At 73.7% G+C, this 115343-nt stretch carries 91 protein-coding genes and 8 pseudogenes (2 of these 99 cut by a window edge); 56 read left to right on the top strand and 43 right to left on the bottom strand.

The genetic code is table 11. The features are described from left to right. The 6 genes from OO54_RS05235 to OO54_RS05215 form a co-directional block, all read left to right on the top strand. A protein-coding gene (locus OO54_RS05235) for an ABC transporter ATP-binding protein (RefSeq protein WP_033201674.1) crosses the window boundary here: on the top strand, positions 1 to 690 show its 3' portion. It extends 225 nt beyond the left edge of the window; the window shows 690 of its 915 coding nt (coding positions 226-915); its start codon lies off the left edge, out of view; its stop codon occupies positions 688 to 690. Continuing rightward, a complete protein-coding gene (locus OO54_RS05230; protein WP_033201673.1) occupies positions 690 to 1427 on the top strand; it encodes an ABC-2 transporter permease in 738 nt (245 codons plus the stop codon). Before OO54_RS05235 ends, OO54_RS05230 begins: the two co-directional genes overlap by 1 nt. Positions 1428 to 1659: 232 nt before the next feature. Further along, positions 1660 to 1833: a class II lanthipeptide, LchA2/BrtA2 family gene (locus OO54_RS46315; protein WP_017237615.1), complete on the top strand. Its 174-nt coding sequence runs from the start codon at positions 1660 to 1662 to the stop codon at positions 1831 to 1833. 234 nt (positions 1834 to 2067) lie between these two features. Continuing rightward, positions 2068 to 4233 carry a peptidase domain-containing ABC transporter gene (locus tag OO54_RS05225; RefSeq protein ID WP_033201672.1) on the top strand — a complete coding sequence of 722 codons (2166 nt, stop codon included), beginning with the start codon at positions 2068 to 2070 and terminating at the stop codon, positions 4231 to 4233. After that, complete coding sequence (gene lanM / locus OO54_RS05220) at positions 4230 to 7049, top strand: type 2 lanthipeptide synthetase LanM (RefSeq protein ID WP_033201671.1); 2820 nt, start codon at positions 4230 to 4232, stop codon at positions 7047 to 7049. The genes OO54_RS05225 and lanM overlap by 4 nt, the downstream gene beginning before the upstream one ends. Positions 7050 to 7096: 47 nt before the next feature. Further along, entirely contained in the window at positions 7097 to 8053 is a 957-nt protein-coding gene (locus tag OO54_RS05215) for an LLM class flavin-dependent oxidoreductase (protein WP_033201670.1), read from the top strand. A 28-nt stretch (positions 8054 to 8081) separates the two neighbouring features. Here the strand turns inward: OO54_RS05215 and OO54_RS05210 are convergent, their stop codons facing one another. Then, complete coding sequence (locus OO54_RS05210) at positions 8082 to 8543, bottom strand: hypothetical protein (protein ID WP_078905052.1); 462 nt, start codon at positions 8541 to 8543, stop codon at positions 8082 to 8084. Between the two features lie 80 nt (positions 8544 to 8623). Then, positions 8624 to 9409, bottom strand: a complete 786-nt coding sequence (locus tag OO54_RS05205; RefSeq protein WP_033201669.1) for an AfsR/SARP family transcriptional regulator — start codon at positions 9407 to 9409, stop codon at positions 8624 to 8626. 351 nt (positions 9410 to 9760) lie between these two features. On the opposite strand from OO54_RS05205, the gene OO54_RS05200 reads away from it, so the two are divergent. After that, positions 9761 to 10756, top strand: a complete 996-nt coding sequence (locus OO54_RS05200) for a helix-turn-helix domain-containing protein (RefSeq protein WP_234439663.1) — start codon at positions 9761 to 9763, stop codon at positions 10754 to 10756. 38 nt (positions 10757 to 10794) lie between these two features. On the opposite strand, the gene OO54_RS05195 is transcribed toward OO54_RS05200, so the two are convergent. Both OO54_RS05195 and OO54_RS05190 read right to left on the bottom strand, forming a co-directional pair. Then, positions 10795 to 11583, bottom strand: a complete 789-nt coding sequence (locus OO54_RS05195; RefSeq protein ID WP_157856430.1) for a TrmB family transcriptional regulator — start codon at positions 11581 to 11583, stop codon at positions 10795 to 10797. Positions 11584 to 11707: 124 nt separating this feature from the next. Continuing rightward, the gene (locus tag OO54_RS05190; protein WP_033201668.1) at positions 11708 to 11908 is read right to left on the bottom strand and encodes a hypothetical protein; all 201 of its coding nucleotides are present in this window, start codon (positions 11906 to 11908) and stop codon (positions 11708 to 11710) included. A gap of 196 nt (positions 11909 to 12104) precedes the next feature. Here OO54_RS05190 and OO54_RS05185 point away from each other — a divergent pair, with 196 nt between their 5' ends. The 4 genes from OO54_RS05185 to OO54_RS05170 all read left to right on the top strand — a co-directional run bounded on the left by OO54_RS05185 (position 12105) and on the right by OO54_RS05170 (position 16282). Next, positions 12105 to 12341: a hypothetical protein gene (locus OO54_RS05185; protein WP_033201667.1), complete on the top strand. Its 237-nt coding sequence runs from the start codon at positions 12105 to 12107 to the stop codon at positions 12339 to 12341. 145 nt (positions 12342 to 12486) lie between these two features. Then, on the top strand, positions 12487 to 13797 hold the full coding sequence (locus OO54_RS05180) for an esterase/lipase family protein (protein ID WP_033201666.1): 1311 nt from the start codon (positions 12487 to 12489) through the stop codon (positions 13795 to 13797). An 11-nt stretch (positions 13798 to 13808) separates the two neighbouring features. Continuing rightward, positions 13809 to 14834 (top strand): alpha/beta fold hydrolase, encoded by a 1026-nt coding sequence (locus OO54_RS05175; RefSeq protein ID WP_033201665.1) that lies wholly within the window; start codon positions 13809 to 13811, stop codon positions 14832 to 14834. After that, positions 14831 to 16282, top strand: a complete 1452-nt coding sequence (locus OO54_RS05170; RefSeq protein ID WP_033201664.1) for a carboxylesterase/lipase family protein — start codon at positions 14831 to 14833, stop codon at positions 16280 to 16282. The genes OO54_RS05175 and OO54_RS05170 overlap by 4 nt, the downstream gene beginning before the upstream one ends. 9 nt (positions 16283 to 16291) lie before the next feature. On the opposite strand, the gene OO54_RS05165 is transcribed toward OO54_RS05170, so the two are convergent. The 6 genes and pseudogenes from OO54_RS05165 to OO54_RS05150 all read right to left on the bottom strand — a co-directional run bounded on the left by OO54_RS05165 (position 16292) and on the right by OO54_RS05150 (position 25036). After that, positions 16292 to 21469, bottom strand: coding sequence for an HD domain-containing protein (locus OO54_RS05165; RefSeq protein WP_234439661.1), 5178 nt, complete (start codon positions 21467 to 21469; stop codon positions 16292 to 16294). A gap of 190 nt (positions 21470 to 21659) precedes the next feature. Continuing rightward, positions 21660 to 21944, bottom strand: a complete 285-nt coding sequence (locus tag OO54_RS47145; protein ID WP_051786720.1) for a hypothetical protein — start codon at positions 21942 to 21944, stop codon at positions 21660 to 21662. Beyond that, the gene (locus OO54_RS47140; protein WP_051786719.1) at positions 21860 to 22333 is read right to left on the bottom strand and encodes an esterase/lipase family protein; all 474 of its coding nucleotides are present in this window, start codon (positions 22331 to 22333) and stop codon (positions 21860 to 21862) included. Before OO54_RS47140 ends, OO54_RS47145 begins: the two co-directional genes overlap by 85 nt. 570 nt (positions 22334 to 22903) lie before the next feature. After that, positions 22904 to 23113: pseudogene (locus OO54_RS48710) on the bottom strand (helix-turn-helix domain-containing protein); the annotation flags it as partial. A 242-nt stretch (positions 23114 to 23355) separates the two neighbouring features. After that, positions 23356 to 23832: pseudogene (locus OO54_RS47135) on the bottom strand (PucR-like N-terminal domain-containing protein); the annotation flags it as partial. Positions 23833 to 24262: 430 nt separating this feature from the next. Beyond that, positions 24263 to 25036 (bottom strand): SGNH/GDSL hydrolase family protein, encoded by a 774-nt coding sequence (locus tag OO54_RS05150; RefSeq protein WP_033201661.1) that lies wholly within the window; start codon positions 25034 to 25036, stop codon positions 24263 to 24265. Between the two features lie 148 nt (positions 25037 to 25184). Between OO54_RS05150 and OO54_RS05145 the strand changes: the two genes are divergently transcribed. The 3 genes from OO54_RS05145 to OO54_RS46305 all read left to right on the top strand — a co-directional run bounded on the left by OO54_RS05145 (position 25185) and on the right by OO54_RS46305 (position 26462). After that, complete coding sequence (locus OO54_RS05145) at positions 25185 to 25640, top strand: nuclear transport factor 2 family protein (protein WP_033201660.1); 456 nt, start codon at positions 25185 to 25187, stop codon at positions 25638 to 25640. Further along, positions 25637 to 25945: an FAD-dependent oxidoreductase gene (locus OO54_RS46715; protein ID WP_051786718.1), complete on the top strand. Its 309-nt coding sequence runs from the start codon at positions 25637 to 25639 to the stop codon at positions 25943 to 25945. Before OO54_RS05145 ends, OO54_RS46715 begins: the two co-directional genes overlap by 4 nt. A gap of 121 nt (positions 25946 to 26066) precedes the next feature. Continuing rightward, a complete protein-coding gene (locus tag OO54_RS46305) occupies positions 26067 to 26462 on the top strand; it encodes a phytoene desaturase family protein (RefSeq protein ID WP_167348124.1) in 396 nt (131 codons plus the stop codon). A 161-nt stretch (positions 26463 to 26623) separates the two neighbouring features. Here OO54_RS46305 and OO54_RS05135 read toward each other — a convergent pair whose 3' ends face one another. Then, positions 26624 to 27157, bottom strand: coding sequence for a hypothetical protein (locus OO54_RS05135; RefSeq protein ID WP_234439659.1), 534 nt, complete (start codon positions 27155 to 27157; stop codon positions 26624 to 26626). Positions 27158 to 27327: 170 nt separating this feature from the next. Then, positions 27328 to 28221, bottom strand: coding sequence for a recombinase family protein (locus OO54_RS05130; RefSeq protein ID WP_234439658.1), 894 nt, complete (start codon positions 28219 to 28221; stop codon positions 27328 to 27330). 98 nt (positions 28222 to 28319) lie between these two features. On the opposite strand from OO54_RS05130, the gene OO54_RS05125 reads away from it, so the two are divergent. Beyond that, complete coding sequence (locus tag OO54_RS05125) at positions 28320 to 29570, top strand: MFS transporter (protein WP_078905050.1); 1251 nt, start codon at positions 28320 to 28322, stop codon at positions 29568 to 29570. A gap of 52 nt (positions 29571 to 29622) precedes the next feature. Here OO54_RS05125 and OO54_RS43270 read toward each other — a convergent pair. Beyond that, positions 29623 to 29756 (bottom strand): annotated as a pseudogene (locus OO54_RS43270) (IS5/IS1182 family transposase); the annotation flags it as partial. Positions 29757 to 29776: 20 nt separating this feature from the next. Further along, a pseudogene (locus tag OO54_RS44905) lies at positions 29777 to 29899 on the bottom strand (IS5/IS1182 family transposase); the annotation flags it as partial. A 6-nt stretch (positions 29900 to 29905) separates the two neighbouring features. Between OO54_RS44905 and OO54_RS48270 the strand changes: the two are divergent. Continuing rightward, positions 29906 to 30879: pseudogene (locus tag OO54_RS48270) on the top strand (site-specific integrase). 36 nt (positions 30880 to 30915) lie between these two features. Here OO54_RS48270 and OO54_RS05110 read toward each other — a convergent pair. The 3 genes and pseudogenes from OO54_RS05110 to OO54_RS48515 form a co-directional block, all read right to left on the bottom strand. Beyond that, positions 30916 to 31374, bottom strand: a complete 459-nt coding sequence (locus OO54_RS05110; RefSeq protein WP_157856429.1) for a hypothetical protein — start codon at positions 31372 to 31374, stop codon at positions 30916 to 30918. A gap of 272 nt (positions 31375 to 31646) precedes the next feature. Beyond that, positions 31647 to 32078 carry a hypothetical protein gene (locus tag OO54_RS05105; RefSeq protein ID WP_051786716.1) on the bottom strand — a complete coding sequence of 144 codons (432 nt, stop codon included), beginning with the start codon at positions 32076 to 32078 and terminating at the stop codon, positions 31647 to 31649. Between the two features lie 83 nt (positions 32079 to 32161). Next, a pseudogene (locus OO54_RS48515) lies at positions 32162 to 33900 on the bottom strand (transposase). 28 nt (positions 33901 to 33928) lie between these two features. On the opposite strand from OO54_RS48515, the gene OO54_RS48705 reads away from it, so the two are divergent. Further along, a complete protein-coding gene (locus OO54_RS48705; RefSeq protein ID WP_234439653.1) occupies positions 33929 to 34078 on the top strand; it encodes a hypothetical protein in 150 nt (49 codons plus the stop codon). Positions 34079 to 34197: 119 nt separating this feature from the next. Beyond that, the gene (locus OO54_RS05095) at positions 34198 to 34779 is read left to right on the top strand and encodes a DinB family protein (protein WP_033201654.1); all 582 of its coding nucleotides are present in this window, start codon (positions 34198 to 34200) and stop codon (positions 34777 to 34779) included. A gap of 89 nt (positions 34780 to 34868) precedes the next feature. Here OO54_RS05095 and OO54_RS05090 read toward each other — a convergent pair whose 3' ends face one another. Beyond that, entirely contained in the window at positions 34869 to 35777 is a 909-nt protein-coding gene (locus tag OO54_RS05090) for a LysR family transcriptional regulator (protein WP_033201653.1), read from the bottom strand. A 72-nt stretch (positions 35778 to 35849) separates the two neighbouring features. Between OO54_RS05090 and OO54_RS05085 the strand changes: the two genes are divergently transcribed. Then, on the top strand, positions 35850 to 36242 hold the full coding sequence (locus tag OO54_RS05085; RefSeq protein ID WP_033201652.1) for a RidA family protein: 393 nt from the start codon (positions 35850 to 35852) through the stop codon (positions 36240 to 36242). A gap of 15 nt (positions 36243 to 36257) precedes the next feature. Here OO54_RS05085 and OO54_RS05080 read toward each other — a convergent pair whose 3' ends face one another. After that, complete coding sequence (locus OO54_RS05080; protein ID WP_051786715.1) at positions 36258 to 37664, bottom strand: MFS transporter; 1407 nt, start codon at positions 37662 to 37664, stop codon at positions 36258 to 36260. 109 nt (positions 37665 to 37773) lie between these two features. Between OO54_RS05080 and OO54_RS05075 the strand changes: the two genes are divergently transcribed. Continuing rightward, positions 37774 to 38352 carry a helix-turn-helix domain-containing protein gene (locus OO54_RS05075; protein ID WP_033201651.1) on the top strand — a complete coding sequence of 193 codons (579 nt, stop codon included), beginning with the start codon at positions 37774 to 37776 and terminating at the stop codon, positions 38350 to 38352. A 78-nt stretch (positions 38353 to 38430) separates the two neighbouring features. Here the strand turns inward: OO54_RS05075 and OO54_RS05070 are convergent, their stop codons facing one another. Next, positions 38431 to 38784: a PRC-barrel domain-containing protein gene (locus tag OO54_RS05070; protein WP_033201650.1), complete on the bottom strand. Its 354-nt coding sequence runs from the start codon at positions 38782 to 38784 to the stop codon at positions 38431 to 38433. Between the two features lie 140 nt (positions 38785 to 38924). On the opposite strand from OO54_RS05070, the gene OO54_RS05065 reads away from it, so the two are divergent. The 8 genes and pseudogenes from OO54_RS05065 (at position 38925) to OO54_RS05035 (ending at position 54370) form a co-directional block, all read left to right on the top strand. After that, positions 38925 to 39329, top strand: coding sequence for a hypothetical protein (locus OO54_RS05065; protein WP_033201649.1), 405 nt, complete (start codon positions 38925 to 38927; stop codon positions 39327 to 39329). Between the two features lie 152 nt (positions 39330 to 39481). Continuing rightward, positions 39482 to 39580, top strand: a pseudogene (locus OO54_RS48510) (DUF6766 family protein); the annotation flags it as partial. 117 nt (positions 39581 to 39697) lie between these two features. Next, the gene (locus OO54_RS05060; RefSeq protein WP_033201648.1) at positions 39698 to 40972 is read left to right on the top strand and encodes a geranylgeranyl reductase family protein; all 1275 of its coding nucleotides are present in this window, start codon (positions 39698 to 39700) and stop codon (positions 40970 to 40972) included. A gap of 200 nt (positions 40973 to 41172) precedes the next feature. Continuing rightward, positions 41173 to 42030, top strand: a complete 858-nt coding sequence (locus tag OO54_RS05055) for a DUF4132 domain-containing protein (RefSeq protein ID WP_033201647.1) — start codon at positions 41173 to 41175, stop codon at positions 42028 to 42030. Then, positions 42027 to 46940 carry a DNA-binding protein gene (locus OO54_RS05050; protein WP_033201646.1) on the top strand — a complete coding sequence of 1638 codons (4914 nt, stop codon included), beginning with the start codon at positions 42027 to 42029 and terminating at the stop codon, positions 46938 to 46940. The genes OO54_RS05055 and OO54_RS05050 overlap by 4 nt, the downstream gene beginning before the upstream one ends. 370 nt (positions 46941 to 47310) lie before the next feature. After that, entirely contained in the window at positions 47311 to 48465 is a 1155-nt protein-coding gene (locus OO54_RS05045; protein ID WP_033201645.1) for an ATP-binding protein, read from the top strand. Next, on the top strand, positions 48462 to 52388 hold the full coding sequence (locus OO54_RS05040; RefSeq protein ID WP_033201644.1) for a DUF5682 family protein: 3927 nt from the start codon (positions 48462 to 48464) through the stop codon (positions 52386 to 52388). The genes OO54_RS05045 and OO54_RS05040 overlap by 4 nt, the downstream gene beginning before the upstream one ends. Further along, entirely contained in the window at positions 52385 to 54370 is a 1986-nt protein-coding gene (locus tag OO54_RS05035; protein ID WP_033201643.1) for an SWIM zinc finger family protein, read from the top strand. Before OO54_RS05040 ends, OO54_RS05035 begins: the two co-directional genes overlap by 4 nt. A gap of 56 nt (positions 54371 to 54426) precedes the next feature. On the opposite strand, the gene OO54_RS05030 is transcribed toward OO54_RS05035, so the two are convergent. Next, complete coding sequence (locus tag OO54_RS05030) at positions 54427 to 55023, bottom strand: CGNR zinc finger domain-containing protein (protein WP_033201642.1); 597 nt, start codon at positions 55021 to 55023, stop codon at positions 54427 to 54429. Positions 55024 to 55104: 81 nt separating this feature from the next. Here OO54_RS05030 and OO54_RS05025 point away from each other — a divergent pair, with 81 nt between their 5' ends. Continuing rightward, entirely contained in the window at positions 55105 to 56298 is a 1194-nt protein-coding gene (locus OO54_RS05025) for an MFS transporter (RefSeq protein ID WP_033201641.1), read from the top strand. Between the two features lie 37 nt (positions 56299 to 56335). Here the strand turns inward: OO54_RS05025 and OO54_RS05020 are convergent, their stop codons facing one another. From OO54_RS05020 to OO54_RS05000, 5 genes are all read right to left on the bottom strand, one after another. Further along, entirely contained in the window at positions 56336 to 57751 is a 1416-nt protein-coding gene (locus tag OO54_RS05020; protein WP_234439652.1) for a cytochrome P450, read from the bottom strand. 143 nt (positions 57752 to 57894) lie between these two features. Beyond that, positions 57895 to 59097, bottom strand: coding sequence for an MFS transporter (locus tag OO54_RS05015; RefSeq protein ID WP_033201639.1), 1203 nt, complete (start codon positions 59095 to 59097; stop codon positions 57895 to 57897). 223 nt (positions 59098 to 59320) lie between these two features. Further along, positions 59321 to 59644: a hypothetical protein gene (locus OO54_RS05010; RefSeq protein WP_033201638.1), complete on the bottom strand. Its 324-nt coding sequence runs from the start codon at positions 59642 to 59644 to the stop codon at positions 59321 to 59323. Between the two features lie 246 nt (positions 59645 to 59890). Further along, positions 59891 to 60352: an ATP-binding protein gene (locus OO54_RS05005; protein WP_033201637.1), complete on the bottom strand. Its 462-nt coding sequence runs from the start codon at positions 60350 to 60352 to the stop codon at positions 59891 to 59893. Further along, the gene (locus tag OO54_RS05000) at positions 60349 to 60771 is read right to left on the bottom strand and encodes an STAS domain-containing protein (RefSeq protein WP_051786714.1); all 423 of its coding nucleotides are present in this window, start codon (positions 60769 to 60771) and stop codon (positions 60349 to 60351) included. Before OO54_RS05000 ends, OO54_RS05005 begins: the two co-directional genes overlap by 4 nt. A gap of 161 nt (positions 60772 to 60932) precedes the next feature. Between OO54_RS05000 and OO54_RS04995 the strand changes: the two genes are divergently transcribed. Together OO54_RS04995 and OO54_RS04990 are read left to right on the top strand one after the other, a co-directional pair. After that, positions 60933 to 61358 carry an STAS domain-containing protein gene (locus OO54_RS04995; RefSeq protein ID WP_051786713.1) on the top strand — a complete coding sequence of 142 codons (426 nt, stop codon included), beginning with the start codon at positions 60933 to 60935 and terminating at the stop codon, positions 61356 to 61358. Continuing rightward, positions 61342 to 61815 carry an ATP-binding protein gene (locus tag OO54_RS04990; protein WP_033201635.1) on the top strand — a complete coding sequence of 158 codons (474 nt, stop codon included), beginning with the start codon at positions 61342 to 61344 and terminating at the stop codon, positions 61813 to 61815. The genes OO54_RS04995 and OO54_RS04990 overlap by 17 nt, the downstream gene beginning before the upstream one ends. On the opposite strand, the gene OO54_RS04985 is transcribed toward OO54_RS04990, so the two are convergent. Next, positions 61763 to 62686 carry a SigB/SigF/SigG family RNA polymerase sigma factor gene (locus OO54_RS04985; protein WP_033201634.1) on the bottom strand — a complete coding sequence of 308 codons (924 nt, stop codon included), beginning with the start codon at positions 62684 to 62686 and terminating at the stop codon, positions 61763 to 61765. The genes OO54_RS04990 and OO54_RS04985 overlap by 53 nt on opposite strands. Positions 62687 to 62893: 207 nt before the next feature. Between OO54_RS04985 and OO54_RS04980 the strand changes: the two genes are divergently transcribed. Further along, the gene (locus OO54_RS04980; protein ID WP_051786712.1) at positions 62894 to 63232 is read left to right on the top strand and encodes a DUF3040 domain-containing protein; all 339 of its coding nucleotides are present in this window, start codon (positions 62894 to 62896) and stop codon (positions 63230 to 63232) included. Between the two features lie 114 nt (positions 63233 to 63346). On the opposite strand, the gene OO54_RS04975 is transcribed toward OO54_RS04980, so the two are convergent. Continuing rightward, positions 63347 to 63502 carry a hypothetical protein gene (locus tag OO54_RS04975; protein ID WP_033201633.1) on the bottom strand — a complete coding sequence of 52 codons (156 nt, stop codon included), beginning with the start codon at positions 63500 to 63502 and terminating at the stop codon, positions 63347 to 63349. A 204-nt stretch (positions 63503 to 63706) separates the two neighbouring features. On the opposite strand from OO54_RS04975, the gene OO54_RS04970 reads away from it, so the two are divergent. From OO54_RS04970 to OO54_RS04960, 3 genes are all read left to right on the top strand, one after another. After that, a complete protein-coding gene (locus OO54_RS04970; protein ID WP_033201632.1) occupies positions 63707 to 64333 on the top strand; it encodes a type 1 glutamine amidotransferase domain-containing protein in 627 nt (208 codons plus the stop codon). A 43-nt stretch (positions 64334 to 64376) separates the two neighbouring features. Next, positions 64377 to 64553 (top strand): CsbD family protein, encoded by a 177-nt coding sequence (locus tag OO54_RS04965; RefSeq protein WP_033201631.1) that lies wholly within the window; start codon positions 64377 to 64379, stop codon positions 64551 to 64553. Between the two features lie 103 nt (positions 64554 to 64656). After that, entirely contained in the window at positions 64657 to 65076 is a 420-nt protein-coding gene (locus OO54_RS04960) for a CBS domain-containing protein (protein WP_033201630.1), read from the top strand. Positions 65077 to 65157: 81 nt separating this feature from the next. Here the strand turns inward: OO54_RS04960 and OO54_RS04955 are convergent, their stop codons facing one another. The 5 genes from OO54_RS04955 to OO54_RS04935 form a co-directional block, all read right to left on the bottom strand. Beyond that, entirely contained in the window at positions 65158 to 65895 is a 738-nt protein-coding gene (locus OO54_RS04955) for a nucleotidyltransferase family protein (protein ID WP_033201629.1), read from the bottom strand. A gap of 650 nt (positions 65896 to 66545) precedes the next feature. Further along, positions 66546 to 67592, bottom strand: a complete 1047-nt coding sequence (locus OO54_RS04945; RefSeq protein WP_033201627.1) for an iron-containing redox enzyme family protein — start codon at positions 67590 to 67592, stop codon at positions 66546 to 66548. After that, positions 67589 to 67993 (bottom strand): CDGSH iron-sulfur domain-containing protein, encoded by a 405-nt coding sequence (locus tag OO54_RS48265; protein ID WP_078905075.1) that lies wholly within the window; start codon positions 67991 to 67993, stop codon positions 67589 to 67591. The genes OO54_RS04945 and OO54_RS48265 overlap by 4 nt, the downstream gene beginning before the upstream one ends. Before the next feature lie 65 nt (positions 67994 to 68058). Continuing rightward, on the bottom strand, positions 68059 to 68778 hold the full coding sequence (locus OO54_RS04940; RefSeq protein WP_051786711.1) for a HemK2/MTQ2 family protein methyltransferase: 720 nt from the start codon (positions 68776 to 68778) through the stop codon (positions 68059 to 68061). A 5-nt stretch (positions 68779 to 68783) separates the two neighbouring features. Continuing rightward, the gene (locus OO54_RS04935; RefSeq protein WP_033201626.1) at positions 68784 to 69902 is read right to left on the bottom strand and encodes a carboxylate-amine ligase; all 1119 of its coding nucleotides are present in this window, start codon (positions 69900 to 69902) and stop codon (positions 68784 to 68786) included. A gap of 342 nt (positions 69903 to 70244) precedes the next feature. Between OO54_RS04935 and OO54_RS04930 the strand changes: the two genes are divergently transcribed. The 10 genes and pseudogenes from OO54_RS04930 to OO54_RS04885 all read left to right on the top strand — a co-directional run bounded on the left by OO54_RS04930 (position 70245) and on the right by OO54_RS04885 (position 77640). After that, positions 70245 to 70718 (top strand): hemerythrin domain-containing protein, encoded by a 474-nt coding sequence (locus tag OO54_RS04930; RefSeq protein ID WP_033201625.1) that lies wholly within the window; start codon positions 70245 to 70247, stop codon positions 70716 to 70718. 92 nt (positions 70719 to 70810) lie between these two features. Continuing rightward, positions 70811 to 70996, top strand: a complete 186-nt coding sequence (locus OO54_RS04925; RefSeq protein WP_033201624.1) for a hypothetical protein — start codon at positions 70811 to 70813, stop codon at positions 70994 to 70996. Positions 70997 to 71167: 171 nt separating this feature from the next. Next, positions 71168 to 71830 (top strand): SRPBCC family protein, encoded by a 663-nt coding sequence (locus tag OO54_RS04920; protein WP_078905047.1) that lies wholly within the window; start codon positions 71168 to 71170, stop codon positions 71828 to 71830. A 583-nt stretch (positions 71831 to 72413) separates the two neighbouring features. Then, entirely contained in the window at positions 72414 to 72911 is a 498-nt protein-coding gene (locus OO54_RS04915; RefSeq protein WP_033201623.1) for a hypothetical protein, read from the top strand. A gap of 43 nt (positions 72912 to 72954) precedes the next feature. Next, a complete protein-coding gene (locus tag OO54_RS04910) occupies positions 72955 to 73920 on the top strand; it encodes an LLM class F420-dependent oxidoreductase (RefSeq protein ID WP_033201622.1) in 966 nt (321 codons plus the stop codon). An 11-nt stretch (positions 73921 to 73931) separates the two neighbouring features. Further along, positions 73932 to 74624 carry an HAD family hydrolase gene (locus tag OO54_RS04905; protein ID WP_033201621.1) on the top strand — a complete coding sequence of 231 codons (693 nt, stop codon included), beginning with the start codon at positions 73932 to 73934 and terminating at the stop codon, positions 74622 to 74624. A 359-nt stretch (positions 74625 to 74983) separates the two neighbouring features. After that, positions 74984 to 76228, top strand: coding sequence for a cytochrome P450 (locus OO54_RS04900; protein WP_200146800.1), 1245 nt, complete (start codon positions 74984 to 74986; stop codon positions 76226 to 76228). Between the two features lie 169 nt (positions 76229 to 76397). Further along, positions 76398 to 76505, top strand: a pseudogene (locus tag OO54_RS48700) (DUF6328 family protein); the annotation flags it as partial. Positions 76506 to 76582: 77 nt separating this feature from the next. Beyond that, positions 76583 to 76834, top strand: coding sequence for a BON domain-containing protein (locus OO54_RS04890; protein ID WP_033201619.1), 252 nt, complete (start codon positions 76583 to 76585; stop codon positions 76832 to 76834). Positions 76835 to 76860: 26 nt separating this feature from the next. Further along, positions 76861 to 77640 carry a metallophosphoesterase family protein gene (locus OO54_RS04885; RefSeq protein WP_033201868.1) on the top strand — a complete coding sequence of 260 codons (780 nt, stop codon included), beginning with the start codon at positions 76861 to 76863 and terminating at the stop codon, positions 77638 to 77640. A 111-nt stretch (positions 77641 to 77751) separates the two neighbouring features. Here the strand turns inward: OO54_RS04885 and OO54_RS04880 are convergent, their stop codons facing one another. From OO54_RS04880 to OO54_RS04865, 4 genes are all read right to left on the bottom strand, one after another. Next, complete coding sequence (locus tag OO54_RS04880) at positions 77752 to 78204, bottom strand: iron chaperone (protein WP_033201618.1); 453 nt, start codon at positions 78202 to 78204, stop codon at positions 77752 to 77754. Between the two features lie 158 nt (positions 78205 to 78362). Then, positions 78363 to 79001 carry a MarR family winged helix-turn-helix transcriptional regulator gene (locus tag OO54_RS46705; protein WP_200146799.1) on the bottom strand — a complete coding sequence of 213 codons (639 nt, stop codon included), beginning with the start codon at positions 78999 to 79001 and terminating at the stop codon, positions 78363 to 78365. An 81-nt stretch (positions 79002 to 79082) separates the two neighbouring features. Beyond that, complete coding sequence (gene ddaH, locus OO54_RS04870) at positions 79083 to 79895, bottom strand: dimethylargininase (protein ID WP_033201617.1); 813 nt, start codon at positions 79893 to 79895, stop codon at positions 79083 to 79085. Between the two features lie 17 nt (positions 79896 to 79912). Continuing rightward, entirely contained in the window at positions 79913 to 80860 is a 948-nt protein-coding gene (locus OO54_RS04865; protein WP_033201616.1) for a methionyl-tRNA formyltransferase, read from the bottom strand. 245 nt (positions 80861 to 81105) lie between these two features. Between OO54_RS04865 and OO54_RS04860 the strand changes: the two genes are divergently transcribed. The 4 genes from OO54_RS04860 (at position 81106) to OO54_RS04845 (ending at position 98654) form a co-directional block, all read left to right on the top strand. Further along, entirely contained in the window at positions 81106 to 82563 is a 1458-nt protein-coding gene (locus tag OO54_RS04860) for a lysine N(6)-hydroxylase/L-ornithine N(5)-oxygenase family protein (protein WP_033201615.1), read from the top strand. A gap of 137 nt (positions 82564 to 82700) precedes the next feature. Next, the gene (locus tag OO54_RS04855; RefSeq protein ID WP_051786710.1) at positions 82701 to 83762 is read left to right on the top strand and encodes an iron-siderophore ABC transporter substrate-binding protein; all 1062 of its coding nucleotides are present in this window, start codon (positions 82701 to 82703) and stop codon (positions 83760 to 83762) included. Positions 83763 to 83841: 79 nt separating this feature from the next. Next, positions 83842 to 98448: a non-ribosomal peptide synthetase gene (locus tag OO54_RS04850; RefSeq protein ID WP_033201614.1), complete on the top strand. Its 14607-nt coding sequence runs from the start codon at positions 83842 to 83844 to the stop codon at positions 98446 to 98448. Beyond that, complete coding sequence (locus OO54_RS04845) at positions 98445 to 98654, top strand: MbtH family protein (protein WP_033201613.1); 210 nt, start codon at positions 98445 to 98447, stop codon at positions 98652 to 98654. The genes OO54_RS04850 and OO54_RS04845 overlap by 4 nt, the downstream gene beginning before the upstream one ends. Positions 98655 to 98961: 307 nt before the next feature. Here OO54_RS04845 and OO54_RS04840 read toward each other — a convergent pair whose 3' ends face one another. Then, positions 98962 to 100845 (bottom strand): ABC transporter ATP-binding protein, encoded by a 1884-nt coding sequence (locus tag OO54_RS04840; RefSeq protein WP_078905046.1) that lies wholly within the window; start codon positions 100843 to 100845, stop codon positions 98962 to 98964. Next, positions 100842 to 102539: an ABC transporter ATP-binding protein gene (locus OO54_RS04835; protein WP_078905045.1), complete on the bottom strand. Its 1698-nt coding sequence runs from the start codon at positions 102537 to 102539 to the stop codon at positions 100842 to 100844. The genes OO54_RS04840 and OO54_RS04835 overlap by 4 nt, the downstream gene beginning before the upstream one ends. Before the next feature lie 262 nt (positions 102540 to 102801). Between OO54_RS04835 and OO54_RS04830 the strand changes: the two genes are divergently transcribed. Genes OO54_RS04830 through OO54_RS04815 form a run of 4 tightly spaced genes read left to right on the top strand, consistent with a single transcriptional unit; the run spans position 102802 to position 107402 of the window. Beyond that, positions 102802 to 103860: a FecCD family ABC transporter permease gene (locus tag OO54_RS04830; protein WP_200146798.1), complete on the top strand. Its 1059-nt coding sequence runs from the start codon at positions 102802 to 102804 to the stop codon at positions 103858 to 103860. After that, positions 103857 to 104957, top strand: coding sequence for a FecCD family ABC transporter permease (locus OO54_RS04825; protein WP_033201610.1), 1101 nt, complete (start codon positions 103857 to 103859; stop codon positions 104955 to 104957). Before OO54_RS04830 ends, OO54_RS04825 begins: the two co-directional genes overlap by 4 nt. Further along, the gene (locus tag OO54_RS04820; RefSeq protein WP_033201609.1) at positions 104954 to 105805 is read left to right on the top strand and encodes an ABC transporter ATP-binding protein; all 852 of its coding nucleotides are present in this window, start codon (positions 104954 to 104956) and stop codon (positions 105803 to 105805) included. The genes OO54_RS04825 and OO54_RS04820 overlap by 4 nt, the downstream gene beginning before the upstream one ends. A 25-nt stretch (positions 105806 to 105830) precedes the next feature. After that, on the top strand, positions 105831 to 107402 hold the full coding sequence (locus OO54_RS04815) for an amidohydrolase (protein ID WP_033201608.1): 1572 nt from the start codon (positions 105831 to 105833) through the stop codon (positions 107400 to 107402). A 59-nt stretch (positions 107403 to 107461) separates the two neighbouring features. Here the strand turns inward: OO54_RS04815 and OO54_RS04810 are convergent, their stop codons facing one another. Continuing rightward, the gene (locus OO54_RS04810) at positions 107462 to 108382 is read right to left on the bottom strand and encodes an adenosine kinase (RefSeq protein WP_033201607.1); all 921 of its coding nucleotides are present in this window, start codon (positions 108380 to 108382) and stop codon (positions 107462 to 107464) included. Between the two features lie 87 nt (positions 108383 to 108469). Further along, positions 108470 to 109453 (bottom strand): GlxA family transcriptional regulator, encoded by a 984-nt coding sequence (locus OO54_RS04805; protein WP_033201606.1) that lies wholly within the window; start codon positions 109451 to 109453, stop codon positions 108470 to 108472. A 70-nt stretch (positions 109454 to 109523) separates the two neighbouring features. Here OO54_RS04805 and OO54_RS04800 point away from each other — a divergent pair, with 70 nt between their 5' ends. After that, positions 109524 to 110492, top strand: coding sequence for an NADP-dependent oxidoreductase (locus OO54_RS04800; RefSeq protein ID WP_234439651.1), 969 nt, complete (start codon positions 109524 to 109526; stop codon positions 110490 to 110492). Between the two features lie 33 nt (positions 110493 to 110525). Here OO54_RS04800 and OO54_RS04795 read toward each other — a convergent pair whose 3' ends face one another. Further along, positions 110526 to 111215 (bottom strand): LamG domain-containing protein, encoded by a 690-nt coding sequence (locus tag OO54_RS04795; RefSeq protein ID WP_200146801.1) that lies wholly within the window; start codon positions 111213 to 111215, stop codon positions 110526 to 110528. Between the two features lie 273 nt (positions 111216 to 111488). Here OO54_RS04795 and OO54_RS04790 point away from each other — a divergent pair, with 273 nt between their 5' ends. Both OO54_RS04790 and OO54_RS04785 read left to right on the top strand, forming a co-directional pair. Further along, positions 111489 to 113063 (top strand): FAD-dependent monooxygenase, encoded by a 1575-nt coding sequence (locus OO54_RS04790; protein ID WP_033201603.1) that lies wholly within the window; start codon positions 111489 to 111491, stop codon positions 113061 to 113063. Positions 113064 to 113111: 48 nt separating this feature from the next. Further along, complete coding sequence (locus OO54_RS04785) at positions 113112 to 113825, top strand: TetR/AcrR family transcriptional regulator (protein ID WP_078905043.1); 714 nt, start codon at positions 113112 to 113114, stop codon at positions 113823 to 113825. A gap of 639 nt (positions 113826 to 114464) precedes the next feature. Here the strand turns inward: OO54_RS04785 and OO54_RS04780 are convergent. Beyond that, positions 114465 to 115343, bottom strand: partial view of a pectate lyase family protein gene (locus OO54_RS04780; protein WP_033201602.1) — the 3' portion only. Its footprint extends 693 nt past the window's final position; 879 of the gene's 1572 nt are visible here — the last part of the coding sequence; the start codon falls outside the window, past its right edge — the gene reads right to left on this strand; it ends in the stop codon at positions 114465 to 114467.

Below are 115343 nucleotides of genomic sequence, written 5' to 3'. Positions count from 1 at the left end.
GGAGCGCTGCTCGACACCAGGGCCGTGCACCCGGGCCGCAGTGCCCGGAACCACCTGCGGGTGCTGGCAGCCTCCCACGGCCTGCCCGCCACCCGGGCGGACGAGGTACTGGACCGGGTCGGCCTGCTCGCGGTGGCCCGGCAGAGGGTGCGCGGGTTCTCCCTCGGCATGGGGCAGCGGCTCGGCGTCGCGGCGGCGCTGCTCGGCGACCCTGAGGTGCTGCTGTTCGACGAGCCGGTCAACGGGCTCGACCCCGAGGGTGTCCGGTGGATCCGGGAGCTGATGCGGGGGCTGGCCGCGGAGGGGCGGACGGTGCTGGTCTCCTCCCACCTGATGAACGAGATGGCGGTGACCGCAGACCATCTGGTGGTCGTCGCCCGGGGCCGGCTGCTCGCGGACACCCCCGTGGACGCGTTCATCGCCGCGAACTCGGACAGGACCGTGCTGGCCCGGGTGGCCGATCCGGAGGGGATGCGGCGGGCACTGCGGGAGCAGGGCATCGAGTCCGTGCGGCAGGACGACGCGACGCTGGCGGTGAGCGGGGTGTCCGTGGAGAAGGTGGGGCTCGTCGCGAGCGCGGAGAGTATCGCCGTCTTCGAGCTGACCGCTTCATCCGGTTCGCTGGAGGAGGCGTTTATGAAGCTGACCCAGGAACACGCTGAATACCGGGCTTCGACGGGAGGGTTCTGATGAGGCATGCCCTGGCCGCGGAATGGGTCAAGTTGACGACGCTGCGCTCTCCGAAATGGTCCCCGGCGGTTTATCTCGTCCTGATGATCGGACTGGCCTTCGTCTACGGGATGGTTCCCGGCGAGAAGCAGTTGACGGCGCCGGGGTTCGACCCGGTCGGGCTCGGCCTGTCGGCCGTACCGCTCGGGATGATCGTTCTGGTGATCATGGGGATTCTCGCGGTGACGGGCGAGTACGCGTCGGGGTCGATCAGGAGCAGTCTGCTGGCCGTCCCCGACCGGGCCCGGTTCTACTACGCCAAGGTGGGTCTTGTCAGCCTGGTCAGCGGGGTGCTGGCGGTGGTGGGCGTGGTGCCGGCCTTCCTGATCGTGCAGAGCGGCATCGGGGAGCACCGGGCGCCGGCGGGACTCGCCACGGCGGGGCATGTGGCGGGGGCGGTGCTCTACACGGCGCTGCTGGTGGCGTTCTCCATGGGAGTGGCGACGCTGCTGCGGTCGGGGGCGGCGGCGCTGTCCATTCTGCTTCCGCTGTTCTTCATGCTCTCCACGATCCTGAGCAACATACCGGGGGTCGGGGAGGTGGCACGGTTCCTGCCGGATGTGGCGGGGGGGATGGTGCTGCGCGGCTCAGGGGGCGACGAGGTGCTGGGAGCGTGGTCCGGTCTTGGCGTGCTCACCGTGTGGACGGTGGGGGCGGTGGCGCTCGGGCATTGGACGACCGTCCGGCGGGATGTCTGAGGGGTCGACGAACCTCGCACCCCGTGAATGGGCCCCCACGCGAATGCGTGGGGGCCCGGCGCGTTTTCCGGTGCATTTCAGCGTGTGCGTACAAGGGTGCCAGGTCTATGCGTTCGGCGAATTGGGGGCGGACAGACTTGGAGGCGTCCTCCGAAGACGGAGGGCATGCGTTCCGCATTTCGCAAGACGAGTTGCGGGCGCATGTCGGAAGAAATTCGAAAAGGAGAAGACCATGGAGAAGATTCAGGCCGACGTCCTCGGCGGCTACGACGAGTTCGAGCTCGTCGAGATGGGCGAGGCGGACGTGTACGGCGGTACCACCTGGAGCTGCGCCATCGTCACCGCCGTGGCGACCCTGGTGTCCGCCTCCGCCTGCCCGACCACCAAGTGCACCAGCCAGTGCTGAAGCCCTTGACGGCTCTGATACGCGCGGCCCGCTGAACCGGACCGCCGCGTCGGTCGCGACGGACGGGGTGGGGACGGGCCGGACCGAGGTCCGACTGCCCGCGCCGGGATTCCCGGTCTCCCGCCCCGTCCGACGCCCCGTCAACGCAAGCCCCTCTCCTTGCCCGATGTCCAACAACCCGGAGGTGCGGTAGCCATGGGCGCTCGCCCGGAATCACGTCGGACCGCGCGACGCGTGCCGGCCGTCACCCAGGTCGCCCAGACCGAGTGCGGTCTGTGCTGCTGCGTGTCCCTGCTCCGTTACTACGGGCGGGACGAAGGCATCTCCGAGGTCCGCGAGGACATGGACGCGGGACGGGACGGCCTGAGCGCCCGGCAGCTCGCGCGGTTCCTGGAGTCCCGCGGCATGCGCAGCCGGCTGCTGAGCGCCCGGAGCGTCGCAGCGCTCACCCGGTTCGACTCGCCCGTGATCCTCTTCTGGGACGATCACCACTTCGTGGTCCTGGAGAGCTTCGACGGCGATCAGGCCGTCGTCATGGACCCGGCCGTCGGCCGTCGCCGGATGACCTCGGACGAACTCGCCCGGCACTTCAGCGGCGTGGTCCTCACCGCCGAGCCCGGGCCCGCGTTCCGCCGGCTGCGCCGCCGGCCCTTCGCCGACTGGCGGACGATGCCCCTGCTGCCCGAGGGCGCGGGGCGCCGGATGGCCGGTGTGGGCGCGCTGTCGCTGGCCGCCTACGCCGCGGTGCTGGGGATCCCGCTGCTCACCGAATGGTCCGTGGACCGGTTCTCCGGCTGGACGGAGCTCGGCGACCACCTGTGGGTCATCGGCATGGTGGTCGGCGCCGCCGTCGGCTACTACCTGCTGCATCTCCTGAGGATCCTGCTGCTGTCCTCGCTGGTGTCGGTGCTCGGGCGGCATCTGATGGACCACGCCTTCACCCGGCTGCTGTTGCTGCCGTACCGGTTCTTCACCACCCGTCAGCCAGGCGAGCTGCTCTTCCGGCTCGGCAGCGTCAACGCCGTCCGCGACATGCTCTCCTCCCGGGTCGCCCAGGGCGTGCTGGACGTCGGCACCATGGTCTGCGTCAGCGGCTACCTGCTGCACGTGGAGTGGCGGCTCGGGCTGATGGCGCTCGCCCTGGTGCTGGGCAACGCCGGCTATCTGGCCGCCACCCGACTGCGGGTGCTCGAGGCGGTCGACATGGAGATCACCCACCTGGGCAGGAGCCAGTCGCTGCAGCTGGACGCCATCGTCTCCATCCCGACCATCAAGATGGGCGGCTACGCCGACCAGTACCTGGACACCTGGCGCGAGACCTACGCCGCCTCCCTCGACGCGATGAAAGCGCGGATGCGGCTGCAGCAGGGCCAGGTGACCGGTGTGGCGGCCACCATCCAGATGTTCGGGCCGCTGTTGCTGCTGCTCGCCAGCCTCTACTTCGTCGGCCGGGGAACCATCAGCATCGGCGGGGCGATCGCGGTGCAGACCGTCGCCGCCACCTACTTCGCGATCTCCACCTCGGTGTTCCAGGCGTACGCGGAGTTCACCGAGACCAGCCGCTACATGTCCCGCCTGAGCGACATCACCCGCACCGAGCCCGAGGGCCATGGCGGCGACCGCAAGGAGCTGGAGTCCGCCTCCGTCCAACTGGACCAGGTGTCCTTCCGCTACACCCGGCACAGCGAACCGGTGGTCCGCGACGTCACCATGGACATCCCGGCCGGCGCCCGGGTCGCCCTGGTCGGCGCCTCCGGGTCGGGCAAGAGCACCCTGGCCCGGATCGTCTGCGGCCTGCACGAACCCACCTCCGGCTCGGTCCGCTTCGGCGGCCGGGACGCCGGCGAGTACGACCGGGACTCCCTGCGCCGAGTGATCGGCTACATCCCGCAGGAGGTCCACCTGCACAACCGGTCGATCCTGGAGAACCTCACCCTGGGCCAGGACATCCCCGAGGAGACCGTCCGGGAGTTCTGCCGCGAGGCCGGCATCCTGGACTTCCTCGACGACCTGCCGATGGGTCTGCAGACCTTGGTCGCCGAGATGGGCTCCAACTTCTCCGGGGGGCAGCGGCAGCGGCTGGCGATCGTGCGCACCCTCCTGCAACGGCCGTCCATCCTCGTCATGGACGAGGCCACCGCCTCCCTGGACACGGTCAACGAACGCCGGGTGACCCGGCTGATCGAGGGAATCGGCGCCACCCAGATCGTCATCGCGCACCGCCTGTCGACGATCGAGTCCGCCGACCTCATCTACGTGTTCGACCAGGGCCGGATCGTCGAGCAGGGAACACATTCAGAACTCATGGACGGAGGCAGCGTGTACCGGGACCTGTACGCGGCGACAGCCGATGGGGCCGGCCGGACGGCCGAACTGCTGGTGGAAGGTGCCGGGGCATGAGCGAGAACATGGTGGCCATCGAGGCCTTCCTCCCCTTCTACTCCCATGTGGTCCCCCGGTCCGCGGTCGAGAAGGAGCTGCGCGAGCCGTTGCTGCGGGCTGCCGTCCCGGACCGCCGCGACAGCGTGCTGGACCAGGCCCACGAGGCCCTGCTGAAAACGGTGGAGACGCAGTCCTACCGGATGCTCATCGGCGAGTTCCACGCCTTCCGCGAGCAGCTGGGCCTACCGATGGAGTCCGGCGGCGACACCGCCCTGCGCCGCTTCACGGCCCGTCTGGAGGAGCCCGGCACCCCGGACGCCCTGCTGGAGAAGTACCCGGTGCTGCGGCTGCGACTGACCGCGATGCTGTCCCACTCCCTGGACGCCTACTGCGAGTTCCTCACCGCCTTCGCCGACGACCACCCGCTGCTGGCGGAGGCCGGACTGCTCGGCGAGCCGGGCGACGAGGGCCGGCTGCTGTCCGCGATCTCGCCCAGCGGCTCCGACCTGCACAACGACAGCCGTCAGGTACACATTCTCCACCTGGCCAACGGGACCGGACTGGTGTTCAAGCCGCGGCCGCTCACCGCGGACGACTTCGTCCGCGACCTGTACCGGGCGGTCGGCCCGTACCTGGAGCACCCGCTGTCCCGCTGCGTCCCCCGGTCGTTCACCGTGGGCACGCACGGCTGGCAGGAGTTCACCGTGCCGGCCGCCATGGAGCAGGCGGACCAGCCCGCCCGCTACTTCTACCGGATCGGCGCGCTGGCGGTGCTGTTCGGCTCCATCGGCGCCACCGACCTGCACGACGAGAACCTGCTGGCCTGCGGCGAACACCCGTGCGTCATCGACACCGAGACCATGCTCCGGCCGGACGCCGGGGTGGGCGACGAGTCGCTCCCCGACGCGCTGATGAACCACACCAAGCTGTCCGTCGCCTCCACGATGCTGGTGCCGATGGTGAACCCGACCTCGCCGGTCGACTTCATCATGGCGGGCGTCGGAGTGGCGGGCGACCAGCCGTCGTCCATGACCAGCGCCGTGATCCGCGACCCGGGAACGGACGCCATCTCGGTGTCACGGGAGCCCTTCAACTACCGGCAGGGCGACAACGTGCCCCGGCTGGGCGAGACGCACCTGATCGCCACCGACTGGTTCGACGCCATCCTGGCCGGCTGCCGTGCGGCCCTGACGGCTCTGCGGGACGGCGTCGTCACCCGCGTCCTGGAGGCCCACCCCGGGGTGCCGGTGCGGCTGCTGCTGCGCTCCACCATGATCTACGGTCGCTTCATCGACGCCTCCACCCACCCGAAGTACCTGGTGGACCCCAAGGAGGCCGAGCGGCTGTTCGGACTCCTGAAGATGCACCAGGACTACCTGTCCCCGGAGGCGGAGCGCTTCGCGGCGGAAGCGGAGCGCGCCTCGCTGCACGGCGGCAACGTGCCGTACTTCGTCACCCGGGGCGACTCCGACGCGCTCGGCACGGTCAACGGGTCGACACCCGGGGTGTATTCGGCGACCGCGCTGGACTTCGCCCGGCGCGGCGTCGCCCACAACGCGGCCCGCACCGACGCCTACCACCACTTCCTGCTCGAGGAGTGCTTCGGCGAGCTGTGCGGCGAGGACACGCCCGGCGGGCTCTCGGCCTCCGGGGTCTTCGGGGGGCACCTGCTGGCCGGGGCCCGTCCCGGCGCCTGGTGGCGGGCGATCGCCGGCCGGATCGCCGAGGTGCGGGTGCCGGTCACCGGTCCCGGCGGACAGGAGGAGTGCGGCTGGGTCGGCGGCATCGGCCCGGACCGCGACGCCTCCACCATCACCCCGGGCAACTTCGTCTCCTTCCACGACTCGGCCGGCGTGGTCTCCTTCCTCAACCGCGCCGCCGCCCGCGACGGGAGCCTGGCCGGCCCGGCCGGCAGCGCCGACCGGGGGCTCACCACCCTGCTCGCCGAGTACGGCGAGGCGCTGCTCCAGCGCCCCGAGTCGGTGTTCACCGGGGCCGCCTCGCTCCTGCTGGTCCGACCCGAGGACCCGGAGACCGCGTCCGCCCGGATGGCCGGCCTGCTCCAGGCCCTCCAGGACCGCGCGGCGGAAGGCGAGCTGGAGACCGACCTCTCCAACGGCCCGGCCGGGCTGCTGATGGTCCTGCTCGACCGTCTCCGCCGCGACGGCTCCTCCTTCCCCGCCGACGCCGCGACGGTCGAGCGGCTCACCGACCTGACCCTGTCCCACCTGGGCAGGGAGCGGGACACCCACTGGTCGGACCTGGCCCACGGCGAACTGGGACTGCGCTGGGCGGCCGCCCGGACCGGATCCGTTCTGGGACTGGAGCGCACCGCCAAGGAGGCGGCGGACTGGCTGATCGGCCGCTGGGAGCGGGACGGCGTCCCGGCGGAGCACGGCTGGTGCAAGGGCGCTGCCGGCCTCCTGCTCGCCGGCTCGGAGATCCTCGTCGCGGCGGGCCGGGAGGACTGGCTGACCGAGTCCCGGCTGGCCGATCTGGTCGGCCGGGCGACCGCCCTGGCGCCCGGCCGCGCGGTGGACCTCTCCGTCTGCCACGGCAGCAGCGGCGTCGTCCAGTGCCTGATCGGCGCGGGCCGCACCCTGGGACGCGCGGACCTGTTCGAGCGGGCCGCCGCCCATCAGACCGAGGTCCTCGGCCGGATCCGCGAGGACGGCTACTTCACCGGCGCGGCCGGCCGGACCTCACTGATCGGCTACATGCTCGGCTGGGCCGGCGTGGGCGACACCGACCTGATGGTCGACGCCCTGCTCAGCGGCGCGGACCCGGCCGGTCTGCGCCTCCCGCTGGAACTGTCCGCGCCTTCCCGGAGCTGACCGCCCGCCTGTCATCCGCTCCACCACTCGTCGAAAGGGCTGCCGGGATGCGGCACTCGATCCTCCTCCCCGTCAACGCCACCCGCCCCGAGCAGGTGATCCCCTTCGCCAATCTCGTCAAATGGGGTGGCGCGGCCCGACTGTGGCAGGGCCAGGGTCTCGTTCTGGACAGCCATCACATCGTGAGCTGGTTGGCCGGCTCCGGAATCAGGGTGCCCGCCGGGTTCGGGGTGTCGCTGATGCCCTACCGCTCGCCGTACAACGCGGCGATCGAGGCCCGGTCCGTGGCGCTGGCCACCGGGCACGAGGTGGTGGCCGGCTACGGTCCGGGCTCGCTCGCCGCGCAGACCTGCGCCATGGGACGGCCCTACCCAAGTCAGCTCACCGCCTGCCGGGAGTACGTCACCATCGTCCGGGACCTGCTGGACGGCGGGATCAGCGACCGCGAGGGGGAGATCTTCTCCGCCAAGGCGCAGCTCATGCCGTTCCACAAGCCGGAGGTGTCGCTGGGCCTCGGCGTCCTGCGGGAGCGGATGGCCGAACTCGCGGGAGAACTCGCGGATGTGGCCATCACCTGGATGGCCTCGGCGGCGTACCTGGAGAAGTTCCTGATCCCGGCTCTGCGGAGCGCGAAGGAGCGGCGTCCGGAGGAGCCGGTCAAGGTCACCGCCTACGTTCCGGTGGCACTGGCCGGCCCCGACCGGGACATGGCGAAACTGCTGCGGGCGACCTGCGGGGGGCACATCCAGTTCCCCCACTACCAGGCCGTCCTGCGGCGGGCCGGGATCAGGATCACCGGCGACGGCGGGCCCGACGACGTCCGCGCCCTGGTGGACGGCGGGATCTTCCTCTACGGGACGGCCGAGGAGATCCACCAGCGGCTGGACGCCTACCGGGCGCTCGGCGTGGACGAGGTGGTCCTCAACGTCACCGGGGTCGGCGCGGTGCACGGACCCCGCGCCGCCGCGTCCGACCTCTACGAGATCCTGAAGGCCGCACCGTGACCGGGCCGGTCACTGTCCGCCCGGGACGTCAGGAGCGACCGACCTCGTCGGCGGACGGTTGCCCGCTCCCGAGCTTCCGAGCCCGCTCCAGGTCACGGGCCAGATGTGCCCGGCGCCGCCCGTTCCTGCGGCGGCTGCGCCGGTCCTCGGCAGTGTCGTACATCAGCTGGGTGTGGAAATAGTTGACGTGCTCCAGGACGGCGAAGAGCGCGAAGAGCAGGCCCGGGATGCTCCCGGTCCCGGGGGAGTCGGCCACCGCGAGAACGGTGAGCGGCACGCCGAGCCCGAGCAGCACGAGGTTGACCACCCGAGCGGCGGCGAACACCGCAGCCCCGGGCAGCGGCGCGCCGCTGCCGGCGGACAGGGCACGGAGCTTGACCGTCCAGTACGCGGCGCCCTCCAGCAGGAGCAGCGTGACCAGTGCGAACCCGAAGAGGTTGGCGGCCGTCGCCGGCACGCCGACCACGCCGAACCAGATGGCCGTCTGCAACGGGACGTTGACCAGTTCCCCTACCGCGAGCGACCGAAGTCGCCGTCGGACCCGGGACCCGGCCGACCGGATGCCCGCCGTCACTGGCGCGCCATCTCGGCCACCAGGCGGTGCGCCCGCTCCGTGTCCCAGGTCAGCGCGGCGGCCCGGATGGCCTCGACGCCGGGAGGGACGTCCAGGCCCAGCTCGTCGGCGAAGACGGTCCGACATCGCTCGATCACGCCCAGCGCGCCGGCCACGTCGCCCTGCGCGCAGTAGGTGGCGGCGAGCAACTGCCACAGCCGCTGCCGGTAGGGGGCCTCGGCCAGCACGGTCTCGATGCGGTACGAGAGCATCTCGGTCCGATGGGTCAGCAGGCAGGCGGTGAAGAAGTCCTGACAGGCCTCGAAGCGGGTGTTGCTGAGGCCCACGGTATGCGCGTGGAACCACCGGGTGGCCGGGAGCCGTTGGCCGAACGGGCCGCGCCAGAGGGCGAGGGCCTCGTCCAGGTGGCTGACCGCGGCCCGGTGGTCGCCCGCGGCGAGCAGTTCCTTGCCCTTCCGGGCGAGCTTCAGGAAGCAGGACAGATCGAGTTCGTCCGCGTCGACGCTGAGGGCGTACCCGGTCTCCGCGCCGCGGCTGGTGGTCAGCCGCTTGCTCAGTCCCGGCAGCGCGGAGTCCAGGCCGCGGCGGAGCCCGGTGAGGTGGCTCCTGATGTTGGCCACCGCCGAGCTCGGCGGGTCGTCCCACAACAGCTCGGTCAGCTCGCCCATGCCGACGAACTGTCCCCGGCGCAGGAGCAGCGCGGTGAGCAGCGCGCGGCGGGCTGCCGACTGCGTCTCGGCACCGCCCGCGATCCTCACAGGTCCCAGCAGTCGGAAAAGCATCTGGCTCTGCCACCTCTCGTGTGAAGTGCTGAGGCAGGTACCGGCCCCGGGCCGCAGGGGCCGCCGGCGGCGGCATCGTGTCCCCCTCGCGTCGTGTGGTCAGCACCACACCTCCCTCACGACCGAATATGGCAGCGCCCAAGGCGGCGAGGAACAAGGCCTGTTGGCCAGATACGGCCAACCCGATGCAGGATCCGGCCTGATCGCTTCTGGGCCGGAGATCCTACTGCTGAGTCACCAGGGGCTCCTGGGGAAACCTTTACCCTTCGGGCACCTCCCTTCTACAATTCCTGCAGCACACGCCGGCCGGATCCTTCCCGACGTCCTCTCCCACGGGAGTGCCTCTTGCTCGTGCACCACATGGCGGTCCTTGGTCTCACTGCGGCGGAAGAGGAGCTCTACCGGCACCTGCTGCGCAACCCCGGAGTCGAACTCGACGAAGTGCACGTCCTGTTGAGGCAGGAACCCCTCTGCCTGGAAGCGGCGGTGCGTCGGCTGCGGGAACTGCACGTCATCCGCGAGGACGACGGCAAGGCGTGGCCGCACAAGCCGGACCTGGTGGTCAACCGGCTGGCCCAGCAGCGCCTGGAGGAGTTCTACAGCACCATCCGCACGCTGTCCGACCTGAAACCCATCGTGGACTCCCTGGCGCGTGACGCGCGCGACCAGGGTCCGAACTCCGAACACGCCCCGGTGGAACGGCTGATGGGGTTATCGGCCATCCGTGAACGTCTGGACGAACTGGCGTTCTTCGCCCGTGCGGAGGTTCTGGCCTCCGAGCCCTACGACGCGCTCACCCTGGAGAACATCAAGCACTCCCGCCCGCTCGACCTGCGCTGTCTGCGCCGTGGCGTCGTCCTGCGCAACCTGGTCCGCGCCTCCGCGGTGGCGGACGACACCACACGGGCCTACCTCCAGGAACTGACCGCCGCGGGGGCCCGGATCCGGGTGGTCGAGGACCTGAGCGAGCTGATGATCGTGTACGACCACCACACCGCGCTGGTGCCGGTGGACCCGAAGAACACCTCCAAGGGCGCCCTCTGCTCGAGCGAGGAGGGGATCGTCACCACCGTCGTCAACAATTTCGAGCGTCTGTGGGCGGGGGCCGAGGAGTTCACCGACCTGGTCGGGCAGGGGGACGACTCGTCGAGCGATCCCGAACTGACCGATCTGCAGGTACAGGTGCTGCGGGCGATGTGCACGGTCGGCAAGGACGAGACCGGCGCCCGTCAGGTGGGCACCGCACTGCGTACGTACCGCCGCCACATATCGGAGCTGATGCGGCTCCTCGGCGCGGAGAACCGCGCCCATGCGGCGTTGCTGGCCCGAGAACGAGGGTGGGTCTGACAGTCGGTGGATCTGACAGCCGGGGTGTGACCCGGCCGTCAGCCATCCCCGAATTCCCGGGCGTCCGCCCAAAGCCGCTCGAAGTGGTTGACGACCGTGCTCACCATGCCGGGTTCAGCCGTGACGAACGCGCCCTTGGTGATGTCCGAGGGCTCGACCGGCACCAGCGCGGTCCCGCCGTCGCACACGGCCATCGGGCTGTCCGATGAGGACAGCACCCGCACCCGGGCGCCCGCTTCGGCCAGCCGGCGCAGGTGGGCGACGGCCATCGGGTCGGCGAGCATGGACTGCCACACCAGGAGCCGCACGGTGACGCCGCGCGCCAGCATCCGCAGGCCCAGCGGCAGGGTCATCCGTAGGACGCGGGGGTCGACCTCCTCGCAGAGCCCGCCCGCCAGCACCTCGGAGCGGGTGCTCAGGGCGAGGGCCTCCACCCTCGCCCGCAACGCGGAGGGACCGGTGATCCGCTCCACCAGCCGGCTGTCCTGCGGAGGCGTGTCACCCTCCTCGGGCCGGCCGGCGGCGGCCGCCTCGTCCTCCAGGGAGCGCACCACCGTGTAGACCTGGGCAAGGCCGCGGGTGATGGTGTGCAGCTCGGCGAGCAGCCGCTCGGCCAGCAGGCCCACCACCGCCTGCGGCTCCTCCGGCCACAGCGCGCCGTCGCTCTCGACCACGGCGCCCAGGGCCTTCAGTCGCCCCACGGCAGCCGCGCCGGCCCCGGGCGGGTGCCAAGGCGCGGCGACGATCTCGGCGACGGCGCTGCCGGGATGCCTCAGCAGGTGGCGGTACGTCTGCTCCTCGGCCGGGGTGATTCCCAGGATCTGCATGCGGTGCATCGGCGGTGCTCCACGGTCGGTCGGTGACGAGGTACTGGAAAGGCGGCGGGCCGCGCGTCGTGCTCGGCACCCGGACCGCTGGACCCACCCCCCGTGGCGGGCTTGCCGCACAGGATCAGGTGCCCGGCTTCTCCTGCCAGCCGTTGACCCAACACGCGTTCAGGGGGTCGAGACAGCCGCCCGCCACGACGACGGCGTCACCGCCCGCCGGTGCGACACTCCCCGCGAGGGCGGTGAACGCCCCCGTCGTCGCCAGTGCGGTCAGCATCGCCGCCGCGATCCCTCGGGCAGCCTTGCTGGTGGCGGTACGCATCATGGTTCTTCCCCTCCCGGCGCCCGGCGCCGTTTCCTCAGAGGTGCCCGGGACGAGATCCCCGACCACATCAGAAGCATCGCAGCGAACCCCCTCCTCCACAGGACTCCCCGTTGGCATGCTCCTGCCTCCGCACCGTGCACGATCCTGCCACCGCCGACGGGCCGGGCTCGTGGACAAAGCGCCTTGGAGTCCTCAGGTGGCCCTTGCGGTCCTGCGGGTGGCCGCACTGATGGGCGCGGTGGCCTCGCTCGTCCTGTTCGCGCCGGGAGCCGCCGCGCCGGCCCAGGCCGCCCCCCGCGGGGTGCTCTCCGGCGGCGCCGCGTCCCAGGCGGTCGCGGCGGTCGACTCCGCGTGCCGGCAGATCGGCACCCCGTACTCCTGGGGCAACGACCAGGCCAGGGACGACAACGGCACCGTGATCCCGGACTGCTGAGTCTTCGGCACCACTTGCACGGCTTCCATTGTGTGGTTCGGTCACATGCCCCGTGCGTGCGCGTCCGCCTACCGTGTGCGGACCCGGTGCCGGGGCGGCCATCGGGTGGACGCGCCACGAGCGCACGAGCGGGAGGGGCCGGAACATGGCCGACAGACGGAGTCCTGGGGGCCGGTGGCGACTGCGCGCCGCCCGTGTGATCGCGGTGGCGGGGGTCGTCGCGGCCGCGTTGGTGACGCCACCGGCCGCCGCGAGCGGCGCGACGGCCGCCGCCCCGCCCCCGTACCTCACCCTGGAGGCGAGTTACGGGGCCGGGACCGTCACCAACGGCTGGGAGCGTGTCGAGCGCTATCTCGACACGACCACCGGCTTCCGTACCGAGGGCTTTGCGCCGGACGGCAGGGGTGACCAGGACGGCAAGCGGGTCACGTACTTCGGCGGTGTCTCCCGGCCTTCCTCGGGCCGGTTCCTGCTCTACTCGGCCCCCGGGTGGAACACCGGAAGCCGCACCACCCCCGTCCTCCTCGTCCACGGCGCCAACGACACCGCGGACCGCGCCTGGGCCAACCCCGGCGAATCCGGCGGCTACGGCTGCGGCGCGGCCTCCTGCCCGTCCACCGGGCTCATGCAGTACCTCTCCCAGCGCGGCCACCGCGTGTTCGCCGTCGGCTTCGCCCACAAGCAGGGCGACAACCTGATGCAGGCGCAGATCGTCGGCGACGCCATCGCCGCCGTCAAGGCGAAGCTCGGCGTCGACAAGGTGGACCTGGTCGGCTGGAGCAAGGGCGAGATGTCGACCCGCGCGTACGTGTCGTCGCTGAAGCCGAGCTGGGGACGGGCGTACGCCGGCGACGTGCGCCGGCTGATCACCGTCGGCGGCCCGAACGGCGGCTACGACTACCCGTACGCCCACGGCTGGGCCCACGACTTCTCCATCTGGCCCGCGTGCGGCGGCCAGGTCAACGCCCCCTCCCCGCACTCCCACATGACGTGCTACGGCACGTACACCGCACGCCCCGAGTTCTCCATGACCCCCTCCGGCGGCTACGACAACTACCCCGGACAGCGCCAGATGCTGGCCCGCTGGGACGGGGTGTACGGCGTCGACGGCGCCGCCCAGGACTGGTACACGACGTACTACGGCGGCCAGGGCTTCTACACCGCCGGCGGCGGCATCCAGGCCGCCATCGACGCCGGATCGCTGATCGCCCCCCTGCACGCCGCCGGGGTGCCGGCCTCCGTCACCACCTACCTCCTCGCCGGCGGCTCCGCCGACATCGTCGGCATCTTCAACGAGAACCGCGGACCCAGCGACGGAGTCGTCTTCATCTCCAGCGCGCTCGACACCACGGGCATCCCCACCGTCGGCGGCAAGGCCACCATCGCCGCCGCCAACCACCTCGAACTGGGCTGGCACGGCTCCGCCGCCGCCCAGGTCGCCACCTGGCTCTCCTGAAGGACCCGCAGATGACCACGCTCCACACCCGCCGCGTCGCCACCGGCCGGCTGACCCAGCAGATCACCGAAGCCAGGACCGAGGGCGAACCGGTCGTCTTCCTCCACGGCAACGTCTCCTCCTCCGCGTTCTGGCACACCACCCTGACCACGCTGCCGGACCCCTACCGCGCCCTCGCCGTCGACCTGCGCGGCTTCGGCGGCACCGACCCGCTCCCCGTCGACGCCACCCGCGGCCTGCGCGACTACGCCGACGACCTCGCCGACCTCCTCGCGGCGCTCGACATCGACCGGGCACACCTGGTCGGCTGGTCCATGGGGGGCGGCATCGCCCTGCAGTTCCTGCGCGACCACCCGGCCGCGGTGCGCTCCCTGACCCTGGTCAACCCGGTCTCCCCGTACGGCTTCGGCGGCACCCACGGGGCGGACGGCACCCTCAACTCCGAGGACGGCGCCGGATCCGGCGGCGGCACCGCCAACGCGGACTTCGTCCGGTTGCTCGCCGAGGGCGACCGCGGCGAGGACTCCCCGCTCTCGCCGCGCTCCGTCCTGGCGGCCTGCTACGTCAAACCGCCCCTGCGCCCCGAGCACGAGGACGCGTACGTCGACTCCATGCTCACCACACGCCTCGGCGACGACCACTATCCGGGCGACAGCACGCCGTCCACCGCCTGGCCCGGGATCGCGCCGGGCACCCGCGGCGTGCTCAACTGCCTCGCCCCGGTCCACTTCCGTGTCGACGACCTGCATCTGATCGACCCGAAGCCGCCCGTCCTGTGGATCCGGGGCGAGGACGACGTCATCGTCTCGGACACCTCCATGTTCGACCTGGCACACCTGGGCGCGCTCGGCGCGGTGCCGGGCTGGGACGGCACGCCGGCGCAGCCGATGCTGGCGCAGACGCGGCACGTCCTGGACCGCTACGCGGAGGCCGGCGGCACCGTACGGGAGGTCGCCGTGGCCGACGCCGGGCACGCCGTCCACCTCGAACGCCCCGAGGAGTTCGGCAAGGCACTCCTGGAGGTGCTGTCGGCATGACGGTGTGCCGCACCCGGCAGGGGGAGGTCCGCGGCCGGACCTCCCCCGACGGGGTGACGTCCTTCCTCGGCATCCCCTACGCCGCTCCGCCCTTCGGCGCCCTGCGGTTCCGTGAGCCCGCCCCGCCCGAGCCCTGGACGGGCGTGCGCGACGCCACCGCCCACGGACCTACGGCGCCGCACGCCCCCTACGCCCCGCCCTTCGACGCGCTCATCCCGGAGAACGACATCCCCGGCGAGGACTGCCTGAACCTCGACGTCCGGACCCCCGCCCCGGAGCCGGGCGCGGGCCTCCCCGTGATGGTCTGGCTGCACGGAGGGGCGTTCACCAACGGTTCGGGCTCGGCGTCCGGGTACGACGGAAGCGCCTTCGCCCGGGACGGCGTCGTCTGCGTCACGCCCAACTACCGCCTGGGAGCCGACGGCTTCCTGCACCTGCCCGACCGGCCCGACAACCGCGGCCTCCTCGACCAGATCGCGGCACTCCGCTGGGTCCGGGACAACATCGCCTCCTTCGGCGGCGACCCGGACCAGGTGACGGTCTTCGGCGAGTCGGCGGGCGCGATGAGCATCGGCGCGCTGCTGACCACCGAAGCGGCCCGCGGACTGTTCCGGCGCGCGATCCTGCAGAGCGGAGCCTGCCACCACCACCTGCGCCCGTCGTCGGCGCGACTGATCGCGGCGCGCCTCGCGGAGAAACTGGGCGTCGAACCGACCCCGAATGCCTTCGAAGCCGTCCCCTTGAAGGAACTCCTTCCGGCCCAGGCCGAGCTGCGGGCCGAGGTGGCTGCTGATCCGGACCCGGAGAGATGGGGCGAGGCCGTCCTCAACATGATGCCCTTCGAACCGGTCCAGCCGGGTCCTACCCTCCCCGGCCCGGACTGCGACGTCGACCTCCTCGTCGGCAGCAACCGCGAGGAGTACCGCCTGTTCCTGGTCCCGACGGGGCGACTCGACGTCTTTCCCGAATCCTCGCTCCACGCCATGACCGCGGGATACGGCCTCGACCCGGCCGAAGCCCTGCCCGTCTACCGGGCCGCCCGCCCCGGCGCCACGCCGGGCGAACTCCTCGACGCGGTGGCCACCGACTGGTTCTACCGGATCCCCGCCGTCCGCCTGGCCGAATCCGTCCCGGGCTCGTACCTCTACGAATTCGCCTGGCGCTCCCCCCGATTCGACGGCGCCCTCGGCGCCTGCCACGCCCTGGAGCTGCCCTTCGTCTTCGACCGCCTCCACGACCCGGCGTACGCACCGCTGCTCGGCGCCCACCCGCCCCAGGCACTCGCGGACGCGATGCACGGCGCCTGGGTCTCCTTCGCGACGACCGGCGACCCGGGTTGGCCCGCGTACGACGAGGACACCCGCGCGACGATGACCTTCACCACCACACCGACCGTGGTCGGCGACCCACGCGCCCGGGAACGACTCCTCTGGGAGGGCGTCCGCTGACCGCGGTCGTCATGCGCCGTCGGGCTCGGCCGTGTCCCCGGGCTCCACTTCCAGCCCGAACATCCCCGCGTAGACCTCCAGCCGCTCCCGCACCCAAGCGGGCGACTCCCCGACCGCCTCGGCGCGGACGGCGACCCGAGCCCGGCTCACCGTCCCGCCCAGCGCGGGCAGCATCCCGTCGAGTCGTTCGGAGAGGATCACCAGATCCTGCCAGCGGGGTACGACCTCGGGCACGTCGGCGATCGGTGGAGCTCCTCCTTCCAGGGCCAGGTAGGGCCTGATCCGCTCCCAGGTGCGACCGACCGGCTCGCCGAGGCGGCCCGCGACACTGACGAGGTCGAGCGGCACCAGCGGCGATCCGGCGGGGGAGACCCGATGGGCCGGGTCGACGGTCGCGGCGGTGTACGCGTCGGGCACGCCGGCGGGGAGGCCGGCCACGGCCTCGGCGTCGAGCGGCGGGACGAGGGCCCCGATCGCGCGCAGCGGTACGAGTGCGGCGTAGGCCTCCCGGACGCCCTGGCGGTGCTTGCTCGCGTAGACGACGAGCTTCTTCGGGGTGAGCGGGTCCCACCGGGGGGTCTCGCACCACTCGCCGTTGTCATCGTCGTCGTCGACCCCGTAGGTGAGCAGTGCCATCGTCTCGTCCGCCGACGGGCGGAACTTCCGCAGTTCCTTGGGGAGTTCCGCCGCCACGAGGTCCGGCCCGAGCTTCAGGCGCTCCGCCTCGCGGCCCGCCGTCTTCCACAGGTACGACAGCTTCTCGCGGAGCTCCTGGCTCGCGGTGAACAGGACGGCCGAAGTGGCGGGGACCGGGTAGTTCGCCGAGTCCCAGGAGGGATCCGGACCGGAGAACGCGAACCGGCTGGGGATCGGCAGTTCGTCCCAGGCCCGCAGCAGCGGCGCGGCATCCGGCAGGGACACCCCGACGGAGCGCAGTTCGTCGAGGGTCCAGGAGAGCTCCTCCCAACTGGTCGTGTGCGGCCGGACGTAGGCGAGGTCCCGGAGGGACACCCCTTGTTCGAGCCGGACGTCCACGTCGTGCAGCCAGCCGACGAGCTGCCCGGTCCCGAGTGACGGAACGACCGCCCGTCCCGCCGACCCCTTCGTGTACCGGCGGCGGTGGACCAGACCGAGTTCCCGCGCGTGGAGGGCGAGGACGCGCTCCGCCTTGTGCAGCGGGATCTCCCACTCGGCGGCGAGGTCGAGGGTGGCGGCCCACGGCAGCACCGCGCTTCCGTCGCCCTCGTCCACGACGTAGCGCCGCAGGAGGTGGAAGAGGTCGGACGGAACCGAGGCCCAGCGTTCCACGGACGCCGGATCGGGAACCGGGCGGAGCCAGCCGAAGAGGGCGACCCTCCACAGGGCTTCGCGAGTGGCGCAGCCCGCGTCGAGCGCCGCCGCCCGGAGGTCCCAGGGAGTGGTCGTCGGCCGCCAACTGTCCTCGTTCTCCCGGACGTACAGCAGCGACAGCTCGTCCCGGGTGCACACGTGGTCGCGGTGGTGATCGGGCACGGAGGGGACCGGGGCGTCCAGGAAGGGCGCGTACTTGGCGCACGTGCCGAGCAACTCGCCGAGCGGCGTGCGGTATTCGGCGGACGCGCGGACGACCCCGCTCAGGTCCCGCGGCGGGTGCCGATGGACGAACTCGTTCCTCTGGCGGTCCTTCCCGGCGTACGTGCCGCCGCCCCCGAAGCTGATCGCGAAGTTGGCGTAAGGGTCCCTCTCGGGTCCCAGGAGCCCGGAGACGACGTGCAGGTCGGTGTGGTCGGGCTTCCAGTCGAGGTCGCCGGCGCCGAAGACCGGTGGGGCGGCCAGACGCGGATGGGCGACGCGCAGGGAGCGGGCCGTGCGGAGCACCTCCGAGACCTCGATCCCCTGGCTGTAGGCGACCTTGACGGCGTTGCGCCAGTCCCCTTCGACGTCGTCGGCGATGTGCGACCAGCCCGGCTCCGGCACCGGATGCCCTTCGAGGGAGGACGGAGCCGCTTCGCGCTGCCTGCCGAGTCTGTGCCCGAGGGCGGCGGTCCGCCAGGGGCGGATGGCGTCGTGGAGCCGGCCGTCCTTGCCCGTGGGCGTGGACCGTCCCTCCACGTGCGTGTCCAGCCTGAACCAGCCGACCTCGTCGAGGTCGACCGTACGGCCGTACTCGGCCGCCACCCGCACGCCCTTGCCCCGCCACTCCTGCCACAGGATCCGGGCGATGGCGTGGTTGCGGGTCTCCATGGACCAGAGCCATGCGAGGGTCAGTCCTGGCCACCCGGGCAGCGCGCGAGCCCCCAGGCGGATCTGCTCGTGGGCCCACCGGATGTCGAAGTCCTCCAGCTTGTTGCGGTTGACGCTGAGTCTGCCCCGGTACTCGCCCGACAGGTTGAGGACGTGACCGACCGTGCCCTTGTCGGTGACGATGCCGTCGCAGACGATCGCACCCCTGCCCTTGACCCACCACAGGATGCCGGGCACCGCCTCCACGGCCGACTCCGCGGCGACCGTGAACTTCCCCTCGCCCGACTGGAGGACGCCGGCCTCCCAGGTGGCCCCCCGGCCGTCCTCGTCCCGTACGTCCAGGGTGAACTCGCTCACCAGGACCTGGGAACGCAGGGCCGACAGGCAGGAATCGCCCGTCAGACGGCGGTCGTCGCGCAGGTAGAGCCGTACGCGGGTGCCGCCGTCCGGGAGGACCGCGGTGCCCCGCTCGTCCACCTCGCGGACCCGGAACAGACTGCCGCTGACGGGGATCTCCACGCGCAGAGCCTTCTCGGCGGGCCTGCCGTCGGGGCCGACCGGGCGGGTGACGATGACCATCTCGTCGGCCAGCATGAAGTAGCTGAAGACGCCGATGCCGAAGCGGCTGTTGGGGTAGAGGCGCAGCGCCGTGTCCTGGCGGAGCCAGGCCGCCTGCTCGCGTCGGAACGCCTGGGACTGGTCGAAACGCCGGCCGGCCTGCGTGAAGGTGCTCCTGAGCTGCTTCTCGGTCATGCCGACGCCGTTGTCGAGGCATTCGACGTAGGGGCCGCGCTCGTCCCGGCCGGTCCGGATGCGGATCCCGCCCGCCCAGGGGCGGGGCTCCTTCCCGCAGCTCCGCAGGTAGCGGACGCGCATGTCCCGGTAGCGGCAGGCGTCCAGGGCGTTCTGGTACAGCTCCCGCAGGGCGAGCGTGGGCTTCCCGTCGTACAGCTCCTCGCCCATGAGCAGCCGGCGGATCTCCGTCTGGGCCAGGGTGAAGCGGGTGAGGGGCACGTCGTACGCGTCGAGGCCGCCCTGCTCGGCGGGACGCAGCCGGTGGACCGTGAGGCGGGTGGGCAGGCCGCTCAGCAGCGCGCCCTCGTCGGTGGGGAGCCCCTTGGCCGTCTCGGCCAGCGCGTGGACGAGTTCGTCGGCGTCCTCGACGGTCGCGGTGAGCGCCGCATGGATCGCGGGGTGCGGGCAGACGGCGTCGAGATGCAGGTACGCGGGGGCCTCGCCGGTCCGGTCGAGGTCCCACACGGCATCGCGGAGCACCGTGATCAGCTCGTCCGGCACCACCGGATCGGAGACCGCCAAGTGCTCGGCGACCACCTCCGGCATCCGCCGGGCGTCGAAGGCGAGGAGCCCCGCCAGCCGGAGCAGCGCCGCCAGCGGGCCGGTCCGCAGCCGCTGCGGGGTCTTGCGTACGACATGACGGTCGGGGAGCGGGTTCCGCCGGCCCTCCGGCGGCTCGCCGAGGGCGAGGCCCGTGGCGACCGTCCGCAGCGCGGCCGAGAGCCGGGCCGCTCGGCTGCTCGGCGCCGTGCCCTGACCGCGCGCCGGCTGATCCGTCCCTTCGAGGAGCCGGGTCACGAACCCGGCGGACCACACCTCGGACACGGCCTCCTCGTCGGTGGCGAACCGTTCGGCGATCCACCGGTGGACCAGCCACAGCACGACGGCATGGCGGTCGTCCGACGGGGCGGAGTCCCACCAGTACCAGTCCGTCAGCTTCTCGGTGATCTGGGGATGCTGCTCGGTGATCTGCTCGTAGTGCCGCCGCGGGTCGTCGGCGTCGGGGCGGCGGCGCACCGAACGCGGACGGATCCCGGCGGCCTGGCCCAGCCGGTCGGCCCAGGCCGCCTCGTGCAGCAGGACGCCGGCGATCAGCGCCGTGACCTCGAGGGCGGACAGCTCGGCGCCCTTGGGCAGCAGCGTCGGGAGCACGTCGCGCAGCACCCGTACGGGGAACTCGTCGTCGGCCCACGGGTCGCCGAGCCGCTCCTGCGCGTGGTGCACGTGCCGGGCCACGTCCGCGGCGAGGCCGGCCAGACAGTCCTGGAAGCCGGCGACCACCGCGTCGTCGGCGGCCGGCACGTGGTCCCAGAGCGCCGGTACGCGCACCGCGTCCTGCCACTCCTCCAGCAGGCGCCTGCCCCTGGCGACCTCCCACGACCGGGTCTCGGCCTCCCGGTCGGTGCCGTAGTGGATCAGGGCCCGTTGCGGTGGGGCCCCCGCGCGCCGGGCCAGGTTCCGCGTCTCACGGCGGGCCGCCTCGTACACCTGCTCCACCGTGGTGGCCTCGGTGAGCGGGCCGAGGGCCCTCGCGAGCGCGAGCGAGAAGAAGCTGCCCGCGTCCGTGGCGCCGCTCAGTTCGTTGGGCCCGCAGCCGGTCAGCACGGCGAAGCCGGAGCGGGGCGGCCCCGCGACGATGCGGCTCCCGAACGCGGCGGCTCCCGCGTCCTCGGCCGAGCGGCAGGCGTCGACGATCCACAGGACCGTGTCGGCGGCGCAGCCGGTCAGGTACCTGCTGATGTCGGCTTCGAGCAGGGACTCGCGCACGTGCGGCTGGTCCCACCCGCCGCGGCCCCGGCCCTCACCCGCACCGCCGTGCCGGTCCGGGCCGCCCCCCGCGTCACCGTGCCGGGACCGCCCGTCCGCCGTCCCGGCGCTCCCCGCGGGCGCCTGGGCGTCGGCGGGCACCAGGTAGTCGGTGTCCCCGACGCGCACGCCGTGCCCGGTGAAGTGGAGCAGCAGCGTGCCGCCGGGGGCCGCGCCGAGCGCCAGCGCGGTGATCCGTTCGGTGATCTCGTTGCGCGTGGGATCGCGCAGCGTCTCGACGGCGTAGTCGCTGCCCCGCAGCGCCGCTTCCATCGCCGCGAGGTCGGCGTCGACGGTGGCCCCCAGCGGGGGGAGGTGCCGCGCGACACCGGGGTTGTCCCGCACACCGATCAAGAGCGCCACACGACGTGCACCAGCCACACCCGACCCCCTCGGTATCCCCTCCGAAGAGCACATGATGGCATCCGGCCGGGGTGCCGCGTGGCGGATGGCGGACGCCGTCCGGGGGCATCCGAGAGCCGTCCGACGGTCTCCGGCGCGTGCGGCGCGCCCCGCGGCCCGGCAGGCCACGGGGCCTGCGGTGGGGCGGGGTTCAGCAGGCGGGGCGCCGGGCGTGCGCGGGGTCGAGGGCGTCGAGGACGAGGCGGGTGGCGACCGGGTCGTAGCTGATGCCCAGGTGCTCGGTGGAGTCGTCGGGGCAGAAGTCCTGGATGCGCTGGTCGGTGACGTTCGGGGCGGCGGCCAGGAAGGACGAGGTGTACGGGGTGACGACCTCGTCGTAGCGGGTGGCGATCAGCGTGTACGTGACGCGGGGTGGGGCTCGCCAGGGGAGTTGAGGGCGGTGACGAAGCCGGAGCCGGTGATCTGCCGGCTGCACGCCGTGCAGAGGAGGCCCAGGAACTCGTCGCCGAGCGGGACCACGCGGGTCATCGTTCCCAGGCCGAGGAGGCCGGTGCCGTGGTTGGTCGGGGAGAGCGCGACGAGCTTGTCGACCTTCGTGGTGCCGCCCAGGTTCTTCAGGTGGTGGCGGGGCGTCATGCCGCCCTGGGAGTGGCCGACGAGGTCGACCTTCGCCGCGCCCGTCGCGGCGCGGACGCGCTCGACGAACGCCGCCGGTTCGCGTGCCGAGTCGCGGATGTCGCCGAGGCCGGTGACCGGGCCGACGACCCCGCCGTAGTCGAGCGCGTAGACGCAGTGGCCCTGTCTCTTGAGCTCGGGCGCGAGGCCGGCCCAGTCGGCGTACCGGTTCTCGAACGTGCCGTGCACGAGGACGACGGGGCGGGGGTGGGCGGCGGTCGGACGACAGAACCGGTCGTCGGCCCCGCTCGGGACGGCCGTGGGGGGCGAGGACCGAGTAGCCGTATGCCGACGCGAAGGCGCGCTGGGGCGGGCCTGCGTGGTCCCCGGAGCCGAACAGCGCCGGAGCCGTGGCGACCGGCGCGGCGGCCGCCGCCGTGCCGGTGCCGGCGAGGGCGAGACCGGCGGCGACCGCCAGGCCCGCGACGGCCGAGGTGAAGCGGGTACTGAGGCTGCGCATGAGGTGGGTTCTCCGCTGTGCTCTCGTGGGGGCGCGGCGGCGCGTCCACCCCTTTCCGTCGAGGCGAAGACGCGGACGCTACCGGCGCGTGACGTCCCGGCCGGACTGGCGTCCTGAACCCGACGCGCACCAGGAGCCGCCGCCGCCCGCGCGGGGACCGCGCACGGCGGTGACAGGTTCCGGCGACGACGCCTCACGTGCCTGACACAACTCCGTGGGCGGGGTGAGACCCCTGGGGGTGCCACCCTCGGCTCGGCTCGGTTCGGTTCCGGGCTCAAGGCCCTTGTGCGGAGGGCCAACAAGGCCTCGAAGCGGAAGTCGGAGTCGCTGAGGCGGTCGCCGAACAGCGCGTCGAGACGGCGGAGCCGCTGCCGTGCGGTCTGGGGGTGGATGCCCAGGGCCTGTGCCACCTCCGGCGCCGTCCGGACCCAGGACGCCGGCAGGGCCTCCAGCGTCTCGGCGAGGCGGGTCGCCCGCCCCCGGGGCAGTCCGGCGAAGGCGGCGAGCACACGCCGGTCGAGGAGGCGTCCGATCGGCGCGCCCCGGAGCAGGTGGAGCTCCGCCAGTTCGTCCTCGGCGCGTACGAAGAGGCCGTGCTCGTCCTTCGCCCGGCGGTCGAGGGCGAGCCTGGCGCACTGCAGCGAGAGCCACGCCTCCCGGAGGCCGACGGCTGGGCCGAGCGCGGCGGCCCGGGCGTGGACGGCGAGCCGCAGCCGCTCCACGAGGCCGCTGGTGTCCGGCTCCGGGACGATCACCACGGCGTCGTTCCCCCGGTGCGACACGAGGAGGTCGTCGTCCGTTCCGGGGACGCCCGCCCGCCCGGCCGGACGAGGGCGACCGCGACGGTCCGCGGCAGCGCCCAACCCGCCGGCCCCGCGAGGGAGGTGAGCGCGGCGAGCGGGGGACGCCGGCCGCTCCACGGCGTTTCGAGCAGTCGCTCGACGAGCGCGCGGCGAGCCCGTTTCCGCTCGCCCTCGGAGCGCAGCTGCGCCGCGAGGAACCCTTTGACGGACTCGTTGGACAGCGCGTTGATGTGGACCAGCACGGCCTCGTGGAGGGGCAGGACGAGGTCGGGAGGCAGGGCCGCGGCGTGTACGAGTTCGGCGTACCGGCGGCCGCCCACGCGGGCGCCCACCCGGAACGCGGCCTGGAGTCCGCCGGTCGTACGGCCGTTGAGGAACTCGACGCGGCCCAGGTGCGCCGGAAGTGGCGGCTGTGGTGGTCCTGCGGGCTGTCGGGGCGCTCGGTGAGCTCGGCGAACTGGTGCATCGCCCGCCGGATCGACTCGGCAGGTCCCGGTCGACGGCGGAGTCGACGGGGCGGCGGTACACGGCGACCTCCGCGCGGATGGCGTCGACCATGTCGGTGGCGATCCCGTCGATCCGCGGCCGGATCAAGGCGGCCGGCTCCGCGGGGAGTTCGTACCACGGCTCACGGGCGAACGACTCGTGGGGTGACACCATCGCTGTGACTCCGTCTCGAGCGGCTCGGGCGGCTCGGGCGGGGCGTGCCCCGCCCGTCCGGCACGGGCGAGGCCAAGAGGTTACGCACCGGTAGCCTGCTTGTCTCCCCGGGTGTCCCCGTACGCCGGTGGACGCGGCACAGCCGTCCGATGCCCTGAGGGCCGATCGGGCCGGCCCTGATCCGCCGGACAGGCCCTAGGCGCGGAGCGGGGTGAGGTCGGGGCGCTTGGCGGTGCGGTCGTCGCCGGAGGAGTGGCCGCGCAGTCGGCGTCCGAGCCAGGGGCCCAGGAACTCGGCGGCCCAGCGCAGTTCGCCGGTGACGTCGCCGGGGCCGGGCGGGGTGGGCAGGGGGTGCGCCCAGGAGTCGTCGCTGTCGGGCAGGGCGAGGGTGTGGGCGACGGCGGCGGCGATGCGCTCGTGGCCGATCGGACTGGCGTGCAGCCGGTCCCGGCTCCACAGCCGGGGGTCGGTCACGACCTCGTGGTGACCGGTCTCCACGACGATCACGCCGTGCCGTCGCGCGGCCGCGCGGATGCGGTCGTTGAGGGCGGTGACGCGGTGGCGTACGGGCCTGGCCAGGGGCATGAGGCGGGTGACGTCGGGGAAGGTGAGGGTGGCGACGCGCGCTCCGCCGGCGGTGAGCGCCGCGAACATCGCCTCCAGGTGGCCGGCGACCTCGTCGGCGTCGAAGCGGGGCCGCAGCAGGTCGTTGACCCCGGCCACCACGGTCGCCAGGTCGGGTCGCAGCGCGAGCGCCGGCGCGAGCTGTTCGGCGTGGACCTGGCGTGCGACGCGACCCCGGACGGCCAGGTTGGCGTAGTGCAGACCGGGCTCGTGCCGTGCCAGGTGCTCGGCGAGGCGGTCGGCCCAGCCGCGCAGGCCCGTGGTGTCGTCGCCGTCGCCGACGCCCTCCGTCTGGCTGTCGCCGAGGGCCACGAAGCGCGCGAAGCGAACGGGTGTGGCGGTCATGGGCAGGGCCTCTTTCCTGGAGCCGTGCGGGCTTCCCGTCCCTTGAGGGTCGCATTCTTGATTAGTCGCGGAAGCGAGTATAGACACCTGGCCGGATTGCTCGTACCCTCCGATGCGTCTATTCAATTAATTGACTAGAGGTGTTCCCGTGCATCCCTTCCGCAAGGCCGTGGAGAACCGCGACGAGGCCGCGATCGAGGCCCTCCTCGCCGACGACGTCGTCTTCACCAGCCCCGTCGCCTTCAAGCCGTACCCCGGCAAGGCGATCACCGCGGCGATCCTCCGAGGCGTGATGCGCGTCTTCGAGGACTTCGCCTACGAGCGGGAGATCGCGAACCCGGACGGCCGCGACCACGCCTTCGTCTTCACGGCCACCGTGGACGGCAAGCGGATCCAGGGCTGCGACTTCCTCCACTTCGACGAGGACGGCAGGATCGACGACTTCACCGTCATGGTCCGGCCGCTCTCCGCCGCCCAGGCGCTCGCCGCGGCCATGGGGGCCCAGTTCGACCGGATCGCCCGCGAGGCCGCGGGTGCCGCGCAGGCGGCCGACACCCCCGCCGCCACGGAGGCGACCGACACCGCGGAGGCCGCCGGCGCGTGACCGACGTCGATGTCGTCGTGATCGGCGCCGGCAACGCCGGACTCACCGCCGCCGCCACGCTCCAGCGGGCCGGGATCCGCACCCTGCTCGTCGAGCGGCACAACGTGCCGGGCGGCTGCGCCACCTCCTTCCGGCGCGGCCGGTACGAGTTCGAGGTCGCCCTGCACCAGCTGTCCGGGGTCGGCCTGGAAGGCCAGGGTTCACCCTGCGGGGGCTCTCCGACAAGCCGGGCGTCTCCGACCGGATCGACTTCGTCCAGGAGGAGGACCTCTACCGGGCCGTCGTCCCCGGCCGCCACGACGTGACCGTCCCGGCGGACTGGGCCGGGGCCGCCGACGCGCTGGAGGAGGCGTTCCCAGCAACCGGGACCGCGTCGAGCGCTTCTTCCGGCTGCTGCGGGACGTCGCCTTCTGGCAGATCGCGGCGATGCGCGGGATGCCGGGCGACGACATCGCCCCGGTCCTCTTCCGGCAGGGCCTGCGCCCGCTCGGGGACGTCCTCGACGAGCACTTCGACGACCCGGGCCTCAAGTCGGTCCTCGCCACCTACTGGACGTACCTCGGACAACCGCCGTCCCGGCTCGCCTTCCAGGACCTGGCCATCACGCTCTTCGCCTACCTGGAGTTCAAGCCCTGGCACGTCAGGGGCGGTTCGCAGGCCATGTCCAGCGCGCTCCCCGACTCGTTCCTCGCCGCCGGCGGCGAGGTCCGCTTCCACACGGCGGTCACCGGGATCCTGACCGGACGCGGCCGGGTGCGCGGGGTCCGACTCGCCGACGGGCAGGTTGGCCGCACACCGCTGCGCACGCCTCCCGCTTCGTAACGCCTGGTGCACGTGTAGCAGGGGTGCCGACGAGGCGAGTCCGCACGGGATGATCTTGGTGAATCAGAGTGCTGCTCGGCGGGGCCATGATCATCTCCCTGTGCCACCCATGGGTCGCGGCCGGTGGCGCGCGGCCCCTGAGCGGTACAGGGAGACCGGGATTAGTCGATGCCGGCGCCTGTCTCCGGAGTCTTTCGGGCGTTGTTCCTGAGGTTGGCGAAGGGCAGAGCTCCTCCGTGGAGTTCTTTGAACTCGTCGATCAGGTCCTGCTCGGCCTCACCCGGGTCTTCCTCGGTCATCGGCCGCCAGGCGACGAGCAGTGCGTCCGAGTCGGCCAGCTGCCAGATGTAGCGTCCGCCCCAGTGGCCGGCCAGCAGACCGGTGCCGTGGCGGCGGTAGTCGGCAAGCCTCTGGTTCAGTCCGTCCTGACCCGCGGCCTTGCCGATGTACACGACCGTTGCTCCGTCCACCCAGGCATCGCCGAGCTTGTCGGCGGTCACGGACGGGTCGCGGCCCTTGAGGTGCCCGGCAGGGCTGGTGGGAAGGAACGACGGGGGCGAGGTGTCCGTGCGCATCACCACGTAGATTCCGTGCCCGGTGGGGACGTTGCTGCCGGGCAGTTCACGGAACGGTACGAAGCCGCGGAAGCCACGTGCGGTCAGGGTCCTCTGTGTCAACTCTGGTGTCGGGCTCATGCCGGGCATCGTGCCAGGCGCATCTGACAGTCCTCGGCGGTAGGCGTCGTACCGCAGCCGAGCGGGGGCAGGTCAACGACCTGCCCCCGCTCGGGCTTGGTGGGATTGGTATCTAGTGCTGGGCCTTCGGGTGTGAGTAGTCGGGGTACAGGAAATCCCGGCGAGAACGATTATGGTCCGGTCGGCGCGAGGGTGCTGACGCGGTTCTCGTACTCGCGGCGGGCCTTGCGCTGGGCCGGGACTGCGGGGAGACCCTGGCTGCCGTCGAGCGGCTGGCAGCGGGCGAGGAGCTGTCGGTGCACGGCCGGGACGGCGCTGACGCGCAGGGTGTAGCCCTGGCCGCGTCGTACGGCCACCCCTTGGTCGAGCGCGACACGCTCGGCAGGTTCCAAGTCGGCGGCCCGGAGGAAGTCGGCGACCTTGCCGGGCATGTCGAGGACGACCGACAGCTCCGGGACCGGGGCGTCCTCCTCGGTGGCGGTGTGGTCGGGCAGGAGATCGGCGACGGCGGTGCGGATGGCGCCGCGGCTGACGCCGTGGTCGCGGGCGAGGGCGGCGATGGAGAGGCCCTCCAGGTACGCGGTGCGCACGGCGTCGGTCCTGTCGGCCGGGACGGCCGGGCGGCGTCCGCCTTTGCTGCCCTTGGCCTCGGCGGCCCGCAGTCCGTCGTAGGTCAGCTCGCGCTGGAGGCCGCGCTGGAGTTCGCCGGCGGCGGCGAGGGTCTGCACCATGAACTTCACGGTGGACAGCAGTTCGCCGGTGCGGGGGTGGCGGGCGGTGAGGTCCAGGGCGGAGAACGCGCCGTCGTGGATGCGCAGCGCGACCTGGTCGCGGTGGAGGACGTCGAGCACGTCGAGGATGTGCCCGGTGCCGCGTACGAGGCGGAGCATCTCGGAGATGTGCACGGTGTCGCCCGGCCGGGCGTAGGCGAGCAGTTCGCCGAACTTCGGCCGCTCAAGGGGATGGAGGCGGCTGGAGGTGCCGGCCTGTTCCTCGAAGACGACCGGGCCTTCGATCCCGGCCTCGGCCAGGACGAGGTTTTGCCGGTCGGTCGACACCGGCACCCTCAAGTGGTCAACGCACCACCCACGGATGATCATGTGATCGTGGAGGCACGTCGTACGACTGCGGCGGGTTCTGCGGCGCTGTTAGCCTACGGTCCATGATCAAGGGCGGTTTAGCAGGCCGAATAGGCCGGATGGCGGGGGACAGTGGGCCGGAGCGCGTGCTGGTCGCCGCCAGTTTCGTCAACCGGGTCGGCAATGGTCTGTTCAACGCGGCGTCGGCGCTCTATTTCACCTTGGTCGTGGGCCTGCCTGCGGTGCAGGTCGGCGCCGCGCTCACCATCGCCGGAGTGATCGGCTTGTGCGCGGGGATACCTGGGGGTCATCTCGCTGACCGGCGCGGCGCACGCGTGATCATGATGCTGGCCCTCACGGTCCAGGCGGTATCAATGGCGGCACTCGTCCTCGTCGAGAGCTGGGCCGCGCTCACGATCATCGCGACGGTCGACCAGATCGCCGCGGCGGTCGGAGGGGCGGCGTGGGGGGCTCTGGTGGCCCGGGTCGGGGGTGAGCGACCGGCCATGTTCCGGGCGAAGCTGCGCACCTTCGTCAACCTGGGCGTCATCCTGGGAACGGTGGGTGCCGGGCTGGCGCTGGCCGCGGACACCCGTGGCGCCTATGTCACGCTGATTCTCGGCAACGCGGCGAGCTTCGCCCTGTGCGCGGTGCTTCTGCTTCTGCTGCCCCGCTATCCGGCGCTGCCAGCGCCGCCGCGGCAGAGGCGCTGGCTCGTCTTCGCGGACCGTCCGTTCCTGACGTTCACCGCCCTCTACGGGGCCATGGGACTGCAGTACCCGGTGGTCTCCCTGCTCCTGCCGATCTGGATCTCCGAGCACACCGAAACGCCGCGCTGGACGGTGGCCGCGCTGTTCGCAGTCAATTCCGCCTTCTGCGTACTGATGCAGACCAGGATCGGCTCCCGTATCGAGACCCCGTACGACGGCGGCAGGGCGTTTCGCACTGCGGGACTGCTCTTCCTCGTCAGCTGCCCGATGATGGCGCTGGCGGCGTACACCCCGGTCTGGGCGGCAGCAGGACTGGTCCTGGCCGCGATCTTCGTCCATAGCCTGGCAGAGGTCTGGGAGTCCTCGGCGTGTTTCGCCCTGGGTTTCGGTCTTGCCCCTGACCATGCCCAGGGCCAGTACCAAGGTGTCCTCGGCCTCGGCTTCAACGCGGGCCAGGCTCTTGCCCCCGCGATCCTCACCACGGTGGTGCTCGGCCTCGGCACGGCGGGCTGGCTGCTGCTGGCGTTGTTCTTCGCGATGCTGGGTGCTGCTGGCCCATCTCTTGCCCGCTGGGGCATGCGGACCCGGCCGCAGCCGGGCGTTGCTGCGGAAGCGACGAGCTGACCAGGGAGTAGGTGCCAGGAGCCTCCCGTGTGGCGTGGACCAGTGGGCATTCTCAGCGTTGGCGTTCCAGGGTGAGGATGGCTGCGGCGATGGTGGTCATGCGGTGGGGCTGCAGCGGGCTCTGCGGAGGATTCGCCAGGACTCGAGCCGCGCGATGCTGCGTTCGACCGGTGCCCGGGGCGAGGATCAGTGCGCCTTTTCCAACATCACGCCGAGGCGTGATGAAGGACGAGGACAGCCTGGACGATCGCGGTGATGCGGTTGGTGCCGCAACGGAGCTTTCGTAGGAGGCGCCAGCCCTTCAAGGTGGCCATGGCCTGCTCGCCGAGGATTCAGTGCCCACACTCCTTCAGCTGCCGATCGGAAAGGCAGTGACCGTCCGGACTGCGGCCGACCTGTTCCTCGACTCGCTCGGCAACCCGAACACCGTCCGGAACTACGGCATCGCCGTGGGGAAGACCGCCGAGCGACTCGGTGAGGGCCGGCCGCTGGCCTCGGTGGAGGACGCCGAGATCGGCGAGGCGCTGAAGCTGCTGTGGGGCCGCTCGGCGGTGAACACCTGGAACGCCCGACGCGGCGCCGTGCTGTCCTGGACGGGCTGGTGCTCCGAGCGCGGGTACGAGGGTCCGACGTCCCGGCCTGGGCGAAGCGGCTGGCGGTACCGGACTCCGAGACCCCGGCCCGCTCGAAGATGGCCGTCGACCGGCTGATCGCCCGCCGCGAGGTCCACCTGAGGGAGAAGACGCTGTGGCGGATGTTCTTCGAGACCTCGGGTCGGGCGGAGGAGATCCTGGGCGTGAACATCGAGGATCTGGACTTCGCCGGGCGCCTCTGCCCGGTCTAGGCGAAGGGCGCCCGGACCAAGACCCGCCGCCGGGGCCAGGCCCGCGAGGACTACGTGCTGGAGATCGTGTACCGGGACGCCGGCACCGCCCGGCTCCTGCCCCGCCTGCTGAGGGGCCGCACCCGCGGACCGGTGTTCGTCACCCACCGCCGCCCGGGGCCCGGCAAGGTCGTCAGCCCACGCGACGTCTGCCCGGACACCGGTTTCGCCCGGCTGTCGTACGGGCAGGCCCGGGCCCTGCTCGACGAGCACACGGCCGTACGCGGACCCGGGACAGGCTGGGATCTGCACGAGTACCGCCACTCCTCCCTGACCCACCTCGGTGAGCAGGGCGCCTCCTTGCTGATGCTGATGGCGAAGTCGAGGCACAAGAAGCCGGAGAACGTCCGCCGCTGCTTCAAGCCGTCCCCGGAAGCGATCGCCGAGCTCACCAGTCTGCTCGCCCCGGCAGGCACTGCGCGCTGAGCTGGCCCGGGGCGGCTCAGCCCACGCTGACCGCTGCTAGCCCTGGACAGGGGTCAATGAACCACCGTAGTCAGAGAAGTTGAGCGCGGTGTCGAGCTCGTCGGCCTGGTAGGGCATCGTGGGAAAGCTCGCGATGGTCAAGTTGTAGAACTGGGGCCCTGCGGGAACCCGCACCTGAAACTTGAGGATGCAGTATCCGCCCCTGATGTAGCCATTCTCGATCCGCCCGACACCAAGGGTCTTGCCCTGTTCGTCGCTCACCTTGACCGGCTGACCGACGGCAACCCAGGAGTACCCCGGGGAATCGCCACACGATGCCCCCTGGGTATCGCCGTACAACCCCTTGTGGAGGGATGTCTCGATCTCGCCCCGGACCTGGCGAGGTGCGTGGGATGTGGACGAGCCGTTCCTCTCGACGCTGCTGCTGGTGCAAGCGGACGTCGATATCAGAACAGCGGTGAGACCGAAGAGTGTTGCTCCTGCCGGTCTGTTCATGGAAGGCCCTTCTTGGGTTCTGCTCTGCGGCAGGCGGAGCATACAGGCGGGCGCGATCGCTACCGTCAGTCACTGCACCGTTGGCCCTCGCGCTGAATCCAGCCTCGACCGTCACTCGATGCTGCGTGTCTGCTCGCCGGAGCTATACGAGAGTGGGGCCGAGCCGGCCGATGGCGGTCCTTGTGCTTGTTGTGCTGGTGCAGAGGAATCGCCTGAGGCCCGTCACACGGGCCTCAGGCGATTCCGGGGTACGCGGTGAGTGTGCTCAGCTGTTACTCGGCCGTCGGCTCGACGTAGGTGTTGTCGAACCAGTGAAGGAACTCGCGGACGGTTCCGATCTTGGCGACCCGGGCGTGCAGTGCCTTCTGGTCGTGGCCGGCCAGGAACCAGCCGCCGGCGACCGGTTCGCCGCAGCCGCACCCGCACAGGCGGGTGTCGTGCAGCGAGTCGAAGTAGGTGACCGGGTTCCGGGCCGGCTCTGCGGGGGTCTTCTTGTTCACGTAGGCGTCGTAGACCGCGTCGCCGGCCTTGAGGAACCTGCCCTCGATCGCCTTGCGGCCTCCGGCTACTGGAACCAGCCTGTCGATCTCGATGGCCATGCGCACTTCCCGGTCGTAGGAGAGCAGCGCGTACTGTTCCTTCTCCGCCCGCTCACCGAGGACCCAGCAGCCCCGGTTGGCGCGGAAGAGCGCTTCGTCGCCCATTTTCTCGTCCCAGCCGACGTGATCACGGCCCAGCTGGTCTACCTCCGGGTCGACATACTGAATCTTGCTGAGAGCGATGTGAATCAAACCTGCCCCCAATAGGTGGATACCCAGGGTGCCTTGCCCTGCCATCTATCGGCGTCCTGTCGGAACCGCCCGGATACCTTCAACCCCTTGAGCGTAAGGTCTTCGGGTGGGATTCCCGGGTGCAGGTGGGATTCCCAGCTGTACCGTGGCCCGACGGCTGCCCGCCCTACTCGTCGTCGGCGGTTGTTTGTCCCGCAGGGGCCGCAGGCCGCCGGGCAGGTCTGGGAGCTGGAAGGAGTACCGGCCGAGCATGTTGACGTGGTGCCGGACGAACGGGAGAGGCGGACGACATCCTCGTCGCGGACGTCGTGACCATCGGAGGGAAGCTGGGTGACGGCGGCGTCCATGTACCGGGTGTTGAAGAGGACCAGGGCGTTGAGGACGAGTCCGAGGGCGCCGATCTGGTCTTCCATCCCGTCCTGGTAGCGCTGGTGGAGCTGACCGGCGCGGCCGTGGAAGATCTTCCGGGCGAGCGCGTGGCGGTCTTCCTGGAGGTCGGCCTGCACCTTGATCTGCCTTCGGTAGCCGGGCTCGTCGGCCAGGCGCAGGATGTGCAGGGTCTTCGCGATCCGCCCGCAGTGGGCGATCGCGTCGCCGAGCGGGGTCGGGCGCCCGTCGCGGGAGAGCATCCGGATCACGTCGTACGCGCGGACGGCTCCGGTGTGGATGGAGCCGATGATCCTCAGGATGTCCTCCCAGTGCCGCTCGATCCTGGCGAGGTCGACCCGGCCGCGTGCCGCGTTCTGGAGGCGCCGTAGTCGGCGGCGCGGTCGATGCGCCACATCTTCTGGTCCGGCAGGTCGGCGAGCTGCGGGGCGTACGCGAACCCGGCGAGCGTGAGCAGACCGAACACGATGCCGGAGTAGCTCGCGGTGTCAGTGACGATCATCTCCGGGCGGCGGCCGCCGTCGCGGTCGTGGAGGACGTCCGGCACGTACAGGGAGTCGCGCGGGGTGCCGGCCACGACCTTCCTGCCCAGCCCGGCAGCTTGGTCGTTGATCATGTTGAGCCAAGTTGCCCCGCCTCGGCGCCCGAAGTACTTCGGGTTCGGTCGCGCGTACACCGAGGGGACCGGAACGACGAACCGCATCCCGTCGACCGAGGCGACGAGGCCGCCGCCGCACGCGCTCGCGAGGTCGATGGACTCCTGGTGCTCGATCAACGTGGCGTTCGCGGCCCGGTAGGTCGCGAGTCGCGGATAGGTCTGGTCGACGTGGGACAGCCGCCCGTACTTCAGCGCGTCCACCCCGCCGATCACGGGGGTGTAGCCGACGTTGCGGCCGTGCGCGACCAGGAGCGCGGCGATCGTGACGTGCGGGTCCCTCAGGCGGGGTCCGGCGCCGGTGACCGAGGTGAACGCCTGGTCGGCGCCGGTCCAGGGGAACACCTCCAGCGGCACCTCGGACAGATCCACCCGGGGCGGCGTCGCGTTCACCGCCGCCCGTAGGTCCAGTAGGGAGGCCGGTTCGGGCTCCGGCTCCAGCGCGGCGAAGTGCAGTCGGCCGTCGTCGAAGGCGATCTGCGTGTTGTCCGGCAGCCGCCCGGCGACCTTCCGGTATGTGCCGTCCAGCAGCGCGGCCCGCGCCGCCAGGTGCTCGCCCGCCTCCCCGGGCAGTCCGAGCGAGGCCGGCACGGTCGGTCGGGCCTGCTCCCACGCCTCGCCGTCCAGCAGCTTCGCCCGCGGGTCGCCCCACTTCGAGGAGGTCTTCGCGAACACCTGCTTGCTGCGCAGCATCCGGTGCAGCTGATCCAGCACGCAGAACGTGTACGCCTTCCAGTCCACTGTGCCCGGCTCCAGGTGGGGCGCCGAGAGCACCAGGCGCCGCCACGAGCAGGCCAGCAGGCAGGTGAGGTTCGGCTACACCCACGCGTGTGTCGCCTACCCGCTCACCGACGTCGAACTCGACGTCTGAGTTCCACGGGTCCGCCGCACCGCGGAGCGCGACGGCCCCCGACCTGACTTGCGAAAGATGCTGAAAGAAATTGCAGGAAAGGGTTGACCGTCGCTCCGCCCGGGCGAGAGGGTCGTCCCATGCCCGCACACGTACCGCCGGTCGCCGACGAGCGCGACGGCCTCCTCGCCTACCTCGCCCAGCAGCGTCAGGCCCTGCGCGTCACCGCCCACGGCCTGACGGACGATCAGGCCAGGCGGACGCCCACGGCCGGCGAACTGAGCATCGGGGGCCTCATCAAGCACGCCGCCCGCTGCGAGGCGGGCTGGACCGACCTGATCCTCCAGCGGCAGCGCGGCCCGCAGCGGACGGCGGACGAGAGCGACTCGGCGGAGTTCCGTCTCACCCCGGAGGAGACCCTGGCGGACGTACTGGACCAGTACGAGGCCGCGGCCCGCGAGACGGACGCGGTCATCGCCGGCATAGCCGACCTCGGTCAGGCCGTGCCCGTCCCGCAGGGGCTGCCCTGGTTCCCCGCCGACGTGCCGGCCTGGTCGGTCCGCTGGGTACTGCTCCACCTCATCGAGGAGACCGCCCGGCACGGCGGTCACGCCGACATCATCCGCGAGTCCATCGACGGCGCCACCCTGTTCCCCCTCCTCGCGGCCGCCGAACAGTGGCCGAACCCCTGGTTCGAGCCGTGGCGGGCCCCCGCCGGCTGAGCGGCCTGCCGTCCCGCGGCGTCGACCACAGCGCACGAGCCAGGGCGAGCCCGCCCGGCCGGGCGACCTTCCGACCCCCGAGGCGTCGACTACGGCGTCCCCGACGGCCGTTGACCGAGCGTCGCCAGAAGGCGGGCGACCAGCGGATTCGGGTCGTTCGCGCGCCAGGCGGCGGCGACGCTCGTGCGAGGGGAACCCGGCCCGATCCCGCGGAACGCGACGCCTTCGAGCCGGATGCGGCGGATGCTCTCCGGGGCGAGCGACACGCCGAGGCCGGCCTCCACCAGGGCGCAGACCGTCTGCCATTCGACGGCGTGCTGCACCACCCGGGGGGTGAAGCCCGCCGTGGTGCACAGCCCGGTGATCCGGTCGTACAACCGGGGACCGACGGCGCGGGGCAGCAGGATGAACGGGGAATCCGCCAACTGCCCCACCCCGACAGTCCGTCGGGCCGCGAGCGGGTGTCCGGACGGCAGGACCGCCACGAACGGCTCGGTCAGCACGGTCTCGAAGGCGAGCTCCGCGTCGTCGGTGGGCGGCTCGCGCAGCAGGCCGACGTCGACGGTCCGGTCGCGCAGCGCCGCCAGCTGCGGAGTGGTGGTCATCTCGTGGATGTCCAGCCGCACGGCGGGAAACCGCTCCCGGAAGTCCCGCAGCAGGCCGGGCAGTACGGTCAGGGCGAGCGACGCGGCGAAACCGATCCGCAGTCGGCCGGCCCTGCCGCTGCCGGCCTCGCGGGCCGCCGCCAGACCGTCCGCGAGCCCGGTGAGGGCGTGCCGGGCGGCCGGGAGCAGTTCCCGTCCCGCCGGGGTGAGGGCGACCCGCCCCGGATCGCGGCTGAACAGCGGATGGCCGACCTTGTCCTCCAGGCGCCGGATCTGCTGGCTCAGCGGCGGCTGGGCGATCCCCAGGCGGGCGGCGGCGTGGCCGAAGTGGAGCTCCTCGGCGAGGACGACGAACGCGTGCAGCTGCGCGAGGGGAAGTTCGGGGCGCTCCATACGCCCAGAGATATCACACGGCGCCCACGGAAGTATTAGACGTATGCCTGACGGGCACCTAGCGTTCGGCGCATGACAGAGCGACGCTCCATCCTCAGCGGCTCGACGTTCGAGGAGCAGATCGGGTACGCCCGCGCCGTGGTGGACGGCGACCGGGTGCACGTGTCCGGCACCACCGGGTTCGACTACGCCGCCATGACGATCTCCGACGACGTGGTCGAGCAGGCCGAGCAGGTCCTGCGCAACATCGAAGCAGCCCTGGCCGAGGCCGGGTGCACCTTCGCCGACGTCGTGCGCGTGCGCTACCTGCTGCCCGACCGGGACGACTTCGAGCCCTGCTGGCCGGTCCTGCGCCGTGCCTTCGGCGAGGTCCGGCCGGCCGCCACCATGCTCGTGTGCGGACTCGCCGACCCCCGGATGAAGATCGAGATCGAGGTGTACGCGCGCCGCACCGCCACGCCCTGACCCGGGCCCGGGTCGTCACCCGCCGGTCTTCGCCACCGGGCCGGGGCCCGCGGCGCGCGCCACGACGAGCAGGAAGAGGCCGCAGGCCGCCACGAGCAGCCACCCCGGACGGGTCGCGGCGGCGAGGCCGGCGGGGAGGGTGTCCGCGAGGAGGCCGCCGGCGACGGCGATGCCGACCGCGGCGCCGACCTGGCGGGCGGTGGAGGTGATCGCGCCCGCCACCCCGGACCGCGACGGCGGGAGACCGCTGACCGCGGTGTTGGTCAGAGGAGCGTTGGCGAATCCGAATCCGATGCCGATCGCCAGGAGGGCGAACAGGATCAGCGGCACGCTCGTGTCCCGGTCGAGGCCCACCAGGCACAGGCCGCCCGCCGCGATGAACCCGCCGGCCAGGACGAGCGGCCGCCGGGGACCCAGGCGGCCCACGAGGCTGCCGGACCAGGGCGCGCACAGCGTGGCGCCGAGCGCCATCGGCAGGGTCGCGGCGCCGGTCGCGAGCGGTGTCCAGCCGCGGGTGTGCTGGAGGTAGAGGGTGTTGAGCAGCAGGGTCGTGTTCAGCGCGACGAACACCGCCGTCGCGCCGAGCACCGCCGTGGCGAACGACGGCCGCCGGAACAGGCCGAGGTCCATCAGGGGTTCGTCGCGGCGCAGTTCGACCAGGACGAAGCCGGCCGTGCCCGCCGCGGTCAGCGCGTAGCCGACGAGCGCCGCGGGCGACGTCCAGCCGACGCGGGGGCCCTCGATGAGGAGCCCGACGGAGAGGCAGAGAACCGCGGTCAGGAGCACCTGGCCGGGAAGGTCGAGGCGGCGGGCGCGCCCTCCGCGCGACTCCGGCACGAACACGGCGACCAGGACGAGGGCGGCGACGACCACCGGCGCGTTGATCCAGAACACCGAACGCCAGCCGAACGCGGCGATCAGCGCCCCGCCGGTGACCGGACCCGCCGCCATGCTGAGCCCGAAGACCGAGGCCCACACGCCGATCGCCCGGGCCCGCTCCCGTGGATCGGGCAACGCGTTCACCACGATCGCCAGCGCGACGGGGCTCAGCATCGAGGCCCCGACGCCCTGGACGGCCCGGGCGGCGACGAGCACGCCCAGGGACGGCGCCAGGGCGCACGCGAGGGAGGCCAGGCCGAAGACGACCAGCCCGCACCGGAAGACCCGGCGGCGCCCGAAGCGGTCCGCGAGGGCGCCGGAGACGATGAGCAGGCTGGCCATCACCACGGTGTAGGCGTCCACGACCCACTCGAGACCGCGGGTGCCGGCGCCGAGGCCCCGCCCGATCTCGGGCAGCCCCACGTTGACGATGGTGGTGTCCACCCCCACCAGGAACATGCTGAGCGCGCAGACCGCCAGGACCGTCCAGCGCCCGCGCACGCTCAGCGGGGCGGGTGGAGTGGGCAAGGACGTCGTGAGCACGGGCGTTCCCCCTTCGACGGATCCCCTGGGCGGGGATCGGACGCCGTCCAGGCTCGGGCCGGGGGAGACCCCGGGACCAGGAACTTTGCGAAGACCGCAAAATGGCCGCATGGACAGCGAACTCGCCGCGCTCATCGACGGCATCGGGCCCCGCCTGCGCGCCCTGCGCCGCGACCGCGGCCTCACCCTCGAAACCCTCGCGGCCGACACCGGGATCTCCGTGAGCACCCTGTCACGCCTGGAGTCCGGCCTCCGGCGGCCGACGCTCGACCTGCTGATCCCGCTCGCCAGGGCGCACCGCGTCGCCCTCGACCAGCTCGTGGCGGCCCCGGCCACCGGCGACCCGCGCGTCCACCTCACACCGCGCAGCCGCGCGCGCGGCAGCGTCCTCGTGCCCCTGACGCAGTACCCCGGCCGGGTACAGGTCTTCAAACAGGTCCTCGCGTACCGCGAACCCCGCCTCGTCACCCACTCCGGCTACGAATGGCTCTACGTGCTCGCCGGCGAGCTCCGCCTCATCCTCGGCGAACGCGAGGTCACCCTCCGGCCGGGCGAAGTGGCCGAGTTCGACACCACCGAACCCCACTGGTTCGGGCCCGCTGGCCCCGACCCCGTCGAGATCCTCCACCTCTTCGGCCCCCACGGCGACCAGGCCGTCGTCCGCACGGGCCCGGACGACGGCCGCTGAGCGCGGCCGGACGGACCTCCCCGCCGCCCCGACGACGGGGCCACCCGACGGGCGCCCCATGGACCGGGCGGCGCGTGGTCACATGTGGGGCTGGCCGTAATAGCGGGCGAACTGTTCGAGGTAGGTGGGCTCCGCGGCGTACTTGGCCTCGTCGAAGGCGGGGGCGTCCTTGATCCGGTCCTTGGTGCGGTCGACGTAGACCTTCTCCTCGGAGGTGTCGACGCGGGTGATGGTCCCGGCCGGGAGGAGGACGCGCCGGCCGAAGATCCAGGGGCCGGTGTCGACGACGAGGTAGGAGGAGCCGACGTCCGCGGAGTGCTTGTCGATCTTGCCGATGGAGCCGTCGACGGCCTCGACCTCGTAGCCGATGAGGTCGAGACCCTGCGGGTAGCCGCTGCCCGGACGGTGGTCCCAGAGCTCGGACTCACTCATGGCGACACCTCTTTCTCTGCCTCCATGGTCCCGTGGGCCACCGGCGCGCGCACGTCGCCGCGTGACCCGAACGGGTGGGGAGCGGGGCGATTCGGCCTCGCGGCCCGTGCCGCGGCCGCGCGGAGGGGCACGCTGGACGCGTGAGAGTCCCCCTGCCGCTCGGAGCGGCGACGGCCGCGATCGTCCTGTCCGCGTGCGGCGCGCCGCAGGCCCGCCAGGACGGGGCGGGCACCGCGGGCCGGACGTTCGAGGCGGCTCTCGCGGCCGGCGACTTCCGCGCGGCGTGCGGACTCCTCGCTCCCGGGAGCCGAGAGCGGCTCGAAGAGGACGAGAAGAAGCCGTGCGAGGAGACGCCGCCGTCACAGGAGCCGCCGAGGGGCGGCGCCGTGCGGAGCGTGGACGTGTACGGCAGACAGGCACTGCTCAGGTTCCGCGACGAGACCCTGTTCCTGTCGCAGTTCGACGACGGGTGGCGGGTCACCGCCGCCGGATGCGTGCCCGAACCGGGCGACGAGCCGTACCGCCGCGTCCTGAAGGGGGCATGAGGTGAGAGCCCTGTTCGTGGCGTGCGTGGTGACCGTGGTGGGAGGCCTCGGCGATCGGACTGATGCACCGTCCACCTGCTCCAGCGCGGTTCCTCGCAGGCCAAGGAACCGCACAAGGCGGGGGCGGAGAGCGAACGCGAGCAGCGTATCCGGCGACGATGGCCGTCCTCTCCGCCTACCTGCGCCGGCGCGGTTCACCGGAGTCCGAGCCCGTCGGCGCCCCGCACGACGCCACCGGCGTCGAAGGCTGACGTGTCCCGGCCGCCACGGAGATGCCTCCCGTGACGCGTGATCAAAGCCGTCGTACGCGGGTACGGATGGGGAGCCGTTCCCCACAGCCCACACAGGCCGCAGCAGAGGAAGATCCCATGGACCTGTCTCCCCACCGCGACTCGGCGGACGTCATCGTCGTCGGCGCAGGACCCGCCGGCTGCGCCGCCGCGTACCGCCTGGCGTTGGCGGGGCACGACGTCCTGCTGATCGAGAAGGCGACCTTCCCACGGGACAAGATCTGCGGCGACGGCCTCACCCCGCGCGCCGTGAAGGAACTCGTCGGCATGGGCGTGGACATCGGAGGGGACGGCTGGGTCAGGACGCGGGGCCTGCGGGCCCACGCCTCCGGCACCACCGTGGAGATGCCCTGGCCCAGCGTGGCGTCCTTCCCCGACTTCGGTCTCGTACGCAGCCGGATGGACCTCGACGAACTGCTCGCCCGCAAGGCCGTGGCGGCCGGCGCACGGCTCCTGGAGGGGACCAAGGTCACCGGTCCGGTCATCGACCCGGCCACCGGGCACGTCTGCGGGGTGACCGCGGTGCGCGACGGGGAGACCCGGACCCACCGCGCGCCGCTGGTGGTCGCCGCCGACGGAGCGTCGAGCCGGCTGGCCGTCGCCCTCGGCCTGCACCAGCGCGCTGACCGGCCGATGGGCGTGGCAGTGCGCCGCTACTACACCGTGCCGAGCCGCGACCAGGACCACCTGGAGGCCTGGCTCGACCTCGAGACCCGCGACGCGCGCGGCCGCACCTACATGCCCTTCGGCTACGGATGGGTCTTCCCCGTCGGCGGCGGCACCTTCAACGTCGGCCTCGGCACCTTCCACGTCGGACGCAAGCCCGACGTCGACCACCGGCAGCTCTTCAGGGAGTGGACCGCGCGCCTGTCCCCGGCCCGCTTGTTCGACGACGACCACGCCACCGGCCCGCTGCGCGGCGCCCCCCTGCCCGCCGGCTTCAACCGGCGGCCCCAGTACACCCGAGGCCTGCTCCTGACCGGGGACGCCGGAGGAATGATCAACCCGCTCAGCGGCGAGGGCATCGACTACGCGATGGAGTCCGGCCGCCTCGCCGCCGACACCGTCTCCCGCGCCCTCGGACGACCCACCGCCGCCGCCCGCGAGGAGGCACTGCAGGGCTATCCCGAAGCCGTCCGCGCCGCCTACGGCCGCTACTTCACCGTGGGACGCCTCGTCGTCCACGCCCTCAACCAGCCGCGGATCATGAAGCTCGTCGCCACCAGGAGCCTCAGCCGGCCCGTACTGCAACGCTTCATGTTCAAACTCTGGGCCAACCTCACCGACCCGCACAGCAAGGACGCCCTCGACCGCGTCATCACCGCCATCCAGCGGGCGGTCCCGGCGGCCTGACCTTCCGTCCGCCGCCCTGCGACGCACCTCCTGACGCCCGCTCACCGCCCGAACGCGGGGCCGTCGCCGCACCACGGCGACGGCCCCGCGGGCGTTGTCAGTGGCCCTGGATAGTCTCCCCGCATACCGCAGCTCCGGGGCCTGGACCCCGTGGTTCGAGCTGCGCGGAAACCGACGGGACAGGCGGAGGGGCACGGCCGATGGCGTGGCTGACAGCGGGTGAGGGGTACGAGATCACCCTTGAGGACGGGCGCGTGGTGGCACGGCGCGCCGGAGGACGGCAGCTGAAGACCCTGCCGAAGGCGCTGCGGGACGAGCCCGAGGTCGACCGGCTGCGCCGGCTCGCCGAGTGGCTGGACCGGCACGCGGCCGCGTGCGTGGCCCAGGTGGACACCTGGATGGTGTCCTCGCTCCCGGTGCCCACCGAGCTGATCGCCCGGGTGTGGCCGGACGAGGCGTGGCAGTCCGCGCTGCGCGACATGGCCGTGGTCGGCGACGACCCGGACGAGGTCGGCTTCCTGCGGGACGTCACCGCCGACGGCGAGCTCAAGGTCGTCGACCTCGACGGCGAGACCGTACGGCTCTCCCCGCGCACCGTCACCCTCCCGCACCCGGTGCTCCTGCCCGACCTCGACGACGTACGGGACTTCGCCGCCGAGCTCGGCATCACCCAGCGCGTGGAGCAGATCCACCGCGCCACCTGGGAGCGGCCCGGCACCGGGCGCAAGGAGAGCGCGACGGAGGTACGGGACTACGCGGGCGGCAAGTTCGCCTCCCGCTTCGGCCTCGCGGCCCGCGCCACAAGCCTCGGCTACCGGGTCTCCGGCGGCTACGCCACGTGCAAGGTGCGCGACGGCGGCCGGAGCACGGAGGCGTCGGTGTGGATCGGTGAACCGTACTGGGACGGCGAGTCGGAGACCGGCGGGCTGACCTGGCACGACGAGAACGGCCGCGCGGTGCGGCTGACCGAGGTCGGGCCGGTGGCCTGGTCCGAGGGGATGCGCATGGCCGCGGCGCTGTACGCCGGCCGCACGATCGAAGAGGGTGGGAACGCGTGACCAGCACGACCGCTGCCGACAACACGGAGCTGCTCAAGGCCGGAGCGGTGCTCCCGGCCGACGCCGAAGGCGCCGGCGCCTCGGCCGTCGCCATGACCGCGCGGACCTACCGCCACCCGGTGCTCGGGGAGGACCGGGTCGTCGTCCGGCTGACCGCCGACGAGCTCGGCCCCGCCGAGGACCTCGCCGCCGGCTTCCTCGGACTCGAACCCCAGGGGGAACCGGCCGTGGTGGGCCTCGGCCGGCGCAAGGAGCTGGGCTTCCCGGAATGGGTGCTCGTGCACCATCCGGAGGACGGGCACCACGCGCTGGCGGTCGTGCCCGAACTGGACCGGCTGGCCCGGCAGGCGAAGACCAAGCCCAAGGCCGCCCTCGACGCCTGCCACGAACTGGCCGGGCGGCTCGCCTCGGCCGTGCCGCACTTCCTGCCCGTCTTCTACGAGCAGTCCGCGCGGGTCTTCCTCGGCGTCGAGAACCCCACCTACGCCGGCCAGCTGTTCGGCCGCGCCCGCACCAGCGAGGCCCAGCACGGCCTCCCGGTCGACGAGGACCGGCTCGACGCCGTCTTCCTCGAGTTCGCCCTCGCCGGGGCACTCCCGGTGAAGGTCCTCGCCGGCTACGGCAAGGAGCTCGCGGCCCGGCTCACCCCCGCCGAGGCGTACGAGCGCTTCCGGCGCCTGTGCGTGCGGCGGACCGCCGGCGGCCTCGCCCCGTCCGCCCAGGCCGCCGTCGAACTGAGGCGCCTGGCCCGCGCCGCCGGCCTCTCCGGCAACGAGGCGGAACAGGAGTACCTCGCCGAACTCCTGCCGCTGCCCGCCACCCTGCGTGCGGCGAGCGGCTGGTGGAAGGCGCACCGCGCCGCACTGGTCGCACTGGCCCGCCGCGTCCCCGAGGTGCGCGGCACGCTCCTGTCGATGACGCCGCCCGGCGACGACGGCGAACTGAGCGACCTGTGGCTCGGCATCCTGGCGGAATCCGGAGCGGACGCGGGCCTCACCGACGCGGACGCACCGCCCGCGGAGCGCTGCCCCGACGGCACGGCGGGCTGGCTGGAGCGCTTCCACGCCGCCCGGCACAAGGGCTGGGGCCCCCGCCCCACGCCGCCCGCCCTCCTCGACCTGGTGAACCGGGCCGCCGAGCGGCTGCGCGCCGACCTGACGGCCCGGCCCGACGGCGAGACGTCCCTGCGGATCGGCGTCGAGGACGCGAACCTCCTCGACCTGCTCCTGTCCCTCGACCTTCCGGTCGCCGACCCGCGCCAGGACACCCCGAACCGGCGCGGCGACTCCCTGAACCTGTCGGACTGGGCACGCGGCGAACAGCCCCGGGACCTCGCCGCCCTCGCCGCCGACCCGCGCTTCCACCCCGCCTTCAAGCGCGCCGCGTACGCCTACAACGGCGCGTCCACCGGCTCGGACGTGATGCTCCGGCTCGCCGGCGCCACCGGCGGTCGCCCCATGCTCGCCGAATGGATGCGCGAGGTCGCCCGCGGCTCGGTGGCCGCGGGGCTGCCCGGACTGCCGCAGGCGATCGAGCGCCTGTCGTGGCTCCCCGCCGAAGCCCTCGCGCTCGCGCCCGAGGAGGTCGCGGCCGCGGCCGCCGCCGACCTCGGCGAGACCCTGGCACGCACCCTGCGCGGCGGCCTCTGGGAGGAACTCCGCTGGCCGGCCTGGGAAGAGGCACTCAGGGAACTCACCCCGACCCGCGACCACCGCGAAGGCCTCACCGTCGTCGAGGCCTGGCCCCACCTGATCGTGGCCAGTACGACCCAGGTGCGGGTCATCGACGCCGACACCACCGTGCTCACCCACGACCTGCGCGTGCCCACCGGGCGCTCCCACCGGTACGGCTTCCACTACGTGGACGGCGCCCTGCTCGTCTTCTGGAGCGACTACGGCCGCGGCGCCGAACTCCAGGCCTACTGGCACACCGCGCCCGACACGGTGTTCACCCTGACCGGCGACGTCGACTACTGGTCCCTGCGCACGCCGGGCCCGACCCTGCCACTGCCCGGCGGCGGCCGCGCCACCGGCGGCGGCGTCCTGCACCGCGGCGACACCAGGCTGCCGAAGGAACGCCCCCTGCTGTCCGACGGCACCTCGTACTGGGTGTGGGAGGCGGGCGAGCGGCACGACGAGGGCGGCTGGACCGAGTACGACCCCGCCGAGGGCGCCCACGGCCGGCGCTCCCAGCCCGGCTTCCTCGCCGACGCGCTCCGCCAGCACGCCACCGGCGCCGAGCTGAACGCGCGTTCCTCGTGGCTCAGGCCCGCACCGGCGGTCCAGGGCTCGGCCCTGGGAGCCCCCGCGGACGGACTGCTCGGCTGGCGCGTCGTACGCCTCCCCGGCAACGGCTGGCACGGCGAGGACACCACCGGGCGCGCCGTCACCCTGCCCGAGGGCTCCGACATGCCGCTCGCCGCCCTGACGTTCCCCGGCGACGACAGGCCGAGGGCCCTCACCCAGCAGTGGCGGAAGCTGTCCCTCATCGACCCGGACGGCGTCGTCACGACGACGAGCGACGGCGACCGGAACGAGCTGTACGGCACCGCGAGCACGACCCTGCCCCCGCTCTCCCACCTGTACGCGCTCCGCGCCCGCGACGCGGAAGGCTCCGCCGCGCTCCGCGCCGCCGACGCCGAGACGGCCGGCACCCTGCTGAAGGCGGCCGCCCTCGCGGAGCGCGAGGCGGACCTGCCGGCCCTGGTCGGCGCCGCGCTGCCGGCGGTCACCGCGCCCGAACTCGTCGCGGGCGTGGTGCGGGTGCTCCGCTTCGCGCTGCGCCAGCAGAAGGCGCTGGACGCCGTCGCCGCGCGCCTCGACCCGACCGCCGAACCCGCCGAGACCCGCGTCCAGGGTCCGGCCGACCGGCTCCTCGCCGAGGCGCTGAACGGCCTCGCGGGCACCGGCTACTACCGGGCGGGCGCCGACGAGGACGTGGCCCACCGCTTCCTCGCCGAGCTCGCGGCGGCACGCGCCGACACCGCCGCCACGGCGAAGCCGGGCCGCCTGCACTTCGACCTGCCGTCGCTGCCGTACTCCGCCCTGCCCTTCGCCGCCCTCCTCGACGAACCGGCCGCCCTCGCCTACCGGGCCGTCGCACCCGGCAGCGGTGACGAGCACCGGACCGCGCTGCTCGGCCTCCTCGGACAGGTCGACGCCCTGGGACTGGCCTCGGCGACGGGCTCGGCCGGCCACTGGCGCCGCGTCCTGGTCCACCTCGGCACCCCGCACCTGCACACCCCCGACGGCCTCCCGCGCGGCTCCTGGCACCGCTGCGTCCTTCCGCTGGGCGGCGGGGCGGCGCTCGGGATGACCGAACACCACGCGGACGTCGACGGCGGGCGCGAGTTCGGGGCGCTGCTCCACGACCCCAGCGGACGCTTCGACGTGCCCGGCCCCTACACCGTGCGCGGCGCCGCGCCGGTCGGCGACCGCACCCGCGGCACCGACTGGCTGACGGCCTTCCTGCGGGAGGCGACCACCCGTGCGGAGGCACCCTTCCTGCCGGCGGCGGCCGACGAGTTCAGCCGGCTCACCGGCTCCTCCGGCGCGCTGGCCCGCCTCGTCCTCGTGGGCATGCCCGGCACCGACAGGTGGGAGAACAACTTCCTGCCCGCCGAGCTCCGCAAGACCCTCGGCCTGAAGGTGGCCGAGGCGGCGCAGGCCCGCGACCAACTGCGCGCACTCCCCGTCGAGACGCGCCGGGCCGTCGTGGCCGCACTCCTGCCCGGCGACCCGGCCCGGCTCTGGACCGAAGGACCCGACGTGACGTCGGCCGCGGCCGAGTGGAACGCACGCGTCGGACGACGCGTCCCGGTGCCCGACTGGCTCGCCGCGGAGGCCGCCCGAGCCGCCCGCAGCGGCTGGCCCGTCCACAAGGCCCTGCCCGCGCTCCTCGACCCGGAGTCGTCACCGGAACTCGGCGCCGACGTGGCCTGGCACATCGAGCGCGACCGGCCGACGACCGTCGCCCCCGCCGAGGACCCCTTCAACGCGTCCGTGCTCACGGGCGCGATGAGCCTGACGGCCTGGCTGGCCTACCGGCTGCCCGCCGGCGACCCCCTGCGAGCGAGGCTTCCCGGGGCGCTCGACGCCGTGCGTCAACGCCTCGCCTCGCCCGAACTGCTGCTCACCGTGGGCCACTTCGTCTCCCTCCCGGACTTCCGCAAGGTCGCCGGAACCCCGACGGAGACCGCACCGGACCACGAGCGGTACGGCGCGGTGCTCATGGCCACACACGACGAGCAGCCCCAGCCGGCGCTGCGGCCCGCCCTCCTCGACTCCACCGGTTCGGACCCCTACCTGGCGGCCCTGCGCGGCCCGGACCAGCTGCCCGGCGCCGTCGAGTCGGCCCTGCGGCGCGCCCACGACCCGGCGTTCGCACGGCTCCTCGCCGACCCCGGCGCGCCCGCGGCCGGCGAGCCCGGCCAGGACGGCACCTGGTGGCCGCAGGACCCCTCGCGCTCGGTCCCCGAGCTCGTGCAGGAGGTCTCCCGGTCCCACGGCCTGGGAGCCGACGCGGCCGCGCTCTACCTGATGCTCCTCGCCCTGCCCGACCCCACCGACCGCAACACCGCGCGCTGGACCGGATGGAAGCCGGCCCGCCTCAAGGCGGCCCGCGCCGAACTCGCCGCCGGCGAGCTCGTGGTGACGGCCGTACGGGCCCGGGCCGGACGCTCGCTGTTCCTCCCCGGCGCCTGGGCGGAGCAGTCCGCGCCGGTCCTTCCGGTCGAACAGTGGAAGCTGCCCATGTACGGGACGGTGTCCGGCACCCGTCCGGTCCTCGGCGCACTCCTGCCCACCGAACCGGTCACGGAACTCTTCGCCCGCGCCTGGCAGCGGATCCTCGACGGAGACGTCCCGCGCTTCGAGGAGCTGAAGGTCCGGCGCACCAGACGCCGCCGCTGACAGCCGGCCGCCGCGGGCTGCGACGGGCCGCCGACGGGCAGCCTTCGCAGCCCGCTGCGGCCCGGCGCGGTCCGTCGCGGCAACCCCGAAGGCGGGCGCGCCGCGCCGGTCCTGCGGGCCCTGCGCCGGCCCCGAAAGCCCCGGCGCCGGCTCGCCCCGCGCTCGCGCGGCCGCCCCGCTCGGGCAGCGCCAGGAACCATCCGCCTGCCGCTCGCCCCGCGCTCGCGCGGCCTCACCCGTGCACCCGTAGTCGTCCACGCCGGTACGCGTACCGGCACTGTCCCCGCACACCCCGTCCCCGCACACCCCGTCCCCGCACACCCCGTCCCCGCACACCCCGACCCGTGCCTCATCCTGGAGGAAACCCCGCATGTCCGTCACCGAACAGTCCGTGCCCGCCCGGCAGGTCCAGCCTGCCGAGGAGCGTCACGCCGCCGAGCTCGCCTTCCTGGCCGCGCAGGACCCGGGCCCGCGCCCGCCCGGCTGGGCGCTGACGCCGCGCGCGGTGGTCACGTTCGTCTGCGGCAGCGACGGGGTGGAACTGGCCCTGCCCGGGAAGCGGGCGGGTCTGCCGTCGAAGCTGGAGATCGCGCCGAAGTTCGTCGGAGAGCGCGCGCTGGTGGAGCGGTGCGTGGTCACCCTGGCCGGAGAGCGCGGACTGCTGCTCACCGGAGAGCCCGGCACCGCCAAGTCGATGCTGTCGGAGCTGCTCGCGGCAGCCGTCAGCGGGACCAGCGCGCTGACCGTGCAGGGCACGGCGGGCACCACGGAGGACGCGTTCCGGTACGGCTGGAACTACGCCCTGCTGCTCGCCCAGGGGCCCACCCCGCAGGCCCTGGTCGACTCGCCGGTGCTGGCCGCCATGCGGACCGGCCGTGTGGTCCGGGTGGAGGAGATCACCCGCTGCCTGCCCGAGGTGCAGGACGCCCTGGTCTCCATCCTGTCCGACCGCCGGATCACCGTGCCCGAACTGACCGCGACCGAGGACGCGGTGGTCGGCGCGGTACCCGGCTTCACCGTCATCGCCACCGCCAACCTCCGGGACCGGGGCGTCTCGGAGATGTCCGCCGCGCTGAAGCGCCGGTTCAACTTCGAGACGGTGGACCCGATCGCCGACGCCGACGCGGAGGCCGTCCTGATCCGCCGCCAGGCCGTCGCCGCCGTGCAGCGGGCGGGCGCGGCCTTCGGGGTCGACGACGCCGTCCTGGACGCCCTCGTCACCGTCTTCCGCGACCTGCGCTCCGGCCGCTCCACCGAGGGCTGGGACGTCGAGCGGCCCGGCACGGTCATGTCCACGGCCGAGGCGGTCCAGGTGGCGGCGTCGCTGGGGGTCGCGGCCGCGTACCTGCCCGGCGGGGACGTCCTCGACCTGCTGCCCGGCCACCTCCTCGGCGTCGTCCGCAAGGACGACCCGGCCGATCACGCCCGGCTCCTCGGCTACTGGGACGGCCCCGTCCGCCGCCGCGCCGAGAACGGCTCCGCGATGTGGCGCCGGCTCTGGGACCTGCGCGGGAGCCTGCGGTGACGACCCTCGACCCCCGGTCGGCCGTCGAGGCGCTCGCCGCGTCGCGCGCGCCGTACCTGCTCGGCGTACGGCACCACAGCCCCGCGCTCGCCGCGGTCGTGCCCGCACTCCTCGACGAAGCGCGCGCCCAAGTGGTGTGCGTGGAACTCCCGGCCGACTTCCAACCCTGGCTCGGGCACCTGGCCGACCCCGAGACCGTCACCCCCGTCGCCCTGGCCGGCGCGGGCGACGGCGGACGCCTCTCCTTCTACCCCTTCGCCGACTTCTCCCCGGAGCTCGCCGCGGTGCGCTGGGCCCGGGCCCACGGGGCGGAGGTCGTCTGCTGCGACCTCCCCCTGACCGACCCCGGATGGTCCCTCCCCGGCACCGGCCCCGACGAGGAGGCCGACGACGGCGCCGACGCCCCGGCGGACGCCCGCGACACCTTCGCCGACGCCGGTCGGGCACGCCGCTCCTTCGCCGACGCGCTCGCCGCCGCCGGCACCGGCCGCGACGGCGACGACCTGTGGGACCGCGCCGTCGAGGTCCTGGCCCCCGGCTGCTCCCCGGAGGCCGTGCGCCGCGCCGCCCTGGGCGTCGGCTGGGCCCTGCGCGCCGACGCCGCCGTACCGGCCACCGACCTCGCCCGCGAGGCCCGCATGCGACAGGTCCTGGCCGAAGCCGCCGTCGGCGGCCGCCGGGTCGCCGCCGTGATCGGCGCCTTCCACGCACCCGCCCTGCTCACGGCTGCGGACCCGGCCCCCGGGACGGAGCCCGCGACGGCGGGTGCGGACGCGTCACCCGACGGGCTGTCCGACACGACGTCGGGGACGGACGTGCCCGCTACGGACCGCCCGGCCACGAGCGGTTCGGCCGCGGGCGGTTCGGCAGCGGACGAACCGACCACACCTGGCTCCGCCACGGGTGCTTCGGGCCCGGGCACCTCCGCCGCGCCCGGCCCCGCCACGGACCGCCCCGCCACGGACCGCCCCGCCGCGCCCGGCCCCGGTGCGGCTCGGCGGGGGCGTGGCGCCGCGGCCGCTCCGGAGGCTGCGGTCACGTCCTTCGTCCCCTACTCCTACGACCTGCTCGACTCGCGGTCCGGGTACCCCGCCGGAATCCGGGACCCGCTGTGGCAGCAGGCCGTGCTGGCGGCGGCGGGTGATCCGGAGAGGATCCGGGAGGCGGCCGCCGCCGCGGTGACCGGGCTGTGCAGGGAGCTGCGGCGAGCGGGGCACACGGCCGGCACCGGTGAGGCGGCCGAGACGCTGCGGCTGGCGTGCGACCTGGCGGCGTTGCGGGGGCTGCCCGCGCCCGGGCGGGGGGAGCTGCTCGAGGCCGTGACCACGGTGATGGGGCAGGGCGAACCCCTCGGCAGAGGGCGGGCGTTGGCCCGTGCCCTGGAGGTCGTGTTCGTCGGCACCGCGCGCGGACGGATCAGCCCGCACGCGCCGCGCTCGGGACTGGGCCCGTCCGTCGAGGAGGAGCTCACCGCGCTGCGGCTGCCGCGCCCGGACGAGCCCGAGGCCAGGGAGGTCAGGCTCGACCCGCTGCGTTCCGCGCTGGACGGCCGCCGCGAGGTGCTGCTGCAGCGCCTGCTGGTCGTCGGCGCCTCGTACGGGGAGCCCGTCGCGGTGGCCGGCACCGGCGACGGCACCGCGCTCGGCACCAAGTGGCGGCTGGCGTGGACCCCGTCCGTACCGGCGCGGCTCGACCTCGCCGGCGTGCGCGGAGTCACCGCCGCGCAGGCGGCCGCCGGCACTCTCGCCGAGACCGCGCGCCGCGAGGCGGCCGACGGCGGCCCCACCCCGGCCGGGATCCTGGCGGGGCTGGCCGCCGCCGCCCGCTGCGACCTGCCCGAACTGGTCGACGCGCGGCTGCGCGAGGCCTCCGCCGTCCTGCCCGACACCGCGGACCTGCCCGAACTCCTCACGGCCCTCGACCTTCTGGAGGGCATCCGGCGCGGCCACCACCCCGGCACCACGGAGGACGCCCGCGCCTTCGCCGGCGCACTCGGCGGTGAGCTGCTCGACGCCGCCGTACGGTCGCTGCCCGGCCTGGCCGGCAGCGACACCGCCGCGGACGCCGGGGCGCTGGTGGCCCTCGCGGACCGGACGGCCGCCCGCCGGCTGGGCCTCCGGCTGGACCGGGCCCTCGCCGAACTCGCCTCCCAGGCCTCCCCCCTGATGCAGGGCGCCGCCCTGGCCGTACGCGTCATGCTCGACCTGGACCCGGCGGCCGGGCTCGGCGAACGCACGGCCGGCTGGATCGACGGGGCGACCACCCCCGAAGCCCGACGGGCCCTGACGAAGCGCCTCGCGGGCCTCCTCACCGCCGCCGGCCCGCTGCTCCAGGCCTCCCCGGACGCGCTCACGCCCCTCCTCGACCGCGTCGACGGCCTGGCCGACCAGGAGTTCCTCGACCGGCTCCCCGCCCTTCGGGGAGGATTCGACGCGCTCGCCCCGGCCGCCCGCGACCGGCTCCTCGGCACCGTCACGGACCGGCTCGGCGACCGCCCCGACCTCTCCCTCGACGTGCCACCCGAGCTGCTCGCCCTCTGGACAGCGGCGGACGCCGCCGGGCTCGCCGCTCTGAAGACCCTGGCCCTGACCGGCCCGGACGCCTTCGGAGCGCCCGACACCCCGGCACGCGAGGCCTCCGCGGCGGACGCCGTCCCGGAGGAGTCGCCCGACGCCGGACCGACGGGGACGGCCCCTGAGGGTGCGACTCCCGGTGCCACGGCGATGACGGGCGCGGCCGTACCGACGGAGGCGGATCCGACGGCCCCGGCGACGACGGACACCGCGGATCCGACCGACCGGCGGCTCGGTCCCGCCGACCGGTGGCGGCTGCTCCTCGGCCGGCACAACGACCGGCTGACCGGAGACGCGCGCCGGTACGCCAGGGCGCTGGACGAGCTGTACGGCAGCGGGCGCGGTGAGGGCGCCGGCGACGCGGACGGCGGCGGATCCGGGCAGGGCGGGGGACAGGACGCGTCCTTCCCCACGGCGCGGGAGTGGTCCGAGGAGCTGGAAGCGCTCTTCGGGGCGGAGGTGCGCGAGGAGGTCCTCGCCGAGGCGGCCGACGCCGGGCGGTCCGACGTGCTCGCGCAGCTGGACCCGGCGGCGGTACGCCCCTCGGTGGAGCTGCTGCGCTCGGTGCTGTCCCTGGCCGGCGGCCTGCCCGAGGCCCGGCTCGCCCGGCTGCGGCCGCTGGTGAAGCGGCTCGTCGACGAGCTCGCCCGCGAGCTGGCCACCCGGCTGCGCCCGGCGCTCTCCGGGCTGGCCACCCCCCGTCCCGCGCGCCGCCCGGGTGGTCGTCTCGACCTCGCCCGGACCCTGCGCGCGAACCTCGTGCACAGCCGGCGGACGGACGACGGCCGTGTCGTGGTCGTCCCGGAACGGCCGGTGTTCAGCACGCGGGCGAGCAAGGAGGCGGACTGGCGGCTGATCCTGGTGGTCGACGTCTCCGGCTCGATGGAGGCCTCGGTGATCTGGTCGGCGCTGACCGCCGCCGTCCTGGGCGGTGTCCCGACCCTCTCCACGCACTTCCTGGCGTTCTCCACACAGGTGGTGGACCTCACCGACCGTGTCGAGGACCCCCTCTCCCTGCTCCTGGAGGTCCGGGTCGGCGGCGGCACGCACATCGCGGCGGGACTCGCCCACGCCCGGTCGCTGATCACCGTCCCGAGCCGCACCCTCGTCGTCGTGGTCAGCGACTTCGAGGAGGGCGCACCGCTCGCCGGACTCCTCGGCGAGGTAAGGGCGCTGGCCTCGTCCGGCGCGCACCTCCTCGGCTGCGCCGCCCTCGACGACGAAGGGGCGCCGCGCTATTCGGTGCCGGTGGCACGCCGGCTCGTCGCCGCCGGCATGCCCGTGGCCGCCCTCAGCCCCCTCGCCCTCGCCCGCTGGGTGGGCGACCGCCTCCGTGGAGATGCCCGTTGAGTCCCGAAGACCTCCCGCCCGTCGCCCCCGACGTCCTCGCCGAAGCCGTCGAGCAGCTCAGCGCACGCCTGCGCAAGAAGCTCGACGCCGCGATCGCGGCCTGCGCCGAGCACGCCACCGCCTCCGCCGACGGCCGCGTCACCGTTCCCTTCGGCGAGGACGCGGTGGTCACTCTGCGCCCCGCCCCGTCGGGCGCGGTCACCCACGCCGAACAGGCCGTCTGCACCTGCCTGCTGGCCCCCCGCTGCCTCCACAGGGCCGCAGTGCTCGGCGCGGCGCCGATCGCGGAGGCGGAGCCGCCCGGGGGAGCAGCGGAGGGCGCTGCCCGGGAGTCGTCCACCGAGGAGGACCCGGCACCGGCCGCGGGCGACGACCTGGTGCCGGCGGCCGATGCCGCCCTGGACCGGGCCGCCGAAGCCGACCTGGAGCCGGCCACCGGGAACGGTGGCACGCCGGGCGCGGAGGGCGGGCCGGTGCCCGGCGGCGGCGCTCCGGCGCGTACGACGGGCGCTTCCGCGGCGGCCGGCGTGCGTCCTGCCGTGGCCGGGGAGAACGCGCCGACCGCCCTCACCGCGGTCCAGGTCCGGGCCGCGACCGCGCTGTGGGAGGCGGCGGCGGAGGCACTGTCCGCGGGGGTGACGGCCGGTGGGGCGGTGGTGCAGGCGGAGCTGCTGCGGGCGGCGCACACCGCACGGCTGGCCGGGCTGCCCCGTGCCGAGGCGGCCGCGCTGCGGGTCGTCCGGGGGCTGCGGGCCGCGCGGCAGCGGGGGGAGGGGCAGCGCCTGGGCGACCTCGCCTCTGCCTTCCGGGAGTTGCTGGCGGACGCGGCCCTGTCGGCCTCGGGGGTGGCCGGTCCCGGGGCGGTCGGTTCGACCCGGCGGGTGTACGGCCAAGGGGGCAGCCTGCGGGTGTTCGGCCTGTGCCGGGAGCCCGTGCTGTCCGCCACGGGGTACGGGGGCGTGGTCACCCATGTCATGGGCCAGGACGGCTCCCGCTACACGGTGTCCGACGTGCGGCCGGGTGGTCCGGCCCGGGCCAGGGGCGCCGGCACGGCGTCGGTGGCGCTCGGCGGGGCGGTCCTCGACCACGCGGGGCTCGCCCGCGGGGGCCTGCGGATCGTGGGCGCGACCGTCTCCCCGGACGGGCGGCTCGGTGCGGGCCGGGGCGTGAGCGCGACGCCGCTGCGGGGGGTGGACTGGTCGGAGGAGCCCGTGGCGGCGCTGTTCGGCCGCCCGGTCCACGACGCGGTGGTCACCGCGCTGGACGGCCTCGCCCAGAAGGACGGGGATCGCGACCCCGGACTGCTCGGCTGCGACGTCGAGGTGGTCGGTGCGGCGGGGGAGTACCTCGTGGCCCGTGTCACCGGCGAGGGGCCGCTCCTGCGGCTGCGCCCGGCCCACCCCCACCCGGAGCTGCCGCACGCGGCCAACCTGCGCAGGATCTCCGGTCATCCGGGGCTCGCCCTGCGGATCCTCGGACGTCCCGATCCGGACCGGGCCGCCACCCTCCGGCCGCTGGCGGTCGGTCCGGTGCCGGGAGCCCCGTACACGCTGAGGCTGCCGGAGGAGTGGCTCGGCCGGGCCGACCTGGGGTACGACCGGCTCCAGGGCAGCCACTTCCCGCGCGAGGCGCCGGAAGCCGCCCCGCGCGGACCGGTGACGGCCGGCCCCGACGCGCTGGCGGACGCGCCGCTGTGGCGGGTGCGCCGGCTGCTCGAGACCGGTGTCGCGGGTGGGCGCCGCGCCCTCGCCGAGGCCGGTCGCGGCACGGACGCCGCCCTCCTCGTACCCCTGCGGCGCGCGGGACTCGGCGGGGCCGCCCACTTGGCGACGGCCCTCACCGCCGAGGCGGACCGACGGCCCCGCGACGCCTTCGGCCGCCTCACGGACGCCTCGGCCGACGGCTACGCCCGCGCCTGGCTCGCCTCGGCGGTCCACCTGGCCGCCGCCGAACGCGCGTTGGTCCTGGCCTCCTGGGCCTGACCGGCCAGGCCGCGCGGGGCGTGGGCCCGACCCGCTCCGGGACGGGGCCGCCGGTCTCAGCCGCCGCCTCCCTTGCGGGCGCGGAACGCGGCGGCCTTGGTGCGGTTCTGGCAGGCGGTGGAGCAGAACTGGCGGGCGGTGTTGCGGGACGTGTCGACGTAGACGCGGTCGCAGCGGTCGGCGCGGCAGACGCCGAGGCGGCCGGCGAGGCTGCCGCCGACGGCGAGCGCCAGGGCGGTGGCGCAGCCGGCGCTGTGGCCCGCGGCGAAGGAGTCGTCGGCGCCGTGGAAGTGCAGCTGCCAGGGGGTGCCGCCGTCCTCGTTCCCGGCGGGCGCGCGGTCCAGGCGCGGGCGGGCGCCGCTGTCGCGCAGGAGGCGGTTGACGGTGGTGGCGGCGAGGTCGGGGTCGCCGTCGTGCATGGCCTGGAAGACCCGGCGCATGGCACGGGCGGTGGCGGCCAGGTGCTCCGCCTCGGCGGAGTCGAAGGTACGCCGCAGTGAGCCCGCGGTGTCGGAGACGGCCGCTCCGACCGCTTCGGGGAGGTCGGCGCCGCGGGGTACGGCGTAGGGGCGGCCGCGGGACTCCCCGTCGGTCAGCGTGTTCACGAGCGATACGGCGTGTTCCAGCAGTACCGCCACGTGACTGTCGAACATCACTTGACCAGTCACTCCCTCGATGGTTAGCGTTCGTGACTGACAATAGTCGATTCGACAGTCACGCGCAGGGGTGGTGGCATGCCGCGGACCGTATGGCTCCTGGTGGTGGCGCGCGGGGTCAACCGCCTCGGTGCCTTCTCGCTGCCCTTCCTGACCGTGCTGATCAGCACGGACTTCGGGGCGGGCGTCACGACGGCCGGTCTCCTCTCCGCCGCCTTCGGGCTCGCGACGATCCCGTCACGGCTCGCCGGGGGCCGACTGGCGAGCCGCCTCGGCCGCCGTCGCACGATCGTGCTCGGCCTCACCGGATGCGCGGGCGCCCAGCTGGGCATCGCGACGGCCGGATCACTGGTCGCGGTGGCGGTCTTCGCCGTGCTCCTCGGCCTCGTCTTCGAGCTGTACGAGCCCCCGAGCCAGGCGCTCATCGCCGACGCGGTCGGCCCCTCCGAACGGGTCCGCGCCTACGGCCTGTTCAACGCCGCCCTCGCGGCGGGCGGCACCGGCGCGGGACTCGTCGCCGCCGCCCTGGGCCGCTGGGACCTGCGCTGGCTGTTCGTCGTCGACGCGGTCACCTGTCTCCTGTGCGCCCTGGTCCTGCGCGTCGCACTGCCCGCCGACCACGCCGGCCCCTCCGGCAAAGGCACGCCCTCCGACGACGCGGGCCGCGCCGAACAGGCCCAGCCCGTACACCCCTGGCGTGACCGGGCGCTGCGCGCGATGTTCCTCTCGGGGACGCTGTTCGCGCTGGTGACCACCCAGATCACGATGGGGCTGCCGCTGACCCTCGCGCGGCACGGCCTCGAACCCGCCGACGCGGGGCTGCTGTTCACCGCCTCGGCGGTGACGGTGGTCGCCGCCCAGCCGGCCCTGCGGCTGCGCCGCCTCACCGAGCTGTCCGACTCCGCGGCCATCGCGCTCGGTCACGTCCTCCTCGCGGCCGGTCTGGCCGGGTACGCGGCGGCGTCCACGATGACCGCGTTCCTGGCGGCCACGGTCCTGTGGAGCCTCGGCGACGTCCTCGTCCTCGGGCGGGTCCTCACCGTGGTGGCGGACCTCGCGCCGCCGGGCGGCGCCGACCGCTACCTCGCCGCGTACGGCATCAGCTGGGGCGTCGCGACGGTCGCCGCCCCGGTCACCTGCACCCAGCTGCTCCAGCACGTCGGCGTCGGCGCGCTCTGGGCCGGTACCGCGGGACTCTGTCTCGTCCTGGCGGCGGCACAGCTCCGTCTGGTGGAACCGCTCCTCAGAGCGCCGGCGGTGCCGGTCGCCTGAGTCGCGCCGCGGTACGGGAGGCGCCGGAGCACGCTGGTCAGGACAGCGGTTCCGCCGCGGGCTCGGGGGACGCGGATGCCGTGGTGCGTGGCCGTGCCCGCATGTGGAGGTCGCGGAGTTCGAGCGTCACGGCGGCGGCGAGGCGGCCCCGGTGGCCCGGCACGTGCTCCAGGCGCCAGCGGGAGGCGATGGTCGCGAGGGCGAGGGTGGACTCGACCATGCTGAAGGAGTCGCCGATGCACTTGCGGGCGCCCGAGGCGAAGGGGAGGAACGCGTGGCGGGGCGGCTGGGGGTGCGAGGGGGCCCAGCGGTCGGGGGCGAACGACTCGGGTTCGTGGTGCAGGTCGGGCCGGTGGTGGATGAGGTAGGGGCTGTAGGCGACGCTCGTGCCGGCCGGCAGCACGTACTCGCCGAGGTGGGTGTCGGCGGTGACCACGCGGGTGAAGAACCAGCCCGGCGGGCGCAGCCGCAGCGTCTCGTTGACGACGCGCTCGGTCAGCGGCAGGCGCGGCAGGTCCGCGTAGCCGGCCGGTCCGCCGTCCAGGACGGAGTCGACCTCGGCGTGCAGGCGCTGCTCGACCTCGGGGTGGCGGGCCACCAGGTCCAGCGCCGAGGACAGCGTGGCCGCCGTGCTCTCGATGCCGGCCAGGACGAAGGAGACGACGGTGTCGCTGATCTCGGCGCCGGTCATGCCGGGGCGGTCGTCCTCGGGGTCCTGCGCCGCGACCAGCGCCGAGAGCAGGTCGCCGTGGTCGGCGCCGTCGGCGCGGCGCCGGGCGATGAGGCCCTGGACGGTGTCGTGGAGGCGGGCGCGGGCGGCGAGGTGCGCGCGGTTGCCGGGGGTGGGCAGGCGGTCCAGCGGCGGGATCAGGAACATGCGCTGGTAGAGGCTCTTGACCACGGTGGTGACGTCGTCGACGAGCTGCCCGTGCGCGGTCGTGGGCAGGTCGTCGGAGAACAGGGTGGCGGTGATGATGCGGGAGCTCGTCGCCATCATCTCGGCGGGCACGTCGAGGAGCTGACCGGGCCTCCAGGAGTCGGTCGTCTCCTGGACGCAGGCGGTCATGGCCCGTGCGTAGTCCGGAAGCCGGGCCTGGTGGAAGGCGGGCTGCGACAGCCGCCGCAGCCGGCGGTGCGCCTGGTGCGGGCAGGACACCACGCCGTCGCCGATGACCTCGCGCAGCCGGTCGTACAGCGGGCCGCCCTTGTCGAACACGCGGTCGTCCAGCAAGGCCCGCCGGGTCAGTTCCGGATCGCAGATCACGATCATCTCGAGGGGACCGAGCCGGATGCGGACCAGGTCGCCGTGGGCGGGCAGCGACGTCAGGAACGCCAGCGGGTCCCGCAGCAGCGGCACGACGTGCCCGATCAGGGGCAGCCCGCGGGGAGCGGTGGGGATCGAGCGGAAGTCCTTCATGACGCGCTGCGGCTCCTTTTGACGGGGTTCGTTCACGCGTCGTATCTAGCGCAACCTCCAGGCGGCATATGCGTCCGCCCAGGGAACGGGCAGGTCAGCGGCCGTCACCCGGATGGCGGCCGGGTTGACGGTCGACGGCCCCGCCGGGGCCCGGCGCGGGCGCGGCCGATCGTGGTCCTTCAGCCCTGCTTCGCGGCTCCGGTCGGCACCGGGCGGCGGAGGAGGTACACGGCGGCCGAGGCGACGAGCAGGAGCATCGTGCCGGTGAAGACCAGACCGGCCCGTTCGAGACCGAGGGGGTCGGCAAGGAGGCCGACGCCGATCACCGGGATGGAGATGCCGGTGTACGCGACCAGGAACAGGGTCGAGATGACGGCCGCGCGCTGCTCCGGAGGCGCGGCTCCGGCGACGGCCGAGAGCGCGGCGCGGAAGGAGAGGCCCTGGCCGGCTCCGCCGACGACGGCGGCCAGGACGACGAGCGCCAGGAGGTCGGTGGCGAGCGCGCCCGCGAGGAACACCAGACCGGCGAAGAGCACGGCGCAGCCCAGGGGCAGCGACCGGGCCACGCCGACGCGGCCGACGGCGAGCTGCCCGGCGGTGGAGGCGAAGAAGGCCAGCGCGACGACCAGACCGCTCACGGCGTGGTTGTCGACGTGGAGGTAGCGGTCGAGGAACGCGGGGCTGACCGAGGTGAAGACCCCGAACAGGGCGAACCCCGCGAAGGCGGCGATCGCCGCCGGCACGAAGACCGGACGGACCTGTGCGGGCAGGGCCGGCCGCTGCGGCCGTACGGCGGTCAGGGGCCGCCGCTCCCGCACGGTCTCGGGCAGCCTCAGCAGGACGACGACCGACACGGCCACCAGGACGAGGTGCACCGCGAACGGCAGGAGCAGGGGCTCGGGGGCGTACTCCGCGAGCACCCCGGCGAGCAGGGGTCCGCAGCCCAGACCGCCCATGTTGGCGGCCGTCGCCACGAACGTCGCCCGGGACGCGCCGCCCGGCGGGGCCAGGTCCATGACGTAGGCGGTGGCGGCGCCGGTGAACAGGCCGGCCGAGAGACCCGACAGGAGCCGGCCCGCGTAGAGCCAGCCGAGGCCTTCCGCGTAGAGGAAGCAGAGGGCGCTGGCCGCCGCGAACCCGAGGCCCCACAGCAGGGTCGGCCGTCTGCCGATCGTGTCGGAGGCGTTGCCCGCGAGGAGCAGGACGCCGATGACCCCGAACGCGTAGACGGCGTACACGACGGTCACCGTCAGCTCGGAGAACCCGAACTTCTCCTGGTACAGGGGGTACAGAGGTGTCGGCAGCGTCGTGCCGGTCATTCCCACCACGAACACGGCCCCGGCGAGCAGACACCGGAGCCACCCCTGACGATCACCGACCATGCCGCCGACCGTATCCCCGCCGGCGGCCCGCGGCGCGGTGAAGCGACCCTCCGATCGGGTTCATCGCGAGGCGCGGGCGTGACCGCCGCCGCGGTGGGAGGCGGGCCGCGACCGCCTCCCGGGAGCGATCAGGCCGATCCGTCGGTCGGTGCGCCCACGACGGTGCCCGAGCGGACGACGACGGGCCGGCGCGCCCCGGCCGTCCGGGGCCGTGGCCGCCCGTTCAGTGACCCAGGGACCGCTTCAGCTCCGCCTTGTTCATCGAGGAGCGCCCGTGCAGGTTGCGCCGCTGGGCCTCGGCGTAGAGCTGGTCGTACGTCGGACCTTCCGAGCCGCTGTGCGAGCGCAGGCCGCCGCGGCGCGAGGAGGACATGTCCTCGGTCGAACTCTTGCCGGCGGTCTTCGACTCGCCGGCCCGGGCCCGTTCCTTGTTGACCGTGCGTGCCGCGATCTCCTCGGCGCGCTTCTCGCTCTCGCCGCGGTCCAGTGCGCTCTCCTTGATGTGCTCGTACTGCCGTTCGCGCTTGGCGTTCGATCCGCGGGGCATGGCCTCTCCTTTCGGGGCGGGACACATCGGCCTGTGAGAGGCGCGTGCCCCTTTCGCCCCGGAACATTCGAATGGGGGTGGCTCTCACGCGTAGACGGAGGCCGTCCTGACCGTTTCTGCGGGCTTCCGGGGGCGCCTCGCGGCGCCCTCGTGGATCGGTCACGCGGGCGCGGGCGCGGGAACTGCCGAGGCCGTGGGCCTGGCAGTGGATCCCCCGCTGGCAGTGGATCCCCCGGCGGCCCCGGGTCACCCCTCCACGGTGGGTCGGTCGTCATCTCCGAGCCCGGGGATCACGACCACCTCGAACCAGACCGCCTTGCCCTCGCCCCGAGGGAGCCAGCCCCAGGCGGCCGAGAGCCGCTCCAGGAGGTAGAGCCCGTGCCCCGAGGGGCGTCCGGCGCGATGACGCCCGTGCGGCCGCGGCCGCTCCGGGCTCGTGTCGCTGACCTGGACCCACAAGCGGCCATCGGTCCGGTCGAGGCACAGTTCGTACGGGACGCCGCCGTGGGTGTACGCGTTCGTGACGAGTTCGGAGACCAGGAGCAGGGCGTCGTCGACGGCGACGTGCCCGGGTGTGCCCGCCGGCCCGAACCATTCGCGCAGGGCCTGCCGGGTGAGGTCACGGCACTCCCGCACCGCCCCGGCGGTCTCCCCCAGCGCGTAGCGGCGGGTACGGCTGGGAGCGGGCGGTACGGGCCGGCCGGTCATGGGATGCGCCTGCCTGGCCCGGATGTCGTCATGCCGTCGTCGAGCGCGGCCTCGACGTCCTCGTACACCCGGAAGATCAGCAGCGCGCCGGTGACCTCGAAGACGCGGGCCACCGGAGAGCGCAGGCCGGACAGGTCCACCGACCCGCCCCTGGCGAGGTGTCGGAGCCGGGCCCTCAACAGCAGGTTCAGCCCGGTGGAGTCGCAGAACCGCAGCCCGGCGCAGTCCACGACGAGACGGGTCGCCTCGGCGTTCCTCCTCAGGGCGCTCCGCAGGGGCGCGGCCGTGTCGTGGTCGAGTTCCCCCTTCAGGAGCAGGACGGCGGTGTCGGAACGTCCTCCGGGGCGGCTCTCCACGGCAAGCCTCGCCGGCGCCGGGTAGGGGCCGGAAGGTGGGGGATCGCGGGGAGGTGTGGCCATGGCTCGTCCCTGTCGGTACTGGCCTGTCGAGGGGCCCCTGCCCCTGCCGCCATCGGGTATGCCCCACGATGCCCGCTCCGTCCGATCGCGTTCTGTGCCGGGGTCGTTTTCCTCGGAAAAGGGGTAAAAAGAGCGAAGGGTACGAGGGAGATGGTGAGTCCATGCGGGACGAAGAGCTGGTGGAGGAAGACTCCGGGCCGCTGCCCGACCGCTTCAGCGTCGCCGTCCGTCCCGTGGCGGGGGCGGACACCGTCGTCCTGGTGCTCGTGGGCGAACTCGACCGCGACGCGGTCGGTCGGCTGTGGGCCGCGATGGAGGAGTGTCCGCCGGCCGGAAGGATCGTCGTCGACTGCTCCGACCTGGGGTTCTGCGACTCGTCCGGGCTGAACGTGCTGCTCAGATCCCGTCTGCGGATGCTGGAGGCCGGCGGGGCCGTGGAGCTCGCCGGGCTGCGCGCGCCGGTGGACCGGATGTTCGAGATCACCGGCGCCCGGGGAGTGTTCCCGATGTACGGAAGTGTCGGTGAGGCACTGTCGGAGCGTGAGCGCGGCCACGAAGGCGGCGGAAGTCATGGCAGAGAGCTCTGAGGGCCCCCCGAGCCAGGTCCGCAGGCTCGGCCTCAACGGTACCCGGGGCGTGGTGGCCCGCTGCCGCGACTTCACCGCGGAGGCGCTGGCCGACTGGGGGTGGATCCCCCCGGAGACCGAAGAGGCGGGGGAGCGGGTGGAGGACGTGCTGCTCCTCGTGTCGGAGGTCGTCACCAACGCCTGCCTGCACGCCGGAGGCCCCGAGGAGCTGGTCCTGCGGCACGGGTACGGGCTGCTGCGGGTCGAGGTGGCCGACGCGAGCCCCGAGCATCCGCGTCGTCAGGCGCCCCGGTCGCCCGGTGTGCCCGGCGGGCACGGTCTGATGGTGCTCGACCGGCTCGCCGGGGACTGGGGTACCGAGGACAAGGCGCCGGGGGCGGTGGGCAAGGTGGTGTGGCTGGAGGTCAGCCGTCCGTCCCGTCCGCCGTGGCGCCGTCCTGGAGGAGGCCCTGCCTGAGCTCGCCGAGGATGCGGGTGAGGAGTCGCGAGACGTGCATCTGGGACAGTCCGATCCGGTGGCCTATCTCCGACTGGGTGAGCTCCTCGCCGAAGCGCAGTTCGAGGATGCGCCGGTCGCGGTCGTCGAGCCGGGCGAGCAGGGGCCGCAGCGACGTCAGTGACTCGACGAGCTCGTAGGAGGGCTCGGTGGTGGCCAGGTGGCGTCCGCTCGTACCGGAGACGGAGTCCTCGTCACCCGCCGGCGCGTCCAGGGAGCGGGCGGCGTAACCGTGCGCCGCGAGCTGGCCCTCGGCGACCTCCTCCGCGGTGACGTGCAGTCGCTCGGCCAGTTCCGCCTGGCTGGGTCGGCGGCCCAGGTCCTGTTCCAGGGCGTCGGCCGCCTTGGCGAGGTCGATCCGCATCTCCTGGAGGCGGCGGGGCACCCGGACGGCCCAGCTCGTGTCCCTGAAGAACCGCTTCATCTCGCCGACGATCGTCGGCAGGGCGAACGCCGAGAAGTCCACCGCGCGGTCGGGATCGAAGCGGTCGATCGCCTTGATCAGGCCGATCGTGCCGACCTGCACGATGTCCTCCTTCGGCTCCGCGCGGTTCCGGAACCGCCGGGCCGCGAACTTCACCAGGCTGAGGTTGAGCTCCACCAGGGTGTTGCGGACGTACGCGTACTCCGGCGTTCCTTCCTCCAGAGCCCGCAGCCGTGCGAAGAGCGCGACGGAGAGGGCCCGGGCGTCGCCCGTGGAGGTGGCCGTCGGACGGATCGGTTCGGAGATGCCGCCAAGCGCCGCCCGGCGCGTCGCGGCCCCCGGACCGCCCACCGGTGCGGCGGTGTGGTCGCTGAGCGTGACGGAGCCGTTTCCGGCGACGGTGGACATGGAATGCTCCTTCGACGGTGGCGTTGGGCCTGCGCCGCGGTGTCGATGGAGGGGCGGCGGGGTCCGTCGGTCGAGCGCCTGAAGGCATGATGCCCGTTATTGCATGGTCTGACACAGTTCTGGGGGAACCTACCGGTGTGATGCGATGGCGTCGGCCGTCGATTCCGGTTCTCATGGAAGGACAGGGATCGGGAGGAGGTGTCCGTGATGGACGAGGCCCGACTCTCGGCGCGAGAGCGACGCGTTCTGGCGGAGATCGAAGAGCAGCTGGACCATGACGAGCCGCTGGCCCGCCGGCTGCGCACGATGCGACGAGGTCCCACGCTGAGACGGCCCTCGCTCACCGGCCGCCACCGCGTCCGCGCCCTCGGCGTCGCCGCGCTGGCAGCCGCGACCCTCGTGCTGCTGGTCCTCGCGGTGGCCACCGAGGCCCCGGTGCTGATCTGGCTGTTCGCGGCCGTCTGGGTGCTGACCCTCGTCTCCGTGCTGAGCCTCGTCGTCCGGTGGTCCCGCAGGCGGTCCGTCGACTCGCGGAAGGCCGGGTGAGGGCCTGCCCGGTCGCCCACACCCCACGACGTGCCCGCGCCCCGGACCAAGTCCGGGGCGCGGGCACGTCGTTCGAGCGGGGGCCGATTCACCGGCGTTCGAGCGGGGGCCGACTCACCAGCGGTACCAGCGGCCGCTGCCGCTCCGCATCAGGAAGCCGAGCAGCCACAGCACGAGCACGGCGATGGCGATGTACCAGAGCACTTCGACGGCGAAACCCGCGCCGAACAGCACCAGGATCAGAAGGAGTACGAGAAGAAGGGGAACCATGGCGGCACCTCCACTGCCTCCGAGGCCTGCCGGTCGTCCTCGGCGCGAGGGCACTCGGTACGTCCGCGCTTGCCCCCTCTCCCCGGGTTCATGCACGGCGATCGGCCACTACGGTTCCGAAGCCGGGCGCCACGACGTTTGAGCCGCGCGTACGGGGTGAGGCGCAGGAGTGGCGGGGGGTTCGACGCCGGAGAGGATCGCATCGTGTCGCCCGACGGAAAGCCCGACGGAAAGCCCGACGGAGAAGTCGACGCAAAGACCGACGGAACGCTCGCCGGAAAGGCCGTACTCGTCCTCACGACGAACTACGGGACGGATCAGGACGAGCTGCAGAAGCCCGTCAGGACCCTGCGCGAGGCCGGCGCACGCGTCACTGTGGCGGCGCAGAAGGACGAGGACGTCCGGACCCTGGTCTCGGACCGGCGGCCCGGGGACGTCGTCCGGCCGGACACGACACTGAAGAACGCGGCCGCCGACGACTTCGACGCCGTCATCGTGCCGGGAGGCACGCTGAACGCCGACCGGCTGCGCACCGACGACAGCGCGCGGCGCCTGCTCTCGGCCTTCGCCGACGCCGGCAAACCGGTCGCCGCCATCTGTCACGGACCCTGGCTGCTCGTGGACACCGGGCTCGCCCGGGACCGCGAACTCACGTCGTACCCCTCGCTCCGCTCCGACCTGGAGAACGCGGGCGGCACATGGGTGGATCGCGAGGTCGTCGTCGACACCTCCGGAGGTCACCCGCTGATCACGTCCCGCAAGCCGGGCGACGTGGACGCCTTCGCGTCCGCGATCGTCCGCAGCCTCGCCGGCGGCGGAGGCAGGGCCTGACGCGAAGACCGACGAGAAACCCCACGGAGAAAGGACATCACTGATGGGTGGCAAGAGCGGTATGGAGAAGGGCAAGGGCAAGATCAAGGAGACCGTGGGCAAGGCCACGGGCAACGAACGTCTGGAAGCCGAGGGCAAAGGCGACCAGATGAAGGGCAAGGTCCAAGAGGTCGCCGAGAAGGCGCGCGAGCAGGCCGAGAAGACCCGCCGCGACCTGTAGCGACGAGCTCGCCGACCAGCCGTACCAGGCACGCGCCCGTGGGACGCACGCTCCCGCGGGCGCGAGCCGCACACCGACCCCCACATGAGCGCAGGTGACATCCATGACCACCGCACGCGACATCATGACTTCGGACGCGACCTGCGTCCGGTCGTCCGAGAGCCTCGTCGACGCGGCACGGAAGATGGCCGAACTCGACGTCGGGGCACTGCCGATCTGCGGGCCCGACGAGAAGCTGCACGGCATGCTCACCGACCGCGACATCGTCCTCAAGTGCGTCGCCCAGGGCAAGGACCCGAGCGCGTGCACGGCCGGCGAACTGGCCCAGGACACCATCGTCACGGTGAAGGCGGACGATTCCGTCGAGCAGGTGCTGGCCGTCATGAGCGAGCACATGATCCGCCGTGTCCCCGTCATCGACGAGCACGTCCTCGTCGGCATCATCGCCCAGGCCGACGTCGCGCGGGCCCTGCCCGACCGGCAGGTCGGCGACCTCGTCGGGACGGTCTCCGCGGCCTCCTGAAGCACCTGGCGCGGCCTCCTGAAGCACCTGGCGAAGCTCCCCGGACCGGTCGGGCCCTCGACCCGGTCCGGGGAGTCGTCCTCAGGCCGCGGCGTCGCCACGGGGCAGGACGTCCAGGAGTTCCAGCAGGTACAGGAAGGCGACGGCCATCGGCGCGTCGGCGGTCTCCTGGCGCACCCGCGCCCACTCGACCCGCTCGCGCAGCCCGCGCGCCACCGGCAGCAGGGCGCCGAAGTCACAGTGGTGCTCGGAGAGGGCCAGGAGGCGGGAGACCATGATGTCGGTCGGGGCGAGCACCGGCATGTGGACGGAGTCGACCGGCATGGTCGGGGCACGGGCGAGCAGCTCCGTCGTGACGGGCCGGCCGGCGAGCGCGAAGATCAGGTCGATCTCCTCGCCGCCCGCCCTGGCCTTGACGAGCCAGTCCTCGGGCGGTTCGACGATGCGTATCCCGCGCTCACGCAGCGACCGCGTGACCAGTTCGGCGTCCTCCCGGCGCACGGCGAAGTCCGTGTCGTGCTGGAGCCGGACCGGGATCCCGTGCGCGTACGCGGCGACACTGCCGACCAGGGCGAACGGGCAGCCCGACGCCTTGAGCACGGCGCCGACCTCCTTCGTCGTCTCCAGGATCGCCTGGGTGTGGTCGGCGGGCAGCGTCTGCGCGCGGCCTTCTCCCGTCGTCTCCAGCCCGTCCCCAGGGGCCTCCCAGGACTCCGGCGGAACCGGGCGGCCGACGGCCTCGTGGGCGGACCGCGACTGCGCGGAGCGTGCCGCTCCGTCCGCCGCGCGGTGCGGGGCCGGGCCCTCCGTCAGGTTCATGGCCTGCTCCTGTTCTCGTCGCCGGTCATGACGCCCCTCCGGAAAGGGGCGGACCTGCGTCTACCCCCGCACGGACCTCGTCATTCCGTCCCCGCCCGCCCGGCCGGCCCCGCTCCGCCGTGAATGCCCGCCGCCGGACCGGGCAGGTGCCTCGCACCTCCTCGAAGGCGGAGACGACACGGGTGCGAGAGCGGGAGACGAGTCCGATGACATCCGACGGTGGCGAGTCCGCGGGCCTGGACCTCGGCGCCTTCGTGGAGGGCCTCTTCGTGATCCACACCCACGCTCCCGCGCGGGAGCGTCGGCCGCCGGCCGGCCGGACCGTCGTCCTTACCGCCGCGGACCGATGCCGCGCCCTGCTCCGGGCGGTCGCCGGGGCGGGCGCCGTCACGGCCGACGCCCTGCGTGGGCGTCGGCGTGCGCGAGGACCCCGGGCGCGTCGAGGGTCCGGGACTTGAGCGGCCGCGCGTCGACGGGTGCGGACCCCGAGGGCTCCCGAACCTGGAACGGCTCCCACGAACCTGGAACGGCTCCCACGAACCTGGAACGGCTCCCCCGAACCTGGAACGGCTCCCCCGGACCCGGCCGAACGCCCCGGGTCCGGCCGAACGCCCCCAGGGCCCCGGCCAGACGGCTTGGCCCGGAACGGCTCACCGGCCCTTCCAAGCCCGGCTCGGCAGGGGAGAGGGGCCGCCGGACGGCGTCCGCAGGGCGCTCTCGCCCCGGGACCAGGCGTCCGTCACATGGCGGGCGAGCCGGTCCTCCACGAGGCAGGTCGCGGCGATGCCGAAGGCGACCTCGGGGGCGAGCTCCGGTTCGTCGTCGAGGAGGCCGCCGACGACCTCGCGACGCACCAGCTGCTCGTGGACGGCGTCGGCCTCCACGTGCTCGTCGTAGTACCGCGCGGCGGCCGGTCCCGCGCCGATCCGGCGCATCGCCTCGGCGAGGCGCGAGGCGGCGGGCGGGGAGGTCACCTCCAGGACGGCGAAGTGCCCCACGAGGGCGCCGCGCAGCCTGCGGTGCAGCCCGAACAGGGTCATCAGGTTCGAGGCCGCCAGCGTCTCGGCGCCGGCCGCGTCGACGTACCGCCCGTACGACGGGTCGAGGTCCAGGTCGGTCATCAGGTCCGCGTAGAGCCGGGAGTGCATGCGCTCCGCCCGCCCGCAGCCGTACTCGTCGTACTCGACGGCGACCATGGCCGCCTTGGCGCGGCCCCGCAGCCGGGGGACGACCCACAGGTGCGGATCGGCCTCCCTGAGCTGGTGCACGGAGCGCAGCGCCGCGTACTCGCGCACCGGCCACGACTCGCCCCGGGCGAGCAGGAAGCGGGAGACGCCGGTCCCGTCGACGGGCTCGATGAGCAGCTCGGACAGTGCCTCGTCCACAGGGGGCGCGTCACGGCAGTCGTGCCGCAGCGCGCTCTCGAAGCGGTGCTCCAGGAGGGCCCGGACCCTCAGCAGGTCGGGGTCCCATTCGAGGGTCTCGGGGACCCCGGCGAAACCCTGGTAGTGCAGTTCGTAGCAGAGGTACAGGGAGAGGTGCAGATCCTCGCCGTACGAGGCGCAGCGGGCGATCTCCGATTCGTCGGGCAGCCGCCCGGGGCCCGCGCGGAGCCGGCTCCGTACCGCGTCGGACACGGTGCCGCGGGCCTCGGGGAGTTCGGGCGCCGTGGTGACGGGCGCGTGGAGGACGGTCATGACGGATCGACCTCCCCCGCCGGCTCGGTTGCGGCCCCGGGACCGGGCGGGTCCGGCCGTGGCGGGCGCGACCGGGCCGCGCCGGCCTCGGGTCGCGCGCGGCGCCTCAGGCGCGGGCGGTGGCTCGTGTCGCAGAACGGTGCCCGCAGGGTGCGCCGGCACGTGCAGAGGGCGATCACGGGCCGCTCGCAGTGGAGCACCGACCCGTCCGGCATGACGATCTCCGCGGGCCCCTCGACCAGCAGCGGCCCTTCGAGGAGCGGCTGGACGCGGGGCGGCGCCGCGCGGCGCCCGGCGGGGCGGGGGGCGCTCGCCGGTCCACGGCTCTCCTGCCGTGCCTCCGGAAGGGCCGTCTCCCGCGCCCCGGCCCGAGAGGCGTTCCCGTCAGGGGAAGCAGACATGACACACCACCGATCCGATACGACTGCGCGGACATCGCGCGAATGCCCCGGCTCCCCGTCCCCAATCACGGGCGGCAGGCCCGGATGACGACCAGCTCCTCGGTACGCGTGCCCGGGGCCACCAGTCCCCGGGCCGCGAACCAGTCCGCCCGGGCCGACATCACCGGCCCGAACGGCTGCGTGGAACGCCCGACGACACGGGCCCGCAGCCCGCCGCGCCGGAGCGCGTCCAGGGTGCCGGTGACGCCGGACAGCGACGACTGCACGATGAGCAGGACGCCGGACGGCGTCAGGAGGCGGGGCACCCGGGCGCAGACGCGGTCGAGGAGCAGCCGGCCGTCGAGCCCCGCGTCCCAGCTCCGGCGCGCTCCCCGGGCCGGGACCTCGGCGTCCTCGCTCGGCACGTAGGGCGGGTTCACGGTGATCAGGTCGAAGCGCTCGTGCCGCACCGGGGCGTCCAGGTCGCCGCGGAGCGCCCGCACCCGGCAGCCGTGCAGCAGCGCGTTGAGCCGCGCGCTGGCGATCGCGGCGAGCGACACGTCGACGGCGGTGGCCCGCGCGCCGCGCAGCGAGGCCGCCACGGCGAGGACACCGGTCCCGGTGCACAGGTCGAGCGAGCGGGCGCCGGGGCGCAGGTCCTCGCGCCGCAGCTGCCCCATGAGGAGTCCGGTGTCGCCCTGGGGCGCGTACACGCCGGGGAGCCGGCACACCCGAGGGGCGTACGACCTGCCGGGGCGCGGGCCGGCGGTGAGGACGGCCGGACGGTCGAAGAGGGCGGCACGCACGCGGATCAGCTCCCGACCGTGGCCGCGGCCAGCGAGTCCACCACCGCGCTCAGCCGGCCGTGCCGGCGGTAGACGGCGCGCTGCCGTGCCGCGCCGCCGCCGTCCGTACGGATGCGTTCCCATTGGTCGCGTACCCACGCGAGGTCGTCGGCGGCGGTGAGACCCGGGCGGGCGACCTCGATCAGCTCGTCCAGGAGGGCCGTGGCGGGCCGCTCCCGGCCGTCGACCGGATCGAGGCCCGTCCCGGTGAGGCCCTGGACGGCGGCCAGCCCGTGCGCCCGCAGCAGCCTCGCCCCGGCTATCAGGGGCGGCGGCACGGAGGACTCGACGCGCGTCAGCAGGGTCGCGGCGAGCCCCCGGGCCAGGATCGCCAGCAGGACCACCGTGTCGAGGTCCGCGTTGGTGTCCGCCAGCCTGATCTCCAGCGTCGGCACGTGCTCCGAGGGCCGGGCGTGCCAGTACACCATCCGGTTGTCGAGCAGCGTCCCGTCCGCGACGAGCCGCGCGACGTGGGCGAGGTACTGCGGCTCGTCGAGCACGGGTGTCGGCCCGACGGTCGGCCACCTCGCGTGCTCGACCGAGCGCCAGCTCTCGTACCCGGTGTCACGGCACCCGGCGTACGGCGAGTTGCCGGCCAGCGCCTGAAGGACGGGCAGCCACGGCCGCATGTGCATGGCCAGGGCGAGGGCCCGCTCCCGGTCGAGCGTCCCGATGTGGACGTGACATCCGCAGACCAGGCTGTCGTCCCGGGCCGTCCCGTCACGCCGGGTCACCAGCGGGGCGAAGCGGCGGGCCATCAGCCGGTACCGGTCCGTGTCCGTGATCGTCAGGGGGGCCTCCGGGGACAGTACGGGCGTGCCGCACGCGACGGGCATGCAGCGCTCGTCCCGCGCCGCCGTACCCACCACCGTGCGCAGCCACGACAGCTCCTCGCGCAGGTGCTCGCGGCTCGCGGTGGGCGCCGTACATATTTCGATCTGGGCGTTGAAGAACTCGGCCTGCACCTGTTCGCCGAGTTCGCGCTGGGCCCGCCGGATGACCTCCGGCGCCCGGTTCACGGGCGTCCGCGTCACACGGTCCACCAGCACGAACTCTTCCTCCACCCCCATGGTCAGGATCTTCATCGCGCCTCCTCGCCTCGGCGGGCCCATACCCGCTGCCGACGGCCTCATGCCGTTTCGTCCCGGTACCCGGCGCTGTGGACAGGGCTTCGGCGCGTCCCTCCGCGCGAGAGGCGCTTCCCTCCGCGCGAGAGGCGCTTCCCTCCGCGCGAGATGTACGCGGACGTGCGAGATGTACGCGGGCCTCGTCGCCGACCTGCGCACCGCGGCGGACGCCTCGTGACGGCCCGTGCCCCGGCCCCGGAGGCCGGACGGCCCGGTTCGGTGCCGCCGCACCGGGCAGTCGCGGGGGCGGACCGCCCCGACCGGCCGGCCGGGGCACGTCGACGTGAGGAAGGGTTCGTGATGGACGGGATCGTGCTGCTCCGCGACGACCACAAGACCGTGGAGAAGCTGTTCAAGGAGTTCGAACGGGCGGATGACCACGACCGGACGAAGAAGGGCGAGATCGCCGAGCAGGTGATCCGAGAACTCACCACCCACGCGTGGATCGAGGAGCAGGTCTTCTACCCGGCGGCCCGGGAGGCCGCCCCCGAGACCACCGACCACGTCCTCGAAAGCGTGGAGGAGCACCACGTGGTGCTCTGGATGCTCGCCGAACTGGCCGGACTCGACCCGTCGGACGAGCGGTTCGACGCGAAGATGACCGTCCTGATGGAGAACGTGCGGCACCACGTCGAGGAGGAGGAACAGGACTGGTTCCCCGACGTCCGCAAGGCCATGGGCCGCAACCGGCTCCGCGAACTCGGCGACCGGATGGAAGTGGCCCGCAACGAGGCGCCGCTGGGCCCGCTCGACGTTCCCAGCGCCGATTCCTGAGCCCGGCGGGGAACGGGCCGGACCCGCGAATGTGCGACTCCTCGACGGGTAGTCGGCCCGGGTGGAAGGCAAGACCCCTAGGAGGCCCGGAGATGCCGGGGAACGCCGAGCACAGGACGGTACGAGACAGGCGCGGACTCAGTGACGAGGAGTTCCGGACGCTGATGCGGGAGGCACGCGCCGAGGCGCGCCGGCACTACCTCGGCGAACCGCCCCGGGGAGAAGCCGACTTCGCGCTGCGGACGCAGCACGCCGAGTTCGGGGCCGCCGCCCACTGACCGGGCGCACCGACCGCGGCCGCGAGGCGCCCCTGACCGAGGCGCCTCGTCCCGGGGAGGGGCCGCCGGTCCGCCCCGGCCGACCCCGGCCGTGAATGAGCCGGGCGTCGCCGGGTACGCGCGGGGCGATCCCGCAGAGTGCGTGACGGCACGACACGGAGGAGGCAGGACATGAGCAAGGTCGAGCAGATGATCGACGTCGACGTTCCGGTGCGGAGCGCGTACGACCAGTGGACGCAGTTCGAGGATTTCCCGCGCTTCATGGAGGGCGTGGAGGACGTCCGGCAGCTCGACGACCGGCACTGCCACTGGCGGACCAAGATCGCCGGGGTGCAGCGCGAGTTCGACACCGAGATCGTCGACCAGCTCCCCGACGAGCGGATCGCCTGGCGCAGCACGGGCGACGGGATCCGGCAGAAGGGCGTCGTCAGCTTCCAGCCGCTGGACGCCGGACACACCCGCGTACGCCTCGCCATGGACGTCGAGCCCGAAGGCATGGCGGAGAAGACCGCCGACGCCCTCGGCATGCTGGACCGGCGCGTCAAGGGCGACCTCAAGCGGTTCAAGGGCTTCATCGAGGACCACGACCAGGCGACCGGCGGCTGGCGCGGCCGCATCCGGCCGAAGGACGCCGACACCGCACGGACCTCGACCGGAACGCCGATGGGCGAGGAACCCGGCCCGATGGACGCCGGGACCGCCCCGATGGGCGAAGGGCCCGGTCCGATGAGGGAGGAGCCCGGATCGATGGGCGACCCCGACCGGACACGCAGGTCCTCGGGCACCGAGTCCTGGCCGCTGCCCCCCGGCCCCGGCGACCCGGGGCTGCGCTGACGACGCCGGGCGGCCCCGCACCCCGCGTTCCCCTCGCCGCGGGACCGCCCGGGCGTCCCCGTACAGCCGCTCACGACCGCCCCGGGCGGACCCGCCCGGGGCGGCCCCCGCCGCGTGGCGCCGGTACGGCGCGCGGCCGTAGTCAGGGAGGTGACCGTGACCGCGTCCGTGGACCGCGTCACCGAACCCTGGGACACCCGTGAGGGCAAGGCCGTCCTGCGGCCCGCCGAGTACCTGCCCCCGCGAGCAACGGCCCGAGGGCGAAGGGTCCTTCCAGATGACCACGGGCCGCACCCTCCACCACTTCCACACCCGCACCCGGACCGGCCCGCGCCCCCGACTCGCCGCCGCATCGGGACCCGGTCTCCGAACAGCCCCTGTACAGGACCTGCACCGCCGCCCCTCGCTCGTGGCGAAGTGCGACGGCACGCCCGCGCCCGCACCCACCGCGCCCCGCACCCTCCCGCACCGGCTCCGTGCGCGGTACGCGGGGAGGCGTCGACGCCCGCGTCGAGGAGGCCCCCGAGCCGGGCCCCCGGGACGACGGGCCCCGCGAGGCCGGGCGCCGGAAGGAGGAACGACCGTGAACGGCATCGCCCTGACTCTGGACGCCCTGCGGGACGGCGAGCGGAGACTGGCCCTCGACCTGGCCTCCGCGGCGGACCGGCACCGCGCGGAACAGGAGGTCCACCACGTCGCGACCGTCTTCGCCCAGTGGTCCGAGGAGCACTGCCGCCGCCTTGCGGAGGCGGCACGCGCACACGGCGCTCCGCCCGCGGAAGGCCCGGTCACCGGTTCCGTGCCCACCGGGCCGCCGCACACGCCGCTCCCGCGGACGACGGCAGCCGCCGGCGACCCGCCGGACCCCGGCTTGCTCCTCCTCGCGGACCTGCGGGCCCTGTACCTCGGCGCGGCCGGGAACTCGCTGCACTGGGAGATGCTGACCCAGGCCGCGCACGCCACCCGGGACCGCCCGCTCCTCGAACTGACGTCCTTCTGTCACCCCCGCACGTTGCGACAGATGCGATGGACCGAGTCGATGGTCGAGAACCTGTCGGCGCAGCTCCTCACGAGCGTGTGAGACGACCCGTTTCAGGCACCCCGCACGCGGCAAGTCGCGGGACATGATGCACATCGGGTACACCATGATGACCGAGCAGGCAGGCCCCCGTGAGCTGGTCGGGCACCTCGTCGAGGCGGAACGGGCGGGGTTCGACTTCTCCGTGATCTCGGACCACTCCTTCCCGTGGCTCGCGTCGCAGGGACACGCCCCGTACGCGTGGAGCGTCCTCGGCGCGGCGGCACAGGCGACCTCCGAGATCCCGCTGATGAGCTTCGTGACCTGTCCGACCTTCCGCTACCACCCGGCGGTGATCGCCCAGAAGGCGGCCACCGTCCAGCTGCTGTCCGAAGGCCGCTTCCGCCTCGGCCTCGGCTCCGGCGAGAACCTCAACGAACACGTCGTCGGCGCGGGCTGGCCCTCGGCACGGGTCCGGCTCGCCATGCTGGACGAGGCCGCCGAGATCATCCGCGCCCTGTTCGCCGGCGGATACGTGACGCGGCACGGCCGGTACTTCCAGGTGGACGACGCCCGGCTCTGGGACCTCCCCGACACCCCGCCGCCCCTCGGCATCGCGGTGTCGGGCCCCCGTTCCTGCGCGCTCGCCGGCCGCCACGGCGACCTGCTGATCGCGACGGAACCGAAACGGGAACTGCTGGACGCCTTCGACGCCCAAGGCGGCGCGGGCAAGCCGCGCGTCGGACAACTGCCCCTCTGCTACGACACCGACCGCGAAGCGGCGGTGTCCCGCGCCCACGAGCAGTTCCGGTGGGCCCTGGGAGGCTGGCGGCTCAACGCCGAGATCCCGCTGCCGGCCGGCTTCGAGCAGGCCTCCGAACACACCCGCCCGGAGGACGTGGCCAAGAGCATCCCCTGCGGGGACGACGTCGGTGCCGTCCTGGACGCGGTCCGGCCGTTCGCCGAGGCCGGGTTCACCGACCTCGCCCTCGTCCAGATCGGCGGCGACCACCAACAGCCCTTCCTCCGCTGGGCGGAGACCACCCTGCTGCCCGCCCTCCGCGACCTGTAGGGAGCACCGCCATGGACCGCGCCGCGCTCTTCGACGTCGACGGGACCCTCGTCGACTCCAACCACCTGCACGTGGTCGCCTGGTGGGAGGCCCTGCGCCAGGGCGGCCACCGGGTGCCCACGCACGCCGTGCACCGGGCGATCGGCCTGCCGGGAGAGCGGCTCCTCGACCACCTGCTCGGCGAGGACCACGACCACGGCGACGACGACCGGCTCAGCGCCGCCCACGACACCCTCTACGGAACCTTCTTCGAACGGCTCCAGGCCTTCGACCGCGCCGCCGACCTGCTGCGCGCCCTGGCCGGCGACGGCTGGCGGATCGTCCTGGTGACCTCCGCCAAGGACCGCGAACTCACCGCCCTGCGCCGCGCGCTCGACGCCGACGACGCCGTCACGGCCACCGCCACCGCCGACGACGTCGAGGAAGGCAAACCCGCCCCCGATCCCATCGAGCTAGCCCTCTCGCTCGTCGACGTCGGCCCCGACCGGGCCGTGTTCGTCGGTGACAGCGTCTGGGACATGAAGGCCGCGCGCCGCGCACACGTGATCCCCGTCGGCCTCCTCTGCGGCGGCATCCCCCGCGCCGACCTCACCGGAGCGGGCGCCGACACGGTCCACGACGACCCGGGCGACCTCCTCGCCCACCTGCACGACAGCCCCTTCGCCGCCGTGCCGGCCGTACCGGACAAGGCCGGGGCACACTGACGGCCGGCGCCCGTACGACCGGTACGTCGGCTCGTCCACGAGCGTCCTGGTCCGCCGACGGCCGGACTTCCCGGGATGGTCGAGGCTGACGGCCCCGGCCGTGCAGCGGGCGTGTTCGCGCAGCAGGGCGGTGAGGCCGTGGCGGACCCGCCGCCGGCCCGGCCGGTCCGTGGCACTCGTCCTGAGCCGCATCCCTCCACTGCGCCGCCGCATGGTGCCGCGTGCCGTCCCGGCGCGGGGCGAGACCGCCCGTACGGGCGTCCGCGCACGGCGGGCGGCCGCACGGGGGAACCGCGTCCGGGACCGACCGCGGTGCGGAGGCACGCGTGCCTCCGCACCGGCGGGGTACCGCACGGGACATGTCCGCACTCATCGCCGACCGCACCGTCGGCCTGCTGCTCCAGGGCTATGGCCGGCTGCCCGACACGCGCCGCCGCGCCGGGAACGGCGAGACCGTCCGCACGCGGCTGCTGGGACACCCGGCCGTCGCCCTGCACGGCCCCGACGCGGTCCGCTTCTTCTACGACGAAAGCCATGTGCGCCGCACGGACGCGCTGCCGGGTCCCGTACTCGACACGCTCTTCGGAAGAGGGGTCGTGCACACCCTGGACGGCGCCGACCACCGCGTGCGCAAGGCGCTGTTCCTCGGCCGGCTCACCGACCCAGGGGCCGTCGCCTCCCTGGTGCGGCACGTGGAGACCGGCTGGCGGGCCGCCTCCGCCGCGTGCGGCGGGCGCGAGACGGTGCTGTTCGACGAGGTGGCGGACGTCCTCGCCCGGGCGGTGCGCGACTGGGCGGGGCTGCCGGTCGACGACGCGCGGGTCCACGCCATGGCACGGGACTGCGTCTCCATGGTCGACGGCTTCGCGACCCCCGGCCCGCGTCACCTTCGGGCCCGCCGGGCCCGGACCCGCCAGGAGGAACTGCTCGCCCGGGCGGTCAGGGAGGCGCGGACCACCGCCGCGGTCGGCGAGGACACGCCGTTCGCGGCGTTCGCCCGGCACCGGGGAGCGGACGGCGGGCTGCTCGACCCGCACACCGCGGCCGTGGAACTCCTCGACATCGCCCGCCCGGCGATCGCCATCGCCTGGTTCACGACGTTCGCGGCGCACGCGCTGCACCGGTGGCCCCGGACACGGGACCGGCTGCGCGACGACGGGGCCGGCGGGGGCACCGGCCCGTACGCGACGGCCTTCGCCCACGAGGTGCGGCGGTTCTATCCCTTCGTGCCGTTCGTCGGGGGGCTCGGCGCCCGCGACCAGGAGTGGCGCGGGGAGCCGATCGCCGAGGGAGGCCTCGTCCTGCTCGACGTGTACGGCCAGAACCACGACCCCGACCTGTGGCCGGACCCGTACCGCTTCGACCCGGAGCGCTTCCTCGGCCGGCCTCCGCACCGGGACACGCTGATCCCGCAGGGCGGCGGCGACCCGCGCACCGGTCACCGCTGCCCCGGCGAGGACATCACCGTCGCCGTCCTGGCCACCCTGTCGACCGCGCCGGCCCGTCTCGAATGGACCGTTCCTCCGCAGGACCTGCGGATTCCCCTGTCGCGGATCCCGACGGCGCCCCGGAGCGGCTTCCGGTTCGTGGCGGACGGGACGTGACCCCTCCGCGCGCCCTCCGTTTGATCGTCGCCCCATCGGGCACTGCACCTCGCAGAGCGCCGTTTGCCCAGCCGAGGAGGACGTCATGGCGATGACGAGGCGCCCGGCGGCGGTCGAGTGGCGCGGCGAGCGCGAGGAGGAGCCGCGCCGGTCGCGGGCGCAGAGACGGCCCGAAGGGGCCAGGGAGTGGGGCAACAGACGGTGGCAGGAGGTCCTTCAGGAGACGCGCGTCGCGCAGACCGGGGTGCAGATCCTCTTCGGCTTCCCGCTGAGCCTGTTCGTTCACCGCGTGCTTCGCGGAACGGGGGCCGGCGAGGACGTGGCGGAGGGGATCGGAACGGACGGAGGGACACGATGAGCGCCGGCGAGAGCGAGTACAGGATCGCCCGGTTCAGGGACCGGCTCGCGCGCGAGGACACGGCCGAGCTCGGCGTGCGCGTGGAGGTGCGCGGCGAGGCCGTGCTGCTGACCGGCACGGTGCCGACCGCTGCCGGTCGCGACGAGATCCTCCGGATCGCCGAGGTGGAGCTGGGCGGCATCCCGGTCCGCCACGACCTCCTGGTCGCCTGCGCCGACCCGCCCGACCGGCCCGAGGAGTTGCTGTGACCGCCACGGGAGAACGGAACGGAGCGATGGTGCGGGTGGCGGCCGTGGGCGACATCCATCTGAGCCCGGACTGCCGTGGCCTGCTCCGTCCGTCGTTCGAGACCCTGCCGCTCTGCGCGGACCTGCTCCTGCTCGCCGGCGACCTCACCCGCCACGGCACCGTGCCCGAGGCGGAGGTCGTCGCGGCGGAGGTCCGCGACCTGGGCGTGCCCGTGGTGGCCGTCCTGGGCAATCACGACTACCACTCGGAGCAGGAGGCGGACGTCACGCGGGTCCTCAGCGACGCGGGCGTCACCGTCCTGGAGGGCGAGAGCGTGATCCTGCCGGTGGGCGGCGCGAAGGTGGGCGTGGCAGGGGTGAAGGGCTTCTGCGGCGGGTTCGCCGGCCGCAGCGCCGGGGAGTTCGGCGAACGCGAGATGAAGGAGTTCGTCCGCACCACCCGCCGCGGCGCCGAGGGTCTGCACCGGGCCCTGGCCGGTCTGGCGGACGGCGACTGCGGGGCGAGGATCGCGCTCACCCACTTCGCGCCGGTGCCCGACACCCTGGCGGGGGAGCCGGTGGAGATCTACCCCTTCCTGGGGAGCTATCTCCTCGCCGAGGCGATCGACGAGGCCGGCGCCGATCTCGCCCTGCACGGCCATGCCCACCTCGGCACGGAGCACGGCATGACGGCGGGCGGGGTGCGCGTCCGCAACGTCGCCCAGCCCGTCATCCGCAAGGCGTTCGCCCTCTACCACCTGCCGCTGGCCCGCCCGGGCGAGCGTCGCGGGGAGTCGAGGGAGACCGTGACCCGGACGTCCGCCTGACCCGCGCGCCGAGGGCGGGTCAGCGCACCGCCCGTTGTCCGCCTGACCCGTGCGCCGACGGCGGGTCAGCGCACCGCCTGTTGTCCGCCTGACCCGTGCGCCGAGGGCGGGTCAGCTCACCGCCTGCTTCACGAGGGTGCCGATGCGCTCCTCCACCTCGGGCGTCACCTCGGTGAGCGCGAATCCGGCCGGCCACATCGTGCCCTCGTCGAGGTTCGCCTGGTCGCTGAAACCGAGCGTCGCGTAGCGGGCCTTGAACTTCTCGGCGCTCTGGAAGAAACAGACGATCTTGCCGTCGAGGGCGTAGGCGGGCATGCCGTACCAGAGCTTCGGGGCGAGCGTCGGGGCGCTGGCCGTGACGACGGCGTGGACGCGCTCGGCGAGGACCCGGTCGGTGTCCTTCATCTCGGCGATCTTGGCCAGCACGTCCTGTTCCGCTTCGGCCGCCTTGTCGGCGCGCGAGCTGCGGCGCGCGGCCGTCTTCTGCTCCTTGGCGTGGTCCTTCATCGCGGCCCGCTCCTCGGCCGAGAACCCCTCGTACGTTCCGCTTTCGGTCTTGCCCATGGCAGATCTCCCCCTTGAGGGTGTGGTGATAGGGATCTTGAGACGGGACTGTAGCCCGGCAGATCACCGGCGCCCGTCATAACGCGCTGGTTCCACCACTGTTGTCGTATCTGCTGCCGAATGCTTTCACTTTCTTGTACCGCGCGGTCATGGGGGTGTCACGAGGGTGCGGAGGTGAGGTGGTGGTGCACGCGGCGGAGGAGGGCGGCGAGTTGGCGGCGTTCGTCCTCGCCGAGCGGTGCGAGGACCTCGTCGTCCGTCGCCGCGATCTCGGCGCTCAGGCTCGCCAGGGAGGCCCTGCCCCGCCGGGTCAGGCGGACGACGACGCGGCGCCGGTCGGCGGGATCGCGGACGCAGTCGACGTCGCCGCGGGCCACGAGGTCGTTGACGATCTTCACGAGGTCGCTGGCGTTGATGTCGAGCCGCACGGCGAGGGCCGTCTTCATCTGCGGGCCGAGGTCGTCGAGCAGGGTCAGCACGGTCAGGTGCCAGAGGCGTAACCCCCGGGCGGCCAGGGTGTCGGTGAGCCTGCGGCGGGCGGCCTTGCCGACGGCGGACATCAGGTAGGCGTTGAGGCCGAGGACGCTGAGCGGTGCTTTGCCGTCCGTCCCGGGGCGATCGGTGCCCGGGGGGCCGTCGGCCGGGGCCGGTTCGGGGATCGTGACCAGGGAGAGGTCGGCGCCGGCGAGCGACCTGAAGACCTGCGCCCAGTCGGTCGGCACGTTGGAGATGCCGACGAGGGTGAAGCGGTTGCCCGTCGGGTCGTGCGCCGTACCCGAGATCACCGGCTGTTCCATCAACTCTTCCTTGGGGTCCGGCCGGTGCGTCGGAGACACCCCGGCGACGTGCCCCGGGACCGTCCGGGGCACGTCGGGGTTTCAGGAGGCCGTACGCAGCTCCAGCGTGCAGCACTTGACGCTGCCGCCGGCCTTGAGGAGCTCCGAGAGGTCCACGCCGACGGGGCGGAAGCCCCGCTCGCGCAACTGCTCGGTCAGCGCGGTGGCGTTGTGGGGCAGGACCACGTTCAGGCCGTCGGACGTGGCGTTGAGGCCGAAGACCGCCGCGTCCTGTTCCGTGGCGATGACGGCGTCGGGGAACAGCCGCCGCAGCACGGCGAGGCTGCCGGGGGAGAACGCCGCCGGGTAGTAGGCGATCGTCGTCTCGTCGAGCACCGTGAGCGCGGTGTCCAGGTGGTAGTAGGCCGGGTCGACGAGCGTGAGGCCGATGACGGGACGTCCGAAGAACTCCTGTGCCTCGTCGTGCGAGCGCGGGTCGCTGCGGAACCCGGTTCCCGCGAGCAGCCATGGGCCGGCCAACAGGTAGTCGCCCTCGCCCTCGTTGACGACGCCGGCCGTACGGAGGTCGGGGAACCCGTGGTCGCGCAGCCAGTCGTGGTAGGCGGGGCCCTCCGCGATGCGTTCGGCGTCCCGGAACCGCGCCACCAGGGCGCGGCCGTCGATCACCGTCGCGCCGTTGGCGGCGAAGACCATGTCGGGGAGGCCGGGGAGGGGTTCGATGGTGTCGACGGTGTGACCGAGGCTCAGGTAGACCTCGCGCAGCTTCTCCCACTGGGCGATGGCCAGGGGGGTGTCGACGGGCTTCGCCGGGTCCATCCAGGGGTTGATGGAGTAGACCACGTCGAAGTGGGTGGGCCGGCACATGAGGTAGTGCCTGGGCCGTGCGGTACGCATGGTGAGGGTCCTCGGGGTCAGGGGCGGCCGGTGAGGTAGCCGCCCATGGAAGTGAAGTACTCGGCCGCGGGGAGTTCGCGCCCGTCCTCGGTCCGTACCCGGGTGAGGGCGAGGCCGTGGTTGCGGCCGGTGCGGGCGTCCGCTCCGGCGACGATCACGACGCCGTCCCCCTCGCGGTAGAAGACGCGTCCGGGCGTGCCTCCGTAACGGCCCGTCGAGACGACGGCGGAGAGCACCTCGAGGCGCTTGCCGCGGTGGTAGGTGAAGGCCGCCGGGTACGGCGCCGACTGGGCGCGGACCAGGCGTTCCAGGACGTCGGCCGGCCAGTTCCAGTCGATCCGGATGTCCTCTTCGGCGCGCTTGTGGAAGAAGCTGGCCTGCGACCTGTCCTGCGGGGTGAAGTCGGTCCGTCCGGAGGCGATCAGGTCGAGGGCGCCGATCGTGACGGGGGCGATGAGGTCGACCGTCTTGTGGAAGAGGTCGGTCGCCGTGTCGGTGGGTCCGACGGCGACCGCCCGCTGCCGGACGATGTCGCCGGCGTCGAGCACCTCGTCCATCATGTGGGCCGTCACGCCCACTTCGGTCTCGCCGTTGATCAGCGCCCAGATCAGCGGCGAGAAGCCGGCGTACTTGGGCAGCAGTGAGTCGTGGACGTTGAGCGTGCCGTGGCGGGGCAGCGTGTAGATCCTCGGCGGGATCCACGTACGCCAGTTGTTGGCCACGATGATGTCCGGATCGGCCTCCTTGAGGAGGGCGAACAGCTCCTCGTCGTCGGGCCGGTTGCGGATGACGACGGGGACGTCGTGTTCCGCGGCCAGGTCGGCGACGGAGTCGCTCCAGATCTTCTCGTAGGCGTGCTCGCTCCTGGGGTGCGTCACGACCATGACGACGTCGTGTTCGGAGTCCAGGAGCGCTCGGAGGGTGCGATGGCCCCAGGTCTGATAACCGAACATGACGACCCGCATGGGCTTCCTCCTCGGAAGGGGGGTGGGATTGGCGCCAAGTAAAGCAAGGCTTACCTAACATGGCAACTGGCCGCATACTCAAGGGTGTTCACGGCCGCTGGCCGGATTTCGACTCGCTCGAGCCGGTCGACAGCTCCCGCCAGATGAGGTTAGCTTTACCTAAGTTCGGGCTCGGCCGCCTTCTCGGCGCGCCCGGAGACCCGTTCCCACCCACGCCCGTACACGGCTTGCACGATGGGAGTGACATGTCGCAGGTTCTTCCTGGTGACACACCTCTGGTCCACGACCTCATTGGGGTCGGCTTCGGGCCGTCCAATGTGGCCATGGCGTTAGCGCTCAGCGAGCACAACGCCCGCGTCGGCAGGGAGGAGGCCGTCACCGCCCACTTCTTCGAGCGGCAGGCCCGCTTCGGCTGGCACCGCGGCATGCTGATCGACGACGCCACCATGCAGGTGTCCTTCCTCAAGGACCTGGTGACGCTGCGGAACCCGTCCAGCGAGTACAGCTTCCTCTGCTACCTGCAGAGCAAGGGCCGGCTGATCGACTTCGTCAACCACAAGAACCTCTTCCCGCTCCGCGTGGAGTTCCACGACTACTTCGAGTGGGCGGCGGCGAAGGTCGACGACATGGTCTCGTACGGCCACGAGGTCACCGCCGTCCGTCCGGTGGTCCAGGACGGCGCCGTCGAGTACCTGGAGGTGACCGCCCGCTCCGGCACCGAACTCGTCGTGCACCGCGCCCGCAACCTCGTCCTCGGCACCGGACTGCGCCCCCGCCTGCCGGAGGGCGTCGAGCGGAGCGACCGCGTCTGGCACAACTCCGACCTGCTCGCCAAGGTGGACGGCCTGGACGGCACCGCCCCCGAGCGGTTCGTCGTGGTGGGCGCCGGACAGAGCGCCGCCGAGAACGTGGCCTACCTGCACCGCCGCTTCCCCGACGCGGAGATCTGCGCCGTCTTCTCCCGCTACGGCTACAGCCCCGCCGACGACAGCGGCTTCGCCAACCGCATCTTCGACCCGGGGGCGGTCGACGAGTACTTCACGGCACCCGACGACATCAAGCGCAAACTGATGGACTACCACGGGAACACCAACTACTCCGTGGTGGACATCGACCTCATCGACGACCTGTACCGGCAGTCGTACCAGGAGAAGGTCCTCGGCACCGAGCGCCTCCGCTTCCTCAACGTCTCCCGCCTCACGGGCGTCGAGGACGGCCCGGAACGCGTCCGCGCCACCGTCACGTCCCTGGTCAGCGGCGAGGAGACCGTGCTCGACGCCGACGTCGTCGTCCTGGCCACCGGATACAGCCCGGCCGACCCCGTGGCCCTCCTCGGCGACGTCGCCGACCACTGCCACCGCGACGCGAGCGGCCGGCTGCTCGTCGAGCGCGACTACCGCCTCGCCACCGACCCCCGGCTGCGCTGCGGCATCTACCTCCAGGGCGGCACCGAGCACACCCACGGCATCACGTCGTCGCTGCTCTCCAACACCGCGATCAGGGTCGGCGAGATCCTCGACTCGGTCATCGACCGCCGCCGGGCCCCCGCGTCCGGCCCCGCGGCGTCCCCCGCCTCCGCCGCGACGCCCGCCTCCGCACCCGCCGCGGTCTCCGCGGCCGTCCCGGTCTCCGCCACGGCCTCCGTCTCCGCCTCCGACGAGGTCCGTCCCGTCGCGGACGGGGTCGGCACCCCCCGCTACTAGCGGCACCCGCGGACGCCCGTACCGGCGCGTCCCCCTCCAGCACCACCCCCCGCGCCCCACCGTCATGCCCCGCCGGGCGGCTTCGCCGTGCCCGGCCGGCCTGGCACGCACCGTGAATCCCCGTGAAAGGAACGTCCGTGTCCACTCCCGCACGTCCCGTACTGGCGCGGTTCGCCAGATCCGCCCCCCGGCTCGCCGTCGTCGCCGTGGCCGCGCTCACCCTCGCCGCGTGCGGCGGCGGTACGGAGAAGGACGGTCCGTCCTCCTCGTCCTCGGCCCCCGCCCCGGCCGACGGGTCCGCCGCGAAGGCCTCCTTCCCGGTCACCGTCGCCCACAAGTACGGCAGCACGACGATCGACGCGGAGCCGAAGAGGGTCGTCACCCTCGGCCTCTCCGACCAGGACGCGGTGCTCGCCCTCGGAGTGAAGCCCGTCGGCGCGGTCGACTGGTTCAAGGAGCAGCCGTACGGCAAGTGGCCGTGGGCGAAGGACAAGTGGGGGACCACGAAGCCCGAGATCGTCGGCGAGCGCGACGAGTACAACATCGAGAAGATCGCGGCACTGAAGCCGGACCTCGTCATCGCCCAGTACTCGGGGATGAAGAAGGAGCAGTACGACACGCTCTCGAAGTTCACCAAGGTCGTCGCCCAGCCCGCGGACCACCCCGACTACGGCGCGCCCTGGCAGGTCATGACCCGGCAGATCGGCAAGGCGCTCGGCAAGGACGCCGAGACGGAGAAGCTGATCACGGACATCGACGCCCGTTTCAAGGCCGTCCGGGACGAGCACCCCGAGTTCGCCGGGAAGACGCTGGCCGTCGCCGACAGCTTCGAGGCCGGCAAGTACTCGGCGTTCACGAAGACCGACCCCAAGGCGATCTTCTTCACCGAACTCGGCTTCAAGCTGAAGCCGGAGATCGACACCCTGGCCAAGCCGGGCTGGAACGCCGCCGAACTGGGCGCCGAGAAGCTGAACGTCCTCGACGTCGACCGCCTGGTCTGGGTCACCTCCAGCGCCGAGGCCAACGACCGCGTCAAGGCCGAGCCGCTGTACCGGAAGCTGAAGGTCAACCAGGAGAAGCGCGACCTCTTCGTGCCCTACCAGGACCCGGACATCGGCGCCGCGTTCTCCTTCAACACCGTCCTGTCGATCCCGTACGCCATCGACGAGATCGAGCCGCTCCTCACGGCGATCAAGTGACGACCGGTCCCGTGGGGCGGAAGGACGCCCCACGGGACCCCCACACCGACGCACCATCAGGGAAAGGCCACTTCGTACGATGTTTGACGTCGAGTCGGACCGGGTGTCGAACGCCGGGATCGCCCTCACCGGCGGGCAATCCGGCATCTGGCTGGCCCAGCAGATGGAGCCGGACAGCGCCGCCTACAACATCGTCTTCACGCTCGACCTCAGAGCCGGGACGAGCCACGGCCCGACGGGCGGCGGCGCGACGAGCGGCAGCGGCCCGACGGGCGGCGTCGACTCGACGGGCGGCGGCTCGACCGGCGTCGACGCGACGGGCGTGGGCGCGACGACCGGCGGCGGCCTCGAAGCCCTCGCACCCGAAGGCCTCGTACCCGAAGCCCTCGCACCCGAAGGCCTCGCACCCGAAGGCCTCGTACCCGAAGCCCTCGCACCCGAAGGCCTCGTACCCGAAGCCCTCGCCCCCGAAGGCCTCGTACCCGAAGCCCTCGACCTCGGCCGTCTCGCCGACGCCGTCCGCCGGGCCGTCGAGGAGGCGGAGTGCCTGCGGGTGCGCGTCGTCCCCGGCGCCGACGGACCGCGCCAGATCCCCGGGACCCTCCCGGTCGACGTCCGCGTCGTGGACCTCCGGGACGCTACCGACCCCGAGGCGGCGGCCGCCGCGTGGATCGAGGACGACCGCGCCCGCCCGGTCGACCCGGCGCGCGGGCCGCTGACGGCCCACGCCCTGCTGCGGCTCGCCGACGACCGTGTCCTCTGGTCCCAGCGCCACCACCACATCGCCGTCGACGGCATGGGCGTCACCCTGGTCACGCGCAGGGCCGGCGAGCTCTACACCCTGGGGGAGCGGGCACCCGCGCCCCTCGACTGGTCGCTCGCGGGCCTCGTCGCCGCCGACCGGGAGTACCGCGCGTCCGGACGGCACGCCGAGGACCGCGCCTGGTGGGCGGAGCGCATGGCGGGCCGGACCGATCCCGTACGCCTCGTCGAGCGGGGCACCGTCCCGATGACGCGCCGGCTGCGGCGCACCGCCGTCCTGTCCGCGAACACCGTCGGGCGACTGGACGCCGCCGCCCGGACCGCGGGAGTCCGGCCGTCCCGCCTCCTGGTCGCGGCCGTCGCCGCCTACCTCCACCGGGTCGGCGGCGAGCAGGACCTCGTCATCGGGCTGCCGGTCACCGCCCGCCGCGACGAGGTGTCCGCGCGCGTCCCCGGCATGGTGTCGAACATCGTCCCGCTGCGGCTTTCCGTCCGCCCGGGCCTCACCGTCTCCGAGCTGGTGGCCCAGGTGCGGGACGCGATCTCCGACGCGGTCGCCCACGGGCGCTACCGCGCCGAGGACCTGGCCAAGGACCTCGGCCTCGTCGACGGCGTACCGGAGCTCGTCGGCCCCACCGTCAACATCCTGCCGCGCACCGACGACCTGCGGTTCGCGGACCACGAGGCCGAACTGCGCCCCGACTGGCTCGGCCCGGTGAGCGACCTGGCGTTCGGCTTCGCCGAGACCCGCGGCGGCGGCGTCACCCTCCACCTCGACGCGGACGCGGACGTCTGCGACGACGGCACCCTGCGGGACCACGAGCGCCGCTTCCTCGCCCTCCTGTACGCCTTCGGCGAGGACCCCGACCGGCCCGTCGGCCACATCGAGGTCACCACGGACGCCGAACGCTCCCTCGTGCTGGAGGACTTCGGCGTGGCGCCGCGCGAGACGGACGAGCTGTCGTGGCCGGCCGCCTTCGAGCGCCGGGTCCGCCGCACCCCCGACGCCGTCGCGCTGGTCTGCGAGGACGAGGAGACGACGTACGCCGAACTGAACCGCGCCGCCAACCGGCTCGCCCACCTCCTCGCGGCCCGGGGCGTCGGACCCGAGGACGTGGTGGGAGTGGCCCTGCCCCGCTCGCCCGAGCTCGTGGTGGCCCTGCTCGCCGTGATGAAGGCCGGCGCCGCCTACCTGCCGCTGGACGCCGACCATCCCCGCGACCGCATCGCCTACATGCTGTCCGACGCCGGGGCGCGCACCGTGGTGACCGTGCGCGAACTCGCGAGCGAGCTGCCGGAGTCGGCCGACGTCACCTTCCTGGTGCTCGACGATCCGGCCACCGCGACCGACCGCGCCACCCGGCCGGACACCGACCCCGGTGCGGAGATCGCCCTCGACCGCGCCGCGTACGTCATCTACACCTCCGGTTCGACCGGTCGCCCCAAGGGCGTCGTCGTCCCGCACGACGGCGTCGGCAGCCTCGTCGCCACCGCGACCGACCGGATCGGCATCACCGCGGACAGCCGCGTCGTGCAGTTCGCCTCCGTCGGCTTCGACGTGACGGTCTGGGACCTGATCATGTCGTTGTGCGTCGGCGGCCGGATCATCGTCGTCCCGGCCGAGCGCCGCGTCGCGGGCCCCGCGCTCACCGACTACATCGCGCGGCACCGCGCCACCCACATGATCCTGCCGCCGTCGCTCGTCTCCGCGCTGCCGCAGGAGTGCGAACTCCCGGAAGGCGCCGTCCTCGTGGTCGGCACCGAGGCGGTCCCGGCCGAACTGATCGCCCGCTGGGACGGCCGGGTCAAGGTCGTCGTCGCGTACGGACTGACCGAGGCGAGCGTCAACTCCACGCTCTGGCCCGCCGATCCCGGCCGCCCGGGCCCCGCGCCCATCGGCCGGCCCGACCCCAACACCCGGGCCTACGTGCTCGACACGGCGCTCCGCCCGGTCCCCGTCGGCCGTGAGGGCGAGCTGTACGTGGCCGGGCGCGGCCTCGCGCGCGGCTACCTGGGCCGGCCGGGGCTCACCTCCGAGCGGTTCGTCGCCGATCCGTACGGCGAGCCGGGTGCCCGCATGTACCGCACCGGCGACCGGGTCCGCTGGGGCGCCGACGGCAACCTGGAGTTCCTCGGCCGCGCCGACGGTCAGCTCAAGATCAGAGGTCACCGGATCGAGCCCGGCGAGATCGAGAGCGCGTTCATGGCCTGCCCCGGCATCGCCCAGGCCGCCGTCCTCGCCCGCGAGGACCACCGGGGCGTCAAGCGCCTCGTCGCCCACCTCGTCACCGAGAAGGCCGGCGCGGACACCCAAGGCGTCGTGGCGGCGGCACGCGCCCGCGTCGCCGACGCGCTGCCCGACCACATGGTGCCGTCGGCCGTGGTCGTCCTCGAAGGACCGCTGCCGCTCACCCCCAACGGCAAGCTCGACGCCAAGGCCCTGCCCGAGCCCCGGTGGACCGCCGTGGCCGGCGCCGACGCCCCGGACACCCCCGCCGAGACCGCGCTCGCCGCGCTCTTCGCCGACGTGCTCGGCCTGCCCTCGGTCGGCGTCCACGACAGCTTCTTCGAACTGGGCGGCGACAGCATCGTCGCCATCCACCTGGTCAACCGGGCCCGCGAGGCCGGACTCGCGATCACCCCGCGCGAGGTGTTCCGGCACCGGACCGTGGCCGCGCTCGCCCGCGTCGCGCGCGACGTCCCCGCCACCGGGCCCGACACCGCGGCCCCGGCGCACCCGGCGCCGCTCGACCGCGACGCCCTGCCGGTCTCCCCGCTCCAGGAAGGCTTCTTCTTCCACGCGCGGTACGACACCGGGGCCGAGGACCTCTACCTCGTGCAGGAACTCCTCGACCTCACCTGCCCCGTGGACCCGGGCCGCCTGCGCGGCTGCCTCCAGCGGCTCCTCGACCGGCACCCGCTGCTCCGCGCCTCCTTCCGTCAACTGCCCGGCGGCGAAGTCGTCCAGCGGATCGCCGACCGCGCGACCCTGCCGTGGCGGGAGGCCGACACGGCCGTCACCGGCCTCGACGCCCTCCTGCGCGCCGACCGCGCCGAACCCTTCGCGCTCGACCGTCCGCCGCTCCTGCGCGCCACCCTGATCAGGGACGGACAGCGCCACCGGCTCCTGCTCACCCTGCACCACATCGTCGCCGACGGCTGGTCCGTCGCCGTCCTGCTGCGCGAACTGACCGCCGCCTACCGGGACGCGGCGCTGCCGGAACCCGTCGCCCCCGACGCGTACCTCTCCTGGCTCGCGGACCGGGACCGGGACGCCGCGCGCGAGGCCTGGCGCCGGGCGCTCGACGGACTCGCCGGACCGACCCGGCTGGCCGGCCCGCCCCCGGCCGAGCCCCTCGCGGCCGTACCCGAGCGCGTCGACACCCGGCTGCCGCGGGAACTCGCCGACGGACTCGCCGCCTGCGCACGCACCCACGGGCTGACCCTGGGCACCGTCCTCCACGGCCTGTGGGGCCTGCTCCTCGGCGGCCTGACGGGCAGCGGGGACGTCGTCTTCGGGACCACCGTGTCCGGGCGGACCACGGAGGTCGCGGGGCTCGAATCAGCCGTGGGCCTGTTCGCCAACACGGTTCCGGCCCGGGTGACCCTGCGGCCCGACGAGTCGCTCACCGACCTGCTGCGGCGCGTCCAGGACGAGCACAGCGCCCTTCTCGACCACCAGCACATCGGCCTCGCCGAGATCCAGCGGACCGCCGGCGGCGGCGAGCTCTTCGACACCCTCGTCGTGCTCGAGAACCACCCGACCGGTCACGGTCAGGCGCCGGAAGGGCCCGAGGAGCCCCTCATCGCCGGCGCCGAGGTGCTCGACGCCGTCCACTACCCCCTCGCGCTCGTCGTCGAGCCCGCCGCCGACGGCCTGCTGCTGCGGTTCAAGCACGACGCCGCCCGGCTCGACGGGGTGGCCGTCGCCCTCCTCGCCGGCCGCTTCACGGCCCTGCTGCGCACGGTCGTCGCCGAACCCGGCCGTCCCGTGGGTCGCACCGACCTGCTGTCCGAGCGCGAGCGCGAGGGCCTCGCGGAGCTCAACGCCACGGCCCGCCCCGTGCCCGGCACGACGATCGCCGCGCTCTTCGCCGCCCGGGTCGCCGAAACTCCGGACGCCTCCGCCGTCGTCTTCGAGGACACCACCCTCACGTACGCGGAACTCGACCGCAGGGCCGAGGCGTTGGCCCGGAGCCTGCGGGCACGCGGGGCAGGACCGGAGGAGTACGTCGCCGTCGCGGTGCCGCGCTCGGCCGAGCTGATGGTCGCGCTGCTCGGCGTCCTCAAGTCGGGCGCCGCCTACCTTCCCGTCGACCTCGACTACCCGGCCGACCGGGTCGCGTTCATGCTCGCCGACTCGGGGGCCCGGACCGTCGTGACGACCGGGGAGGCGGCCGGGCGCCTGCCGGCCGTGCCGGGCCTGAGCCACCTGCTCGTCGGGCCGGACGCGCTGGACCGGACCGTTCCCGGCGCGCCGGGGAAGGCCGGGGCCGCTCCCGGGGCGCCGGCGGAGGACGGGCCCGTGCCCGACGGCGCCGTCCGCCCGGCCGGCCCCGACCACCCCGCCTACCTCATCTACACGTCCGGCTCCACCGGCCGCCCCAAGGGCGTCGCCGTCACCCACCGGGCCGTCGTGAACCGACTGGCCTGGATGCAGGGCCAGTACGGGCTGACCGCCGACGACCGGGTGCTGCAGAAGACCCCGTCCAGCTTCGACGTGTCCGTGTGGGAGTTCTTCTGGGCGCTGACCGAGGGCGCGACCGTCGTCCTCGCCCGCCCCGACGGCCACCGCGACCCGTCCTACCTGGCCCACCTGGTACACGACCGCCGCATCACCACCGCGCACTTCGTGCCGTCGATGCTGGCCGCGTTCCTCCAGGCCATGGAGGCCGCCTCGGGGGCCCCCGACTGGGCGGCGAGCCTGCGCCGGGTGTTCTGCAGCGGCGAGGCGCTCACCGGCGCCGACGCACGGCGCTGGGCGGACCTCACCGCCCGCTCCGGCCGGACGCCCGTGCCGCTGCACAACCTCTACGGCCCCACCGAAGCGGCCGTGGATGTCACGTACTTCCCCTACGAGGGCGGAGACGAGCCGGCGGTCCCCATCGGCCGGCCCGTGTGGAACACCCGGCTGCACGTCCTGGACCCGTTCCTGCGCCCGGTGCCGGACGGGGTGCCCGGCGAGCTGTACCTCGCGGGCGTCCAACTGGCCCGCGCCTACCACGACCGGCCCGGACTGACCGCCGAACGGTTCGTGGCCGACCCCTTCGGGGCGCCGGGAGAGCGCATGTACCGCACCGGGGACCTGGTGCGGCGCCGCGCGGACGGGGCCGTCGAGTACCTCGGGCGCACCGACCGGCAGGTCAAGGTCCGCGGCAACCGCGTCGAGCCGGGCGAGATCGAGGCCGCCCTCGCCGCCCTGCCCGGCGTCGCCCGCGCGGCCGTGACCGTACGCGACGGGGCCCTCGTCGGGTACGCCGTCCCCGCGCCCGGCGCCGCACCGGACACCGGGGCCCTGCGCGCGGCACTCGCCGACGCGCTGCCCGCCCCGATGGTGCCGCACGCGCTCGTGCTCCTCGCCGAACTGCCGCTGACCCCCAGCGGCAAGCTGGACCAGAACGCCCTGCCCTCGCCCGCCCCCGCGCCCACGACAGGGGGACGCGCGCCCCGTGACGCACGCGAACGCGCCCTGTGCGAGATCTTCACCGACGTGCTGAAGGTGCCGGGGATCGGCGCGGACGACGACTTCTTCGTCCTCGGCGGCGACAGCCTCGGTTCGATCGTCGTCGCCACGCGCGCCCGCGACCACGGGATGACCCTCAGCCCGCGCGACGTGTTCGAGTGCCGTACGCCCGCCGCGCTCGCGGAGACCGCCGCACGGGCCGCCGCGGCCGAGGCGGACCCCGCCCGTCCCGGGACGTCCGAGGCGACGGCGCCGTCGGACGGCGTGACCGTATCCGTCGGCGACGCGGGCCAGGCCGCGGCCGCCCTCCAGGCCGTCCTCGATCTCCAGGAGCGGTCGGGCGCCGCCGTCGACCCCGCCCTGAGGGCACTGCTCGACCAACTGGCCGCCGCCGCGCCCCCGCCGCCCGCCCCGCCGGCCGGCCCCGACCTCACGCCCGAGGAGACCGAGCGGGTACGGGCCGCCGCCGGGCGGCCGGTCGCGGACGTCTGGCCGCTCTCGCCGCTCCAGGAGGGCATGTACTTCCACGCCACCTACGACACCGGCGACACCCTCGACGTCTACCAGTCCCAGGAGACCCTCGACTTCGACCGCCGGGTCGACGCGGACCGGCTGCGCGCGGCCTGCCGGACGCTCCTGGACCGCAACACCGGACTGCGCGCCGGCTTCACCAGCGGCGGACTGCCCGGCCCGGTGCAGTTCATCGCCGACGGAGCGGAGATCCCGCTCGTCGAGGCGGACCTGTCGGGGCTGCCCGCCGACGAACAGCGCACCCGGACGGAGGAGCTGCTCGCCGCCGACCGCAGGCAGCGCTTCGACCTGTCGGCGGCACCGCTGTGCCGCCTGCTCCTCATCCGCCTCGGCGACGGCCGCGACCGGCTCGTCGTCACCCACCACCTCATCCTCTGGGACGGCTGGTCGGCCTGGCTGTTTCTGGAGGAGCTGTTCACGCTGTACGAGCGGGGCGGCGACGCCACCGGGCTGCCGCTGCCCGGCTCCTACCGCGACTACCTGTCGTGGCTGGACGCCCAGGACACCGCGGCGGCCCTGGCGGCCTGGCGCGGGGCGCTCGCCGGCTTCGACGAGCCGACCCTGGTCGCGCCCTCCGGCCGCGACGCCGGCCCGGTCATCCCGGTGGACTTCGACGCCCACCTCACCGCCGAGAGCAGCGACCGGCTGCGCGCCCTCGCCCGGCGGCACGGACTCACCCTGAACACCGTCCTGAACGCGGCCTGGGGGCTCGTCCTCTCGGCGATGACGGGCCGCGGCGACGTCGCCTTCGGCACCGCCGTCGCCGGACGCCCCGCGGACGTGCCGCAGGTCGCCGGCATCATCGGCATGTTCCTCAACACGATCCCCGCCCGGGTCGCCCTGACCCCGGAGGAGCCGCTGCTCGACCTGCTGCGGCGGATGCAGTCCGAGCGCGCCTCCGTCATGCCGTACGAACACGTGGGCCTCGGCACCCTCCAGCAGGAGACGGGGCACCGCCGCCTGTTCGACACCCTGTTCGTCCTCAGGTCCGCCGACGGCGAGGAGCGGGCGGCGGCGCTCCGCCGGCGGCACGGCATCACCGGCGTGTCCAACGTGGACGGCACCCACTTCCCGCTCACCCTCATCGTCACCCCCGGCGCCCGGCTGCGGGTGACGCTCGCGGCGAGGCCCGACCTGTTCGACGCGGAGCGGGCCACCACCGTCCTCGCCCGGTTCACGACCGTCCTCGACCGCCTCGGCGAGGCCCTCGACGGCCCGGACGCGGCCGGCGCACGGACCGTCGGCGTGGACCTGCTCCTGCCGGAGGAACGCGCCGCGCTGGCCGCCGGCCGGGAGACCAGCCGCGATCCCGTCCCGGACGAGACGGTCTCCGACATGCTCACGGCGCAGGCGGCCCGTACCCCCGACGCCGTGGCACTGGTCTTCGGCGACCGTTCCCTCACGTACGCCGCACTCGACGCCCGGGTCGACCGGCTCGCCCGGCTGCTGCTCGCCCGCGGTGCGGGACCCGAGAAGGTGGTGGCGCTCGCGCTGCCCCGGTCCCTGGAGATGGTGACCGCGCTCTTCGCCGTCCTGCGCACGGGCGCCGCCTACCTGCCGCTCGACCTCGACCACCCCGCCGACCGGCTGCGGTTGATGGCCGAGGACACCGGCCCGCTGTGCCTGGTGTCCACGGCCGCCGTCGCCCCCACCCTGCGCGGCGCGGACGGTCCCGTCGCCTCCGAACTGCTCCTCGACGACCCGTCCGTGGCCGCCGAGCTGGCCGCGCTGCCCGACGGCGCGATCACCGACGCCGAGCGTCCCGCGTTCGCCCCCGGGGTGCCGGGCCGCCTGGAGCACCCCGCGTACGTCATCTACACCTCCGGCTCCACCGGCCGCCCCAAGGGCGTCGTCACCCCCTACCGGGGTCTGACGAACATGCAGCTCAACCATCAGAAGGAGGTCTTCGACCCGGCCATCGCCTCGGCCGGCGGCCGGCGGCTGCGCATCGCGCACACCGTCTCCTTCGCCTTCGACATGTCGTGGGAGGAGCTGCTCTGGCTCGTCGAGGGCCACGAGGTCCACATCTGCGACGAGGAGCTCCGCCGCGACGCCGAAGCCCTCGTCGCGTACTGCGACGAGCACCGCGTCGACGTCGTCAACGTGACGCCGACCTACGCCCAACTGCTCATCGAGGAGGGCCTGCTCGACCGTGACGAGACCACGGGCCGGCACCGGCCGGCCCTCGTCCTGCTCGGCGGCGAGGCCGTGTCCGACACCGTCTGGACGCGACTGCGCCGCACCGAGGGCACGTACGGCTACAACCTCTACGGCCCCACCGAGTACACGATCAACACGCTCGGCGGCTCCACCGCCGACAGCGCGACACCGACCGTCGGCAGGCCCATCCGCAACACCCGCGCCCACGTCCTCGACGCGATGCTGCGGCCCGTGCCGCCGGGCTGCCCAGGCGAGCTGTACATCGCCGGCACCGGCCTCGCCCGCGGCTACCACGACCGGGCGGGCCTGACGGCCGAGCGGTTCGTCGCAGACCCGTTCGGCGAGCCCGGCGAGCGCATGTACCGCACGGGCGACCTCGTACGGCAGCGGCCCGACGGCCTCCTCGACTTCCTCGGCCGCACCGACGACCAGGTCAAGATCCGCGGCTACCGCGTCGAACTCGGCGAGATCGCCTCGGCCCTCTCCGACCGTCCCGAGGTCGCCCACGCCGCCGTCGTCGTCCACGAGACCGCCGGGACGAAGCGCCTGGTCGGGTACGTCGTGCCGGAGGACGCCACGGCCCGGGACGACGAGCTGGCCCAGCGGCTGCGCGACCACCTCAGGTCCCGGCTGCCCGACTACATGGTCCCGGCCGCGCTGGTCACCGTCCCGACCCTGCCGCTGACCGTCAACGGCAAGCTCGACGTCAAGGCCCTGCCCGCCCCCGACCTCACCGGCGCGGGCACGAGCCGCGCCCCGCGCACCCCGCGCGAGGAGACCCTGTGCGCCCTCTTCGCGGAGGTCCTGGGCCTCGCGGACGGCAGCGTCGGCATCGACGGCGACTTCTTCGAGCTCGGCGGACACTCGCTCCTCGCCACCCGGCTCGTCAGCCGCGCCCGCACCGCGCTCGACACCGAACTGGCGATCCGCGACCTGTTCGAGGCGCCCACCGTCGCCGGCCTCGTGGAGCGCGTGGCGGCCTCGCGCGGCACCGCCCGCCCGGCAGTGACGGCCCTCGCCCCGGCCGAACGCCCGCACGAACTGCCGCTGTCGCACGCCCAGCAGCGGCTGTGGGTCATCCAGCAGATCGAGTGCACCTCGGCCGCGTACAACTTCCCGCTGGTCCTGCGGCTGGACGGGACCTTCGACCGCGCCGCGTGGGGCGCCGCCCTCGCCGACGTGACCGACCGGCACGAGGCCCTGCGCACGCTCTTCGCCGAGCGGGACGGCCAGGCGTACCAGCGGATCCTGCCCGCCGGATCGGCGACCCCGGCCGTGGAGCACCTGTACGCCTCCGAGGACGAGCTGCCCGGCATCGTCGACGCCGCCGTCACGCGGCCGTTCGACCTCGCCCGCGAACTGCCGGTCCGGGCCACGGTCGTGGAGCTCGCACCCCACACCCACGTCGTCGTGCTGCTGCTCCACCACATCACCACCGACGAGTGGTCCGACCGCCCGTTCCTGCGGGACCTCACCACCGCCTACACGGCCCGCCTCGGCGGCGCCGCCCCCGACTGGGAGCCGCTGCCCGTCCAGTACGCCGACTACGCCCTCTGGCAGCAACGCCTCCTCGGCGACCCGGCCGACGACGACAGCCTCGCGGCCCGGCAGCTCGCCCACTGGCGGACGGCCCTGTCCGGCGCACCCGAGGAACTGGAGCTGCCCACCGACCGGCCGCGGCCGGCCCGGCCCGCCTTCACCGGGGACGAGCTCGACATCGCGTTCGACCCCGCGGTCCACGAGGGCCTCAGGCGACTCGCCCGCGAGAGCGGCGCCAGCATGTTCATGGTCGTGCACGCGGCCGTCGCCGCCCTGCTCCACCGCCTCGGCGCGGGCACGGACATCCCGCTCGGCGCGCCCATCGCCGGCCGGGGCGACGAGTCGCTCGACGAGCTCGTCGGCTTCTTCGTCAACACCCTGGTGCTCCGCACCGACCTGGACGGCGACCCCACCTTCGCCGAACTGCTCGCCCGGGTGCGCGCGACCGACCTGGCCGCCTTCTCGCACGCCGACGTGCCGTTCGAGTCGGTCGTGGAGACCCTCAACCCGACCCGCTCCCTCTCCCGGAACCCGCTGTTCCAGGTGATGGTCGGCCACCACGTCCGCACCGGCGACGAGCTGCGGCTGCCCGGACTCCGGGCGCGCTACCTGCCGTTCCGTACCGGCTCCGCCAAGTTCGACCTGGTGTTCAGCTTCACGGAACGGACAGCCGCCGACGGCGGCGCCGAGTACCTCGGCTGCCGCCTGGAGTTCGCCACCGAACTCTTCGACCGGGACACCGCGGAACTCATCGGCGCACGCCTCCGCAGGCTGGTCACGGCCCTCGTCGAAGCCCCCGACCAGCCCCTCTCGCAGGCCGCGATCCTCACCGCCGAGGAGCACCACCAGGTCCTGGAGGGCTTCAACGGACCGCCCCGCGCGGTCGAGGAGGCCACCTTCCCCGCCCTCTTCGCCCGCCGGGTCGCCGAGCGTCCGGACGCCGTCGCCGTCGTCGAGCGCTCCCGCTCGGTGACCTACGCCGGGCTCGCCGCCCGTGCCGACCGCATCGCCCGGCTGCTCGCCGCCCGCGGCGTCGGCGCCGAAAGCGTCGTCGGCGTGGCCGTGCCGCGCTCGGTGGACACGGTCGCCACCGTGCTCGCCGCGATGGGGCTGGGCGCCGCGTTCCTGCCGCTCGACCTCGTCCACCCCGGCGACCGGCTCACCTACATGATCGAGAACTCCGGCACGGCCGTCGTGGTCGGCACGGAGCCCGTCGCCGGCAAGATCCCGGACGTCCCGGGCGTGCCCGTCGTCCTGCTCGACGCGCCGGACACCGAAGCCGAGCTGGACGCGCTGCCCGAGGCGCCCCCGGCCGCCGGACCGGTCGGCCTCGACCAGGCCGCGTACGTGATCTACACCTCCGGCTCGACCGGCCGCCCCAAGGGGGTCGTCGTCCCGCACGAGGGCATCGCCAGCCTGGTCGCCACGGCCGTCGACCGGATGGGACTCCAACCCGACAGCCGGGTCCTCCAGTTCGCGTCCATCGGCTTCGACGTCTTCGCCTTCGAACTGGCCATGGCCCTCTGCCACGGCGGCCGGCTCGTCCTCGTCACCGACGAGGCCAGGGTCGCGGGACCGGCGCTCACCGACTTCCTCGCGGACCAGCGGATCACCCACATGATCCTGCCGCCGTCGCTGGTGTCGGCGCTGCCCCCGGGCTGCGCGCTCCCCGAAGGCTCCACCGTGCTGGTCGGCACCGAGACCGTGCCGCCGGACCTCTTCGAACGGTTCGGCGCCACCGCGCACCTGATCTGCGCGTACGGACTCACCGAGGCGACGGTCAACTCGACCCTGTGGCCGGCCCGCGAGCACACCGGCCGCACCCCCGGCCGCGTCCCGATCGGCCGCCCCGACCCCAACACCCGCTGCTACGTCCTCGACGAGCACCTGACGCCCGTCCCGCCCGGCGTCATCGGCGAGCTGTACGTGGCCGGCCGCGGCCTCGCCCGGGGCTACCTCGGACAGCCGGGGCTCAGCTCGGAACGCTTCGTCGCCGACCCGTTCGGCGCGCCCGGCAGCCGGATGTACCGCACCGGTGACCGCGCCCGCTGGCGCGCCGACGGGAACCTCGACTTCCTCGGCCGGGTCGACACCCAGGTGAAGATCCGCGGCTTCCGCATCGAACTCGGCGAGATCGAGGCCGCGCTCGCCGCCCACCCGTCGGTCGCGCAGGCCGCGGTCCTGCCCGACCGCGACGGCGACATCGTCCGCCTCGTCGGCTACGCCGTCCCCGAGACGGGGCCTGGCGCGCCGCCGGAGCCCGACCCGCGGGAACTGCGCGCCCACGTCGCCGCACGGTTGCCCGAGTACATGGTCCCCGCGCTCGTCGTCCCCCTCGACGGACCGCTGCCGCTGACGCCCAACGGCAAGCTGGACCGCGCGGCGCTGCCCGCCCCCGACTGGTCCGGGATGACCGGGGACGCGCGGCCGGCGACGGCGGCACAGGCCCGGATCGCCGGGCTGTTCCGCGAGATCCTCAAGCTGGACGACGTCGGCGTGCACGACAGCTTCTTCGCGCTCGGCGGCCACTCGATGGCCTCGATGCGGCTGCTCGGCCGGATCCGGACCGAGTTCGGCGTCGAACTGACCATCCGGGACGTCTTCGACGCGCTCACCGTCGCCGGCATCGCCGGCAAGCTCGACGGAGCGGCCGCCGCACGACCCGTCCTGCGGCCGGGCGACGCGCCGGGCGGCGGGGACGCCGCACCGGCGGCGCCCGTACAGCGCGGGCAGTGGCAGGCGTACCGGCGCCGGCCCGGCTTCGACCACGCGCTGGTGCTGCGCTCGCCCGGCGGACTCGACGCCGGGGCCCTCGCGGCGGCGCTCGCCGACGTGACCGACCGCCACGAACCGCTGCGCACGACGTTCGCCGAGCACGACGGCAGGCCGGTACCGCGGCCCGCCGCACCCCCGGCCCTCGCCGTGGAGTCGTGCGAGGACGTCGACGCCAGGGTGGCCGAACTCGCCGGGGGAGCGCCCGACCTGGAACGGGAGGCCCCGCTGCGCGTCCGGCTCCTCACCGGCGCGGACGGGACCCAGGCGGTGCTCCTGACCGCGCACTACCTGGCCGTCGACGAATGGTCGGTGGTCCCGCTGCTCCGCGACCTCACCACCGCCTACGGCGCCCGCACGGCCGGCCGGACCCCCGACTGGCCGCCGCTCCCGGTGACGTACGCCGACTACACCCGCTGGGCCCACGAGGTCCTCGGCGACCCCACCGACCCGGAAAGCCGGGGCGGCCGCCAACTGGCCTACTGGCGCAGGACGCTGCAGGGCGCCCCGCGCGACCTCGCGCTGCCCGCCGACGCGCCGGACCCCGACGCCGCCTCCCGGGGCGTCCGCCAGGCCGCCGGGCACGTCGGGTTCGTCCTCGACGAGGAACTGCACGCGGCCGTGGACCGGCTCGCCGGGACGACCGGCACCAGCATGTTCATGGTCCTCCACGCGGCACTCGCGGCGCTCCTGACCGCCCACGGGGCGGGCACGGACCTGCCGGTCGGCACGATGGTCGCCGGCCGCACCGACGACCGGCTCGCCGATCTCGTCGGCTGCTTCCTCAACACCGTCCTGCTGCGCACCGACACGGCGGGCGACCCGAGCTTCACCGAACTCCTGGCCCGGGTGAGGGAGACCACGCTGAGCGCCCTCGACCGGCAGGACGTCCCCTTCGAAGAGGTCGTCCGGGCCGCCGGATTGCGGCCCGACGGACCCCAGGTGATGGTGATCCACCACGAGCAGGCGGACCTCGGCCCGCTGGAGGGTGGTGTGGGCGCCCTCCAGGCCGTCCCGACCGGCTCTGCACGGGCTGAGCTCACGCTGAGCTTCCACGAGCCGCGCGGCGAGGGAGCCGTGCACTGCGCGCTGATCCACGCGACCGGGCGGCTCGGCGAGGCGAAGGCCCGCCGGCTCGCCGACGAACTCCAGGCCCTGCTGCGCACGGTGGCGGCCGATCCCGGGCAGCCGCTCTCCGCGCTGTTCCCCGTCCCTTCCACGAGGAGTGAGAACGCATGACGACCAACCCCTTCGAGGACCCCCAGGGCCGTTTCCTGGCGCTGGCCAACGAGGAGAACCAGCACTCGCTGTGGCCCTCCTTCGCCGCCGTGCCCGCCGGCTGGCGGACCGTCTTCGGCGAGGACACCCGCGACGCCTGCCTGGCGTACGTCGAGTCCCACTGGACCGACCTGCGCCCCGCGAGCCTCGTCGCCCGGCAGGCCTGACCGCCTCCGACACACCGCCGGCCGCCCGCGGGGAAGTCCTCCCCGCGGGCGGCCGCGTGTGCGGGGGAGGGGACGACAGAAGGAGGGGGCGGTACGACGACTCGTCGTACCGCCCCCTCCCGCTTGCCGGTGTGTGGCAGTCCGGCCTGACGGTTCCGCCTCGGGCGGCCGCCGGCCGGGCGTGCGGCCGTTCGGCCCGAGAAGAGCCGCACGCCCGATGCGTGGTCGTTCGGTCTCAGGAGGTCGCGGCCTCGTGCGTGGTCGTTCGGTCTCAGGAGGTCGCGGCCCCGTGCGCGGTCGTTCGGTCTCAGGAGGCCGGTGGCACCGGGACGCCGGGGTCCGCGGCCGGGCGCGGGACGCGCTCGGCGGGCTCCCGGCGGCTGTCCGACCAGGCCGCCCAGAGCGCGGCGTACCGCCCTCCGGCGGCGACCAGTTCGGCGTGGGTGCCGGTCTCGACGACCCGGCCCCGGTCCAGGACGACCACGCGGTCGGCGGCCGCCGCCTGGGGGAGGCGGTGGGCCACCACCAGGCCCGTACGGCCGGACAGGGCCCGTTCCGCGGCTTCCTCCAGGACCCGCGCTCCGGCGCTGCCCGCGTCGGCGGTCGCCTCGTCGAGGATGGCGACGGGCGGGTCGGCGAGGACGAGGCGGGCCAGCGCGAGGTGTTGCGCCTGCGTCACCGTCAGCCGGTGCCCGCCCTCTCCGACGACGGTGGCGAGGCCCTCGGGCAGCGCCTCCGCCCACTCCAGGGCACCCACCCGGTCGAGGGCCGCGCGCAGCGCCGCGTCGTCGGCGTCGGGCCGGGCGAGGCGCAGGTCCTCGGCGAGGGGCCCGGCGAAGACGTGCACCTCCTGGCTGATGAGGCTCACCGCGCGGCGGACCCCGGCCGGGCCCAGCTTCCCGGCGTCGACCCCGCCGAGCGTGATCGACCCGGCCGTCGGCTCGTGCACACCGGCGATCACCTTGGCGAGGGTCGTCTTGCCCGCCCCGCTGGCGCCGACGAGCGCCACCCGCTCCCCGCCGCGCACCTGGAGGTCGACCTCGTGCAGCACCGGCGCGCCGGTCCCGTAGGCGTGGCCGACCCCGGTCACCCCGACCGAGCCGTCGGCGGGGGCGTCCGCCCCCTGCGGCGCGCGCTCGGCCGGCAGCGCGGAGACGCCGACCAGGCGGGCGAAGCTCGCCCCGGCGGACTGCGCGTCGTCCAGGAGGTACAGCGCCGCGTTGACCGGGTTGAAGAGGCTGTGGAAGTAGAGGGCGGCGGCCGTGGCCGTGCCGATGCTGACCGAGCCGCGGTCGACGAGCACGAATCCGGTGGCGAGCATCGCGGCGAGACCGATGAACTCGGCCAGGTTCAGCCGGGAGAAGAAGCCGGTGACGATGTGGATGCCCCGCAGGCCCAGATCGCGGGCGGCCTCCGACCGCCGCTCCAGGAGTTCCGTGTGGGGGGTGCCGAGCCGGAACGCTCGGACGGTCCGCGCGCCGCCGACGCTGTCGAGCAGCTGGTGCTGCAACGCGCCGGTGGCGACGCGTTGTCCGGCGTACACGGGGGCGGAGCGGCGCAGGTACCAGCGCACCGAGGCCACCTGGACGGGCGCCGCGAGCAGCGCCGCGAGCAGGAACCGCCAGTCGAGGACGGCGAGTCCGGCGAAGGTGAGCACGATGGTCAGCGCGGAGCGGCTGAACTCGGGCAGCGCCTGGCGCACGGACGTGGCGATCACGGTCACGTCGCTGGTCACCCGTGACACGAGGTCGCCGGAGCCGGCCGCCTCGACGCGCTCCAGCGGGAGCCGCAGCGCGCGCTCCACGAACTGCTCGCGCAGGGCGGCGAGCACGGTCTCGCCGAGCCGCGCGACGAGGGTTCCGCCGAGGGCGGCGGCCGCGCCCCGGACGACCGCGACGGCGATGAGCAGCACGAGCGGCGCCGTGAGGGCCGCCGCCCCGCGCCGCTCGACCACCAGGTCGACGATGTGTCCGAGGAGCGGGGCGGTCAGCAGCCCGATGCCCGTCCCGGCGACCAGGACGGCGAGCGCGGCGGTGGCGAGGAGCCGGTGGCCGCGCAGCATGGTGCGGAGGGCCGCGAGGGACTCGGCGCGGGTGGCGGTCGGCAGGAGCGAGCGGTCTCGCCGGCTGTCGTGCATGGTCTCTTCCGTCTCCGTCGTCGCTCGGTCCTCTTCGGTCTTCCCGGGCGTCATGCCAGCACCGTCGCCCGGTAGGCCGCGTCGGCGGCGAGGAGTTCGCCGTGGGGTCCGTCGGCCCGCACGGCCCCGTCGTCGAGGACCACGACCCGGTCGGTGACGGCGAGGAGGGCGGGGCTGGTGGTGACGAGGACCGTGGTGCGGTCCCGGCGCAGTTCGCGCAGCCGGGACGCGATCCGCGATTCGGTCACGCTGTCGACGGCGGTGGTCGGGTCGTGGAGGACCAGGACGGGCCGGTCGGCGGCGAGGGCCCGGGCGAGTGCGACACGCTGCCGCTGCCCGCCGGAGAGGGACCGGCCGCGCTCGGAGAGGAGGGTGTCCGCGCCGTCGGGGAGCAGCCGTGCCACGTCGTCGGCGGCGGAGGCGGTCAGGGCGTGGTCGACGGCCGCGGTGTCGCCGTCGGCGCCGGCCCGGACGTTCTCCAGGAGCGTGCTCTCGAACAGGTCCGCGTCGTGGTGGGCGACGAGGACCGCACGGCGCAGCGCGTCGGGGTCGAGCCCGGTCAGGGCCACGCCGTCGAGTTCGACGGTCCCTTCGGCGGGGTCCTGTTCCCGGGCCAGGCACAGGAGCAGGTCGGCGGCGGCGGCGGGATCGCCGGTGACGACCCCGGTCAGGCTGCCGGCGGGCAGGTCGAGGTCCACGCCCCGCAGCGCGCCGAGCGACACCCCGCGCAGGGCGAGGTGACCGGCGGCCGGGGCGGCGGGCGCGGCCCGTCCGCCTTCGACCGTGACGGGCGAGGCCAGGACCTCGGCGATCCGCCGGGCCGACGCCCGGCCCTGGGCGAGTTCGGCGTTGACGTAGGTGAGCAGCTGGAACGGGCCCAGGAGGAACTGGGCCAGGCCCACGGCCGCCACCAGGTCGCCCACGCTGATGCTGCCGTCCATGGCGAGGTACGCGCCCACGAGCCCGATCACGGCGATGAACACGCCGGTGAGGGCGAGGATCGCGCCCTCGTGTCCGGCCCGGCTGCGGGCCGCGCGCAGGGCGGCCGCCAGCGAGTCCCGGCTCGTGGTGCGGTAGCGGGCGACGGCTGCCGACTCCGCGCCCATGCCCTTGAGGACGCGCAGGCCGGCCACGAGGTCGGCGGCGACGCCCGAGGCGTGGGCGGCGCGCTCCTGTTCGGTCTCGCTGCGTCGTTCGAGGGGCCGGCTGATGAGGTGGCCGAGCCAGAGCAGCGGCGGGATGCCGAGGAGCACGAGGAGGCCGAGCGGTACGGAGATCCTCAGCAGTGCGACGGCGCTGATCACGAGGGCGGCGACGGCGGAGACGCCGTAGGAGAGGACGGTCGCGACCGATCCCACCCGGCGGGCGTCGTTGGTGGCGATGCTGGTGAGGGCGCCGGGGAGCCGGTTCGCCTCGGCGCCGCCCCGGGGGTCGAGCACGCGCGCGGCCAGCTCCATCCGGAGCCGGTGCGCGGCGAGTTCGCCGGTGCCCTCGGTGATCCGGGCGCTGGTGCGGTAGCACGTGGACAGGACGAGGAAGAGGGCCGCGAGGACGAGGAGCCAGCGCAGCAGCGAGGCGGAGGAGCCGGTGGCCACGGCCGAGTCGATGACGACGCCGACGACCACCGGGACGAGGGCCTCGCAGCCTTGATGGGTCATGCCGAGCAGGGAGGCGGCGATGACGCGGCCGCGTTGCCCTCTGATCGCCCGTCGGAGGACAAGTCCCCCTGTCGGTGCGCCCGTTGGCATCTGCTTCCTCCACGGAGACGTAGCGACTGGTTAGGTAAGCCTACTCTCACTTGGGACGCTGGAGGCGGGCTCGAAACGAGGTTCGCGGCGCTTCCGCGCCACCTTCGGCGTGACCCGGTTCCGCGCGTTGACCGGTCGGCGTGGTTCGGTTAGCCTCACCTAAGTATCGACCCGTCAGGTGGTCCGGGACGGGTCGGGTCCAACGCCTCAACTGCCGTCAGGGGAGCCGTCGTTGTCCGTCCCGTCCCGTGCACCCCGGGTGATGTCAGGACCGCACGACGACGGCCCGCCCGGGCGGCCCGTGCCTCCCCGCGCGGGCCGTCCGGGCACGGCACTGCGGAGCCTGGGCCTGCTCGCCGCCACCGGGGCGCTGGTCCTCGTCGCGCTCCTCAGCGTGTGGGTCGGCACCCGGGGCATCCCCTTCACCGCCACCTGGTCCGTCCTCTGGCACCCCGACGGGTCGGAGACGTCGGTGATCATCCACGACTACCGCATCCCGCGGACGGTCCTCGGCACCCTCGTCGGCACCGCCCTCGGCCTCTCCGGCGCCCTGATGCAGGCCCTGACGCGCAATCCGCTCGCCGACCCCGGCATGCTCGGCGTCAACCTCGGCGCCTCGGCCGGTGTCGTGGTGGCCCTCGCCTTCCTCGGGATCGCCGCGCCGCTCGGATACGTGTGGTTCGCCTTCCTCGGCGCGGCCGCCGCCTCCGTCGGGGTGTACCTGCTCGGCTCCTCGGGCCGCACCCTCGCCTCCCCCGAACGGCTCGTCGTCGCGGGCGCCGCCGTGACCGCGGTCCTCTACGCCTTCAACTGGGCGGTCCTGCTGCTGAATCCGCGCGCCTTCGACCAGTTCCGCTTCTGGACGGTGGGCTCCCTCGCCGGCCGCTCCCACGACATCGTCCTCATGACCCTGCCGTTCATCGGCGTGGGCCTGCTCATCGCCCTCGCCCTCGCCCCCTCGCTCAACGCCCTCGCCATGGGCGACCGGATGGGGCGGGCCCTCGGCGTGAACGTCGGCCGGACCCGCGCCCTGGGCGCGGTGGCCGTGATGCTGCTGTGCGGCGCCGCCACCGCGGCCGCCGGACCCATCGGGTTCGTCGGACTCGCCGTGCCCCACGTCGCCCGGTTCTTCGTCGGCCCCGACCAGCGCTGGGTGTTCGCGTACTCCGCGCTCCTCGCCCCCGTCCTCCTCCTCGGCGCGGACGTCCTCGGCCGGGTGCTCGGCGCCCCCGGAGAGGTACAGGTCGGCATCGTCACCGCCTTCCTCGGCGCCCCCCTGTTCATCGCCCTGTGCCGTCGACGGAAGCTGGTCATGCTGTGACCGCCGCACGGGGGACCGGGACCCCCACGCCCGGACCCGGACCGACCGCGCCCCGCGTCGTCACCGGACGCCTCCTCCGCACCCGTTCGGGAAGCCTCTCCCTCCTCGTGCGGAGCCGCGCCGTCGCCGTCACCGCGGCCCTCCTCGCCGCACTCGTCGCCGTCATGGCCGTCACCCTGACCACCGGCGACTTCGACCTGTCCGTGGGCGAGGTCGCCCGCGCGCTGGCCGGCGACGGATCCGGGATCGCGGACTTCGTCGTCAACACCCTGCGCATGCCACGCCTCGTGACCGCGCTGTGCGTCGGCGCGGCCCTCGCCGTGAGCGGCGCCATCCTGCAGAGCCTCACGGGCAACCCGCTCGGCAGTCCCGACATCATCGGCTTCACCAACGGCTCGGCCGTGGGCGCGCTCGTCGTCATCGTCCTCCTGCACGGCAGCATGACCCAGATCGCGATCGGCGCGCTGATCGGCGGCCTCGCCACCGCCCTCGCCGTCCACCTCCTCATGCTCGGCAGGGGCATCCAGGGCTTCCGGCTGGTCGTCGTCGGCATCGGCGTCAGCGCCCTGCTCCTCGCCGTGAACTCCTACCTGATCACCAGGGCCACCTTCCAGGAGGCACTGGAGGCGCAGGCCTGGCTGATCGGCAGCCTCGGCAACCGCCTGTGGACGCACGCCCAGGCCATCGGCCTCGCCGTCGCCGTCCTGCTGCCGCTCGCCCTCTTCCTCTCCCGCCGCCTCGCCATGGTCGAGATGGGCGACACCACCGCCATGGCCCTCGGCGTCGACGTGCCGCGCACCCGCACCCTCCTGCTCGTCATCAGCGTCGCGCTCGCCGCGTTCGCCACCGCCGTCACCGGCCCCATCTGGTTCGTCGCACTCGCCGCCCCCCAAGTGGCCCGCCGGCTCACCCGCTCCTCAGGTCCCGCGCTGCTCCCGTCCGCCCTCATGGGCGCGGTCATGCTCGCCGTGAGCGACCTCGCCGTGCAGCGCCTCTTCGCCCCCGCGCTCCTCCCGGTGGGCACCGCCACCGGCTGCGTCGGCGGGATCTACCTCGTCTGTCTCCTCGTCACCGAGTCGCGAAAGAGCCGCGCATGACCGCACCCCCGTCTCCCGGCCCCCGCCTGCGCGCCGAGGACCTGACCCTCTGCTACGACCAGCGGACGGTCGCGACCGGCCTCGCCGTCGACATCCCCGACCACTCGTTCACCGTGATCGTCGGACCTAACGCCTGCGGCAAGTCCACCCTGCTCACGGCACTCGCGCGGATGCTCAAGCCCCGTGAGGGACAGGTCTACCTCGACGGCGCCGCCATCGCCTCGTACCGTTCCCGCGAGGTCGCCCGCCGCCTCGGACTGCTCCCGCAGTCCTCGACCGCGCCCGGCGGCATCACCGTCGGCGACCTCGTGGCGCGCGGCCGGTACCCGCACCAGGGCCTCCTGAGGCAGTGGTCCGCCGACGACGACACGGCCGTCGTCGAGGCGATGCGGCAGACCGGCGTACTCGAACTCGCCGACCGGCCCGTCGACGACCTGTCCGGCGGCCAGCGCCAGCGCGTCTGGCTGTCCATGGTCCTGGCCCAGCAGACGCCGATCCTGCTCCTCGACGAGCCGACGACCTACCTCGACATCGCGCACCAGGTCGAGGTCCTCGACCTGTGCGCCCGACTGCACGCCCGCGACGGGCACACGATCGTGGCCGTCCTGCACGACCTCAACCAGGCGTGCCGCTACGCCACCCACCTCGTCGTGATGCGCCCCGGCGGCGTCATCGCGGCCGAGGGCGACCCGTCGACCGTCATGACCGCCGCACTCGTCGAGGACGTGTTCGGACTGCCCTGCCGGATCATCGACGACCCGGAGACGGGGACACCGTTGATGGTGCCGGCGGCGCCCCGGCGGTACGCCCCCGCCCCCGCCGGCACCGCGGCGGCCCCGACCACCTGACGACGACGAAGCGGACGGACCGACGATGCTCTGCACGAGGCTGACGAACGCGCACATCCTCACCATGGACCCCGACCACCCCGTCGCCCACGACCTCGGCATCTGGCGGGGCCGCGTCGTCGGCCTCGACGAGGCCGTCACCGGGCTGCCCGCCCGCGAGGTCGTCGACCTCCAGGGCGCCACCGTCCTGCCCGGGTTCATCGACAGCCACGTCCATCTCGCCTGGGCCGGACTGAAGGCCGCCACCCCCAGCATCGCCCCGTGCGCACGCGTCGAGGACGTGCTCGCCGTCGTCGCGGAGGCCACCGCCCGCAAGGCCGCGCCCGGCGACTGGGTCGACGTCGCCGGATACGACCAGCGGGCCCTCGGACGCCATCTGACCGCCGCCGAACTCGACCGGGTCAGCCACGGGCGCAAGGTGTTCGTCATGCACGACTCGGGCCACGCCTGCGTCGTCAACAGCGCCGTCCTCGCCCTGCTCCCCGCCGACGTGCCCCACCAGGACGGCTTCCTCGCCGAGAGCGCGATGACCGCCGTACGCCGGCTGCGCCTGCCGTACTCCCAGGAGGAACTGGCCGACGCGATCGAGCACGCCGGGCGCGCCTGCCTCGCCGAGGGCATCACCGCCTGCGCCGAGGCGGGCATCGGCGGCGGCCTCCTGGGGCACAGCCCGGTGGAACTCGGCGCCTACCAACTCCTCAGGGACCGGGGCAGGTTGCCGCTTCGGGTCCAGCTCATGGCCGCCGGCGACACGCTCCGCCCCGTCGGCGCCCACGCGGACGACGGCATCCCGCGCTCCCTCGACCTCGGACTGCGCACCGGCTTCGGCGACGACTGGCTGTCCCTGGGCGCCCTCAAGATCTACACGGACGGCGGCATGATGGCCCGCACGGCGGCGCTCACCGCCCCGTACGAGGGCACCACCCACACCGGACAGCTCCAGGACGACCCCGAGCGGCTGACGGAACTCGTCGTGGACGGCCACCTCGCCGGCTGGCAGCTCGCCGTCCACGCCATCGGCGACCGCGCCGCCGACCTCGCGCTCGACGCCCTGGAGCGCGCCCAGACGCTACGGCCCCGCCCGGACGCCCGGCACCGCGTCGAGCACGCCGGGCTCATCCGGCCCGACCAGCTTCCGCGCTTCGCCCGGCTCGGCGTCAGCGCCGTCGTCCAACCCAACTTCCTCCGGTACTTCGGCGACGACTACGCGGACGTCATGGGCGAGGCGCGGGCGCCGTGGATGTACCGGGGCCGGGGCTTCCTCGACCACGGGGTCACCCTCGTCGGCAGCTCCGACCGCCCGGTGACGGACGGCTCGCCGCTGCGGGCGATCCAGTTCATGGTCGAACGCACCTCCCTCTCCGGCCGGCGGATCGGCCCCGACGAGGGCGTCACCGTCGACGAGGCCCTCCGCGCCTACACCGTCGCCGGCGCGTACGCCTGCCGCTGGGACGACAGCGCGGGCAGCCTCACCCCGGGCAAGCGCGCCGACCTCGTGGTGCTCGGCGACGACCCGCGCCGGGTCGACCCCTCCCGGATCGGCGACATCGAGGTGGTGGCGACGCTCGTGGACGGCCGAGAGGGCAAGCGGCTCTAGGGGGTGTCCTGCCGCTCGGGCCGGCCTGAGCGGCAGGACACCCCCGGACTGATGACTCGTCAACTGCCTTCGTGAGCACCGGAAACGGCGACCGCGACCTCCCGGAGGAGTGTCGTGCGGTCGACGGCGTCGGCCGCCGTCGCCGGCACGGTGCAGGCGTGGGCGCCGGCGACCGCGCCGTAGAGGGCGCACCGGTCCGGTTCCTCGCCCGTCAGGCGGCCGAAGAGGAAACCGGCTGCGAAGGCGTCGCCCGCGCCGTTGGAGTCGACGACCGGCCCCCGGGGCGTGACGGCCGGCACGTGGACGAGACCGGCGGCGCTGAGCATGTACGCGCCTTCGGCTCCGGCGGTGGCGACCACGACCTCGGCCCGCCCCCGCTCCAGGATCCGGTGCATGGTCTTCTCCCGGTCCGCCAGGGCGGTGGAGGAGACGAAGACGATGTCGGCGCCGTAGGCGAACGGCTCGTGGTACGGGTTCTCTCCGTCCCAGTCGTGGAGGTCCGTGGAGAGGGTGAGGCCCGCTTCGCGGAGCAGGGGGAGGGCGAAGGCGCAGGGGTGGGTGATCGAGACGTGCGCGTGGCGGCTCGCCGAGGCCAGCGGGCCGAGCAGTGCCTCGGGCAGCCGGTCGGACTCCTGGGAGCGGCTGTCGTCGTAGAGCGAGAGCCGCCGGCCGTCGGGGCCGACGAGGTTGACGGCCCGCTTCGTGCCGCCGGGCACCGCGGTGAACCCGATGCCGTGGTCGCGGTGGAACGCCCGGACGAGATCGCCCGGGGCGTCGTCACCGATCGTGTCGATGTGGTGCGTCCGCAGTCCGAGCGAGCTCAGTCCGAGCGCCACGAAGTCCCCGGTCTGCCCGGCGCGGGTCTCGATGCCCGGCCGGATCGCGTAGCTGTCGGCGTACGGGAGGGGGAGTTCGGGCACGTACACGATCGTGTCGACGCCCGCCCCTCCGAGGACGAGGACGTCGTACTCGCTGCTCATCGCTGTTCTCCTCGGGGCGCCGACTTCCGTTGGTCGCAGGCGAGTCAAACAGCCGGAGCCGGGCTCGGCAAGATGTTTCCGCAAGTTTCAGGAAGTCGTCGACAGGGCGTCGGTGGCCGTCGCGGCCCCGCCCCGGAAGGTGCGGCGGTAGGCGAGCGGGGTCACGCCGATGGCGGCGTGCAGGTGCTGGCGCAGCGAGGTGCCGGTGCCGAAGCCGACCTGCCCCGCGATGTCGTCCACGGGCAGGTCGGTGGATTCCAGGAGGTGCCGGGCCCGCGCCACCCGCTGCTGGATCAGCCACCGGCCCGGGCTCATGCCGACCTCCTCGTCGAACCGGCGGGCGAAGGTGCGCAGGCTCATCCGGGCGTGCGCGGCGAGCTCGGTCAGGGTGATCGGCCCGTGCAGGTTCTCCAGGGCCCACTGCCGGGTCGCGGAGGTGTCGTTCGCCGTGGCCTCGGGCACGGGCTGCTCGATGTACTGCGCCTGCCCGCCGTCCCGCCACGGCGGTACGACGCACATCCGCGCCACCCGGTTGGCGACGGCGACGCCGTGGTCCTTGCGTACGAGATGGAGGCAGACGTCCACGCCCGACGCGGCGCCCGCGGAGGTCAGCACGGAGCCGTCGTCGACGAAGAGGACGTCCGCGTCGAGGGCGATCTCCGGGTACCAGGCGCGGAAGGTGTCGGCGAGCGCCCAGTGCGTCGTGGCGGGGCGGCCGTCGAGCAGGCCGGCCGCGGCGAGGACGAACGCGCCGGTGCAGATGGACACCAGACGGGCCCGCGGCGGCAGGAGGGCGAGCGCTCCGGCGACCCCGGAGGACAGTTCGCGGGTGAGGAGGCCGAGGTCGAAGGGCGGCAGCACCACCGTGTCGGCGTCGGCCAGCACCTCGGGCCCGTGCTCGACGGTCACCGAGAAGTCGGCGTTCGTGCGGACGGGCCCGCCGTCCGCCGAGCAGGTCAGCACCTCGTAGAGGTCGCCGAGGGTGCCGAAGACCCGGTTCGGGATGCCCAGCTCGAAGGGGTACACGCCGTCCATGGCGAGGACGACGACACGATGAGGTCGGCGGCTCATGGCAGAATCCCTTCGAAAGATGGCATTCATGCCATGGTACGCGGTCCGGCCCCCGGCGAGGCTGGTGTGCATGACGAATCACCGCACCATGCGCGCCATCAGCCAGGACGTCCACGGAGCCCCCGACGTGCTCCGGGAGACCGTGCTGCCGCGGCCCGAGCCGGGCCTGAACCAGATCCTCGTCGCCGTCCGCGCGGCCGGCGTCAACCCGACCGACTGGAAGCACCGCTCCGCCGGCCTCTTCCTCGGCGACCGCTTCCCGCTGGTCCTCGGCTGGGACGTCTCCGGCGTCGTCGAGGCCGTCGGCTACGGCGTCACCGTCTTCAAGCCGGGCGACGAGGTCTTCGGGATGCTGCCGTACCCGTACGGCGTCGGCTCCCACGCCGAGTACGTGACCGGCCCCGCCCGCGCCTTCGCCCACAAGCCGGCCGGCATCGACCACGTCCAGGCCGGCGCCCTTCCGCTCGCCGCGCTCACCGCCTACCAGGCGATCGTCGACACCGCCCGCGTCGAGCCCGGGCAGCGCGTCCTGATCCACGCGGCCGCCGGCGGCGTCGGCCACCTCGCCGTGCAGATCGCCAAGGAGCGCGGCGCGTACGTCATCGGCACCGCCAGCGCCCCCAAGCACGACTTCGTGCGCTCTCTCGGCGCGGACGAGGTGATCGACTACCGCACCACCGACTTCGCCCGGACCGTCCGGGACGTGGACATGGTCCTCGACCCCCTCTCCGGCGACACCCGCGTGCGCTCCCTCGACGTCCTCCGCCCCGGCGGCACGCTCGTCTCCCTCCTCCCCGGCACCGACCCCGACGAGCCGGCGAAGGCCGCGGCCCGCGGCGTCCGCGTCGAGACCCTCCTCGTCGAGGCCGACCACGCCGGCATGAACGCCGTCGCCGCCCTCGCGGAGTCCGGCGCCCTGCGGGCCCACGTCGAGGCCGTCTTCCCCCTCGCCGACGCCGCCAAGGCCCATGCCCTCGGCGAGACGGACCGCACCACCGGCAAGATCGTCCTCGTCACGGCGGGCACGGACCTCGGCTGACCCGGTCCCGGGCGCCGGCGCCCGGCGCCCGGCTCAGGGCGTGCGCCCGGGCTGCGCCGGAACGGTCCGCGCCCGGCCGGACGGCGTCCGGTACACGCGCAGCTCCGCCACCTCGTACGACATCTCCGACGTCCCCGGTTCGGGCGCCGGGTGGTAACGGCCCGCGCACACCGACAGGTTCACGATCAGATGGGCCTGCCAGGCCCGCCCCACCCCCCGGCGGTCGTCGAAGACCCGCACGCCGTTGACCCACCAGACGACCGAACGGGCGCCGAGTTCGACCCGCAGGTCGACCCAGGCGCCCGGCCGGACGGCCGGGTCCCGGAAGTAGTGGTAGCGCCCCTTGACCCGGTTGGAGAGCTCCAGCAGATCCGGGTTGTCCGGGTGGTACTCGAAGACGTCGACCTCCTGGCCGCCGTCGAGCCAGGTCCAGATCGCCGGCCAGGCCCCGGTCTCCACCGGCAGGCGCACCCGCGCCACGAGGACGTCGCCGGCGCGCACCAGGAACGCCTCCCGGCTGCCCTCCGTCGTGAGGAGTCCGGCGTCCCAGTCGCCGTCCGGACGCCGGGTCGCCCGGAAGACGCCCGTGCGGCTGTACGCGGGATCCTCCACCAGGTGGTCCAGCTTGTTGTCCCCGTGGTTGGTCGGACCGCCGCCGGGATAGGCCCACGAGCGTCCGGCGACCCACTGGTCGGCGGAGGAGAAGTCCGCGTCGAGAACCAGGTCCTCCGGGGACAGGACGGGTGCCGTCCCGCCCGGGCCGGTCGTGGCACCGCGTCGCAGGAGCCGGTCGAGGAGATCGGACAGCACGGGCACGCTCCTTTCGTGCGGGCGTCCACCGGCCCGCGGGCGATCCGTCCCACTTTCCACCTCGCGCCCGATGGGTGTCCCGGGTTGGCGAGAAGTCGCCATGCCCTTCGGTGCTTTATTTCGGTTACGCTGTATCCGTAAATAAAGTGCGCGTTCCCCCGAGCGGGAACCGACGAGGGGAGCGGCATGGACCAGGCAGCCACCACGAAGGCCGACAACGACGTGATCGTCGTCGGCGCCGGACCCGTCGGGCTCGCCCTCACCCTCGACCTGGCCCGGCGCGGCCTCGCGGTACGGCTCCTGGAACGCGGCCAGGGGACCTTCGAAGGCTCGCGCGCCAAGGGCGTCCAGCCGCGCACCCTCGAAGTCCTCGACGACCTCGGCCTGGCCGCGGCCGCCCTCGCGGCAGGCGGCGACTACCCCCCGATGGGACTGCACCTCGGCCCCTGCACCAAGACCTGGCGCATGCACGCCGCCGCCCCGGACGGCGCCGGCACCCCGTACGGCGACATCCTCCTGCTCCCTCAGTACGCCACCGCCGCCCTCCTCCACACCGCCGTCGAACAGCAGGGCGTGCGCGTCGACTTCGGCGCACGGGCCGTCGCGATCACCCAGGACGACGACGGCTGCGCGGTACGCCTGGACGACGGGCGACGGCTCACCGCCCGGTACGTCGTCGGCGCCGACGGCGGTTCGAGCACCGTGCGGAAGGCCGCCGGCATCGCCTTCGAGGGCACCACCGACGAAGCCGACCGGATGCTCCTCGTCGACGCCGCCGTCGACGGACTCTCCCGCGACCACTGGCACATCTGGCCGCGCGCCGGGGGACGCTCCGTCGCGGCCTGCCCCCTGCCCGGCGGCGACCGCTTCCAGGTCATGATCAAGGTCCGACCGGGCGAAGCCGTCCACGCCCGCGACCTCACCGACTCGGCCCTCGCCGCCCTCTTCCGCCGCCGGGTCGGCCGCTCCCTCACCCTGCGCGACATCAGCTGGTCCTCGGTGTTCCGGCCCAACATCCGCCTCGCCGAGCGCTACCGCGACCGCAGGCTCCTGCTGTGCGGCGACGCCGCCCACGTCCACACCCCCGCCGGTGCCCAGGGCCTCAACACCGGCGTCCAGGACGCCCACAACCTCGGCTGGAAACTCCACCAGGTCCTCGCAGGCGCCGACGACACCCTCCTCGACAGCTACGAGGGCGAGCGGCGCCCCGTCGCCGCCCAGGTCCTCGGCCGCTCCACCGAACTGTACGAAGGCCTCCGCCGCACCCGGCCCGGCAAGCTCACCCGCGGCCAGGACGAACACCAGCTCACCATCAGCTACTTCGGCGGCCCCCTCGCCCCGACCGACGCGCCCCGCACCGCCACCCTCCGCCCCGGCGACCGCGCCCCCGACGCGCCCCTGCCCCACCCCACCCCCACCGCGCGCACCCTCTTCGACCTGTATCGCGGCCCCCACTTCACCGCCCTCGCCTTCGGCGCCCGCGCCGCGGCCGCCCTGGACCGCCTCCCGTGGCCCACCGCCGGCGTCCCACTGCGCCGCCACACCGTCCTCACCCGCACCACGGCCCGAACACCCGCCGAAGCGGCCCTGCTCACCCCGTACGGCATCACCGAGGACACCGTCCTGATCGTCCGCCCCGACGGCCACGTCGGCACCGTCGCCCCGGTGGGCCGGACCGGCGACGTCAGGATCCCCGCCCCCTTCGGGCCGCACGACGCCGGCGGGTACGGTGGCCAGCGCACCACCGACGGCAGCCGGTAGCCGCGCACGGCTCACGGTGCCCCCCGCGCAGCGAGAGAGAGCCCACCCATGGCCGCCACCGCACCACCCCCCGGCAGCCCCGCCTGGTGGGCCGCACGCCCCGCCCCGGCTCCCGCCGGGGAGCGCCGGCGCGGCCGCCCCTCGCTCGACACCGCGCACATCGTCGACACCGCCCTGCGCCTGGTCGACGAGCACGGCACGCAGGCGTTCTCGCTGCGCCTGCTCGCCGAGGCGCTGAACTCGGGCACCGCCACCCTCTACCGCCACTTCGAGGGCAAGGACGAGATCCTCGCGTACGTCGTCGACCGCGTCCTCGGCGAGGCCGTCCTCGACGACCTCGCCGAACGCGGCGACTGGCGGGAGGTGCTCACGGTCACCGCGCACCGCTTCCACGACGCCCTGCGCGCCCACCCCCACACCCTGCCGCTCCTCATCGCCCAGGTGCCCGTCGGCCCCCACGGACTCGCCCAGCGCGAGCGCGTCCTGAGCGCCCTCCTCGCGCACGGCCTCCCGGTGGACCTCGCGGCCCGGGCCTTCACCGCCGTCACGCACTACGTCATCGGCTTCACCGCCCAGCAGCACGGCCCCGCCGCCGCCCCCGACGACGGACCCCGGCTCGCCGCCTTCTACGGAGGACTGGACCCGGCCGCGTACCCCGCGCTCCTCCAAGCCGCCCGGACCCTCACCTCGGTCCCCGTGGACGAGGAGTTCGCCTTCGGCCTCGGCCTCCTGGTCCACGGACTCGGGCACCTCCACCCCTGAGCGCGCGCCGCGCAACGGTCGCCGCCCCGGATCGTTGACCACGCCATGAACCATGTCATCGCCCGGCGGCGCCTCCGCCTCCTGAGCACCACCGTGGCCGCCCTGATGCTGTCGATCGCGGGTGCGCAGAGCACGTACGCGCACTCCGAGGCGCAGGACTGCCCGACGGCGGAGATCTTCGCCACCGACAACACCGCGATCATCACGGACCCGGACGATCCCCGGCTCGACACCCGTCTGACGCGGTTCCGCCACGAGGTGCGCGGGATCATCCGCGCGCACGGCGCCCGGCCCGGTCCCTCGGAGCTCCTGGACGGCGTCTTCTGGTCCGGCGAGCTGCGGCAGGCCACGTACGAGCGCTCACGAGAGTTCGACGTGGACGGGGTGGGCCGCGACGGGCTCCACCACATCGCCGGAGTCATCGCCAAGCGGTACGAGCAGGAGGCCGTGCTCACCTTCCGCTGCCTGCCCCGGACGTCACCGGAGACCGACGCCGTGGAGATCGAGGTTCCCGGCGTCTCCGCGAGCGCTCTGCGCGAGGCGCTGGTCGCCGACCCGGAGGCGCGCGAACGGCTCGGCGGGGCGCCGCGGGGGGGCGGGGAAAAATCCGGGCCGGGGGGGCCGTTCTTCGTGCGGCGGTCAGGCGTAGGTCTCGAACTCGGCCACCTGGGGCGTGCCGGTCGAGCCGGTGATCTCGAAGGTGACCTTGCTCAGTGCGGTACGGGCGAAGGTGATGACCCCGGCTCCGCTGCCCGAGGTCAGGACGGCGCCGGTGTCGGCGTTGAGGACGCGCCAGGAGCCGATGCGGCCCGCGGCGCCCGAGGCCTCCTTGATGACGACGGTGGACACGGCGGTGGGGGAGGCCCACTTGATCGAGACGGAGCCGGTCGTGCCGGCCGGTGACCAGTAGGTGCTCAGGCTGCCGTCCCGCACGTTGCCGTAGCTCGTGCCGTCGGCCTTGCTCGAGCCGTCGGACCCGGCGCCGATGCTGAGGTTGGTCCCGCCGGGCGGGGTCGTGGAGGGCGGGGTGGTGGGCGTCGTGGGTGTGGGTGTGGGTGTGGGTGTCGGGGTGGGCGTGGGGGTCGGCGTCGGTGAGGGGGTCTGCGGCGAGCAGGAGCCGTCCGACACGAGGAGGCCCCTGCCCGCGCCCGCCGTACGGCTCACGACGCCCGGCACGCAGCTCGCCGCGTCCGGGCTGAAGGCGTACGGGATGGTGACGGTGGTGTTGGACTGCGGGTCGGGGCCGGCCGGGTTGTTCTCGGTGCCGCGGCTCGACCAGCTGACGTTGTCGTAGATGTTGCCGCTGACCTGCCAGTACCCGGCGGCGTCGGTGTAGAAGGTGCCGAGGACGTCCTTGGAGTCCTCGAAGTAGTTGTCGTCCACCCTGGCGCGGGCGCCCGCCCGCGAGTTGATGCCGGACTCGTTGAGGCTCAGGTAGTGGTTGTTGTACATGTGCGCGACGCCGCCGCGCAGCAGGGGGGCGCGGGAGTCGATGTTCTGGTACAGGTTGTGGTGGTA

The sequence above is a fragment of the Streptomyces wedmorensis genome, assembly GCF_000716445.1.
In the GTDB taxonomy this organism is placed as follows: domain Bacteria; phylum Actinomycetota; class Actinomycetes; order Streptomycetales; family Streptomycetaceae; genus Streptomyces; species Streptomyces wedmorensis.
This window is presented reverse-complemented; position numbering and strand designations above follow the sequence as displayed.

Bases quoted from the DNA above. Each gene is read 5' to 3' on its own strand.
- OO54_RS04985 (WP_033201634.1), bottom strand. From the start codon at position 62,686: ATGTCCACCGTCGCCGGAAACGGCTCCGTCACGCTCAGCGACCACACC.
- OO54_RS04910 (WP_033201622.1), top strand. From the start codon at position 72,955: ATGATGCACATCGGGTACACCATGATGACCGAGCAGGCAGGCCCCCGT.
- OO54_RS04880 (WP_033201618.1), bottom strand. From the start codon at position 78,204: ATGGGCAAGACCGAAAGCGGAACGTACGAGGGGTTCTCGGCCGAGGAG.
- OO54_RS05110 (WP_157856429.1), bottom strand. From the start codon at position 31,374: ATGAACAGACCGGCAGGAGCAACACTCTTCGGTCTCACCGCTGTTCTG.
- OO54_RS04790 (WP_033201603.1), top strand. From the start codon at position 111,489: ATGGACCAGGCAGCCACCACGAAGGCCGACAACGACGTGATCGTCGTC.
- OO54_RS05010 (WP_033201638.1), bottom strand. From the start codon at position 59,644: ATGCCCCGCGGATCGAACGCCAAGCGCGAACGGCAGTACGAGCACATC.
- OO54_RS05005 (WP_033201637.1), bottom strand. From the start codon at position 60,352: ATGACCGGCCGGCCCGTACCGCCCGCTCCCAGCCGTACCCGCCGCTAC.
- OO54_RS04955 (WP_033201629.1), bottom strand. From the start codon at position 65,895: ATGAACCTGACGGAGGGCCCGGCCCCGCACCGCGCGGCGGACGGAGCG.
- OO54_RS05025 (WP_033201641.1), top strand. From the start codon at position 55,105: ATGCCGCGGACCGTATGGCTCCTGGTGGTGGCGCGCGGGGTCAACCGC.
- OO54_RS46705 (WP_200146799.1), bottom strand. From the start codon at position 79,001: ATGGAACAGCCGGTGATCTCGGGTACGGCGCACGACCCGACGGGCAAC.
- OO54_RS05230 (WP_033201673.1), top strand. From the start codon at position 690: ATGAGGCATGCCCTGGCCGCGGAATGGGTCAAGTTGACGACGCTGCGC.
- OO54_RS05070 (WP_033201650.1), bottom strand. From the start codon at position 38,784: ATGAGTGAGTCCGAGCTCTGGGACCACCGTCCGGGCAGCGGCTACCCG.
- OO54_RS04900 (WP_200146800.1), top strand. From the start codon at position 74,984: ATGTCCGCACTCATCGCCGACCGCACCGTCGGCCTGCTGCTCCAGGGC.
- OO54_RS05125 (WP_078905050.1), top strand. From the start codon at position 28,320: ATGATCAAGGGCGGTTTAGCAGGCCGAATAGGCCGGATGGCGGGGGAC.
- OO54_RS05150 (WP_033201661.1), bottom strand. From the start codon at position 25,036: ATGACCGCCACACCCGTTCGCTTCGCGCGCTTCGTGGCCCTCGGCGAC.
- OO54_RS05175 (WP_033201665.1), top strand. From the start codon at position 13,809: ATGACCACGCTCCACACCCGCCGCGTCGCCACCGGCCGGCTGACCCAG.
- OO54_RS04815 (WP_033201608.1), top strand. From the start codon at position 105,831: ATGCTCTGCACGAGGCTGACGAACGCGCACATCCTCACCATGGACCCC.
- OO54_RS05105 (WP_051786716.1), bottom strand. From the start codon at position 32,078: ATGGGCGACGAAGCGCTCTTCCGCGCCAACCGGGGCTGCTGGGTCCTC.
- OO54_RS04945 (WP_033201627.1), bottom strand. From the start codon at position 67,592: ATGACCGTCCTCCACGCGCCCGTCACCACGGCGCCCGAACTCCCCGAG.
- OO54_RS04980 (WP_051786712.1), top strand. From the start codon at position 62,894: ATGGACGAGGCCCGACTCTCGGCGCGAGAGCGACGCGTTCTGGCGGAG.
- OO54_RS05205 (WP_033201669.1), bottom strand. From the start codon at position 9,409: ATGCTTTTCCGACTGCTGGGACCTGTGAGGATCGCGGGCGGTGCCGAG.
- OO54_RS05060 (WP_033201648.1), top strand. From the start codon at position 39,698: ATGGACCTGTCTCCCCACCGCGACTCGGCGGACGTCATCGTCGTCGGC.
- ddaH (WP_033201617.1), bottom strand. From the start codon at position 79,895: ATGCGTACCGCACGGCCCAGGCACTACCTCATGTGCCGGCCCACCCAC.
- OO54_RS04810 (WP_033201607.1), bottom strand. From the start codon at position 108,382: ATGAGCAGCGAGTACGACGTCCTCGTCCTCGGAGGGGCGGGCGTCGAC.
- OO54_RS04995 (WP_051786713.1), top strand. From the start codon at position 60,933: ATGCGGGACGAAGAGCTGGTGGAGGAAGACTCCGGGCCGCTGCCCGAC.
- OO54_RS04840 (WP_078905046.1), bottom strand. From the start codon at position 100,845: ATGACGCCCGGGAAGACCGAAGAGGACCGAGCGACGACGGAGACGGAA.
- OO54_RS04965 (WP_033201631.1), top strand. From the start codon at position 64,377: ATGGGTGGCAAGAGCGGTATGGAGAAGGGCAAGGGCAAGATCAAGGAG.
- OO54_RS05135 (WP_234439659.1), bottom strand. From the start codon at position 27,157: ATGAGCCCGACACCAGAGTTGACACAGAGGACCCTGACCGCACGTGGC.
- OO54_RS05015 (WP_033201639.1), bottom strand. From the start codon at position 59,097: ATGGTCGGTGATCGTCAGGGGTGGCTCCGGTGTCTGCTCGCCGGGGCC.
- OO54_RS05195 (WP_157856430.1), bottom strand. From the start codon at position 11,583: ATGCAGATCCTGGGAATCACCCCGGCCGAGGAGCAGACGTACCGCCAC.
- OO54_RS05190 (WP_033201668.1), bottom strand. From the start codon at position 11,908: ATGATGCGTACCGCCACCAGCAAGGCTGCCCGAGGGATCGCGGCGGCG.
- OO54_RS04850 (WP_033201614.1), top strand. From the start codon at position 83,842: ATGTTTGACGTCGAGTCGGACCGGGTGTCGAACGCCGGGATCGCCCTC.
- OO54_RS05055 (WP_033201647.1), top strand. From the start codon at position 41,173: ATGGCGTGGCTGACAGCGGGTGAGGGGTACGAGATCACCCTTGAGGAC.
- OO54_RS04930 (WP_033201625.1), top strand. From the start codon at position 70,245: ATGGACGGGATCGTGCTGCTCCGCGACGACCACAAGACCGTGGAGAAG.
- OO54_RS04865 (WP_033201616.1), bottom strand. From the start codon at position 80,860: ATGCGGGTCGTCATGTTCGGTTATCAGACCTGGGGCCATCGCACCCTC.
- OO54_RS04925 (WP_033201624.1), top strand. From the start codon at position 70,811: ATGCCGGGGAACGCCGAGCACAGGACGGTACGAGACAGGCGCGGACTC.
- OO54_RS04890 (WP_033201619.1), top strand. From the start codon at position 76,583: ATGAGCGCCGGCGAGAGCGAGTACAGGATCGCCCGGTTCAGGGACCGG.
- OO54_RS04835 (WP_078905045.1), bottom strand. From the start codon at position 102,539: ATGCCAACGGGCGCACCGACAGGGGGACTTGTCCTCCGACGGGCGATC.
- OO54_RS05215 (WP_033201670.1), top strand. From the start codon at position 7,097: ATGCGGCACTCGATCCTCCTCCCCGTCAACGCCACCCGCCCCGAGCAG.
- lanM (WP_033201671.1), top strand. From the start codon at position 4,230: ATGAGCGAGAACATGGTGGCCATCGAGGCCTTCCTCCCCTTCTACTCC.
- OO54_RS48265 (WP_078905075.1), bottom strand. From the start codon at position 67,993: ATGTCTGCTTCCCCTGACGGGAACGCCTCTCGGGCCGGGGCGCGGGAG.
- OO54_RS04830 (WP_200146798.1), top strand. From the start codon at position 102,802: ATGTCAGGACCGCACGACGACGGCCCGCCCGGGCGGCCCGTGCCTCCC.
- OO54_RS05085 (WP_033201652.1), top strand. From the start codon at position 35,850: ATGACAGAGCGACGCTCCATCCTCAGCGGCTCGACGTTCGAGGAGCAG.
- OO54_RS05030 (WP_033201642.1), bottom strand. From the start codon at position 55,023: ATGTTCGACAGTCACGTGGCGGTACTGCTGGAACACGCCGTATCGCTC.
- OO54_RS04785 (WP_078905043.1), top strand. From the start codon at position 113,112: ATGGCCGCCACCGCACCACCCCCCGGCAGCCCCGCCTGGTGGGCCGCA.
- OO54_RS04975 (WP_033201633.1), bottom strand. From the start codon at position 63,502: ATGGTTCCCCTTCTTCTCGTACTCCTTCTGATCCTGGTGCTGTTCGGC.
- OO54_RS04800 (WP_234439651.1), top strand. From the start codon at position 109,524: ATGACGAATCACCGCACCATGCGCGCCATCAGCCAGGACGTCCACGGA.
- OO54_RS04960 (WP_033201630.1), top strand. From the start codon at position 64,657: ATGACCACCGCACGCGACATCATGACTTCGGACGCGACCTGCGTCCGG.
- OO54_RS05090 (WP_033201653.1), bottom strand. From the start codon at position 35,777: ATGGAGCGCCCCGAACTTCCCCTCGCGCAGCTGCACGCGTTCGTCGTC.
- OO54_RS05095 (WP_033201654.1), top strand. From the start codon at position 34,198: ATGCCCGCACACGTACCGCCGGTCGCCGACGAGCGCGACGGCCTCCTC.
- OO54_RS05180 (WP_033201666.1), top strand. From the start codon at position 12,487: ATGGCCGACAGACGGAGTCCTGGGGGCCGGTGGCGACTGCGCGCCGCC.
- OO54_RS04820 (WP_033201609.1), top strand. From the start codon at position 104,954: ATGACCGCACCCCCGTCTCCCGGCCCCCGCCTGCGCGCCGAGGACCTG.
- OO54_RS04920 (WP_078905047.1), top strand. From the start codon at position 71,168: ATGAGCAAGGTCGAGCAGATGATCGACGTCGACGTTCCGGTGCGGAGC.
- OO54_RS04860 (WP_033201615.1), top strand. From the start codon at position 81,106: ATGTCGCAGGTTCTTCCTGGTGACACACCTCTGGTCCACGACCTCATT.
- OO54_RS04805 (WP_033201606.1), bottom strand. From the start codon at position 109,453: ATGAGCCGCCGACCTCATCGTGTCGTCGTCCTCGCCATGGACGGCGTG.
- OO54_RS05170 (WP_033201664.1), top strand. From the start codon at position 14,831: ATGACGGTGTGCCGCACCCGGCAGGGGGAGGTCCGCGGCCGGACCTCC.
- OO54_RS04845 (WP_033201613.1), top strand. From the start codon at position 98,445: ATGACGACCAACCCCTTCGAGGACCCCCAGGGCCGTTTCCTGGCGCTG.
- OO54_RS46305 (WP_167348124.1), top strand. From the start codon at position 26,067: ATGCGCGGGATGCCGGGCGACGACATCGCCCCGGTCCTCTTCCGGCAG.
- OO54_RS46315 (WP_017237615.1), top strand. From the start codon at position 1,660: ATGGAGAAGATTCAGGCCGACGTCCTCGGCGGCTACGACGAGTTCGAG.
- OO54_RS04990 (WP_033201635.1), top strand. From the start codon at position 61,342: ATGGCAGAGAGCTCTGAGGGCCCCCCGAGCCAGGTCCGCAGGCTCGGC.
- OO54_RS04905 (WP_033201621.1), top strand. From the start codon at position 73,932: ATGGACCGCGCCGCGCTCTTCGACGTCGACGGGACCCTCGTCGACTCC.
- OO54_RS04935 (WP_033201626.1), bottom strand. From the start codon at position 69,902: ATGAAGATCCTGACCATGGGGGTGGAGGAAGAGTTCGTGCTGGTGGAC.
- OO54_RS05000 (WP_051786714.1), bottom strand. From the start codon at position 60,771: ATGGCCACACCTCCCCGCGATCCCCCACCTTCCGGCCCCTACCCGGCG.
- OO54_RS05075 (WP_033201651.1), top strand. From the start codon at position 37,774: ATGGACAGCGAACTCGCCGCGCTCATCGACGGCATCGGGCCCCGCCTG.
- OO54_RS04885 (WP_033201868.1), top strand. From the start codon at position 76,861: ATGGTGCGGGTGGCGGCCGTGGGCGACATCCATCTGAGCCCGGACTGC.
- OO54_RS05045 (WP_033201645.1), top strand. From the start codon at position 47,311: ATGTCCGTCACCGAACAGTCCGTGCCCGCCCGGCAGGTCCAGCCTGCC.